The 115,343-nt window shown below is 34.9% G+C and carries 116 protein-coding genes, 5 tRNA genes, 2 other RNA genes and 11 pseudogenes (1 of these 134 running past the window's edge); 67 read left to right on the forward strand and 67 right to left on the reverse strand.

The annotated features are described in order from the left end of the window. Window positions 1–70: 70 nt before the first annotated feature. A complete protein-coding gene (locus ABWU47_RS00850) occupies window positions 71–259 on the reverse strand; it encodes a hypothetical protein (protein WP_338482635.1) in 189 nt (62 codons plus the stop codon). A gap of 34 nt (window positions 260–293) precedes the next feature. Between ABWU47_RS00850 and ABWU47_RS00855 the strand changes: the two genes are divergently transcribed. Further along, window positions 294–623, forward strand: coding sequence for a transposase (locus ABWU47_RS00855; RefSeq protein WP_007548762.1), 330 nt, complete (start codon window positions 294–296; stop codon window positions 621–623). Continuing rightward, window positions 607–1,242, forward strand: a complete 636-nt coding sequence (locus ABWU47_RS00860) for a transposase (RefSeq protein ID WP_082246250.1) — start codon at window positions 607–609, stop codon at window positions 1,240–1,242. Before ABWU47_RS00855 ends, ABWU47_RS00860 begins: the two co-directional genes overlap by 17 nt. Window positions 1,243–1,694: 452 nt before the next feature. Here the strand turns inward: ABWU47_RS00860 and ABWU47_RS00865 are convergent, their stop codons facing one another. Continuing rightward, on the reverse strand, window positions 1,695–2,729 hold the full coding sequence (locus ABWU47_RS00865) for an aspartate-semialdehyde dehydrogenase (protein WP_012673309.1): 1,035 nt from the start codon (window positions 2,727–2,729) through the stop codon (window positions 1,695–1,697). Between the two features lie 140 nt (window positions 2,730–2,869). On the opposite strand from ABWU47_RS00865, the gene ABWU47_RS00870 reads away from it, so the two are divergent. Then, window positions 2,870–3,322: a hypothetical protein gene (locus tag ABWU47_RS00870; protein WP_077188596.1), complete on the forward strand. Its 453-nt coding sequence runs from the start codon at window positions 2,870–2,872 to the stop codon at window positions 3,320–3,322. 175 nt (window positions 3,323–3,497) lie between these two features. On the opposite strand, the gene ABWU47_RS00875 is transcribed toward ABWU47_RS00870, so the two are convergent. The 5 genes from ABWU47_RS00875 to ABWU47_RS00895 form a co-directional block, all read right to left on the reverse strand. Further along, on the reverse strand, window positions 3,498–4,133 hold the full coding sequence (locus ABWU47_RS00875) for a transposase (protein WP_082246250.1): 636 nt from the start codon (window positions 4,131–4,133) through the stop codon (window positions 3,498–3,500). Continuing rightward, window positions 4,117–4,446 carry a transposase gene (locus ABWU47_RS00880; RefSeq protein ID WP_007548762.1) on the reverse strand — a complete coding sequence of 110 codons (330 nt, stop codon included), beginning with the start codon at window positions 4,444–4,446 and terminating at the stop codon, window positions 4,117–4,119. The genes ABWU47_RS00875 and ABWU47_RS00880 overlap by 17 nt, the downstream gene beginning before the upstream one ends. A 430-nt stretch (window positions 4,447–4,876) precedes the next feature. Beyond that, a complete protein-coding gene (gene ruvB, locus ABWU47_RS00885; RefSeq protein WP_077188597.1) occupies window positions 4,877–5,851 on the reverse strand; it encodes a Holliday junction branch migration DNA helicase RuvB in 975 nt (324 codons plus the stop codon). Next, entirely contained in the window at window positions 5,848–6,420 is a 573-nt protein-coding gene (gene ruvA / locus ABWU47_RS00890; RefSeq protein ID WP_077188598.1) for a Holliday junction branch migration protein RuvA, read from the reverse strand. Before ruvA ends, ruvB begins: the two co-directional genes overlap by 4 nt. An 862-nt stretch (window positions 6,421–7,282) precedes the next feature. After that, window positions 7,283–7,612 carry an SWIM zinc finger domain-containing protein gene (locus ABWU47_RS00895; protein ID WP_077188599.1) on the reverse strand — a complete coding sequence of 110 codons (330 nt, stop codon included), beginning with the start codon at window positions 7,610–7,612 and terminating at the stop codon, window positions 7,283–7,285. A 354-nt stretch (window positions 7,613–7,966) separates the two neighbouring features. Here ABWU47_RS00895 and ABWU47_RS00900 point away from each other — a divergent pair. From ABWU47_RS00900 to ABWU47_RS00910, 3 genes and pseudogenes are all read left to right on the forward strand, one after another. After that, window positions 7,967–8,789: pseudogene (locus tag ABWU47_RS00900) on the forward strand (IS5 family transposase). A 37-nt stretch (window positions 8,790–8,826) separates the two neighbouring features. Beyond that, window positions 8,827–9,327, forward strand: a pseudogene (locus tag ABWU47_RS00905) (IS4 family transposase); the annotation flags it as partial. Next, window positions 9,327–9,500, forward strand: coding sequence for a hypothetical protein (locus tag ABWU47_RS00910; RefSeq protein ID WP_156517996.1), 174 nt, complete (start codon window positions 9,327–9,329; stop codon window positions 9,498–9,500). The pseudogene ABWU47_RS00905 and the gene ABWU47_RS00910, both read left to right, overlap by 1 nt. A 16-nt stretch (window positions 9,501–9,516) precedes the next feature. On the opposite strand, the gene ABWU47_RS00915 is transcribed toward ABWU47_RS00910, so the two are convergent. The 6 genes from ABWU47_RS00915 to ABWU47_RS00940 form a co-directional block, all read right to left on the reverse strand. Further along, the gene (locus ABWU47_RS00915) at window positions 9,517–10,767 is read right to left on the reverse strand and encodes a citrate synthase (RefSeq protein WP_077188600.1); all 1,251 of its coding nucleotides are present in this window, start codon (window positions 10,765–10,767) and stop codon (window positions 9,517–9,519) included. 80 nt (window positions 10,768–10,847) lie between these two features. Then, window positions 10,848–11,117 carry a 30S ribosomal protein S20 gene (rpsT, locus tag ABWU47_RS00920; protein ID WP_006279236.1) on the reverse strand — a complete coding sequence of 90 codons (270 nt, stop codon included), beginning with the start codon at window positions 11,115–11,117 and terminating at the stop codon, window positions 10,848–10,850. 51 nt (window positions 11,118–11,168) lie between these two features. Beyond that, window positions 11,169–11,894, reverse strand: a complete 726-nt coding sequence (locus ABWU47_RS00925) for a lysophospholipid acyltransferase family protein (RefSeq protein WP_006279235.1) — start codon at window positions 11,892–11,894, stop codon at window positions 11,169–11,171. A gap of 55 nt (window positions 11,895–11,949) precedes the next feature. After that, window positions 11,950–12,936 carry a tyrosine recombinase gene (locus ABWU47_RS00930; protein ID WP_353285711.1) on the reverse strand — a complete coding sequence of 329 codons (987 nt, stop codon included), beginning with the start codon at window positions 12,934–12,936 and terminating at the stop codon, window positions 11,950–11,952. Window positions 12,937–13,301: 365 nt separating this feature from the next. Next, window positions 13,302–13,937 carry a DnaA ATPase domain-containing protein gene (locus ABWU47_RS00935; protein WP_077188602.1) on the reverse strand — a complete coding sequence of 212 codons (636 nt, stop codon included), beginning with the start codon at window positions 13,935–13,937 and terminating at the stop codon, window positions 13,302–13,304. Between the two features lie 129 nt (window positions 13,938–14,066). Beyond that, the gene (locus ABWU47_RS00940; protein WP_077188603.1) at window positions 14,067–15,131 is read right to left on the reverse strand and encodes an AI-2E family transporter; all 1,065 of its coding nucleotides are present in this window, start codon (window positions 15,129–15,131) and stop codon (window positions 14,067–14,069) included. A 263-nt stretch (window positions 15,132–15,394) separates the two neighbouring features. On the opposite strand from ABWU47_RS00940, the gene ABWU47_RS00945 reads away from it, so the two are divergent. Beyond that, window positions 15,395–16,588 (forward strand): bifunctional 2-C-methyl-D-erythritol 4-phosphate cytidylyltransferase/2-C-methyl-D-erythritol 2,4-cyclodiphosphate synthase, encoded by a 1,194-nt coding sequence (locus ABWU47_RS00945; RefSeq protein ID WP_077188604.1) that lies wholly within the window; start codon window positions 15,395–15,397, stop codon window positions 16,586–16,588. An 827-nt stretch (window positions 16,589–17,415) separates the two neighbouring features. On the opposite strand, the gene ABWU47_RS00950 is transcribed toward ABWU47_RS00945, so the two are convergent. After that, window positions 17,416–18,480 (reverse strand): 5-(carboxyamino)imidazole ribonucleotide synthase, encoded by a 1,065-nt coding sequence (locus ABWU47_RS00950; RefSeq protein WP_006279559.1) that lies wholly within the window; start codon window positions 18,478–18,480, stop codon window positions 17,416–17,418. A 99-nt stretch (window positions 18,481–18,579) separates the two neighbouring features. Between ABWU47_RS00950 and apaG the strand changes: the two genes are divergently transcribed. Continuing rightward, the gene (gene apaG, locus ABWU47_RS00955; protein ID WP_179951370.1) at window positions 18,580–18,981 is read left to right on the forward strand and encodes a Co2+/Mg2+ efflux protein ApaG; all 402 of its coding nucleotides are present in this window, start codon (window positions 18,580–18,582) and stop codon (window positions 18,979–18,981) included. Between the two features lie 177 nt (window positions 18,982–19,158). After that, complete coding sequence (locus ABWU47_RS00960; RefSeq protein WP_077188606.1) at window positions 19,159–20,064, forward strand: Rpn family recombination-promoting nuclease/putative transposase; 906 nt, start codon at window positions 19,159–19,161, stop codon at window positions 20,062–20,064. Between the two features lie 10 nt (window positions 20,065–20,074). Here ABWU47_RS00960 and ABWU47_RS00965 read toward each other — a convergent pair whose 3' ends face one another. Next, window positions 20,075–21,673: an ABC transporter permease gene (locus tag ABWU47_RS00965; protein WP_006279556.1), complete on the reverse strand. Its 1,599-nt coding sequence runs from the start codon at window positions 21,671–21,673 to the stop codon at window positions 20,075–20,077. A 129-nt stretch (window positions 21,674–21,802) separates the two neighbouring features. Here ABWU47_RS00965 and ABWU47_RS00970 point away from each other — a divergent pair, with 129 nt between their 5' ends. Continuing rightward, complete coding sequence (locus tag ABWU47_RS00970) at window positions 21,803–22,609, forward strand: rhodanese-related sulfurtransferase (RefSeq protein ID WP_236514352.1); 807 nt, start codon at window positions 21,803–21,805, stop codon at window positions 22,607–22,609. A gap of 41 nt (window positions 22,610–22,650) precedes the next feature. Here the strand turns inward: ABWU47_RS00970 and ABWU47_RS00975 are convergent, their stop codons facing one another. From ABWU47_RS00975 to ABWU47_RS00990, 4 genes are all read right to left on the reverse strand, one after another. Beyond that, window positions 22,651–23,277, reverse strand: coding sequence for a leucine-rich repeat domain-containing protein (locus ABWU47_RS00975; protein ID WP_353285712.1), 627 nt, complete (start codon window positions 23,275–23,277; stop codon window positions 22,651–22,653). A 57-nt stretch (window positions 23,278–23,334) separates the two neighbouring features. Then, a complete protein-coding gene (topA, locus tag ABWU47_RS00980; protein ID WP_077188609.1) occupies window positions 23,335–25,785 on the reverse strand; it encodes a type I DNA topoisomerase in 2,451 nt (816 codons plus the stop codon). Window positions 25,786–25,872: 87 nt separating this feature from the next. After that, on the reverse strand, window positions 25,873–28,113 hold the full coding sequence (locus ABWU47_RS00985; RefSeq protein WP_077188610.1) for an ankyrin repeat domain-containing protein: 2,241 nt from the start codon (window positions 28,111–28,113) through the stop codon (window positions 25,873–25,875). 348 nt (window positions 28,114–28,461) lie between these two features. Next, a protein-coding gene (locus ABWU47_RS00990; RefSeq protein WP_353285773.1) for an IS5 family transposase occupies window positions 28,462–29,246 on the reverse strand; the annotation gives its coding sequence in 2 pieces (ribosomal slippage) (window positions 28,462–28,925 and window positions 28,925–29,246; 786 coding nt in all). Window positions 29,247–30,095: 849 nt separating this feature from the next. On the opposite strand from ABWU47_RS00990, the gene ABWU47_RS00995 reads away from it, so the two are divergent. Beyond that, window positions 30,096–30,169 (forward strand) — tRNA-Arg (locus ABWU47_RS00995). 8 nt (window positions 30,170–30,177) lie between these two features. Here the strand turns inward: ABWU47_RS00995 and ABWU47_RS01000 are convergent. Further along, on the reverse strand, window positions 30,178–31,128 hold the full coding sequence (locus ABWU47_RS01000; protein ID WP_077188611.1) for a complex I NDUFA9 subunit family protein: 951 nt from the start codon (window positions 31,126–31,128) through the stop codon (window positions 30,178–30,180). A gap of 50 nt (window positions 31,129–31,178) precedes the next feature. Further along, entirely contained in the window at window positions 31,179–32,708 is a 1,530-nt protein-coding gene (locus tag ABWU47_RS01005; protein WP_077188612.1) for a UDP-N-acetylmuramoyl-tripeptide--D-alanyl-D-alanine ligase, read from the reverse strand. 183 nt (window positions 32,709–32,891) lie between these two features. On the opposite strand from ABWU47_RS01005, the gene ABWU47_RS01010 reads away from it, so the two are divergent. From ABWU47_RS01010 to mdh, 7 genes are read left to right on the forward strand one after another with little or no spacing between them, the layout of a single operon-like run. Continuing rightward, window positions 32,892–33,659 (forward strand): hypothetical protein, encoded by a 768-nt coding sequence (locus ABWU47_RS01010; protein ID WP_353285713.1) that lies wholly within the window; start codon window positions 32,892–32,894, stop codon window positions 33,657–33,659. Window positions 33,660–33,675: 16 nt separating this feature from the next. After that, window positions 33,676–33,933, forward strand: coding sequence for a hypothetical protein (locus ABWU47_RS01015; RefSeq protein WP_006279579.1), 258 nt, complete (start codon window positions 33,676–33,678; stop codon window positions 33,931–33,933). A gap of 3 nt (window positions 33,934–33,936) precedes the next feature. Continuing rightward, window positions 33,937–34,305 carry an HIT domain-containing protein gene (locus tag ABWU47_RS01020; protein ID WP_006279578.1) on the forward strand — a complete coding sequence of 123 codons (369 nt, stop codon included), beginning with the start codon at window positions 33,937–33,939 and terminating at the stop codon, window positions 34,303–34,305. 18 nt (window positions 34,306–34,323) lie between these two features. Next, entirely contained in the window at window positions 34,324–34,677 is a 354-nt protein-coding gene (locus tag ABWU47_RS01025; RefSeq protein WP_006279576.1) for an NADH-quinone oxidoreductase subunit A, read from the forward strand. 3 nt (window positions 34,678–34,680) lie between these two features. Next, complete coding sequence (locus ABWU47_RS01030; protein ID WP_006279574.1) at window positions 34,681–35,187, forward strand: NuoB/complex I 20 kDa subunit family protein; 507 nt, start codon at window positions 34,681–34,683, stop codon at window positions 35,185–35,187. Continuing rightward, window positions 35,180–35,752: an NADH-quinone oxidoreductase subunit C gene (locus tag ABWU47_RS01035; RefSeq protein ID WP_353285714.1), complete on the forward strand. Its 573-nt coding sequence runs from the start codon at window positions 35,180–35,182 to the stop codon at window positions 35,750–35,752. Before ABWU47_RS01030 ends, ABWU47_RS01035 begins: the two co-directional genes overlap by 8 nt. Window positions 35,753–35,755: 3 nt before the next feature. Next, window positions 35,756–36,706: a malate dehydrogenase gene (mdh, locus tag ABWU47_RS01040; protein ID WP_006279571.1), complete on the forward strand. Its 951-nt coding sequence runs from the start codon at window positions 35,756–35,758 to the stop codon at window positions 36,704–36,706. Between the two features lie 27 nt (window positions 36,707–36,733). Here mdh and ABWU47_RS01045 read toward each other — a convergent pair whose 3' ends face one another. From ABWU47_RS01045 to ABWU47_RS01055, 3 genes are read right to left on the reverse strand one after another with little or no spacing between them, the layout of a single operon-like run. Then, window positions 36,734–37,501: a TatD family hydrolase gene (locus tag ABWU47_RS01045; RefSeq protein WP_010082353.1), complete on the reverse strand. Its 768-nt coding sequence runs from the start codon at window positions 37,499–37,501 to the stop codon at window positions 36,734–36,736. After that, window positions 37,498–37,944: an RNA pyrophosphohydrolase gene (locus tag ABWU47_RS01050; RefSeq protein ID WP_007548581.1), complete on the reverse strand. Its 447-nt coding sequence runs from the start codon at window positions 37,942–37,944 to the stop codon at window positions 37,498–37,500. Before ABWU47_RS01050 ends, ABWU47_RS01045 begins: the two co-directional genes overlap by 4 nt. 34 nt (window positions 37,945–37,978) lie before the next feature. Then, window positions 37,979–38,596 (reverse strand): AAA family ATPase, encoded by a 618-nt coding sequence (locus tag ABWU47_RS01055; protein ID WP_022626414.1) that lies wholly within the window; start codon window positions 38,594–38,596, stop codon window positions 37,979–37,981. Between the two features lie 179 nt (window positions 38,597–38,775). Here ABWU47_RS01055 and rsfS point away from each other — a divergent pair, with 179 nt between their 5' ends. The 5 genes and pseudogenes from rsfS (at window position 38,776) to ABWU47_RS01080 (ending at window position 42,128) form a co-directional block, all read left to right on the forward strand. Beyond that, the gene (rsfS, locus tag ABWU47_RS01060; protein ID WP_006279567.1) at window positions 38,776–39,093 is read left to right on the forward strand and encodes a ribosome silencing factor; all 318 of its coding nucleotides are present in this window, start codon (window positions 38,776–38,778) and stop codon (window positions 39,091–39,093) included. Beyond that, window positions 39,090–39,323 (forward strand): hypothetical protein, encoded by a 234-nt coding sequence (locus tag ABWU47_RS01065; RefSeq protein ID WP_353285715.1) that lies wholly within the window; start codon window positions 39,090–39,092, stop codon window positions 39,321–39,323. The genes rsfS and ABWU47_RS01065 overlap by 4 nt, the downstream gene beginning before the upstream one ends. 1 nt (window position 39,324) lies before the next feature. Next, on the forward strand, window positions 39,325–40,575 hold the full coding sequence (gene tyrS, locus ABWU47_RS01070; RefSeq protein WP_007548582.1) for a tyrosine--tRNA ligase: 1,251 nt from the start codon (window positions 39,325–39,327) through the stop codon (window positions 40,573–40,575). Between the two features lie 284 nt (window positions 40,576–40,859). Next, a complete protein-coding gene (locus tag ABWU47_RS01075) occupies window positions 40,860–40,988 on the forward strand; it encodes a hypothetical protein (RefSeq protein ID WP_265026416.1) in 129 nt (42 codons plus the stop codon). A 317-nt stretch (window positions 40,989–41,305) separates the two neighbouring features. Beyond that, window positions 41,306–42,128, forward strand: a pseudogene (locus ABWU47_RS01080) (IS5 family transposase). Between the two features lie 13 nt (window positions 42,129–42,141). Here ABWU47_RS01080 and ABWU47_RS01085 read toward each other — a convergent pair. Beyond that, a pseudogene (locus ABWU47_RS01085) lies at window positions 42,142–42,407 on the reverse strand (IS4 family transposase); the annotation flags it as partial. 154 nt (window positions 42,408–42,561) lie between these two features. Here ABWU47_RS01085 and ABWU47_RS01090 point away from each other — a divergent pair. From ABWU47_RS01090 to ABWU47_RS01110, 5 genes are all read left to right on the forward strand, one after another. After that, complete coding sequence (locus ABWU47_RS01090) at window positions 42,562–42,696, forward strand: hypothetical protein (protein WP_255324782.1); 135 nt, start codon at window positions 42,562–42,564, stop codon at window positions 42,694–42,696. Between the two features lie 32 nt (window positions 42,697–42,728). Then, a complete protein-coding gene (locus tag ABWU47_RS01095; protein WP_223823154.1) occupies window positions 42,729–43,085 on the forward strand; it encodes a hypothetical protein in 357 nt (118 codons plus the stop codon). Between the two features lie 24 nt (window positions 43,086–43,109). After that, window positions 43,110–43,448, forward strand: a complete 339-nt coding sequence (locus ABWU47_RS01100; RefSeq protein WP_353285716.1) for a hypothetical protein — start codon at window positions 43,110–43,112, stop codon at window positions 43,446–43,448. A gap of 24 nt (window positions 43,449–43,472) precedes the next feature. Beyond that, window positions 43,473–44,484, forward strand: a protein-coding gene (locus ABWU47_RS01105) for an IS630 family transposase (protein ID WP_410530068.1) whose coding sequence is annotated in 2 segments (ribosomal slippage) — window positions 43,473–43,952 and window positions 43,954–44,484 — 1,011 coding nt in all. Because the reading frame shifts where the segments join, the coding sequence is not laid out codon by codon here. A 141-nt stretch (window positions 44,485–44,625) separates the two neighbouring features. Further along, window positions 44,626–46,152 carry an acyl-CoA carboxylase subunit beta gene (locus ABWU47_RS01110; RefSeq protein ID WP_353285717.1) on the forward strand — a complete coding sequence of 509 codons (1,527 nt, stop codon included), beginning with the start codon at window positions 44,626–44,628 and terminating at the stop codon, window positions 46,150–46,152. A 53-nt stretch (window positions 46,153–46,205) separates the two neighbouring features. Here the strand turns inward: ABWU47_RS01110 and ABWU47_RS01115 are convergent. Next, window positions 46,206–46,278: transfer RNA gene (locus ABWU47_RS01115), tRNA-Thr, on the reverse strand. A 247-nt stretch (window positions 46,279–46,525) separates the two neighbouring features. Between ABWU47_RS01115 and mutM the strand changes: the two genes are divergently transcribed. Then, a complete protein-coding gene (gene mutM, locus ABWU47_RS01120) occupies window positions 46,526–47,341 on the forward strand; it encodes a bifunctional DNA-formamidopyrimidine glycosylase/DNA-(apurinic or apyrimidinic site) lyase (protein WP_010963068.1) in 816 nt (271 codons plus the stop codon). Between the two features lie 16 nt (window positions 47,342–47,357). Further along, window positions 47,358–47,951, forward strand: a complete 594-nt coding sequence (pdxH, locus tag ABWU47_RS01125; RefSeq protein WP_022626142.1) for a pyridoxamine 5'-phosphate oxidase — start codon at window positions 47,358–47,360, stop codon at window positions 47,949–47,951. 3 nt (window positions 47,952–47,954) lie between these two features. Here pdxH and ABWU47_RS01130 read toward each other — a convergent pair. Continuing rightward, a tRNA-Met gene (locus ABWU47_RS01130) sits at window positions 47,955–48,031 on the reverse strand. A 62-nt stretch (window positions 48,032–48,093) separates the two neighbouring features. Here ABWU47_RS01130 and ABWU47_RS01135 point away from each other — a divergent pair. From ABWU47_RS01135 to ABWU47_RS01145, 3 genes are all read left to right on the forward strand, one after another. Continuing rightward, window positions 48,094–50,253 (forward strand): ComEC/Rec2 family competence protein, encoded by a 2,160-nt coding sequence (locus tag ABWU47_RS01135; protein WP_077188324.1) that lies wholly within the window; start codon window positions 48,094–48,096, stop codon window positions 50,251–50,253. Between the two features lie 61 nt (window positions 50,254–50,314). Next, window positions 50,315–52,000: a hypothetical protein gene (locus ABWU47_RS01140; RefSeq protein ID WP_077188323.1), complete on the forward strand. Its 1,686-nt coding sequence runs from the start codon at window positions 50,315–50,317 to the stop codon at window positions 51,998–52,000. A gap of 71 nt (window positions 52,001–52,071) precedes the next feature. Next, complete coding sequence (locus tag ABWU47_RS01145; protein WP_236718536.1) at window positions 52,072–52,974, forward strand: RluA family pseudouridine synthase; 903 nt, start codon at window positions 52,072–52,074, stop codon at window positions 52,972–52,974. On the opposite strand, the gene ABWU47_RS01150 is transcribed toward ABWU47_RS01145, so the two are convergent. Beyond that, a protein-coding gene (locus ABWU47_RS01150; protein ID WP_410530063.1) for an IS630 family transposase occupies window positions 52,953–53,964 on the reverse strand; the annotation gives its coding sequence in 2 pieces (ribosomal slippage) (window positions 52,953–53,483 and window positions 53,485–53,964; 1,011 coding nt in all). The two genes, ABWU47_RS01145 and ABWU47_RS01150, sit on opposite strands and share 22 nt — an antisense overlap. A gap of 185 nt (window positions 53,965–54,149) precedes the next feature. Here ABWU47_RS01150 and ABWU47_RS01155 point away from each other — a divergent pair. After that, a complete protein-coding gene (locus ABWU47_RS01155; protein WP_077188321.1) occupies window positions 54,150–55,112 on the forward strand; it encodes a J domain-containing protein in 963 nt (320 codons plus the stop codon). Here ABWU47_RS01155 and ABWU47_RS01160 read toward each other — a convergent pair. Both ABWU47_RS01160 and ABWU47_RS01165 read right to left on the reverse strand, forming a co-directional pair. Beyond that, window positions 55,080–56,369, reverse strand: a complete 1,290-nt coding sequence (locus ABWU47_RS01160) for a bifunctional folylpolyglutamate synthase/dihydrofolate synthase (RefSeq protein WP_077188319.1) — start codon at window positions 56,367–56,369, stop codon at window positions 55,080–55,082. The two genes, ABWU47_RS01155 and ABWU47_RS01160, sit on opposite strands and share 33 nt — an antisense overlap. Beyond that, on the reverse strand, window positions 56,366–56,956 hold the full coding sequence (locus ABWU47_RS01165) for a phospholipid-binding protein MlaC (RefSeq protein ID WP_186809128.1): 591 nt from the start codon (window positions 56,954–56,956) through the stop codon (window positions 56,366–56,368). Before ABWU47_RS01165 ends, ABWU47_RS01160 begins: the two co-directional genes overlap by 4 nt. A gap of 102 nt (window positions 56,957–57,058) precedes the next feature. Here ABWU47_RS01165 and ssrS point away from each other — a divergent pair. The 3 genes from ssrS (at window position 57,059) to ABWU47_RS01180 (ending at window position 58,460) form a co-directional block, all read left to right on the forward strand. Next, window positions 57,059–57,220: non-coding RNA, 6S RNA (gene ssrS, locus ABWU47_RS01170), on the forward strand. 19 nt (window positions 57,221–57,239) lie between these two features. Next, window positions 57,240–57,701: a type II toxin-antitoxin system RatA family toxin gene (locus ABWU47_RS01175; RefSeq protein WP_077188318.1), complete on the forward strand. Its 462-nt coding sequence runs from the start codon at window positions 57,240–57,242 to the stop codon at window positions 57,699–57,701. Window positions 57,702–57,755: 54 nt separating this feature from the next. After that, on the forward strand, window positions 57,756–58,460 hold the full coding sequence (locus ABWU47_RS01180; RefSeq protein ID WP_077188317.1) for a DsbA family protein: 705 nt from the start codon (window positions 57,756–57,758) through the stop codon (window positions 58,458–58,460). 29 nt (window positions 58,461–58,489) lie between these two features. Here the strand turns inward: ABWU47_RS01180 and ABWU47_RS01185 are convergent, their stop codons facing one another. Next, entirely contained in the window at window positions 58,490–58,768 is a 279-nt protein-coding gene (locus ABWU47_RS01185) for a DUF2671 domain-containing protein (protein WP_006279425.1), read from the reverse strand. A gap of 250 nt (window positions 58,769–59,018) precedes the next feature. On the opposite strand from ABWU47_RS01185, the gene ABWU47_RS01190 reads away from it, so the two are divergent. Further along, a complete protein-coding gene (locus ABWU47_RS01190) occupies window positions 59,019–59,666 on the forward strand; it encodes an O-methyltransferase (protein WP_353285718.1) in 648 nt (215 codons plus the stop codon). A 1-nt stretch (window position 59,667) separates the two neighbouring features. On the opposite strand, the gene ABWU47_RS01195 is transcribed toward ABWU47_RS01190, so the two are convergent. Continuing rightward, a complete protein-coding gene (locus ABWU47_RS01195; RefSeq protein ID WP_065094500.1) occupies window positions 59,668–60,321 on the reverse strand; it encodes a glutathione S-transferase family protein in 654 nt (217 codons plus the stop codon). After that, window positions 60,318–60,608: a WPE palindromic element domain-containing protein gene (locus tag ABWU47_RS01200; RefSeq protein ID WP_082246112.1), complete on the reverse strand. Its 291-nt coding sequence runs from the start codon at window positions 60,606–60,608 to the stop codon at window positions 60,318–60,320. Before ABWU47_RS01200 ends, ABWU47_RS01195 begins: the two co-directional genes overlap by 4 nt. A 172-nt stretch (window positions 60,609–60,780) precedes the next feature. On the opposite strand from ABWU47_RS01200, the gene ffs reads away from it, so the two are divergent. The 3 genes from ffs (at window position 60,781) to ABWU47_RS01215 (ending at window position 62,829) form a co-directional block, all read left to right on the forward strand. Further along, an RNA gene (gene ffs / locus ABWU47_RS01205) (signal recognition particle sRNA small type) lies at window positions 60,781–60,870 on the forward strand. A gap of 21 nt (window positions 60,871–60,891) precedes the next feature. Beyond that, a complete protein-coding gene (gene dnaX, locus ABWU47_RS01210; protein WP_077188314.1) occupies window positions 60,892–62,493 on the forward strand; it encodes a DNA polymerase III subunit gamma/tau in 1,602 nt (533 codons plus the stop codon). A gap of 21 nt (window positions 62,494–62,514) precedes the next feature. Then, a complete protein-coding gene (locus tag ABWU47_RS01215) occupies window positions 62,515–62,829 on the forward strand; it encodes a YbaB/EbfC family nucleoid-associated protein (RefSeq protein WP_038199344.1) in 315 nt (104 codons plus the stop codon). An 84-nt stretch (window positions 62,830–62,913) separates the two neighbouring features. Here the strand turns inward: ABWU47_RS01215 and ABWU47_RS01220 are convergent, their stop codons facing one another. The 5 genes from ABWU47_RS01220 to ABWU47_RS01240 form a co-directional block, all read right to left on the reverse strand. Then, window positions 62,914–63,066 (reverse strand): hypothetical protein, encoded by a 153-nt coding sequence (locus tag ABWU47_RS01220; protein ID WP_182319668.1) that lies wholly within the window; start codon window positions 63,064–63,066, stop codon window positions 62,914–62,916. 97 nt (window positions 63,067–63,163) lie between these two features. Then, the gene (locus ABWU47_RS01225; RefSeq protein ID WP_353285719.1) at window positions 63,164–64,120 is read right to left on the reverse strand and encodes an IS5 family transposase; all 957 of its coding nucleotides are present in this window, start codon (window positions 64,118–64,120) and stop codon (window positions 63,164–63,166) included. After that, the gene (locus ABWU47_RS01230) at window positions 64,105–64,263 is read right to left on the reverse strand and encodes a hypothetical protein (RefSeq protein ID WP_236514364.1); all 159 of its coding nucleotides are present in this window, start codon (window positions 64,261–64,263) and stop codon (window positions 64,105–64,107) included. Before ABWU47_RS01230 ends, ABWU47_RS01225 begins: the two co-directional genes overlap by 16 nt. A gap of 113 nt (window positions 64,264–64,376) precedes the next feature. Continuing rightward, window positions 64,377–65,388, reverse strand: a protein-coding gene (locus ABWU47_RS01235) for an IS630 family transposase (RefSeq protein WP_410530063.1) whose coding sequence is annotated in 2 segments (ribosomal slippage) — window positions 64,377–64,907 and window positions 64,909–65,388 — 1,011 coding nt in all. Because the reading frame shifts where the segments join, the coding sequence is not laid out codon by codon here. Window positions 65,389–65,889: 501 nt separating this feature from the next. Beyond that, window positions 65,890–65,962: transfer RNA gene (locus tag ABWU47_RS01240), tRNA-Gly, on the reverse strand. Between the two features lie 180 nt (window positions 65,963–66,142). Here ABWU47_RS01240 and ABWU47_RS01245 point away from each other — a divergent pair. The 10 genes and pseudogenes from ABWU47_RS01245 to radA all read left to right on the forward strand — a co-directional run bounded on the left by ABWU47_RS01245 (window position 66,143) and on the right by radA (window position 74,043). Continuing rightward, window positions 66,143–66,763: a ribonuclease D gene (locus tag ABWU47_RS01245; protein ID WP_010962900.1), complete on the forward strand. Its 621-nt coding sequence runs from the start codon at window positions 66,143–66,145 to the stop codon at window positions 66,761–66,763. 116 nt (window positions 66,764–66,879) lie between these two features. Further along, window positions 66,880–67,203, forward strand: coding sequence for a thioredoxin (gene trxA / locus ABWU47_RS01250; protein ID WP_006279168.1), 324 nt, complete (start codon window positions 66,880–66,882; stop codon window positions 67,201–67,203). Between the two features lie 42 nt (window positions 67,204–67,245). Beyond that, window positions 67,246–67,322: transfer RNA gene (locus ABWU47_RS01255), tRNA-Ile, on the forward strand. A gap of 78 nt (window positions 67,323–67,400) precedes the next feature. Continuing rightward, window positions 67,401–68,057, forward strand: a complete 657-nt coding sequence (locus ABWU47_RS01260) for a CADD family putative folate metabolism protein (RefSeq protein WP_077188312.1) — start codon at window positions 67,401–67,403, stop codon at window positions 68,055–68,057. A gap of 39 nt (window positions 68,058–68,096) precedes the next feature. Further along, the gene (locus tag ABWU47_RS01265; RefSeq protein WP_353285720.1) at window positions 68,097–68,483 is read left to right on the forward strand and encodes a dihydroneopterin aldolase; all 387 of its coding nucleotides are present in this window, start codon (window positions 68,097–68,099) and stop codon (window positions 68,481–68,483) included. Then, complete coding sequence (gene folP, locus ABWU47_RS01270) at window positions 68,480–69,763, forward strand: dihydropteroate synthase (protein ID WP_077190481.1); 1,284 nt, start codon at window positions 68,480–68,482, stop codon at window positions 69,761–69,763. Before ABWU47_RS01265 ends, folP begins: the two co-directional genes overlap by 4 nt. Then, a complete protein-coding gene (locus ABWU47_RS01275) occupies window positions 69,757–70,236 on the forward strand; it encodes a dihydrofolate reductase (protein WP_006279286.1) in 480 nt (159 codons plus the stop codon). Before folP ends, ABWU47_RS01275 begins: the two co-directional genes overlap by 7 nt. A 1-nt stretch (window position 70,237) precedes the next feature. Beyond that, on the forward strand, window positions 70,238–70,975 hold the full coding sequence (locus ABWU47_RS01280; protein ID WP_077188310.1) for a putative folate metabolism gamma-glutamate ligase: 738 nt from the start codon (window positions 70,238–70,240) through the stop codon (window positions 70,973–70,975). A gap of 93 nt (window positions 70,976–71,068) precedes the next feature. After that, a pseudogene (locus ABWU47_RS01285) lies at window positions 71,069–71,891 on the forward strand (IS5 family transposase). An 808-nt stretch (window positions 71,892–72,699) separates the two neighbouring features. Beyond that, window positions 72,700–74,043: a DNA repair protein RadA gene (gene radA, locus ABWU47_RS01290; protein ID WP_077188308.1), complete on the forward strand. Its 1,344-nt coding sequence runs from the start codon at window positions 72,700–72,702 to the stop codon at window positions 74,041–74,043. Here radA and ftsY read toward each other — a convergent pair. Further along, window positions 74,030–74,941, reverse strand: coding sequence for a signal recognition particle-docking protein FtsY (gene ftsY / locus ABWU47_RS01295; protein WP_006279965.1), 912 nt, complete (start codon window positions 74,939–74,941; stop codon window positions 74,030–74,032). The two genes, radA and ftsY, sit on opposite strands and share 14 nt — an antisense overlap. Window positions 74,942–75,119: 178 nt before the next feature. On the opposite strand from ftsY, the gene iscU reads away from it, so the two are divergent. Genes iscU through ABWU47_RS01315 form a run of 4 tightly spaced genes read left to right on the forward strand, consistent with a single transcriptional unit; the run spans window position 75,120 to window position 78,209 of the window. Beyond that, on the forward strand, window positions 75,120–75,512 hold the full coding sequence (gene iscU, locus ABWU47_RS01300; protein ID WP_006279966.1) for a Fe-S cluster assembly scaffold IscU: 393 nt from the start codon (window positions 75,120–75,122) through the stop codon (window positions 75,510–75,512). A 10-nt stretch (window positions 75,513–75,522) separates the two neighbouring features. After that, the gene (locus ABWU47_RS01305) at window positions 75,523–75,927 is read left to right on the forward strand and encodes a HesB/IscA family protein (protein WP_077188307.1); all 405 of its coding nucleotides are present in this window, start codon (window positions 75,523–75,525) and stop codon (window positions 75,925–75,927) included. Further along, window positions 75,920–76,378 (forward strand): iron-sulfur cluster co-chaperone HscB C-terminal domain-containing protein, encoded by a 459-nt coding sequence (locus tag ABWU47_RS01310; protein ID WP_077188306.1) that lies wholly within the window; start codon window positions 75,920–75,922, stop codon window positions 76,376–76,378. Before ABWU47_RS01305 ends, ABWU47_RS01310 begins: the two co-directional genes overlap by 8 nt. Continuing rightward, window positions 76,356–78,209, forward strand: coding sequence for an Hsp70 family protein (locus tag ABWU47_RS01315; protein ID WP_077188305.1), 1,854 nt, complete (start codon window positions 76,356–76,358; stop codon window positions 78,207–78,209). The genes ABWU47_RS01310 and ABWU47_RS01315 overlap by 23 nt, the downstream gene beginning before the upstream one ends. Window positions 78,210–78,216: 7 nt before the next feature. Here the strand turns inward: ABWU47_RS01315 and lepB are convergent, their stop codons facing one another. From lepB to ABWU47_RS01340, 5 genes are all read right to left on the reverse strand, one after another. Continuing rightward, window positions 78,217–78,963, reverse strand: coding sequence for a signal peptidase I (lepB, locus tag ABWU47_RS01320; RefSeq protein ID WP_077188309.1), 747 nt, complete (start codon window positions 78,961–78,963; stop codon window positions 78,217–78,219). A 36-nt stretch (window positions 78,964–78,999) separates the two neighbouring features. Then, complete coding sequence (locus ABWU47_RS01325; RefSeq protein WP_156518101.1) at window positions 79,000–79,191, reverse strand: hypothetical protein; 192 nt, start codon at window positions 79,189–79,191, stop codon at window positions 79,000–79,002. 544 nt (window positions 79,192–79,735) lie between these two features. After that, entirely contained in the window at window positions 79,736–79,867 is a 132-nt protein-coding gene (locus ABWU47_RS01330; RefSeq protein ID WP_255317428.1) for a hypothetical protein, read from the reverse strand. A 45-nt stretch (window positions 79,868–79,912) separates the two neighbouring features. Then, window positions 79,913–80,800: an aspartate carbamoyltransferase catalytic subunit gene (locus ABWU47_RS01335; protein WP_006279948.1), complete on the reverse strand. Its 888-nt coding sequence runs from the start codon at window positions 80,798–80,800 to the stop codon at window positions 79,913–79,915. Between the two features lie 203 nt (window positions 80,801–81,003). Continuing rightward, window positions 81,004–82,029, reverse strand: a complete 1,026-nt coding sequence (locus tag ABWU47_RS01340; RefSeq protein WP_006279947.1) for a Fe(3+) ABC transporter substrate-binding protein — start codon at window positions 82,027–82,029, stop codon at window positions 81,004–81,006. A gap of 497 nt (window positions 82,030–82,526) precedes the next feature. On the opposite strand from ABWU47_RS01340, the pseudogene ABWU47_RS01345 reads away from it, so the two are divergent. Then, window positions 82,527–83,074: pseudogene (locus ABWU47_RS01345) on the forward strand (DUF6444 domain-containing protein); the annotation flags it as partial. Window positions 83,075–83,090: 16 nt separating this feature from the next. Here the strand turns inward: ABWU47_RS01345 and ABWU47_RS01350 are convergent. After that, window positions 83,091–83,913: pseudogene (locus tag ABWU47_RS01350) on the reverse strand (IS5 family transposase). Between the two features lie 72 nt (window positions 83,914–83,985). Then, window positions 83,986–84,393: pseudogene (locus ABWU47_RS01355) on the reverse strand (IS4 family transposase); the annotation flags it as partial. A gap of 216 nt (window positions 84,394–84,609) precedes the next feature. On the opposite strand from ABWU47_RS01355, the gene ABWU47_RS01360 reads away from it, so the two are divergent. Further along, window positions 84,610–85,557, forward strand: a complete 948-nt coding sequence (locus tag ABWU47_RS01360) for an IS110 family transposase (RefSeq protein ID WP_209472550.1) — start codon at window positions 84,610–84,612, stop codon at window positions 85,555–85,557. A gap of 208 nt (window positions 85,558–85,765) precedes the next feature. On the opposite strand, the pseudogene ABWU47_RS01365 reads toward ABWU47_RS01360, so the two are convergent. Next, a pseudogene (locus ABWU47_RS01365) lies at window positions 85,766–86,748 on the reverse strand (IS4 family transposase); the annotation flags it as partial. A 108-nt stretch (window positions 86,749–86,856) separates the two neighbouring features. On the opposite strand from ABWU47_RS01365, the gene ABWU47_RS01370 reads away from it, so the two are divergent. The 4 genes and pseudogenes from ABWU47_RS01370 to ABWU47_RS01385 form a co-directional block, all read left to right on the forward strand. Beyond that, on the forward strand, window positions 86,857–87,150 hold the full coding sequence (locus ABWU47_RS01370) for a hypothetical protein (RefSeq protein ID WP_353285721.1): 294 nt from the start codon (window positions 86,857–86,859) through the stop codon (window positions 87,148–87,150). A gap of 12 nt (window positions 87,151–87,162) precedes the next feature. Further along, on the forward strand, window positions 87,163–87,435 hold the full coding sequence (rpsO, locus tag ABWU47_RS01375; protein ID WP_353285722.1) for a 30S ribosomal protein S15: 273 nt from the start codon (window positions 87,163–87,165) through the stop codon (window positions 87,433–87,435). A 14-nt stretch (window positions 87,436–87,449) separates the two neighbouring features. Continuing rightward, window positions 87,450–89,723: a polyribonucleotide nucleotidyltransferase gene (gene pnp / locus ABWU47_RS01380; RefSeq protein ID WP_077188412.1), complete on the forward strand. Its 2,274-nt coding sequence runs from the start codon at window positions 87,450–87,452 to the stop codon at window positions 89,721–89,723. A gap of 205 nt (window positions 89,724–89,928) precedes the next feature. Further along, window positions 89,929–90,312: pseudogene (locus ABWU47_RS01385) on the forward strand (DUF6444 domain-containing protein); the annotation flags it as partial. 28 nt (window positions 90,313–90,340) lie between these two features. Here the strand turns inward: ABWU47_RS01385 and ABWU47_RS01390 are convergent. Continuing rightward, window positions 90,341–91,192, reverse strand: a pseudogene (locus ABWU47_RS01390) (IS630 family transposase). Between the two features lie 357 nt (window positions 91,193–91,549). Between ABWU47_RS01390 and recR the strand changes: the two are divergent. Together recR and ABWU47_RS01400 are read left to right on the forward strand one after the other, a co-directional pair. Then, window positions 91,550–92,155: a recombination mediator RecR gene (gene recR, locus ABWU47_RS01395; RefSeq protein WP_010963080.1), complete on the forward strand. Its 606-nt coding sequence runs from the start codon at window positions 91,550–91,552 to the stop codon at window positions 92,153–92,155. 3 nt (window positions 92,156–92,158) lie between these two features. Continuing rightward, on the forward strand, window positions 92,159–93,379 hold the full coding sequence (locus ABWU47_RS01400; protein ID WP_077190565.1) for a P-loop NTPase fold protein: 1,221 nt from the start codon (window positions 92,159–92,161) through the stop codon (window positions 93,377–93,379). A 45-nt stretch (window positions 93,380–93,424) separates the two neighbouring features. Here ABWU47_RS01400 and ABWU47_RS01405 read toward each other — a convergent pair whose 3' ends face one another. Beyond that, window positions 93,425–94,249: a hypothetical protein gene (locus ABWU47_RS01405; protein WP_006280062.1), complete on the reverse strand. Its 825-nt coding sequence runs from the start codon at window positions 94,247–94,249 to the stop codon at window positions 93,425–93,427. A gap of 69 nt (window positions 94,250–94,318) precedes the next feature. Beyond that, on the reverse strand, window positions 94,319–95,683 hold the full coding sequence (locus ABWU47_RS01410; protein WP_077188411.1) for a pyruvate dehydrogenase complex dihydrolipoamide acetyltransferase: 1,365 nt from the start codon (window positions 95,681–95,683) through the stop codon (window positions 94,319–94,321). Window positions 95,684–95,753: 70 nt separating this feature from the next. Here ABWU47_RS01410 and ABWU47_RS01415 point away from each other — a divergent pair, with 70 nt between their 5' ends. Continuing rightward, complete coding sequence (locus ABWU47_RS01415; RefSeq protein WP_007551030.1) at window positions 95,754–96,245, forward strand: SH3 domain-containing protein; 492 nt, start codon at window positions 95,754–95,756, stop codon at window positions 96,243–96,245. Here the strand turns inward: ABWU47_RS01415 and ABWU47_RS01420 are convergent. The 7 genes from ABWU47_RS01420 to ABWU47_RS01450 all read right to left on the reverse strand — a co-directional run bounded on the left by ABWU47_RS01420 (window position 96,242) and on the right by ABWU47_RS01450 (window position 105,587). After that, window positions 96,242–96,727 carry a hypothetical protein gene (locus ABWU47_RS01420; protein ID WP_006280057.1) on the reverse strand — a complete coding sequence of 162 codons (486 nt, stop codon included), beginning with the start codon at window positions 96,725–96,727 and terminating at the stop codon, window positions 96,242–96,244. The two genes, ABWU47_RS01415 and ABWU47_RS01420, sit on opposite strands and share 4 nt — an antisense overlap. 121 nt (window positions 96,728–96,848) lie before the next feature. After that, window positions 96,849–99,659: a hypothetical protein gene (locus tag ABWU47_RS01425; protein WP_353285723.1), complete on the reverse strand. Its 2,811-nt coding sequence runs from the start codon at window positions 99,657–99,659 to the stop codon at window positions 96,849–96,851. Continuing rightward, window positions 99,640–101,994: a type VI secretion protein gene (locus ABWU47_RS01430; protein WP_077188410.1), complete on the reverse strand. Its 2,355-nt coding sequence runs from the start codon at window positions 101,992–101,994 to the stop codon at window positions 99,640–99,642. Before ABWU47_RS01430 ends, ABWU47_RS01425 begins: the two co-directional genes overlap by 20 nt. A 44-nt stretch (window positions 101,995–102,038) precedes the next feature. Then, on the reverse strand, window positions 102,039–102,413 hold the full coding sequence (locus ABWU47_RS01435; RefSeq protein WP_006279398.1) for a hypothetical protein: 375 nt from the start codon (window positions 102,411–102,413) through the stop codon (window positions 102,039–102,041). A 94-nt stretch (window positions 102,414–102,507) separates the two neighbouring features. Beyond that, window positions 102,508–103,908 carry a hypothetical protein gene (locus tag ABWU47_RS01440; RefSeq protein ID WP_077188406.1) on the reverse strand — a complete coding sequence of 467 codons (1,401 nt, stop codon included), beginning with the start codon at window positions 103,906–103,908 and terminating at the stop codon, window positions 102,508–102,510. A gap of 123 nt (window positions 103,909–104,031) precedes the next feature. After that, window positions 104,032–105,060 carry an NAD(P)H-dependent flavin oxidoreductase gene (locus ABWU47_RS01445; protein ID WP_077188405.1) on the reverse strand — a complete coding sequence of 343 codons (1,029 nt, stop codon included), beginning with the start codon at window positions 105,058–105,060 and terminating at the stop codon, window positions 104,032–104,034. Window positions 105,061–105,065: 5 nt separating this feature from the next. Beyond that, window positions 105,066–105,587 carry a cytochrome b gene (locus ABWU47_RS01450; RefSeq protein ID WP_077188404.1) on the reverse strand — a complete coding sequence of 174 codons (522 nt, stop codon included), beginning with the start codon at window positions 105,585–105,587 and terminating at the stop codon, window positions 105,066–105,068. 644 nt (window positions 105,588–106,231) lie between these two features. Between ABWU47_RS01450 and ABWU47_RS01455 the strand changes: the two genes are divergently transcribed. Continuing rightward, window positions 106,232–107,243 (forward strand): IS630 family transposase gene (locus ABWU47_RS01455; protein ID WP_410530063.1). Its coding sequence is split into 2 segments (ribosomal slippage): window positions 106,232–106,711 and window positions 106,713–107,243, totalling 1,011 coding nucleotides; the frame shifts between segments, so codons are not numbered across the junction. 249 nt (window positions 107,244–107,492) lie between these two features. Here ABWU47_RS01455 and tsaD read toward each other — a convergent pair. Next, window positions 107,493–108,500 carry a tRNA (adenosine(37)-N6)-threonylcarbamoyltransferase complex transferase subunit TsaD gene (gene tsaD / locus ABWU47_RS01460; RefSeq protein WP_077188403.1) on the reverse strand — a complete coding sequence of 336 codons (1,008 nt, stop codon included), beginning with the start codon at window positions 108,498–108,500 and terminating at the stop codon, window positions 107,493–107,495. Window positions 108,501–108,625: 125 nt separating this feature from the next. Here tsaD and ABWU47_RS01465 point away from each other — a divergent pair, with 125 nt between their 5' ends. Beyond that, window positions 108,626–108,847: a hypothetical protein gene (locus ABWU47_RS01465; RefSeq protein WP_077188402.1), complete on the forward strand. Its 222-nt coding sequence runs from the start codon at window positions 108,626–108,628 to the stop codon at window positions 108,845–108,847. A gap of 55 nt (window positions 108,848–108,902) precedes the next feature. On the opposite strand, the gene ABWU47_RS01470 is transcribed toward ABWU47_RS01465, so the two are convergent. The 9 genes from ABWU47_RS01470 to ABWU47_RS01510 all read right to left on the reverse strand — a co-directional run bounded on the left by ABWU47_RS01470 (window position 108,903) and on the right by ABWU47_RS01510 (window position 114,188). After that, on the reverse strand, window positions 108,903–109,175 hold the full coding sequence (locus tag ABWU47_RS01470; protein WP_353285724.1) for a hypothetical protein: 273 nt from the start codon (window positions 109,173–109,175) through the stop codon (window positions 108,903–108,905). A gap of 5 nt (window positions 109,176–109,180) precedes the next feature. Continuing rightward, window positions 109,181–110,692: a bifunctional phosphoribosylaminoimidazolecarboxamide formyltransferase/IMP cyclohydrolase gene (gene purH / locus ABWU47_RS01475; RefSeq protein ID WP_077188401.1), complete on the reverse strand. Its 1,512-nt coding sequence runs from the start codon at window positions 110,690–110,692 to the stop codon at window positions 109,181–109,183. Between the two features lie 190 nt (window positions 110,693–110,882). Next, on the reverse strand, window positions 110,883–111,518 hold the full coding sequence (locus ABWU47_RS01480) for a transposase (RefSeq protein WP_082246250.1): 636 nt from the start codon (window positions 111,516–111,518) through the stop codon (window positions 110,883–110,885). Beyond that, entirely contained in the window at window positions 111,502–111,831 is a 330-nt protein-coding gene (locus ABWU47_RS01485) for a transposase (RefSeq protein ID WP_007548762.1), read from the reverse strand. The genes ABWU47_RS01480 and ABWU47_RS01485 overlap by 17 nt, the downstream gene beginning before the upstream one ends. Next, a complete protein-coding gene (locus ABWU47_RS07060) occupies window positions 111,816–112,001 on the reverse strand; it encodes a hypothetical protein (protein WP_410530069.1) in 186 nt (61 codons plus the stop codon). Before ABWU47_RS07060 ends, ABWU47_RS01485 begins: the two co-directional genes overlap by 16 nt. A 140-nt stretch (window positions 112,002–112,141) precedes the next feature. Continuing rightward, window positions 112,142–113,041: a methionyl-tRNA formyltransferase gene (gene fmt, locus ABWU47_RS01495; protein ID WP_077188399.1), complete on the reverse strand. Its 900-nt coding sequence runs from the start codon at window positions 113,039–113,041 to the stop codon at window positions 112,142–112,144. A 12-nt stretch (window positions 113,042–113,053) separates the two neighbouring features. Continuing rightward, window positions 113,054–113,419 carry a 50S ribosomal protein L20 gene (gene rplT / locus ABWU47_RS01500; protein WP_006279340.1) on the reverse strand — a complete coding sequence of 122 codons (366 nt, stop codon included), beginning with the start codon at window positions 113,417–113,419 and terminating at the stop codon, window positions 113,054–113,056. 20 nt (window positions 113,420–113,439) lie between these two features. Further along, window positions 113,440–113,646 carry a 50S ribosomal protein L35 gene (gene rpmI / locus ABWU47_RS01505; protein WP_007548610.1) on the reverse strand — a complete coding sequence of 69 codons (207 nt, stop codon included), beginning with the start codon at window positions 113,644–113,646 and terminating at the stop codon, window positions 113,440–113,442. Between the two features lie 98 nt (window positions 113,647–113,744). Further along, entirely contained in the window at window positions 113,745–114,188 is a 444-nt protein-coding gene (locus tag ABWU47_RS01510) for a PAS domain-containing protein (RefSeq protein ID WP_077188398.1), read from the reverse strand. 165 nt (window positions 114,189–114,353) lie between these two features. On the opposite strand from ABWU47_RS01510, the gene alaS reads away from it, so the two are divergent. Further along, a protein-coding gene (gene alaS / locus ABWU47_RS01515; protein WP_077188397.1) for an alanine--tRNA ligase crosses the window boundary here: on the forward strand, window positions 114,354–115,343 show its 5' portion. The gene runs 1,644 nt beyond the window's last position; 990 of the gene's 2,634 nt are visible here — the first part of the coding sequence; its start codon is at window positions 114,354–114,356; its stop codon lies beyond the right edge, outside the window.

The following is a 115,343-nucleotide window of genomic DNA, read 5'->3' on the forward strand; positions in this document are numbered from 1 at the left end:
CAGATTGGATACTGAGTTGGTGAGTATAAAAGTATAGCTTCTACGTCATACCGCCGCGGTATCTCAGCCGCTAACAAGTAGCGGGGTGACGAGTTACTATACCGCTGCGAACCGTCATACCGCGATTTATTCCATAGCTGTACGAACATTCATTTTTGAAGGTAAACTGCACAGCAAATGGTGTCATTCCAGTGCTTGACACTGGGATGGCTTTGTTGCATAGCAACTGAAAAATCTGGTGGCTACTGACAAAATTCATTATAAAATAGCCATTTAACCTTGAAAGAAAAAATATGCCACAAAAAATGAGGGTCAGTAACCATAGCGAATATAACAAATTTCTAGAAAAAAGAGGAAATATTTTTCATTATATCAACGAAGCCATAGAAAAGTGGTACGAGAATGGTCCAAAAATACCAGGTGGCAACAATATTTATAGCGATAAAGTTGTAATTTTGGTGCACATAATAACTTGTTTATTTAGAATAGGCCTGAGGCAAACAGTTGGGTTTATAGCAGGATACCTTGAGCAAATTGGGAAAAATTTGCAAGTTATCAGCTATTCACAATCATCAAGAAGGTTTAAGAAACTCAATATTAAGATCAATGATTGCAGAAAATAATATGGAAGATATCGAAATTGCTATAGACAGTACAGGAATTAGTATATACAACAACACTCCTGGTCATAGCAAAGAAAATAGCGAAGATAGAAAGTATCGCAGCTATGAACAGACAAGAAAATTGCATGTAATGTTGAATACAAACAGCAAAAAAGCCATAGCTGTAAAATACAGTAACGGTGTCTACTCTGATCACTATGGAGCTTGTGATTTGCTAAAAGAAGTCGATTTTCAGTATGTCATAAAAGTACTATATGCAGATAGGGCATATGACAGAGAAAAGCTCTATAAGCTGTGTAATCAATATGGTATAAAAACGAAAATTCCTCCGAAAAACAACGCAGCAGAGCATCCAAAATTGGATTATATGCTTGATAGAAATGCCGCTATTCAGTTAATGAAATTACATGGTGAGAATGGTATAAAAAGATGGAAAGAAGAAGTAAATTACGGAAAAAGATCGTATATTGAAGGATTTTTCTCAAGGTTGAAGCGAATATTTGGGTTTAGTTTTAGGAGCAAATCTGAAATTAATCGTGAGAAGGAACTGCTACTCAAGTGTTATTTGCTTAACAAATTTACTGAAATAGGCATGGCTAAGTTTGAGATAGCTTCATGAATTTATTGTACGTTACCTACTATCCGAAGAGCGATGCAACAAAGCCCACTGGAATCCAGCCGGCTTTGTTGCATCGCTAGCTATGATGGATTAAAGATAAAAAAGGTGGAGAATATCAGTAGCTTATTATTCTGGTATTTATAACAAGAACGGTCAGTGAATACCTAAATTTGAGTAAAAGAAATTTCACTACCACTCACTAATCCGGCTAAAATTCAAGAATTTCAATGCTTTAGCTATTTTCAATAGAATTAAATTTATTAATATAAATAACAAGTTACTATTCTTAAATTTGATCAGATTGATTGCAAAAAAAACAAGATTTTCAATAAGTTGCTTATAATCCTAATTATAGTTAGCCTTTCATAAGTAGCGATGCAACAAAGCCATTCCAGCGTCACGCGCTGCCATGTGGTATACAAATTTCCTTCGAATTACAACGTACGTGCGCTCTATATGCACTTGATTGACAAATGCTCTCTTATCAAAATCTCAAGAATCTGCACTATATTTAATGCTGCGCCTTTGCGCAGGTTGTCAGCCACTATCCACATATTTAATCCGTGCTCAACAGTATTGTCTCTTCTAATACGCGATACATATACAGCATTCTCCTGTACAACATCAATTTGAGTTATGTATTCACTATCTTCACGCCTGTTGTACACTAAAACTCCACTATCTTCGGCTTCACTTAGCACTTCACGAGCTTGTTCTTCAGTGATATGTTGATCAAATTCCACATTTACTGCCATAGCGTGACCGATAAAGACGGGTACCCTTACACAAGTTGCAGTAACTTTTATATCTTCCTCTAAAATTTTTTTTGTCTCCTCTTGCATTTTCCATTCCTCTTCTGTAGAACCATTTTCCATGAATTCTCCTACATGGGGAATGCAATTGAATGCTATTTGCTTAGAGAATATCTTGGGTTTTTTAGCTTCGTTCATAAAGATTTTTTTTGTCTGGTCATAGAGCTCATCCATTGCTGCTTTGCCTGCACCAGAAGTTGATTGATAAGTTGAAGCAACGATTCTCTTTATTTTTGCTTTTTGGTGTAATAGATGTAGTACTAGCAGCATCTGTATTGTAGTACAGTTTGGATTGGATATTATGTTGTGGTTTTTATATTCCATAATTTTTTCTTTATTAATCTCTGGAATAATGAGTGGCACACCCTCTTTCATTCTAAAATGGGAACTGTTATCTATCACGATGCATCCAGCCTGTGTTGCAATTGGTACATACTCTTCAGAAACATGAGATCCAGCACAGAAAATGGCTACATTAGTTCCAACGAAGTCATAATCCTCAAGGCATAAAACTGTTAACTCTTTGTCACCAAAGCTCACCTTCTTCCCTTCTGATTTTTTCGATGCAAGTGCAATAACGCAATCTATCGCCTCATCTTGAAATTCAGCAAGCGTGCTTAATACCTCACGCCCTACTCTTCCGGTTGCTCCAATAACAGCAATTTTGTATCCCATATAGATGAACCTCTAATTTCAAAATTCTATTATATTTTTACTGACAAAATTTACAATTGTTTTAATATTTTTACCTTGCAATTAATTGTAATTTAGCTATTATTATGCAATATTAGTAATATTACATAATGAAATGAAAGATGAGTAAGGAATACGATGAAACTAAGGTTAAACCTGCAATTTCTACACCTCAAGGGCCTGAAGGAACCAATGGATCAAAGGCCCAAAGTGTTCTTTCGAATAAAAGAAAGCCTACAATAAATTTTGATGATAAAAAGTATGGTGTAAAAACCTCTAAAATAGACCAACAGTCTCTAAACAAAAGACAAGAATCTTCAAAGCTAAGAGATCTCTTAAGGTCAATACCAATAATAAGGAGATTTTTAGCAAGGATTTTCACACCTGAAAAAATAGAAATCATCAGTAACCCTATATATGACAACATGGAAGCATATAAAAAATCGCAGGAAGATTACCCTAGTAAGATAAAAGATGAAACTAGTATAGATGATGAACACACAAAAGAAGTAGATAGTAAACTTGAGAAGGGTAATGTTGAACAAGTGGACAACAAGAAAAGTCGTAGTTCATAAATATCAATCATTTAAAAATTATCTCTAGTTATAACATTGTATCTGTTCAGATGCATGGCTTATGTACAAATATTGAAACAAAAATTCCAGTGCTCCCTTTCTTGTCATCCCAGTGCGTGACACTGGGATGGCTTTGTTGCATCGCTCTTCGGATAGTAGGTAACGTACAATAAATTCATGAAGCTATCTCAAACTTAGCCATGCCTATTTCAGTAAATTTGTTAAGCAAATAACACTTGAGTAGCAGTTCCTTCTCACGATTAATTTCAGATTTGCTCCTAAAACTAAACCCAAATATTCGCTTCAACCTTGAGAAAAATCCTTCAATATACGATCTTTTTCCGTAATTTACTTCTTCTTTCCATCTTTTTATACCATTCTCACCATGTAATTTCATTAACTGAATAGCGGCATTTCTATCAAGCATATAATCCAATTTTGGATGCTCTGCTGCGTTGTTTTTCGGAGGAATTTTCGTTTTTATACCATATTGATTACACAGCTTATAGAGCTTTTCTCTGTCATATGCCCTATCTGCATATAGTACTTTTATGACATACTGAAAATCGACTTCTTTTAGCAAATCACAAGCTCCATAGTGATCAGAGTAGACACCGTTACTGTATTTTACAGCTATGGCTTTTTTGCTGTTTGTATTCAACATTACATGCAATTTTCTTGTCTGTTCATAGCTGCGATACTTTCTATCTTCGCTATTTTCTTTGCTATGACCAGGAGTGTTGTTGTATATACTAATTCCTGTACTGTCTATAGCAATTTCGATATCTTCCATATTATTTTCTGCAATCATTGATCTTAATATTGAGTTTCTTAAACCTTCTTGATGATTGTGAATAGCTGATAACTTGCAAATTTTTCCCAATTTGCTCAAGGTATCCTGCTATAAACCCAACTGTTTGCCTCAGGCCTATTCTAAATAAACAAGTTATTATGTGCACCAAAATTACAACTTTATCGCTATAAATATTGTTGCCACCTGGTATTTTTGGACCATTCTCGTACCACTTTTCTATGGCTTCGTTGATATAATGAAAAATATTTCCTCTTTTTTCTAGAAATTTGTTATATTCGCTATGGTTACTGACCCTCATTTTTTGTGGCATATTTTTTCTTTCAAGGTTAAATGGCTATTTTATAATGAATTTTGTCAGTAGCCACCAGATTTTTCAGTTGCTATGCAACAAAGCCATCCCAGTGTCAAGCACTGGGATGACAAGAGGGGAGCTACTTGAATGACAAGAAAATGGTACTGGCATAATAAGAAAGAAACACTGAGATGGTGAAAGAAAGAATATACGCGAGCAGCACCCATAGGGTAGCGCGTGACGCTGGAATCCAGTTTTTTCCTATTACCACAAACCGTAGCTTCATTAGTTAGAATAGCATAACTAGCGAGTACGAAACGGAGAAGTTTTAATTTGAACTACAGTTTCAGTGCTATTTAACATATATGCCTTCATACGCAAAAATGCCAGTATATGATATCATGCCAATCAATATATAATTGAATTATGGTAGAAAAGCTCTCTAATATTAAAGGCTCAAATACTCCTTTGCTTGGTCAGTTAAAACGCGTCCTCTTGGTGTGCGCTTTACAAAACTAATTTTGATTAAATAAGGTTCTACTGTTTCTTCAATATTGCCAACATCCTCAGATAGTGCAATAGATATAGTGTCAATTCCAACAGGTCCTGAGGTGTTGAATAAAAATCTTAGATAATTCATATCAAGTTTATTGAGTCCCATTTTATCTACACCCAATTTTAGTAATACAGAATCAGCGACTTCATAAGTGATTTTTTTATCATCTTTCACTTCAACAAAATCCCTTATTCTTCTGAGTAACCTCAAAGCAATTCTTGGAGTGCCGCGCGCACGGCAGGCAATTTCCCGTGCTGCATCCTCTTCAATTTCAGCAGAAAGAACTCTTGCGCCTCTTTTTATAATATTAACCAGCTCCTCAAAGGAATAAAACTCAAGATGCAAAGGAATGCCAAAACGATCTCTGAGTGGCGCAGAAAGTAATCCAAGCCGTGTTGTTGCTCCAATTAGCGTAAATGGTGGTAGATCTATCCTTAAAGTGCGAGTAGATGGGCCTTCACCTACTAATATGTCCAGGCAGAAATCTTCCATAGCAGTATATAAAACTTCTTCAATGCTGCGATTTAATCTATGGATTTCGTCGATAAATAGGACATCTTTTGCATTTAAAGTGGTAAGCACTGCGGCCAAATCTCCAGCTTTACTAAGTAAAGGACCAGAAGTTGCGCGAAAGCTAACTCTTAATTCTTTAGAAACAATTTGTGCTAAAGTTGTTTTGCCAAGCCCTGGAGGACCGTACAATAAGACGTGATCTAAAGCTTCAGTTCTCGTCTGTGCAGCGTTTATAAACACTTTTAAATTTTGTATTAAGTCTTTTTGTCCGACAAAATCATCAAGTTGTTCAGGTCTGATGTTGATATTGCGCGCATCTTCAGTATATTCTTTACCGCACGATATTGATTTCATAATGTTGAGAGCTCCTTAAGCGCCATGCGAATAATATCCTTAGTGTCCAGATTTGGCCTGTATTTTTTTATCGTATCATAAGCTTTCATTTTTTCATACCCAAGATTGATCAATGCTGAAAGGGCATCTTCATTGATTGGATGAAAATTATTGTTATTTATTTCTAGTTTACTCACTTTGCCACTCAATTCAGTGATGATTCGATTTATGAGTTTCAGGCCAAGTCCACTCATCTTGAGTGTTACTTTATCCTCATTCATAATTGCCAAAAATAGCTGTTCTGGAGTTAATTTGCCCAAAATTGACATTGCAGTTTTATAGCTAACGCCGCTTACTTTGACAAGCAACCTCAAGCACTGCTGTTCTTCTTCGCTTATAAAACCATATAGCTGAGCGACATTTTCTCTGTTATTTGCATAGGTTTCGATAAGTAATTTAACTCTACTTCCGATGGAACATGCATTTAAAGTTTTGGCAGAAAGGTGCACTATATAGCCAACATCATTCACGTTCAGGATTATGTGATCACTGCGCACTTCATCAACTATTCCGCTTAGATTTCCTATCATTTTTAGCACTGTATAGGGTTCAGTTTAAATACTCCTGGATCTTAGGTCAAGCAAACGAACATTATAACAGGGAAACGTGGCTAAAAAACCACTTGACAAACTCCGCCAGCCCCCTTATCATAAACACTGAAGCTATTTATTTATCTTCTCTGTACAGATTAAATGACAAAAAAACTCACGTATCTGGCGTCTCATGTTTAATTTTTTGCACTATGTGCACCTTATGTCTTATAAAATTTCTACCTACATAAGCTGAAACGCGCTTATAAAGCGTTTAAAACATAAAAAAACGCCAACTTAAAAAATGGATAGTGAATAACTAGCTACCCTAGGGTTTCTTTTGCCTTTTTTTCTGTTTAGTAAATTTCTTAACGTTTATAATTTAGATTAGTTGCGGTTTAAAAGTAGCTGAATCGCGGTTATTAAGTGTTTAGAATGAAAAAACGCCATACTTGAAAGTATAATGTAAGTAATTAGCCAATCATGGGGCTTTTTTTGCCTTTTTTTTCGTTTGGTAAATTTCTTAATGTTTATAGCTAAACGACAACCGTCATCCCGCTGCTTGTTAGCGGGATCTATGCTAAGAGATACCGCGGATGAATCGCGCGGTATGACGGTTCGTGGTGGCATCTCGTCATCCCGCTACGTGTTAGCGGCTAAGAGATACCGCGGCGGTATGACGTCTTAGCCATAGATTACCTGATCTCACCATCTTTCCGGTTGTTTTATACATAATTCTCGGATTTTGAAAGTTCACTTTGAATAAATTGCTCATATTCTTTATCCTCTAGTTCTTCAAAAATCTCAGGATAATGTTTACTGGAACGAGTAATTATTGAAATTAGCTCTTGCTTTGTTTTTCTTAGTAAAACCTTTCAAAGAGAGTCTGTTCATCTGGGCGCGTAGACGATCGATACTCCTTTCTATCAAGTGCAACCAAAGCAAAACCTGTTGCAGCCATATGCTTACATGGATCATAATACACAAATGCAGGACAGGAACATGTTCCACTCAAAAGAGGACCATCGTGCTTTAGTGTTACTCGATATACATTTGATCCAACTACCTTTGATTTAGCTTGAGATTCATTAACAGATATAATCTGTACCTTTCTTTTGTCAAAATAATCCCTTCCTCTGGAGCGGTAGGGTTCTTTGATAAGACCTGTGATATCTTTATAATACAGTCTCATTTTTACCTCCTTTAAAACCCTCAATTTTCTAATATATCCTTTCTTCCATAAAAATTTATTAACTCACCACGACTTTTATATGGCCCTGCGGACAATTTTATAGTGCTATAGCTAACTCAAGAAAGGTTTCCCTACGTCACACCGCGATTCATTCCATAACTGTATGAACATTCATTTTTGAAGGTAAATTGCACAGCAAATGGTGTCATGAAAGTAGCTGACACTGGAATCCAGCCTTGCCGTAATCTCATCAAGAACGTTGTGTTTTAACATAAAACGGCTACTTTTATACTTAGAGGTTGTCCACAAACCAAGGAATACGTAGTATATAAAGAAAGAATATTGAGGTAAGAGATGAGGAAAAAATATCCAACAGATTTAAGTAAAAGGGAATGGGCAAGAATAGAAAAACACTTCAGAGTATCGTACAAGAAAGGAGGAAGGCCGCCAAAATACAGTAAGTGTGAGATAGTAAATGCAATTCTTTATATACTGCGCACAGGATGTCAATGGCGCTATTTACCACACGATTTTCCGCCGTGGAAGGCTGTGCATGAACAGTTTAGAAGATGGAAAAAGCAGAGAATTTTTGAGAAAATGAACTATGATATCACTAAATATAGTAGGTCAAAAATGGGAAGCCGAGCGCATGCATAGTGGACAGTCAATCGGTAAAAACCACGGAAAAAGGGGGGGCAAAGGTTATGATGGTGCGAAAAAGGTAAAGGGGAGAAAAAGACATATAATCACAGATACTCAAGGATTTGTGCTTGGTTGCTATGTAGGAGCTGCAAGCGAAAATGACAGAGATGGGGTGAAGATGGCATTGGACAATATGAAGGAAAAATACAGCAATATTAAGAAAATGTGGGCTGATATGGGATACCAAGGAAAAGATTTAAAGGATTACGTAAAGAGAGAATATGGGATAGATATTGAAATTGTCAAAAGGCCTCCATGTAGGTTTTGGGTGCATAAAGATACACCACTAGAACTATTGCCACAACGGGATCCTGGATTTTCAGTACAGCCGAGAAGGTGGGTGGTAGAGAGGACTTTTGCTTGGATCAATAGAAATAGAAGGCTATCAAAGGAGTACGATTTACTTACAACATCTACTGAAAGTTTCATATATCTGGCTATGAGTAAAGTTATGTTAAGTAGGGAATATGCTTGATTTACTGGTTTGTGGACAACCTCTAAGCTATGGGAACGCTGGCGCATTAGATTTTGATTTTATATTAGAAAATGAAAAGCTAAAAAATAAAATGAAAGGACAGAAAGTAAGAGTTATAGTGCTGACATTAGCCAACTGAGAAACAGAGTTTTTGACCGAGATTTTGGAGCAAAGCTTATGTGTTAAGGTGGCACATAGAGGAGTGCTATAAACGACTCAAAGTAGGAGCAGAGTTAGAGAATTTTTCTGGAGAGGCTGTATTACAAGAATTTTGGGCAAACTTGGTCATGTGCAATATATTATCGCTTCATATATGTGATGCACAAGGGCCTTGGAACCCAGATCAAATTACTGAGTATCGTTTAAATTTTTCAGTTTTATTTAGTGTAATGAGACAGAAACTCTATCAGGTACTTATTGCACCAAAAAACTTTCAAGCCCTTTTTAAGTATACGCGCTAAAGTTAAAATCCGACCGGGACAGCCGCAATAAAGTAGATAAGCCTAAACGCCATCATGTCTTTAGGAGAGTTTGCTAATGAAAGTTCTTAAGTTGACGCCATTGGCTGAACGGATACGGAATGACACCATCCTTTTTTTTGGATTCCAGACTGGAATGACACCTCTGGACACTTCCGTCGTAAAGGAACCAGTGTCAGCTACTCGGATGACACCTTTTTTCTACTTAGTTTGGGTTATGCAAGAAGTCTAATGAAGTGAAAATAAATTTATTTACCAAAATAGAGTTGCCTTGGTCTACAGATCTTAGTTTCTTTATCATTTATCATTTCATACCACTGAGTAACCCAACCAGTGGTTCTTGCAAGTGCAAAAATAGGCGTGAACATATTTGAGGGAATATCGATAGCATTCATTATTATACCTGAGTAAAAATCAACATTTGGATATAACTTACGCACAATAAAATATTCATCCTTTAAAGCTATTTCTTCAAGTTTTTTTGCAATTTTAAGCAGTTCATTATTTTGTTCTAGTTTACTTAGAACCTCATGGCAAGCGCCTTTCAATATACGCGCGCGCGGATCATAATTTTTATAAACACGATGTCCAAATCCCATCAATTTAAATGGATCTTTATCATCTTTAGCTTTTTCGATGAATTTATCTATATCTCCACTTTGCTCTATCTCTTTTAGCATATTTATAACTGCCTCATTAGCTCCACCATGTGCTGGTCCCCAAAGTGTAGCAACTCCTGCAGAGAGGCTTGCAAACAGATTAGAACCAGCCGATCCCACCAATCTGACAGCCGCCGTAGAAGCATTCTGTTCATGATCAGCATGGAGAGTAAATATTTTATCCAGAGCTTTTGCAAAAAGGGTGCTTTTATCATTATCAACAGCATCGCCAAATATCATCTTTAAGAAATTTTCACTGTAACTTAATTCATTGTTAGCATTTATGAATTCCTGATTGTTGATATGCCTATAAATCATTGCAATAATTGTGGAAACTTGCGCTATTGCAGAAATTCCAAAATCTAGATCTTCACCATTGATATTGTTGCCATGCTTTTCATGGTAAGATGCTGACAAACTTGCAAAACATGCAACTAAGATTGACATAGGGTGAGCAGTTTTTGGAAATGCTTTAATTACATTTGTAACTTGCTCTGATACTTTGGATGATTCTTGTATTTTGAGAAGAAATTTTTTGTGTTGCTCTGAACTGGGTAATTCACCATAGAGCAATAAATAAATCACAGCAGTAAAATTATTATTCTCTGCCAAATCAGCTATATTATGTCCCCTATATTTAAGAACTCCTTCATCTCCATCAATGAATGTAATTGTAGAAGAGCATGAAGCTGTAGAAACAAACCCTGGATCGTAAGTGAATAATCCTGTCATCTTATATAAATCCTTGATATTTAACACATCAGGACCTGTTGTTCCGCTTAATACAGGTAGCTCGATTTTTAATCCATTACTTAGTTCTAATAGCACTTTTTTATCCATCACTTAAGCTACTTAAATTTTATACAGAATATACAAACTGAGGAGTATATATTAATACAGTTAACTTTACATTAACCGTATTAAGCGGTCATCAATGCTTTTACTTTTGCATTTAAGCGACTTATTTTACGCGCAGCAGTATTCCTATGAATAACACCTTTATTCACACACTTGTGTAAATTAGATTCAGCATTCCGAAATGCCAGAACAACATTTTCTTTGTCGCCAGACTTGATTATATCAACCAATTTTCTAATAGCGGTGCGAGTTTTACTTTTCCGCATCTTATTTATTAAAGTGCGTTTTGCTATTACCTTTATCATTTTTTTAGCACTCTTATGATTTGCCATATATTAATACCTAAAATACTGTACTTTCCTTTTAATTATAAAGTTTTTTTGTTAATTTGCAATATCAGTTTTTTCTATGGTTAATCTACTGCTTCTCTCTTCAATAATTTTTTCTAAACTTTGCAAGAATTCATTTTTGTTTAACCCAGAATATATTGGGGGCAATATTTCTATTACTGCCTTTCCGGGATTTTTTCTCAGAGAAAGTATGCTTTTTGGCCAAAACAAACCAGTGTTTAAAGCAACCGGTAACACAGGAACAGATAATACGCTATATAAAGCAGCAATACCTGGTTGATATTTTATATTTTGGTTTATAGTTGTTCTTGTACCTTCAGGAAATATTATTATGCTTCTATTTTCTTTTATACGCATTTTTGCTAGTTTGATTATATGGCGTATAGAACTGATACCATCTGAACGGTTAATAAAAATCATTTTCAGCGCTATAAGATGCAAACCAATGAATGGAATCCATTTCAATTCACGTTTTAAAATAAAAACCGCTTTTCTAAATAGTAGTATAAAAATAAATGTTTCAAATGGAGATTGGTGTTTAGATGCAATGATAAAAGGTTGCTTAGGGATGTTTTCCATTCCCCTCACTTCATATTTAATGCCACATAATAAACGCAGCATGAATAATACAACTCTCACCGAACAGACGAGGAAAATGGTTATTACACACTCAGAAAAGAAAATTACAGGGAGAGTAATGAAAGTATAGAATACCTCCCATAATATAAGAAAGAAATTAAACAATAAACTTGAAATCACAAACTCACATAAATTTATTTAAATTTAACTTTATTACAAATTAAAAACAATAAATTTAATTATTGATCATCTGAGTAATAGGATGCGAATCAGCTAATTTGTCCTTTAACTTTTCGTTAGCAATATGAGTATATATTTGTGTTGTAGAAAGGTTAGTATGGCCAAGAACTTTCTGTATCAACACAATATTTGCTCCGCTATCCAGTAGATGGGTAGCAAAAGAATGCCTAATCACGTGTGGAGAGATCTTATTTTCATCAATATTGCATTTTCTTGCTAACTCCTTCATTAATTGAGCGACCCTCTGCCTTGTAATTGGTTTATTAGGTTTATCACCTGGGAATAGCCAATCAGACTCCTTTCTGTTAGAGAGCAGATTGTCACGAACTGATAAATAATTTCTAAGGCTCTGCAATGCTTGTTCATTAAAAAGAATTTGCCTCTCTCTACCACTTTTTCCTTTTATTATTATATAGCATTCTTTGTTATTACTGTTTATTAAATGCGACACTTCACATAATTTCATACTAATTAGTTCAGAAACACGCATTCCAGAAGAGTAAAGGATATCTAAAATCGCACATAGCCTTTTACTGCTTATCTCTTTATTCGATTCGCTTGCTGATTTTCTCACTGCGTCCATTAGCAAAAATATTTCTTCGACACTTAAATACTTAGGCAAAGGACGAGAAACTTTTGGATTCTTTAATTCAGCATCATTAGCCGGCGCTGGATTAAAATCTATTATTCCGTCATTAAATAGACACTTATAGAAATTTTTCATAGCGGATATTTTTCTTGATATAGAGCTACTTTTATATTTTTTTTGTGTACATAAAGATTTCACATAATCTTTAATATTGGTTTTGTTTACACCAACCAAGGTAGTGCCGCTTTCCAATAAAAATTCTTCAAACTGGTGTAAATCCGAACGATAACTTTCCAGAGTATTTTGTGTAGCGGACCTCTCTGAAGCTAAAGCATCTATGTAATATGTTATGTAAAGATTTTCTTTTTTATTTTGCGACTGTTTATTTTTCATTATCAGCTCCTATATTTATTTCTTTGGCTATAATTTGATTAGAAGTGTTCCCTGTGTTTCTTATGAGAAAATATGAGACAAATAAAGCATTTATCAATAGAGTGAACATCACAAACTTTTGCTTTAACCTTTTTCTTAAATTTAATCTTACTCTTATCATAGTTAAATTATAACGTTAAATCTATAAAAAACACCTTATAAAGTGAGCTCTACTATAAATATAGAATACTTCTTAGCTGTATCTATCTATATTTATTATAACATAACATTGATTATAATTCTAACATGGACAGATAGAGATTTCAATTACGTTAGTGTTATGGGTGTTAATAAATTTTTAATATACACCTTTACAAAAGAAGAAATCAAATGGCATCTTTTTTTAATAAAGTGCTAATAAAAGGAACGGTCACATTCGACCCTATAGATTCATTATCTATCTTCTCTATAATTTTATCAATGCTATAGAAAGAACGTTCTATTCTTGCTAAAATATAATTAATCACTTTTAAATCAATTTTTAACTGTTTATCTGAAAATCGTTTTATTAGCATAATTCTTAATAATTCCTCGCTTGCAGGCAAAATTTTTACGCTGATAGTTGATAATATTCGAGAACTTAAATCTCTTAATTTGAAGTTAAGCTTTTTTGGTGAAATTGAAGAAGTGATTAGCAGCCTCTTGTCACTTTCTTTCATGTAATTGTAACAATGTAATAACATTGCTTCATCTTTAATGTTTTGTACGTCTTCTAAAATAAAAGCATCGCTATACCTAATCTCGCTTACGAAGTTATTCACATTGATAAAAATTGCATCGTTTATTGATTGCCAAATATGAGCAAGATGAGTTTTACCGGAGCTTTTAGGTCCAAAAAGAATCAGACATTTCCAAGATAAATCATTAACTACCGAATTATACACGTGCTTATTTTCATCTAAGACGATGTAATTCTGCCGACTATAATCAGCTTGATTGTTGTTAAATAAATTTAATTGCACGTTGAACCTCTTACGTAACCTCTTTCTGGTAGTAATTTTTGCGCAGAAATTTACTTACGCTCCTCAAATGTGTCAGGTATTCTGGGCTCATTTCTCCTCTTACCATAAATTGATTATGCAAAAGGTCTGTTAGCCGTTTTTATAAAGCTCACTTTTAAAATATTTATTGATTGCATATTCTACTGATACATTGAACATTGCTATTATTGGAATAAAAAGTAATATACCTATAAATCCAAAATATGAAGCGCATATAGTAATTCCCAGAATAATTACAGTTGGATGTATATGAACTTTTTTTCCTATTAATAAAGGAACTAATATGTTTGAATCTATTAATTGCCCAACACCAAATAATAGCAAAACAGCAGCACTTTCAAACCATCCACTAAATTGAGTGATAGCGCTCAAAAACCCAATAATGGTATATAATAATGGCCCTACGTAAGGTATGAACGTTAACATTCCTGATAAAATTCCAATAACAATAGAGTGTTTCAATCCGATTATGCTCAGGCTTACAGAGTAAAAGATCATCATGACAATACATACATTTACCTGCCCCTTTAGATAATTAGATATAATGAAATCCACTTTGAAAAAATAATCTGCAATTTTTCCCCTGTAAGGAATAGGGATTAATTTATTAGCTTTTTCTATAATTAAAGGCCAATCACGTAATATATAGAAAAACACTACAGGAGTAATCACCATTAATGATACCGTGTTAAAGCTTGAACTTAACACTTGGATTATAAAGTTACTAGCAATATCAAGAGCATTCATGAAATAAGATACATAGTTGCTGTAATTTTCTGCTAGATTTTTAGATAAGTGATCAAATAAGCTATCCTCGATTTTTATATTAAGAAATTCTAATACAGAGGGGATTACTTTAAGCTCTAATGAAGGCACTTTACTCACTAAGAAATTTAATATTGAAGTAATTTGAACATATATAATAGGTAAAACAAATGTTATGACTAGTATAAAAGCTATTAATAAAACAAGTATTATAAAAATTACAGAACATGAACGTGGTATTCTATACTTTTCAAACTTAATTACTAGCGGATTAAACAAATATGCAATAATAATAGATATTAAACATGGAAAAATCATAGTACGCATCAGGAATAACATCCCTATTATAAAAAGCAGTATGAAACAAATAGTTATATGACGTTTTTGCATGTGTTTAGCATAGCTAATTTACTGAAAAATATGCAATTTATTTTTCCTATGTTGAAAGTATTTTACGATTTGTAATACTATCGTTTTTTACTAAAATTTAGTTGTTTAATCCGCAGGCAAAGATAGATTTTGAGCTCTCTAAATATCTCTTTTGCTATTATAATTATGCTAGTTAATAGGGGAAGTAACTTTTATATGATGTCAGAAATTTTATTTTTCGGAAAGAATCTTGGATAGAGAGGAAAGCTTCTACAAAAAGAAATATGTGCGCTAAGAAATACAAAATAGCAGCATTAATAGTTGCAGCGGGAGTAGGCAGTAGATGCAATTCTACGATTCCTAAGCAATATATAAAACTGGCAGGTAAATCTGTTTTATTTCATACAATTAAAAGATTTCTGGCTAACCAATATATAGATTACATAAGAATAGCAATTAATAGAGACCATGAAAGTTTCTATGAGAAAGCTATATCACTAATTACAGACACTAAATTACTAAGCCCTGTATACGGAGGAGAAAACAGGCAAAGTTCAGTTAAACTAGGGCTTGAAAGCTTACAAAAAGTTAACCCAGATTTTGTAGTTATACACGATGCTTGTAGGCCTTTTGTGTCAGATGTTCTGATAGATAACTTGGTTGAATCTATGATTAATGATCAATATACAGGAGTAGTTCCAGCAATAGAAGTTGAAGACACTATGTCATTGGTGAGTAATAGTTTTATTGAATCTACGATTTCAAGAGGAAAGCTCAGAGCCATACAAACCCCTCAAATTTTTAATTTCAAAGAATTATTATCATGCCATCAATCAGTCAAAGAATTTACTGACGATTCATCACTAATGGTAGAGCACAAAAAACATGTTGCGATCATTAAAGGTGAGAAAAGCAATTTTAAGTTAACCACAAAAGAGGATATCAATATGGCAAAGCTTCTTTTTGAAGAGCCAAAATTTCGTGTCGGAGCCGGTTATGATATACATAAGTTCATTAAAGTTCAAAATGGTGCTGAAAGCTTTATAAAAATTTGCGGTGTGAAAATTGAACACAACATGGCAATAGAAGCGCACTCTGATGGTGATGTTGCAATACATGCAATCGTTGATGCAATACTCGGAGCACTGGGATGTGGCGACATAGGAGAGCACTTTCCTCCTAGTTCCTCTGAATGGAAAGATTGCAATTCATCTCACTTTCTTGACTTTGCTGCTAAAAAAGCAAAAGAAAAAGGGTACAGCGTGTCTAATTTAGATATTACTATAGTTTGTGAAGAGCCTAAAATATCGCCTTACAAAGTAGAAATGAAGAAATTCATATCAAAAGCATTAGAAATTGATGATGAATTTGTAAATATCAAAGCAACCACTGCAGAGAAATTAGGTTATATTGGAAGAAATGAAGGAATAGCAGTGCATGCTTCTGTGTTATTGCATACAAACTTTTATTGGGAATAGAAACGAAAAAACTTACTTGACACCCTTCGCCAGTCCCCTTATCATGAAACTGAAGCTGTTTATTTATCTTCGCAATCTGTGCAGGTTAATGACAAAAAACTTAGGGTATTTGGCGTCTCATGTTTAATTTTTCGCACTACGTGCATCGCATGTCTTTAAAAATTTTTAGGTTTTTACCTATATAAGCCGAAACGCGCTTACAAAGCGTTTAAGACAGCAAAAAACGTCAAATTGACAAGGGAGAATTTGAATGCTAGCTACTACGGGGTTTCTTTGCCTTTTTTCCTGCTTAGTAAATTTCTTAAACACTTGCGGTGTAGGTTAGTTGCAAGTTAAAAGCAGCTAAATCGCTCTTAATCAAGCGTTTTAGAATAAAAAAAACGCCGATATTTTAGTACATAGTAAATAGCCAACCACCACGGGGCTTCTTTTGCCTTTTTTTTATTTGGTAAATTTCTTAATATTTATGGCTAAACGACAATCGTCATCCCGCTACTTGTTAGCGGGATCTAGAGATACCGCGGCGGCATGACGTAGGACTGCTGTCATTCAAGTAGCTGACGCTGGAACCCAGCCTTGCTGTAATCTCATCAAGAACGTTGTGTTTTAACATAAGATCAGCCACTTTTATGCTTACCAACTTAATAAAATTCCTGGATCCAAGTAGTCAGGCTACTCGGATGACACCTTCACAAAGTGAAATGAGATCCCGCTAACAAGCAGCGGGATGACGGGAAAAGAGGTGCTAGAATGACACCGTTTACTATGTAACATCTCATCATATCACAATGTTCGTACAGTTGTGGCGGTATGACGTAGAAAAACTGTTAACTTAAATCTATATTGACATGTCCCATTTTACGCTTATCCCTAACCTCTTTTTTCCCATATATGGTTAAACTAGCTTTTTCGTTGCTCAAATACTTATGAGAATCATATATATCATTACCTATTATATTTTTCGTCATACAAGGAAAGCGTAATACTACTTCCTGCATAGGTAACCCGCATATTATCCTAACTAGCTGTTCAAATTGACTAACGTTACATGCATCCAAGCTCCAGTGGCAAGAATTGTGAGGTCTGGGAGCTAGTTCATTAACTAACAATTCGTTATCTTTAGTAACAAAAAATTCAATAGCCAGAATTCCTATTACATCAAGCGCATTTGCTATTTTCTTTGCAGCTCGTTGTACCTCTTGAGTTAATTTGCTATCTATTTTAGCTGGCACTGTTGAAGTATCAAGTATTCCATCAACGTGGTAATTTTCTGCTATAGGAAAAAAAGCTACTTTACAGTTTTTATCTCTTGCAACGACTATTGAAACCTCTTTCAGTAAATCAACACTTGCTTCAAGAATGTACTCTGTATTCCAATCAAAGGAAGCAAATTGCTTCACTTCAGAATCATTCTCAAGCACATATTGTCCTTTTCCATCGTAACCCATTTCTGTTGTTTTCAGCCTTATTGGATAGCCAAAAGCTCTACTGCTTTTCAGTAGCTCATTATAATTTTGTATACTCTTATAGTTAGCAGTTTTTATACCCAAGTTTTTAATAAAATCCTTTTCTCTCAGTCTGTTCTGCGAAATGTGTAACGCTTTTTTACCCGGATAAAAATTTACATCGATATCAATTGCACTACATGGAATATTTTCAGACTCAATAGTAACTAAATCCACACTCTGTGCAAAAGATTCAAGAGCTTTCTTATCAGAGAAATCTGCTATTGTGAAATCATCAGCAACAGAGCAAGCCGGATCGTCTTTAGCACTGGCAAAAACATGTGTTTTTTGTCCAAGTTTTGTTGCAGCGATAGCAGTCATTTTACCTAATTGTCCACCACCTATTATTCCTATTACTTTTTTGCTAAGCGCATCTGGTTCGTTCATACTATAAATTGATATTTCCTAATTAAAGTATACTTGAAAAATCTATGAAAAAAGCATATAATTAGAATATTATCTTTTTATCATGAATATTCTATAATGATTCTAGAATACACATTGACTACCAACTTTGTTGAAGTTACAGTTTTACCAATTTACATTGAAGAGCAATCCATTCCTTATGAAAATTGCTATGTATGGATGTATAACGTTAAGATAAAAAACAAAAGCCAATCAACTATTCAATTGTTAAGTCGTCATTGGCAAATAATAGATTATAAGGGCAAAGTAAATGAAATTGCCGGAGTTGGTGTTATCGGAGAACAGCCTGTGATAAAATCTGGAGAGGTATTTAAATACACAAGTGGAACATACTTAAATGTACCGTCAGGAATAATGCAGGGTAAGTATGAATTTCTGAATGAAGAAAGCATAAAAGTTTTTGAAGTTATGATACCACCCTTCTCTTTGGATAGTCCATACATCAAAACTAGACCCCATTAACTGTCAAAATAGTTTATTTGTAACCAGACTGCATTCTGTGATTTTTAGCAAAGCACGATCTTTCATTTGAGCTTTCTTCAATTTAAAATAAATACAGAAACTAGCTATCTTCAAAAATATGGTTGAATAATTGTTAATAATAGTGTATAATTATTAATATTTTCAAGCATTTTTGCCATGGCTCTCTCAAAATTTCTCGATCCTCGCAATGATTTGTGTTTCAAAAAAATCTTTGGAACGGAAAAAAATAAGAATATCCTGATCCACTTTTTGAACGATATTTTAGGGTTTACTGAGATAAATGCAATACAAGAAGTTGAGTTTCTTAGCACTATTATGGATCCCGAAGTTGCCTCTGATAAACAAAGTATTGTTGATGTTCTCTGCAAGGATTCTCACGGAAATAGATATATAGCAGAAATGCAGCTCGCTAGAGACAAGGGCTTCGAAAAACGCGCTCAATTATATGCCGCTAAAGCCTACTCAAGACAATTAGATAAATCTGGCAACTACATTGATTTAAAGAAAGTCTTCTTTATTGCTATATCAAATTGTAACTTACTTCCTGAAGAAGTTGATTATATTTCTACTCACAATATACGTGATATAAAAACTAACGGCCATTACTTAAAAGATTTTCAGTTTGTCTTTATTGAGTTGCCTAAATTCGCAAAAAATAAAGTAGAGCAGTTAGAAAGTATAGTAGAAAGGTGGTGTTTCTTTTTTAAATACGCAGAAGAAACAACAGAAGAGGACTTAAAAGAGATAGCAGAAAAAGCGCCAATAATAAAGCTAGCATATGATGAATTAGACAAGTTTCGTTGGAACGAAAAAGATTTAGTAGCCTATGAAGAAAGGATAATGGATCTACGCAAAGAAGAAGCTATTCTTGAATACAGACTTGATCTTGCTGAAGAGAAAGGTATACAAAAAGGTATAGAGAAAGGGAAAATTGAAGGGAAAATTGAAGGGAAAATTGAAGTCGCAAAAGCAATGCTGGCTAATAATGTTGATGTCAACACTATTGTTAAGTTTACTGGCCTTTCTATTAGTGAGATTGAAGAATTAAGTGGAAATCTGTGAACAGTTACGTTTATTTTTTATCCTTATCATCAAGTGTAAATAAGGTTATTGTAGAGATTAAGCCTATTATAACTATTATTAACGAAAATGGGGCAGCTTCTCTATAGCGCTCATCGCTTACAAGTTCATATATTCTAGTTGATATAGTTTCAAAATTAAATGGTCTTATAATAAGTGTTGCTGTGAGCTCTTTGATAGTATCCATAAATACGAGCAAAAATCCCGATAATATACTCTTCTTGATGAGAGGGATATGAACATTCAAACATGTGGAAATAGGTCCATGACCCATAGTATATGCAGTCCACTCAATTTCATTTGGTGTTTTTTTGAGCCCTGACTCTACCGCCTTGAAAGATATAGCAAAAAAACGGAATAAATATGAGTAAACTAATGCGCCAATAGTTCCTACTAAGCTAATTTCCACAACATATTGAGTAATGAAAGAGGATATTCTGCTTAAAAATATTATTATACTAATTGCGATAATTGCATTTGGAATTGCGTAGCCTAAAGAAATGAGACGCGCTATATTGTTGATTACCTTATTTTTACGCGCCGTATATCCAATCATTATTGCAATGCTAATTGAGATTAATGCGGTGATAAATGATAAACTAATGCTATTTGCTATTATGTTATAGAATCTTGCTTCGTATATGAAAAACCCCTTCTCTATGCTCCAATATATGAGCGGAATCATTGGCAAAATAAAACCTATTAATATCGGCAATACACACATAAGATAAGCAAAGATCAACTGTATAGCGCCACTTATACTCCGTTTGTTGTGATAATCTGAATTGGTATTGATTGAAGAGTAGGATATTCCTTTTTTTTGTAGTTTTTTTTCGATAGCTATTAGTGTTGCAACGAAAATCAACTCTGCAACTGCTAAAACAGTAGTTGAATATTTGTCATGCAGTAAAAACCAGGTGCGATATATTCCTGTCGTAAAAGTATCGATAGCAAGAAACTGTGGTGTGCCGAAATCTGTAATTACTTCCATTAGTACCAAAGACAACCCAGCTATAATTGATGGGCGTATGGAGGGTATGATGACAGAAAACAGGCTCTTCAATGAGGAGAACCCAAGTGTTGACGCAACAGTGACTGAGTTACTAACATTCTTTAGACTTGAGCGGACTAACATATAAACGTATGGATATAGGCTGAATCCCATTACTAATATTCCACCACCTAGGGATTTTATTTCAGGAAACCAATAGTCACCTTTGCTCCACTCTAAAATGTCTCTTAATGAGCTCTGCACCGGACCTGAAAACTCTAGTGTATTTACATAGACGAACGCTACTATATATCCAGGAATCGATATTGGAAAGAACAAAGCAATCTCAAAAATTTTACTTCCAGGAAATGAAAAAAATGTGGTAAGCCAAGCTGGAATTACTCCAAATATAAAGGATATTCCCCCCACTCCTATCATCAAAATTAACGTATTCAGTATATATTCAGGGAAAAGTGTGCTGATTACCCATCCAGAATTTGCTGATTCTGTAAATAGAATCGATATTAACGATAGTATAGGACAGACGAATAATATACTTACTGAAAATAAGAATATATTTTTAAATACTCTCAAAAACATTAATTTGGATCTATATTTGATATTAAAATGTTATATGTAAAAACTAAAGATATCCAGTAATTAACAGCCGTACTATTGAATATCTTTATAATTTTGTATATCATGTTTTTAGTTGATAAGTGAATAATCATGAGCTTCGTCATTGCAACTTTCTATCACTTTGTAGAACTCTCTAATTATTATGACATGAAAGACGAAATAAAAACTGCATGCGACAACATTGAATTAAAGGGTACTATACTCCTTGCAGAAGAGGGTATTAATGCAACCGTATCTGGTGAAAGAAACGCGATTGATAAAATATTCGATTTTCTACGTTCTGATTATAGGCTAAGGGACCTTACATGGAAAGAGAGTGCAGCAGAATATCAACCATTTAGCAAGATGAAGGTAAAATTAAAAAGAGAGATTGTGAATCTTGGTGTAGGCAATCTTGATATTTCCCTTAAGGGTAAATATGTTGATCCAGAGCATTGGGATGATTTTACTTCTCAACCTGACGTTTTAGTAATAGATACACGAAATGAGTATGAAGTGAAATTAGGCAAGTTTAAGAATGCAATTAATCCACACACACAATGTTTCCGTGAGTTTCCTCAGTGGACAGAGTCATTTTCTGAGAGTAAAGACCTGAAAGTGGCTATGTACTGCACTGGTGGGATTAGATGCGAAAAATCTACAGCATATATGAAAAGCCTTGGATTTAGTGATGTTTACCATCTTAAAGGCGGCATTCTTTCTTACCTTGAAAAAACTTATAATAAAAATGGTAATTGGAAAGGAGAATGTTTTGTTTTTGATGATAGAATTGCTGTTGATAACTCACTTACTCCAAGCAACACAATAAAATGCATATTCTGCTCAAATCAAGTTTCAACTGATAAACTGAAATCAGTTCCACGTGGCCAAGTGGTTTGTTTCAACTGTAAACTTTAGCATTAGAAAAAAGCTCCTGTACTAGAATTTAACACGGATCTTCAACAACTCCTTCGTGGTTGCATATTGTTTAATTCAGTGCTTTCAAGATATGTACTCACAGCATAACCCACCCCAGCTCCGAGTAACGCGCCAACCACAGCAGATGCAATAAACGCTGCAACAGAAACACCAACAGGAGTTAAAGCAGCAGCCCCTAAACAATATGCTGCAACTAGACCAATAACTAAACCAACTGTTGCTCCACAAATATAGTATTTGCTACTGCTTTTAAGTTTTTCTTGCGAGTTTGATACCTCATCCTGCAATTTTACGTTTGCACCTTTACCGCTAATCTTGTAACCAATTATATTAAGTGAAGGAAGATTTTTTTTGAGTTTATCTAATTCTTTTGCAACTTCATTGCTAATCTTGCAACCAATTAAATTGAGTAAAGTAAGATTTGTAAGTTTGGTTAATTCTTTTGCAACTTCAACACCAATATTGCACCCAGCTAAATGAAGTGAAGTAAGATTTTTGAGCTCAGCTAATTCTTTTACAATTTCAACACTAATCTTGCACTCAGTTAAATCAAGTCTTGTGATATTTGGTATGCCTACTAACTTACTTACATCCGTGTAATCTAACCTACATAAAGCTGGAGTGTCGCCCTGTGTGTGAAATATCATTTATCCCACCGCATTATTAGAGTATATTTTAACTTTACCTAATATTTCAATAAAAGTCTACTTCTTACCCTTAATCAACTCTAAAGCCTTCTCCAGATCTATACTCTCAATATCTGCACTCTTGCCCAAAGCAACGTTTGTTTTACCGCATTTTATATAGAATCCGTACCTACCGTTGCAGATAAAAACTTCTTTTCCCTTTTCATTAACCCCGAGAGATTTTAACTCTTTGCGTGGACTGTTTGCAATAATTTGTACAGCTTCGCTCAATTCTGTATTCAGCACCTCTTTGGAGCTTTTCTTAAGAGAAAAGTATCTACCATCATAGAAAATATAGTACCCAAATCGCCCAAGGCCTATTTTTACTTCCTTTCCGGTTTCAGGGTGTTCTCCGATTACTTTTGGCAAGGAAAGTAACTGAGTAGCGGTGCTCAGATCAATCTCATTAACATTTATATCTTTTGGTATGGAAACCGTTTTTTTCTTTTTTAACTCGTTATTAAACTCCAGATAAAGTCCAAAAGGACCCTTTTTGATCATCACTTCTTGGTTTGTTATATCATCTATACCTAAACTTTTTGGATATTCTGAATTGTCGTTACTGCCCGTAATTTCTTTTGTATGGTTGCATTCAGGATAGTTAGAACATCCAAGGAACACCCCGGCTTTTCCAAAGTTCAATTTCAATATGCCACCTAAGCAAGCAGGACATTTCGTATTCACCTCTTTTTTTCCTTCTTCTGAACAAAACCAATCGATTACCAAATCGTGAATGCCGCTGAAAACTTCATCATGCGTCATTTGCTTAACAGAGTTTACATGACCAAAAAATGGCACCCAAAAGTGGCCTAATTCTTTTTTCCAATCTGCATGTCCATTTGAAATTAAATCAAGCTTTTCTTCCATTTGTGCTGTGAAATCATACTCTACACAACGCTGAAAAAAAGTTTCTAAAAATATAGTAACGATTTTACCACGACTGCTTGGAATAAACCTTTTGCTATCCAATGAAACGTACTCACGATCTTGTAATACCGAAATAATTGTTGCATAAGTTGATGGTCGACCTATACCGATTTCTTCCATTTTTTTTACGATACTTGCTTCACTATAACGAGGTGGCGGTTGAGTGAAATGTTGTTTTGGCTCAACTGAAATCAGCTTGCATGCTTCCCCTTCCTTCATGGCAGGTAGCAGGCCTTCATTTTCGGCTTCCATGTTATCTTGATAGACTCTATAAAAACCATCAAAGAATATACTCGACCCACTTGCTCGCAGAACTACTTTTTGATCAGTAGAACTAATTTCAACTACCACTTGATCAAGGATCGCCGACTCCATTTGACTTGCAATGGTCCTTTTCCAGATTAAATCGTACAATTTAAATTGCTCTGGCGTTAAGTAATCCTTAATACTACCCGGCGTTCTATTGATATCAGTTGGACGAATTGCTTCATGTGCTTCTTGAGCATTTTTGACCTTTTTTACATATTTACGAGGAGACTGCGGTAAATATTTATCACCATATAATGACTTAATTGACCCTCTAATTGAGTTTATAGCCTCATCTGCAATATGAAACCCATCTGTACGCATGTAAGTTATCAACCCTACAGTTTCACCACCAATATCGATACCTTCATATAAATTTTGCGCTATGCGCATAACACTTTTCACATTAAAATACAGTTTATTCACTGCATCTTGCTGAAGACTTGAAGTAATAAACGGAGGAAGTGGGTTTCTCTTAACTTGCTTGCGTTCTACTGTGCTTACAGCATATTGCCTTGACTCAATCTCCCTGACTAAGTTCTTTGCTTCTTCTTCATTCTTAATATCAAATTTTTCTAGCTTTTTATTGTCATAGTGGCTTAGCATAGCAAAAAAAGCCTCATCTTTGCTATTTTGCATTTCTGCCTTTATGCTCCAATACTCCTGTGTTATAAATTTACTAATTTCATCTTCTCGTTCGCATATAATCTTTAATGCAACAGACTGCACGCGTCCTGCAGACTTGCTCCCCGACAATTTTGTCCACAGCAGTGGTGACAAACTAAACCCAACTAGATAATCCAAAGCTCTACGTGCTTGTTGTGCACGCACTAAATCCATATTTATTTCACGTGGATTTTTTATAGCCTCTTGTACTGCTCTTTTTGTTATCTCATTAAAGACTACTCTATAAATGTTGTTTTCATTACTGATTGCTTTCTTTTCTTTTAATGTCTCTATCACATGCCAAGCCATTGCTTCCCCTTCTCTGTCTGGGTCTGTTGCAAGATATATATCTGATGTTTTGCTTGCGGCTTTTACTAGCTCTTTTATATATTTTTCTGCTTTTTCAATGGTTTCATACTTTATAGCAAAATCATTATCCGGATCGACAGAGCCGTTTTTTGCTGGAAGATCCCTCACATGTCCAAAGGATGCAGCTACTTTGAACTCTTTACTCAAATATTTACCTATTGTCTTTGCTTTCGCAGGTGATTCAACTATTAATAATGCCATATTGTTAATTATTTTAGTACTTAAAGATAATATGTTGAGAAATATACGATGAAAAGTAAAAAAATATTTTAATAGGTCTTGTGAATTTTACAAAGTAGGTTGTTCATGGTTTCCAGAAAACCCTTGGACGTTGCTATTTTCAAGTGACTTTGAAGGCTGATTACAATAGTATATGATCGCAGCAGCAACCAGACAACAAGCTCCAACCACTATTCCCACCGCTAACATTTCTAAGTGAACTGCAATAGCTACTCCTAAAGCAACTCCAGCCACTGCCAGTACAGAGGCAGTTACAATAGGCAGTTTGCTCCTCTTTTCACTTCGTGAACTTGGTTGTATATTATTGTTCTGGATGTCATTTTCTTGATCTGAAACTAGTATTTTAGTACTGCCACTTTCAGAAGCTATGCTACTAGAGTTACCGTTGGTTGTTAAAAATTCTGGTTGTGTACTTTGTTGATTACCATTACTTTCGAGTTCTGAAGAAGCCTCACTATTACTTGCACCTATGTGTTTAATAATGCCAGTTATTTCACTTACAGGCTGAGGAACTTGCTCATCAACACTAGAAGAACAAGCTTGATCAATGTTTTGATCATCAGGGCTCTCGCTTGATAGGTTATTCTCTATAACCTTTGCAAACGCTCTTACTTTCAATGTAGGAGCATGCCTTTCTGCAAAATTTTCAAAATCTACGAAGTTAATTAGAGTGATTCCTCCATTTCCTAACTCTTTTCTAAAGTCATCTTTGTGAACTTTAAAAAAGTTTTCTATACCAGCAAATATCATTGCTTGAAAATCACGCCTATAATGCGTTGATAAAGCATCAATTAGCGGCTCATGATTGTGCAGAAAAATTTCTTTTTTTATTTCGTTAGCTTTATTAATTAGAGTATAAGCATATTCTGGATATTGCCTTTGTAAGCTTTTTTGGTTATCAAACTTACTGCATATATCTTCATTTTTTTCCCATATACTTACTAATGTACTAGTGTCACTTTCCTTCAAAAAGTCATGTAGTAACTTATCTTCCTCCTCAAGTTTTTCGTATTCACCTAGGCACCTATTCCAATATTCTGACATTTCCCTTGTAAAATTAGAATTATGTTGTACTAGATATTCTGGCTTTTGTGCATTGGAACCTTGTAACTTAATTTCATGTGCTATCAGAAACTCCGCTGCACTTTTGTGTTTCTTTTCAACAGCCAAATGCAAAGGAGTTTTGCCATCTGCGTTTTGTAAATTAACATCAGCCTCTGCTGCTAATAGAGCATTCACTGTATCTGTATGGCCATTCACAGCAGCCCAATGTAAAGGAGTCCATCCATTTTCACCCTTCACATTAACACTAGCCTTACTTGCTATTAGAACTTCTACTATCTCTTTATGGGCATTTTTAGTAGCCCAATGTAAAGGAGTTTTGCCACGCGCGTTTTGTAAATTAACATCAGCCTCTGCTGCTAATAGAGCATTCACTGCATCTGTATGGCCATTTTCAGCAGCCAAATGTAAAGGAGTATCGTAAAGCCAACAATCTCTCACATCAACATCAGCCCCTGCTGCTAATAGAGCATTTATTGCATCTGTATAACCATTTTCAGCAGCCCAATGTAAAGGAGTCCATCCATTTTCACTCTTCGTATTAACACTAGCTTTACTTGCTATTAGAACTTCTACTATCTTTTTATGGTCATTTGCAATAACCCAATGTAAAAGAGCCCATCCATAATTCCATAAACCATCACTCGTATTAATATTAAATTCTTCTGCCTCCAATAGAGCATTTACTGCTTTTGTATGGCCATTTTTAATAGCCAAACGTAAAGGAGTTTCTCCATTATCATCTATTGCATCAATATCAGCCCCTTTTGCTAATAAAGCATTTATTGCACCCGTATGGCCTGTTTCAGCAGCCCTATGCAAAGAAGTTTGTTCCTTCTTACTTTTTGCATTAATATTAACCCCCGCCCCCGCTTTTATTAGAGCATTTACTACCTCCTTGTGACCAATTTTGGCAGCCCAATATAAAGGGGTCAGTCCATTCATATCTTTCGTATTAACATCAGCTCCATTTGATATCAGAGCTTCTACTACCTTTTTGCAGCCATCCCTAGTAGCCAAATATAACAATGTAAGTTTAAAAGAGGCAAGACCTGTATATAAGGTGAATTTATAATTTATGTTAAATCTATCATTTTTCCAATCCTGGAATGTACTTAAATCTATCCTCTGTAACCTCTCTTTTATCTTTTCGATTATGTTACTCTGATTTAAATCACCATCAGCATTTACTGCACTTAATATTTTTATCCACTGTTCATATTTCATAACTTTTCTCTACTAAACACTATACAAGCGTTTTATCCAGTATTTCAGCAACTGTCAATTTTGCTAACAAATCACGTAAAAATTTGTAGAAAACACTGGACTCCGTAGCATTACAAAAAATCCAATTATTTTCTTGCATTACTCTCTGTCATTCTGTTGCTCCTTTCTTGTCATCCCGCCGCGAACCGTCATACTGCCGCGGTATCTTAGCATAGATCCCGCTAACAAGCAGCGGGATGACGAGCTTATCGTCACGCCGCCACGAACCGTCATACCGCGATTCATTCGCGGTATCTCTTAACATAGATCCCCTACTATACCTTAGAGGTTGTCCGGAAACAAGTAAATTCAAGCATATTCCCTCTTTAACATAACCCTACTCATAGCTAGGTATATGAAATTCTCAGTGGATGTTGTGAGTAAATCATACTCCTTCGATAGCCTTCTATTCCTATTAACCCAAGCAAAAGTCCTTTCTACAACCCATCTTCTTGGCTGTACTTTAAACCCTTGTTCTCTTGTTGGTAGTAGCTCAGGTGGCGTATCTTTGTGCACCCAAAATCTACATGGAGGCCTTGTAACAATGTCAATATCTATGTCATATTCTTCCTTTATGTGATTCTTTAAATTTCTTCCTTGGTATCCCATGTCAGCCCACATTTTTTTAACTTTAGTATATTTTGTTCTCATATTGTTTAATGCTATTTTAATACCATCTCTATCATTTTCGTTAGCAGCGCCTACGTAACAACCTAGTATAAAACCCTGAGTGTCTGTAATTATATGCCTTTTTCTACCCTTTACTTTTTTACTTCCATCATAGCCTTTGATCCCCCCTTTTCTGTAGTCTTTACAGATTGACTATCTACTATACAGGCACTCGGCTGCTCATTCCTTCCTATTTTTCTTCTACTATATTTTGTAATTTCATAATTCATTTTCTCAAAAATTCCCTGCTTCTTCCATTGCCTGAACTGCTCATACACAGTCTTCCATAGCGGAAAATCATTTGGTAAATACCGCCATTGACACCCTGTACGCAATACATAGAAAATTGCTTCTAATATTTCTCTTTTGCTATACTTTGGCGGCCTTCCTCCTTTCTTGTATGATACTCTGAAGTGTTTTTCTATTCTTGCCTATTCCCTTTCGCTTAGATCTGTTGGATACTTTTTTCTCATCTTTACCCCGTACTAAAATTTCAGATATTATAGCCTTTTACTTGTTTCCGGACAACCTCTTAACATAGATCCCGCTAACAAGCAGCGGGATGACGAGCTTATCTTCATGCCGCCACGAACCGTCATGCCGCCGCGGTATCTCTTAGCCGCTAACACGTAGCGGGATGACGGTTGTCGTTTAGCTACAAACGTTAAGAAATTTACCAAATGAAAAAAAAGGCAAAAGAAGCCCTGGGGTTATTATCCGCTTTAAAATATTGGCGTTTTTTATGTTTTAAACGCTTGAAAAGCAAGATTAAGCTGCTTTTAATTGCAACTAACTTACGCTGCAAATGTTTAAGAAGTTTACTAAGCAGAAAAAAAGACAAAGAATCCCCGAGTTAGCTAGTCTTTTACTATCTCTGTCGAGTATTGGCATTTTTTGATGTCTTGCAACGCTTTATAAGCGCGTTCAGCTTATTTAGATAAAAATCTAGATGTAGATGAAGTTTTGTAAAGACATACAGTATCTATATACTGCAAAAAATTGAACATAAGACGCCGATACATTAAGCAATCCTTACCTTTTAATCTGCAGATTGGCGAAAGCAAATACAATAGCTTCAGTTTCATGATAAGGGGACTGGCAAGGCTTGTCAAGCAAGTTTCTATATAATATTTTCTAAAATAAATAGACTTCTCGCATCCAATTTTGGCAGCGCGCGACACACAACTGCAATGACAAGGTGTTGCAAGATAAACATCATATTCACACGAAGTACTTGACTTCACTTGTACTAAGAAGCATTTTATATATGTTGTGTGCCCGTAGCTCAGCTGGATAGAGCAACAGCCTTCTAAGCTGTGGGTCGTAGGTTCGAATCCCACCGGGCACACTCTTCTATCAATACTTTCTATAAATCTTCAAGTACTCTGGCACCACATTTTCAATTGCTAATGGTCGAACCTTCATTGTTTCAAGGTCAACTGACTTTTCGATTGAACTATTCATCATAACTTTCACCTGATCTTGAGTAAGCATAGGGTTCGTATCTCCGGTTATTGGTTTTAGCAGCACAGAAATAATTTTATTTTCTAAAAAGAAAGCTATTAACTTTGCCATTGGAAAAGATACATTGATCAACAAACACTTTCTGTTAGTAACATTCAGAATAAACTTCAATAAGCTTTTGAAAGAGTAAACCTTTGGTCCGCCCATGTTATAAATTTTCTTGTCTTGCTTATTAAAACTGATAATACGATATACCACTTCAGCTAAGTCTGTTACACATATGGGCTGAAATTTAGTCGTTCCATTGCCAATTAGTGGTAAGAAAGGAAGAATAGTTGCTAATCTTGCAAATTTATTAAAGAAGTTATCTTCCTTACCAAATACAAGACTTGGCCTAATTATTATTGCTTCTTGAAATGCTGAAGTTACAGCTTTTTCACCTTCCAATTTACTTTGAGCATATTTTGACAACTTGCTATTTTCTATTCCCATAGCAGAAAAATGTATCATCATAGGTACATTTTTCATTTTTGCAGCTTTTGCTATCCTTTCAGCTATTTTAACGTGAACAGCGTAAAAATCGTGCTTTTTTGCTTCATATAATATTCCCACTAAGTTTATAGCTACATCACATTCTTCCATACCCTCCAGAACTGATTTTTCATCAAAAAAATCGCCTTTAAATATTGATATTTGTCCTAAATTGCCACACAATTTTAAACAAGCAGCTTTTTCCTGATTACAAGTGAATATCTTTATTAAATATCCTTCTTCTGCCAAGCGTCTTACGATGTGTTTCCCTATAAACCCCGTTCCACCAAAAATAATTACACGTTTTGTCACAATTAAAGTTCCTAATAATTTGTTACTGTAAATTAATACAATGATTTCGCTTAATATTTTATTACGAATTCCCGTACAATAAGATCCATTTTCATTCCTCGTGAGCCTTTAACTAGAATTGCATCATTATTCTGAATAATGTTAGCTAAATCACTTTTCAATTGATTAGAATCATTAAAATGCGTGCCTCTTATATTATCTGGCAAAAGCTCATGCAATTCTAACATAAATTTACCAACTGTATAAACTTTATCTATATTATTTTCTGTGATAATCTTAACCAAATCTGTATGAAACTCTATGCTTTCATCACCAAGTTCCAACATATCACCAAGCAAAGCTATTTTTCTCTGATTAGAATATGTACTCAAAGTTTTTATTGCAGTTTTCATCGAAGCAGGGCTGGCGTTATAGGAGTCATCAATTAAATGTATATATTTTTTATTGTATTTGACCTTATGAATGTTGCCTCTACCTTTCGCTACACTAAAATTCTTAAGTGCAAGTGGTAATTTTGATAAATCAAGTCCGAGGCTTTGCACAACTGCTGCAACAGCAAGTAGCGAATAAGCAAAATGCTCACCTTGTACACGTAAATTACAGTTTATAATTTGATTATCACTCAGCCTGATTTTTAAACTTAATCTATTAGCAACTCGGTTTGATGTCATTCCAGCGCGTGACGCTGGAATCCAGTCTTTATTATACAACCGTCTGATATGCTCATTTGCAATTGAACTTCCTGGATCCAAGTAGTCAAGCACTGGGATGACAGAAGATAGTGCTGAAATGACAGAAGATTCATCGTTTCTTATTAAGTTTAGTAAACAAACTTCAGCATTTTTATCTTTACCGAAGCTTATTACATTTCTATTGGCGTGTGATGAGAGATAATCATAATATTTATTATCTCTGCTTAAAACCAAAGTACCGTTATTTTTCATACCATACAGAATTTCTAACTTCGCTTGTGCAACGTCAAATAGTGATGAAAAATTTTCAGTATGTGCAGGTTCGATGTTGGTAATAACTGCAATATTCGGATTACTAATTTTTGATAATTCTTTTATTTCACCAGCTTTATTCATTCCCATTTCAAGAATTAAGTACTGGCAGTTTTTTGGAGCTTTCAGAATTGTCAAAGGCAATCCTATATTATTATTTAAGTTACCTTCATTTACATGAGATACTCCATATTGCGATAAAACAGTGTGCAGCATATCCTTTGTAGTGGTTTTCCCAACACTGCCTGTAATTGCAATAACTTTAGCATCAACAAGAACATTTCTAATGTAGTATGATGCCATACCGTGCAAAGCTTTCAGGGTATCTTGTACAATAATGAGAGGGAAATTTTTATATTTACCCTCACTCACTATTGCAGCGACAGCCCCTTTTAAAAACGCTTCATGCAAAAAATTATGGCCATCAAAATTCTTTCCCTTGAGGGCAATAAATAAATCACCTTTTTTTATGCTTCTTGTGTCCGTTGAAATATTTGAGCTATGTATCCAATTACAACCATTTACGTCTCTTCCGCCAGTTGCATCAATGATATTATTTGTGTTCCATTTAAACATAATTTAGAGTATTCTTTATAATAAATTGAACAATAAAAGTAGCGAAAATACTACATGTTTTAGACAATGTGCAAATAATGGTTGCAATCCCTATAATTCTATCTTACAATGGATATAGAAGTTTAAATTTTTTCGTCTATAATTAAAATGTATTTAGTTATAGAAAGTACCTTGGAGGTGTGTATGGCAGAATCTATTTGGGCTAAGATAGGCGGAGCAGTTAAAACAGGTGTAGAAGCTACAGGTCGGGTGTTTGCTCTTGTGCCTAAAGCACTTATTTACCCTATAAAGAAGCCGTTTGCTTCAACGGGTGAAATGAAACATGATGCTACAGTTTCGTTAAAGAAAGCTGTTGGTATAGATGTACCTGAAGAAGAAAGGGGATATGATCCACCTATAGAAACCACACAGGCTAGTAAGGATCTTGGTGTACAAATAACAGAGCAAAAGAAAGGGATAGGAAAGGTAAGTTTTTTAGTGTCAAGAACTCTGACGGGAGATATACCTTATTTGAATGATGAACAATTGAATAAAATAAAAGCACTAAAAAGTGAGTATTCAAACATCACTATACATAGAGAAGAAAATAAAATTGTAATTGAAATTAACGTTGAGGAAATAGCTAACACTATTAAAACTAATCCTGATAATACAGGCAAGAGCGAGAAAGAAATAAAAGAGCTTGTTCTTAAAGGAATTGCTAATAAAGTTGACGAAGACCTTAAGAAGCTGGCAAAAATTACCGGTGGAGAATTTAAAATTCATACAGACTTAAAATTGCTGAATGGTATTGCAGAAAAATTGTATTATGATAATCAAAAGCAGTCATCAGACAAAGTTGTGAAGTCTGATGTTGGTCAGCCTTCAGAAACTATAGCTTCAGGTGAGAAAAAATGGGCGCAAGAAGCTATAAAAGCAGGTAAGTCGCAAAGTTGTGGAATGCAAAAATAAGTTATAGGGGAGTATTATGAGTGAAGCTAAAAAAATAGAGGAAAGACATCATAGTCTAACTGTTCCTGGGGATATGTATCACTTACAACCAGGAGTTATTACTGGAAAAAGGGTAAGTGGAATAGAACCCTTTTTGAAAGAACAGCAGGACATGGTAAAAGTAAGGGAACTTGTAAGCTCTTTAAATCTTGAAGATGCTTCTGGTGAAGCGATAAAACCACTATCTACACCTAATGTAGAGAAAAACGAAGAAAGAGGGAAAGGTCGCTCTTAAAATATGAGCAATGAAGCTTATGATAGCGATAACATCTTTGCTCAAATATTAAGAGGTGAGTTACCTTGTGAGAAGGTACATGAAAATGAAAATGTACTAGCTTTTCATGATAAGTACCCTGACGCGCCAGTTCATATTTTAGTTATACCAAAAAATCAATATATTTCATATGATGACTTCATTCTAAAAGCTCCTGAAGAGGAAATAGTGGATTTCTTCAAAACTGTAAGAGAGATAGCACACAAATATAATCTAGAAAAAACAGGATATAGATTAGTCACTAACTACGGTGAAAATGGAGAGCAGGTTGTACCACACTTTCACGTGCATATTTTAGGTGGTAAAAAGTTAGGAAAGCATGTAAACTCATAGTGTTATATGTTTTGTTAAATGAGCGAATATTTAACCATAGTAATCTTTATCTGCGTATCAATTGTAGTATCTTTTGCTTTAGGTATATTGCCTATGTTTCTTGCAGTGAGTAAGCCAGATGGTGAAAAGCTTTCCACATATGAGTGTGGCTTCAATCCACTATCTAGTGCAAGAAAAAATTTTGACATTAAATTTTATCTAGTTTCAATATTATTTATAATATTTGACTTAGAAATTGCTTTTCTTTTTCCTTGGGCTGTTTCTTTATCTAAGATAAGCTATGGTGGATTTTGGTCTATGATGGTATTTCTTGCAATACTCACTATAGGTTTTATCTATGAATGGTGTAAAGGTGCATTAGAGTGGGAGTAGTTTATGACAAATCAAATTCTATCTAATGATGACTGGGGTCGTTATAAAAAAGAAGGGTTTCTTGTCACTAAATTTGGTGATTTAACAGATTATGTAATGAATTGGGCAAGGTCTGGTTCATTGTGGCCAATGACATTTGGTCTTGCATGTTGCGCAGTTGAGATGATGCATACTGCATCCAGCCGTTATGATCTTGATAGATATGGTATAATGTTTCGTGCAAGCCCACGTCAATCAGATGTGATGATTGTTGCTGGCACACTAACTAATAAAATGGCAGCAGCATTGCGCAAGGTTTATGATCAAATGGCAGACCCGAAGTATGTTATTTCCATGGGAAGTTGTGCAAATGGTGGTGGTTATTACCATTACTCTTATTCAGTAGTTCGAGGCTGTGATAGAATTGTGCCAGTTGACGTGTATGTCCCTGGATGCCCACCAACCGCTGAGGCGTTGCTATATGGAATGCTATGCCTACAAAACAAAATAAAACGGACTCGGAATGGATAAAACTGCAAAGTATATACAAAAAAAGACCAAATGCGAGTGCATTCAAAAAGATGATGGCATTATTGTAATATATTCAACTTTAGATGAAATTGAAAAGTACCTATTCTTTCTACGTGATGATGAAAAGTGTAGGTTTGAACTATTAGTTGATATTTTTGGGGTTGACTATCCAAATAGAGAGAAGCGTTTCGAGCTAATATACAATCTGCTCAGCACTGTGCATAATATTAGAGTACACATAAAGCTTCAGTTATGTGAAAGCGACATGCCTCCAAGTGTAGCGAAGATATTTAGTACGGCTTTGTGGTTTGAGCGTGAAGTGTTTGATATGTATGGAATAGAGTTTTCTGATCACCCTGATTTGCGTAGGATTCTAACAGACTATGGATTCAAAGGTCATCCAATGTTAAAAGATTTCCCTCTCACTGGTTATGAGGAAGTAAGATATGATATAGAGACAAAAAAGGTTGTATATAATCCTATAGATTTACCGCAAGATTTTCGTATGTTTGATAGCTTATCGCCTTGGGAAGGTAAAACCATAAAAGTAAATACAAAGGAGTAGAAAATGACAGTACAAAGAAAAAAAATATCTTTAATCGGTGCAGGAAATATCGGTGGAACTCTCACCCATATGATTGCACTAAGGGAACTCGGTGATGTTGTTTTACTTGATATTAGTGATGGAATACCACAAGGTAAAGCACTCGAAATAGCAGAATCATCCCCTATTGATGGATTTGATGTCAATATTACTGGCACAAATAGGTATGAAGATATAAAAAACTCCGATGCAATTATAATAACCGCTGGCATTGCCAGAAAACCAGGAATGAGCAGAGATGACCTCCTGCAAACCAATGCTAAAGTAATGAAGGAGGTTGGCGAAAATATTAAAAAATATTCTCCAAACACGTTTGTAATAGTGGTTACCAACCCTTTGGATGCCATGGTTTCAGTGGTGCATAAATTTTCAAACCTTCCAACTAATATGATTGTTGGCATGGCAGGAGTGCTTGATTCTTCCCGTTTTCGTTACTTTCTTGCAAGTGAGTTAAATATCTCAGTTGAAGATATATCTGCTTTTGTGCTTGGAGGACATGGCGACACTATGGTACCACTAATCAATTGTACTTCAGTTGCTGGAATTCCACTTACTCAAATTATCGATATGGGTCTTATCACACAGAAAAAAGTCGATGAAATAGTTGAACGCACTCGCAATGGCGGTAAAGAAATAGTTGATCTGCTTAAGTCTGGATCTGCATACTACGCTCCTGCATCTTCAGCTATATGCATGTTAGAATCATATTTAAAAGATAAGAGGCGCATATTACCATGTGCTGCTTACCTTAATGGTGAATATGGTGTAGAAGATTTGTTTATTGGTGTTCCTGTAATTATTGGAAAAAACGGAATTGAAAAGATCCTAGAAGTTAAAATGAATGATAGTGAACAAGAAATGTTTAATAAGTCTGTAAACTCGGTGAGAGAGCTGGTGAAATCTTTAGGTTCATAAGCAAATTAATGGTTTTATAGAGCTTCTTTATAGCTCAAACAGCCTAAAAAAGTTGCTTGTGGTTACCTTCGCTACTTGTTCTGGTGACTCATTCCACAACTCTGCCAAACAATCAACAACGTATTTCACCATTGCTGGTTCATTCTTTTTTCCCCTATAAGGCTCAGGTGATAGATATGGTGCATCAGTTTCGACTAAAACACGCTCGCGTGGTACATTTTGTGCAATTTCTCTGAGTAAGCTCGCATTTTTAAAAGTAATAATTCCAGAAAATGAAATATATAACCCCAAATCTATAGATTGATAAGCAAGTTCTTTAGAGGAAGCAAAGCAGTGCATTACTCCACTAAAAGCACCGGCTTTCATTTCTGACCTTAACATATCGATCATCTCATTATCAGCGCTTCTTGTGTGAATAACTAAAGGTAGTCCAGTTATTCTTGACGCTTCTATATGTAATGCAAAACTTTTTTTCTGATTGTCTTTGTTGTCAGATTTATAAAAATCTAACCCGGTTTCACCGATACTAATTACCTTTTGGTTCTTGGTAAATTCAACTAATTCATCAACATGTATACACTCACCGTTTTCTATAGCAGCATCAAGCGGATGTATACCAACAGAGGAGTAGACCTGATCATAGGATGAAGAAATTTTTAATAACTTAGGAACATCGTCAATGCTTACGCATATGTTATGCAAAACCTTTACACCATTTTGCTCTGCCCTTGAAATTACTTTTGGTATTTCATCGTCAGAAAAATAAATCAAGTGGCAATGAGAATCTACTATCATGAGCTTATTGTTGAGGCTTTTATTATAGAAGAAAACTCTTCTATCACTGTTTTATAAACTTCTTTTTTAAATGATATAGCACTGGCTACTAAACTATCTATACCTTGCCAACGCCACTCTTTGAACTCTGGATGACCAGTATAATTAATATCAATGTCCTCATCCTCTCCGCAAAACTTCATTAAGAACCACCTTTGCTTTTGACCAGAATATTTTCCATTCCAGCATATTGGTATAACTTCTTCAGGCAAGTTGTAGTATATCCAATCCTTGCTTTTAGTTATAACCTTTACTTTATTAGTACCAACCTCCTCTAGCAACTCACGTAACGCTGCTTGTTCCAGTTCCTCACCATCATCAACACCTCCTTGTGGCATCTGCCAGTAAGAATCGCTATCAAAGCGTTTTCCAATAAAGGCATGTCCTTGTCTGTTAAATAGCATTATGCCAACACAAGGACGGTACTTATCTTTCTGCTCAACCACGAGTACGCTCTGTTTTTAAATGATTTGTTACAGAAGTTTTAATTAATTTTCCATTTTTTTCTTTCTTCATCTCTTCAACAATTTTCTTTGCAACTTCCTTTGCACTCAAGTTCGAGTTATCAATTTCAAGCGAACCCTCAGGTATAAATAGCCTTTTCCCTTCAATTTTCTTTATAGCAAAATCCGGATCAGTAATTTTATTTTCCTGATATCTCTCTTCTGATTGGACACGTCTTACTAGTTTTTCATTATTACAATGTAATACTACAGAAAAAATTTCCATGTCCATTTTTTTACTTAAATTTACCACTGAGTTATATAATCTTTGGTCATAGGGATCACCCTCTATCAATTCATTTGTAAATATATAATGTTTTGATTTTACGTAGTGTTTTTCCAGTATTGCTAATACATTTTCCCTAACTGCAAAAATTTTTTCCCATAGGTCATCTGGAACTTCAGCGTTTTGTAATTTAACAATATCAAATATAATATTATTGAATAGATTATTGCTTACTATTACTGCACCAATGATTTTACACAGTTCCTTTGCAGTAGTAAACTTACCACTGCCTGGAAAGCCGATTAAGTAGATGAGAGTCTTGCCCATAATGAATACTAGTAAAAAGCTATTTTCAATTATATAAAAAGTATATACATTGTACATGCTAAAAACATGATGATAAAATAGATGCAGGTAATACCTTTAACAAGTAGTTGCGTTGAAAATAGTTCATATTTAGAAATTTTGAGTATATAATTATAAATGAATCATATAACCTGTAAACAATGCTTAGCGATATGGAATCGATAAGAAGTACAATTGAAGAGATAATAGATCAAAATAAAGGTCATGATATAGTAACTTTTGATGTGCAGAATAAAACCGTTATTGCAAAATATATGATTATTGCATCTGGTGATTCAAGCCGTCACGTTAAAGCTTTAGCTGAGCACGTAATAAAAAGCCTCAAGCCACATGATAAAATAGATGTAGAAGGTATGGATGAAGGCAATTGGGTGGTTTTGAATTTTCAAGGCATAATGGTTCACATATTCAGGCCGGAAGTAAGGGAGTATTATAAAATAGAAGAGTTATGGAATTGATTATCCAGATAGCTGGTACACAATTGCACAAACGTTGTAATTTTGAAGGCAACTCCTGCACAGGTAGTGGTGTCATGAAAGTAGCTGACACTGGAATCCAGTTTTTCATGCAATTTCATCGAAAACGTTGTATAGTGCGCTTGTTTATAATTAAGTTCCAGTGTCTGGGCACTGGCTTCTCTATTAGGGTTACCTTCGGCATTAATGACAGGATAGACTGGGGTTTATAAAATGAAACACGCATCTGAATTTTTAAATTTCATCCAAGAAAGAGGGTACCTATACCAATGCACAAACATTGAAGGACTAGATCAATTATTATTGCAGAGCAATTATATAGTTGCATACATTGGGTTTGATTGCACAGCACCAAGTCTTCATGCTGGTCACCTAATTCAGATTATGATGCTCTGTCACCTACAAAAATTTGGTTATAAGCCGATAGTCTTACTTGGAGGTGGCACAACAAAAATTGGTGACCCATCCTTCAAAGATAAAGCAAGAAGCATCTTGCCTGTAGAGAACATCAATCAAAATACATCCAGTATAAGGAGAATATTAGAGAAAATGGTGTCTTTTAATGACAGCAAGACTGGTGCAATGATAGTAAATAACGCAGATTGGTTGGATAACATAAAATACATAGATTTTTTGCGTGATATAGGAGCCTATTTTTCTGTAAATCGTATGCTAAGTTTTGATAGTGTGAAAACCAGGCTGGATAGAGAGCAAACCTTAAGCTTTCTGGAATTTAATTACATGCTATTGCAAGCTTACGACTTTATTGAATTAAACAAAAAATATGATTGTCGTCTGCAGATTGGAGGGTCAGACCAGTGGGGAAATATAGTAAACGGAATTGAACTTGGAAAAAAGTTGAATTTACCTGAGCTATTTGGCCTTACCATGCCTCTTTTATTAAATGCACAAGGAAAAAAAATGGGCAAAACTGAAAGTGGAGCAGTGTGGCTTGATGATAATATGCTAAAGCCTTACGACTACTGGCAATATTTTCGCAACGTTGATGATCAAGATGTTGGACGTTTTTTAAGATTGCTCACTGATGTGCCAATTGATGAGATTAGAAAATTAGAGTCTTTAAAGGATCAAGAAATAAATGAAGCAAAAAAGGTCTTGGCAACAGAAGTGACAAAAATATGTCATGGTGACAAAGAAGCGGAACTTGCACAATTTGCTGCAATTTCTGCTTTTGAGAATGAAGATAGCTCACTACTTCCTGATTACATCATAAAAAAAGAACAAGTTGCAAGCGGCATATCCTTAGTAGACCTACTACATGACACCGGTTTTGAACCTTCAAAAGGCGCTGCAAAGCGTTTAATACAGGGCAACGGATGCAAGATTAATGATAATGTTGTAAACAATATTGATCATGTAATAAATTTCGAAAGCTTTAAAGATCAGCCATTTATAAAATTATCTGCAGGAAAGAAACGCCATATAAAAGTTGTGGTAGATTAGGTCTCGAAGTAAGAAAACAAATTTTATACAAGTGAGAAATTAGATATGGAGCAAATTTTCAAAATTCGAGAATTATGTATAAAACAACTGGAAAGATAGTAGAAAGCGAAATTCTATTATATATAGCTAAAGTGGCTTAGGTTTACCTACAATTTGAAAAACAACAAATTCGTCATTCCGCTACTCATTAGCGGAATCTATACCGCGAATGAATCCATAACTGTACGGACATTGCAATTTGGGCCTACCAGGAGGGCAATGCCTCTTATCCAAGTACCCTCTTCTTGTCATCCCAGTGCTTGACACTGGGATGGCTTTGTTGCATCGCTACTTATGAAAGGCTAACTATAGTTAGGATTATAAGCAACCTATTGAAAATCTTGTTTTTTTGCAATCAATCTGATCAAATTTAAGAATAGTAATTTGTTATTTATATTAATAAATTTAATTCTATTGAAAATAGCTAAAGCATTGAAATTCTTGAATTTTAGCCAGATTAGTGAGTGGTAGTGAAATTTCTTTTACTCAAATTTAGGTATTCACTGACCGTTCTTGTTATAAATACCAGAATAATAAGCTACTGATATTCGCTATCTTTTTTATCTTTAATCCATCATAGCTAGCGATGCAACAAAGCCCACTGGGATCCAGGAATTTTATTAAGTTGGTAAGAGGTTGTCCACAAACCAAGGAATACGTAGTATATAAAGAAAGAATATTGAGGTAAGAGATGAGGAAAAAATATCCAACAGATTTAAGTAAAAGGGAATGGGCAAGAATAGAAAAACACTTCAGAGTATCGTACAAGAAAGGAGGAAGGCCGCCAAAATACAGTAAGTGTGAGATAGTAAATGCAATTCTTTATATACTGCGCACAGGATGTCAATGGCGCTATTTACCACACGATTTTCCGCCGTGGAAGGCTGTGCATGAACAGTTTAGAAGATGGAAAAAGCAGAGAATTTTTGAGAAAATGAACTATGATATCACTAAATATAGTAGGTCAAAAATGGGAAGCCGAGCGCATGCATAGTGGACAGTCAATCGGTAAAAACCACGGAAAAAGGGGGGGCAAAGGTTATGATGGTGCGAAAAAGGTAAAGGGGAGAAAAAGACATATAATCACAGATACTCAAGGATTTGTGCTTGGTTGCTATGTAGGAGCTGCAAGCGAAAATGACAGAGATGGGGTGAAGATGGCATTGGACAATATGAAGGAAAAATACAGCAATATTAAGAAAATGTGGGCTGATATGGGATACCAAGGAAAAGATTTAAAGGATTACGTAAAGAGAGAATATGGGATAGATATTGAAATTGTCAAAAGGCCTCCATGTAGGTTTTGGGTGCATAAAGATACACCACTAGAACTATTGCCACAACGGGATCCTGGATTTTCAGTACAGCCGAGAAGGTGGGTGGTAGAGAGGACTTTTGCTTGGATCAATAGAAATAGAAGGCTATCAAAGGAGTACGATTTACTTACAACATCTACTGAAAGTTTCATATATCTGGCTATGAGTAAAGTTATGTTAAGTAGGGAATATGCTTGATTTACTGGTTTGTGGACAACCTCTTAAATTCTTGAAAGCCTGTATGGCAAATCTTATACCTTGCTTTAGAAAAAGCTTGCTTTGAGGGTACATGTCAATGGCTCCATAAGTTCACATTCTATTCCCAAACTTTTTTTAACTAACTTTAAAATCATAGAAAATACTGTCGAAAAAGGAAGTTTTCTTGTTCGTGTAAAACTCAACACAATGGATTTTCTGAAAAGTTTTCGAGTATATTATATTTTTAATTTGTAGAATAAGGTTTTTTCCTTTTTGCATATTTCACCTAAAAAGGACACATTTTAGACTTCTTTGTTGAAATAAAACAGAAACAAAAGTGCTGTCCCTTGCACTCTTTGGATAATTTAATGATAAAAAATTTGGAGAGAAATTTTATACACTATCGCTGATATTTTTCCTTAAGTTGACGCCATTGCCTGAACACTTACCTAATGATGAAGCTATCGAAAACATAGCAAAGAGACTTCAAAAATCTATAGACGATGCAAAAAAGCACAAGGTCATGTTTAGTGTTGATGTATTCCAAGGAGAAAAAAGTCATCAATAATAGATTATTCGATACTGATCTTATACCACCTCATGGAGCAAGATAAAAATGTTACTGAGACTGGAAAAGAAAAACTACGGCCTCTTATGTTAGAAATGTTTAATCTAGTTTCAACAGGCACTGATGTGAGCCAAGAAGTTCGGAGATTATTGCCAGAAGATATACTGAAAGAACGCGGCGAATATTTGTCACGTCTAAAACAAATTGTAAGTGATAGTATTGAAAATGACAAAAAAAAAGGAATTGTAGTAGAAAGAGATAATAAATTTTATTATGTACAGTGTCCAGAAAAAAGTGTGATCACTCCTGCAAAATTTATGAACTCCCCGGAATTTAAGGACTTAGAATATGGTGCATTGCGAATAGGAGAAGGAGATAATCTAATCTGAATAAAAAGCTGGCAATATCATGATATGCAAGGCAAAGTAAAAATGACCTTTAGGGTAGGCGATGAAAAGATCGAAATGATTTTATCTTCTGAAAAAGCTGAAAGTTTTGGTAAAATAATGGTACATATGGATGACAAAAGTTGTGAAATCTTCTCAAAGTACCTAAAAGAGCTAGAAAAAGAACCTCGTATAAGCAAGGTTGTTGAAGCTGCTAAAAGTTTTGCACAAACGAAAAGCAGTGCAGTTAGTCCACCTCTTTCTAATATGAAAAGTGTTGACACATCGCAACATTTTCAAAGTAGTGATACCAATTCCCATTACAGGGCAAACAGATGGACAATGATGGAAGAAAAGCCATACTGAAGTAAGTAAAATAGCGAGGTTTAAATGGCATTAAGATCAAAATTATTGGATGAAAAAGTAGTAGAATCAGCAAAAGAAATGCTGAAGAAAGTAAGGAATAATGCATATGTTTCAAAAAAACTAAATGCTGTAATTGCAGCAAAAAAGTACAGTATAACGGCTGTAGCAAAAATATATTGCATTTCAAGAAGCGCACTAACTTCGTGGGTAAAACTCTTGAAAATTGGCAGAGAAGAAAAACTGTTTGCTCCTTCACAACGTCGTAGAAAAACTAAATTAAATCAGGCTCAACTACAGCAAATTGAAGAGTGGATAGAAGAAAATCCTAATATCACCATTAAAGAAATGAGAATAAGAATCCAGGAAAAGTTCGGATTAAATATCAGCAAATCTACAGTACACCGCCATATGCAAAAGATGAAATTCTCATATATTACACCAAGACCAGTTCATAATGGACAAGATAAAAGCAAACAAGAGGAATTCAAAAAAAAATCTCAATTGAGCTATTAGCAAGTATCCAGAAAAAGAGCTATTTTTCTTTGATGAATCACGGTTTGGCACACATTCAAAAGTTGGACATGGGTGGTTTAAAAAGGGGATTAGAACACAGGTTAAAACAAAATTAGGTAGGCAAAATTTCTATCTCTATAGTGCAGTTAATCCTAGAAATGGAGAGAGTTCTAGCTTATTTGCACCAAATGTCAACACTGATTGCATGAACATATTTCTTGAGCAAATTTCGCAATATCTAGAAACACGAGAGGCTTTTCTCGTTATGGACTGTGCTAGTTGGCATAGGTCAAAAAATTTAAAGGTACCTAAAAATATCGACATTATATACCTACCTCCATACTCACCTGAGCTAAATCCTGTTGAGAGGCTTTGGTTATATATAAAACAGAACATTTTGCGCAATAAAATATACGATACAATTGCTCTACTTGAGGGTGCTTTGTGCAAATTTATTGCTTCTCTTGCCAGCTCCACAACTAAACAACTCTGCAATGTTTCCTATTTGACTGGACAACAATGAGAATTGGTATGACCATGAATCACCAGAGCATTAACAATTATCATACATACATTGTTGCATATAGCAATAGTGTATGTGTATAGTTAGTAGGGTTTGTAAACTTAATAAAGTCTACAACTAATTTGAAAACTACTTTATTGTATGCAAGACTTTAAAATACTAGAAAATCTAAAAACCAAAGCACTAGAAGCTGAAAAAGGAGGCGGTTCTGACAGGATTACCAAACAACATGAAAAAGGGAAATTAACTGCTAGAGAAAGGCTCAGTATATTGCTCGATGAAAGTTCTTTTGCAGAATACGATAAATTCGTAAAACATCGTGCAAATGATTTTGGCATGCAAAATGCTAATTTTTTAGGTGATGGGGTAGTGATTGGTCATGGTACTATTTATGGCAGAAAAGTTTTTGTTTATTCTCAGGATTTTACTGTCTTTGGTGGTTCACTTGGTGCGTCACATGCAAAAAAAATATGCAAAATTATGGATATGGCAATTAATGCCAGAGTTCCAATTATCGGACTAAATGATTCTGGTGGAGCCAGAATTCAGGAAGGAGTAAATTCTCTTGCTGGTTATGGAGAAATTTTTCAAAGAAACGTAAATGCATCGGGTGTTATACCACAAATTTCTTTAATTATGGGCCCATGTGCAGGAGGTGCAGTTTATTCCCCAGCATTAACTGACTTTACTTTCATGGTGAAAAACAGTTCATATATGTTTATAACCGGGCCAGATGTAGTAAAAAAGGTTACCTACGAAGATGTAAGTTTCGAAGACCTCGGTGGAGCAAAAATTCATACAAGCAAAACAGGAGTAGCGGATTTTGCATTCAATAATGATGTTGAAATGCTGCTAAAAATGCGTGAATTCTTTACTTTCTTACCAGCAAATAATCAAGAATCACCGAAACCTAAATCAACCTGTGATTCAGTTAATGATATTGATGAATCTTTAAATACTCTGATTCCTAGCAATCCTAATACTCCTTATGATATGTATGAACTCATTGAAAAAGTTTGTGATGAAAGGAATTTCTTTGAACTGAAACCTGATTTTGCTCGTAATATCATAACTGGTTTTGGTAGAATTGGAGGAAATACTGTCGGTATTGTTGCAAATCAACCTATGCACCTTGCAGGATGTTTGGATATTGATTCTTCAAGAAAAGCTGCGAGGTTTGTAAGGTTTTGTGACGCATTTAACGTTCCGATCATCACACTTATTGATGTTCCAGGATTTTTGCCGGGTACAAATCAAGAATACAATAATATAATACAACACGGAGCGAAACTGCTTTACGCTTACGCTGAAGCGACCGTGCCGAAAATTAGCCTTATCACTAGAAAAGCGTATGGTGGTGCATACATTGTTATGAATTCGAAACATCTAAAAGGTGATATAAATTATGCCTGGCCAACTGCTGAAATAGCTGTGATGGGCCCTGAAAGTGCAGTTGAGATTATATTTCGACACGAAAAAGATCAGCAAACGTTAATTAAAGAATATAAAGAAAAATTTGCTAACCCATTTTTTGCTGCATCATATGGATACATTGATGACATTATAGTGCCAAGTAAAACAAGGTATCACTTTTGTAAAGCATTAGAGCTACTCAAAAACAAGAAGGTAGAAAGGATATGGAAAAAGCATGACAACTTACCTCTGTAACTTTCTTCTAAGCCTTGCTTACAAGTTATGCAATATTATAAGTATAATCAGTGTGCCGTTACCAAGACTCGAACTTGGGACCTCGTCATTACCAATGACGTACTCTACCACCTGAGCTACAACGGCAAGTTTATATATTATGATAATGAATAACACAAAAAAGAATAAGGAAAAAGAAGAGGAGAAAAAAAGATTAGCGAAAGCTTTAAAGCAAAATATTTTGAAAAGAAAAAAGCAGCAACAGAGTAGACAGAGAACCCTTTCAAAACTCGTTTGTGGTGAGGAATTTTTAGGAGAAAGCACCGCAGAATACTCGAATGTATTTGAGAACGACAAAATTACCATCAGAAACTTAAGTTTTGAAGGAGGTATCATGCCAGAACTACCGGAAGTGGAAGTAATCTCTAATTTTTTGCTTGATAAAATTAAAAACAAGCAAATCAGTAATGTTATAGTGAATAATTGGAATTTACGTGCCCCAATAACAAAAAATATTGATGATATGCTAAAGGGCAAAGTCATACGCAACATCAAGCGTAGAGGTAAGTATACCATCTGGAATACAGATGGTAGTGTGGCTGTAATCATACATCTTGGCATGAGCGGAAAGCTTATATATGCTGACCACGATCAAATGCGGAATAAGCATGATCACGTGGTATTTTTATTTTCTGACAATACTTCAATAATTTTTAATGACCCAAGAAGATTTGGATTAGTTATCGTTTTAAATAAAGAACAAGAAACGGATTTTTTTAGCGATTTTGGAATAGAGCCCCTCACGGATGAATTCAGTGGAGACTATTTACAGGAGTTGCTGAAAAACAAAAAAGTGAATATCAAATCAGCGTTAATGGACAATAAATCAATAGTTGGCGTAGGCAACATATATGCTTCTGAGAGCTTGTTTAGAGCCCGTATATCACCACTCAGGTCAGCAAAAAACTTGACCTATAGAGAGTGCGAAAAACTTGCTGCTGAAATAAAAAATACTCTGAGTGATGCAATTGCTGCAGGTGGTTCAACACTGAAAGATTATGCACAGCCATCTGGATCTGCTGGATACTTTCAAAATAACTTTTACGTATATGGTAAAGTTCAAAAACCTTGCAAGATTTGCAATAATATCATAACACTTATACGACAAAATGGCCGTAGCACTTATTTTTGCAACGCGTGCCAGAATTAAGATTTTATTTTTTGATATGATATTTTCACTTGAAAAAGATCCATTTGATTTGTTTTCAAAGTGGTACAAAGCAGTACTTAATTCTCCGTGTGAACAACCAACTGCAATGACGCTAGCAACTTGTAGCAAAGACTGTATTCCATCTGCAAGAGTGGTATTACTAAAGGAATATAGCAAAGAAGGTTTTGTGTTTTTCACTAACGTAAACAGTAAAAAAGGGAAAGAATTGACTGAGAACCCCAAAGCTGCGTTAGTGTTTCATTGGATAGAATTTGCTAGGCAAGTGCGAATTGAAGGAGAGGTTAAACTTCTAAACGATGAAAGAACTGACAAATACTTCTCTTCTCGAGCGCTGGGTAGTCAAATTAGCGCATGGTGCTCAAAACAATCGAGCATTCTGAAAGATTGGCAAGATTTTGAGCAAGCTATAAAATTGAAGGAAAAAGAATTTCACAATACACAAGTTTCTCGTCCTGATTTTTGGGTGGGATTTTGCGTAATCCCAAAAGTAATTGAATTTTGGCAAGAAGGTGAATATAGGAAGCATATTAGATTTAGATACACTCTTGTTGAGGGAAGCGATTGGAAAGTGGAACAACTATATCCTTAAAAATGGTTGCGGGAGTAGGATTTGAACCTACGACCTTCAGGTTATGAGCCTGACGAGCTACCGAGCTGCTCCATCCCGCGTCGTTGCTTATTTAGTTATTATATATACAAATAATGAAAAAAGAAAAATAAAATTTCACCACATGCAAATATCGACACACTTATTAACTTTTCTTGACATAATAGTTAGTTATATACGTAACAATCTGCGCAATGAACAATATAACTTGATACTGTGGTTTCCTGTTTTTCAGTGTGTAGGAATTCTAACCTATTTTTCCCTAAGTTTTGAACCAAGCTGCATATCTATTTTTCTTTTGCTTTTACCCACACTAATTTTGATTGCAATATTGTGTAAAAGGTACGCGATATTGTGTATCGCTTTAATTGCAGTGCTCATAGGATTTACAGCTAGTAAATTAAGAACAGCTTTAGTTGATACTCAAATTCTTGATAAAGAGAGATATGTAAAAGATATCGTTGCCACAGTGAAGGATATTAACGACAGGGGCTCATATAAACAATTTCTGCTTTCTGTTGAAAAATCCCCTACTATCTCAAAATCCTCTCCTGTCATCCCAGCGCCCCCTTTTGTCATCCCAGTACTTGACCTTACCCAGAAAAAAAAGATATGGATTCCAGCGTCACGCGCTGGAATGACACCGGATAGAGCTCTAGATAACATCAGAATATCAGTTAGAACCAAAGTGGAAAAAGGCATTAAAATAGGCGATCAAGTAAAATTATCAGCAAAACTCTTCCCTCCAAAAATTGCGCCTTCGGAGTATGCATACGATTTTGCAAGAATAGCATATTACCAGAAAATAAGTGCAACAGGTTTTGCAACAAGCAAAATAACCCTGCACAAAAAGGCTGAAGCAAGGAAATTTCTAGAGTATATAGAATCTTTCCGTCAATACATTTATGAAAACCTGCAGCAAAATATCAAAAAACCACATGTAGACATAATTTCTGCATTACTGATCGGTAAAAAAGACGGCATAGATCAAAAAACTATGGACGCGATACGAGATTCAGGTATAGCACATTTGTTTGCCATATCTGGTTTGCATTTATCATTCGTTGCTGGTCTGTTTTTTGTAGTGTTTCGTAATTTATTCGCAATATCTGAAACTTTGACTCTTAAGTATAACACCAAGAAAATATCTGCATTTCTTACCATTTTGCCAACCACGTTTTATTTGTTGATTACTGGTATGCAAATTTCTGCTCAGCGTGCCTACATCATGGTGATTTTAGTACTCGTTGCAATAATGATAGAGAGAAAATATCGAGGGTTAATAGCAATTGCGTTTGCTGCTGCAGTGATACTTATCATAGAACCAGAAGTAATTTTAAAGCCTGGCTTTCAGATGTCATTTTCTGCTGTTTTGGCACTGGTTGCCAGTTATCAAATTAATGCTAATAAATTGTTCAAAATAAAAATAATGAAATATTTTGTGTCGATAATGATTAGCTCAGTAATAGCAAGTTTAGCAACTGTTCCGTACACGATATACAATTTTAATTATTTTTCAATTAGTGGCATTATCACAAATTTAGTTGCTATACCAATAGTTACATTAATTATTATTCCACTTGGAATAATCTATGTTTTGTTGATTCCTTTCGGTATTGAATGGATTATAGCGCCACTTATAGAACGCCCAATTGACAGCATTTTGTATATAACAAACGCTATCGCTAGTCTTCAGTATTTGGTTATTCCCATTCGCACTTTTCCTGCATCATCAATTATTATAATAACACTTGGTTTATTGTGGCTGTGCTTGTGGGAAAGAAATTGGCGTTTCTTCGGAATTTTCTTTATTGTGCTGGGTATTTGCTTTAGCACCGCATATAAAACCCCCGACATACTAATAAATGCTGATAATGTTGCTGTAAAAGAAAGTGATAACTTACTATATTCTCTCACCAGGAAAAATAGGAACTTTGTTGTCAAAACATGGGCGAAGCAAAATGGGCAGAACCAAATTTTGAATCATAAAAAATACAATAACTCAGATAAAAGGCTAAAGTGTAACGATTATGGCTGCATATATAATAAAGGAAATAATAAATCAGTGTTGCTAGCTTATAAGGAAGAAGATATTCTAGAAAATTGTGATAAAGTTGATTTAATAATTCAATTAAGTGAATTCGACTATTCAGTTTGTAATACTAAAACTATCAAATATGCCAATCTAAAAACATATGGCACACATTCAATTTGGTTAACAAATCGTTACATAAAGATTAATAAAGTGCGCTCTAATAGGCCTTGGCACATGTTGAAAAATTAAGAAACTTGATTTTAAGGTTTGGTTAATGTATACCTAAATAAGTTTAAACTAGAAAAATGTTATGGTTACAGACACTAAAGATCCTTTCAAAGACTATTTTGATTTTTTAGGATTTAGAAAACTTTCTGACCAGCCCAGTAGAATTTTGAGCTCTATAAGAAAGTATTCTGGTACTATATCGATAGCAAGTACCATTGCTACTCTTATAGCATTTACTACCTTTTCTATTCAGCCTGTTATAGTAAGTATTGCTGGATTTGCGTTCACGCCAGCACCTCTTGCCTTTATTCCTCTTGCAGTTTTCTTATTTACTGCTGTTATAAACTTTATAAATACACAAAAAATAAAAGAGAATGAGATAGATAAAAAAGTAGGAAACTATCAAGTTGATGAACAGTACAGCCAGATTGTTCAAGAAGCCGAAAAAATTGAAATTGTAACAAATTTAGATCGTAAGAGGAAAAAGCTTTCAATAGTTTTACCAATTTCTAAGACGCAGAGAAAAATACTAGAAGATATAGAAGCAGAAAATAGAAATAGGATTCTCTTGTTTACAGGATCATATGTATTTGGTGCTATTATAGTAGTTTCAGCAATATCACAATCCATTAATGCTCCAATAATATTAATAGCTTTATTAGTCGCTATTCTTTTATGCATCATATCAACACTTAGCAATCTAATAAGTAATAGCGTGGATCATGAAAATCATACTATTAGAAAACACAGTTCTTTAGGTCTTCTATTTCCATACTGGTCTGGAAAGGGCATGGTTGTATCAGTAGTAGAAAATAAGCTTGGTAAAAGGGAAAATGAACTAATATCTCTAATGAAAAAACTACTTAGTCCGCTTTGCAACTCATTTGACAGTAACCTTAAAAAAGCTTGCGATTTACTTGATAATAGTCTTTTAAAGCCTGCAAATATTAACATTAAAGAAACGCTTGATCACCTAAAAAAAATCAGAGAAGACATCAAAAAAGATTTAGATTGGCTACATGCAGAAATTTCAGAAGTTTTAAACAACACTAAAGAATTGACAAAAAAAGCACATTCACTAGATATTGAAGGTACTTTTTCTAGGTTAGAGAATGCTATTAAAATTGCTGAAGATAAGATTGAACGATTTGAACCAAGCCGCTTTGTAGGCTGGCTTCAATCAACTACGCAGTCTAATAATAACGAGTTCCTTAGCATGCTAAAAAAGTTAAAAGAGGATACAGAAAAGGAAAAAACGGAATTGAAGATGCAATTAAACGTAGTAAGGAATGAATTAGAAGAAATAAAAAAGAAGCAAGCTCAACCAAGTACGCCTGATTTAGAAGCTAACAATGGAAATAATACTAATAAATTATTAGTGTTAGAAAATAAAGTCAAAGAACTACGTGACACAGTTAGAAAGTTAGAGCTGGAAGCAGAACAAAATAAGCTGCAGCAAAAGAAGGAAAAGTTAGAGCAAAAAAAATCTGAACAAGAAAAAACAGATGAATGGAAAGAAAAAATCAATGGCAACCCAAGTGACTTTCTATATTATTTATTAGAATCTATTAAGCTGGAAGAAAAAGATAATAAAGAAAAAAAGGTTGAGGCAACATTACGGGATTTTGATAACAAAATAATAATTCACTGGAAAGATGGCTCTCAAACAATTTGCCATATTAAAAAACAAGGTGATCTTCCTAGTACAAAAGTTGATTTTGTAGATCAAAATATTCAAGCAGCATTTGCAGTAGCTCGCGCGGGGTAGTTGTTATAGACCACTTAGAAGTAACCTTAAGTGTTAATAATGATAAAGAGAAATTAAGGTTAGACACCTATATAGCTGAAAAATGCAACATATCACGCAGCAAAGCGCAAAGATTGATACAAAATGAGCAGGTGAAATTACTTGGCACACCGATAATTAATAATGACTACATAGTAAAACCAGATGAAGAGTATGTGGTGCATCTCGTTCAACCTGACATATCCACATCAATTGAGCCTAATTATGACATAAAACTTGATATCGTCTATGAAGATGAGGACATTATAGTTCTGAGTAAACAAAGTGGATTAACAGTGCACCCAGGTGCTGGGACAAACAATGATACGCTTTTGAACGCAGTTATCGCTCACCTTGATGTAAGACCAGGAATTGTTCATAGACTCGATAAAGATACTAGTGGGCTAATGGTAATTGCAAAAAATGAAGCAGCCCATAGTTTTTTGTCTGAATTGTTATCGAATCGCAAAATAAAGCGGGAATACTTAGCAGTAGTTTGGGGAATATTATCTTCCCAGCAGGGAACTATAGAAACTAACATTGCTCCAAAGCGTGGTAATAAAGAAATGATGTGTGTTACAAAAACAACGGGCAAATTAGCAATCACTCATTACTCAGTAGAGAAAGTTATAGGACAAGCAAGCCTCGTTAAATGCACTTTAGAAACAGGTAGAACGCACCAAATTCGAGTCCACATGAGCCACATAGGACATTCTATAGTTGGTGATCAAGTTTATGGGAAAAATAGTAGTAAAAGCACAAAATATGCTAAAAACTCTAGTTTTATTCGTAATTTCAACAGACAAGCACTACATGCTTATACACTGGGCTTATACCACCCAAAAAGTAAGGAATACATGGAATTTGTCTCTGATTTACCACAAGATATAAAAACTTTAATTGGTGAGTTTGAAAATATACCTAATACCAATTCTCATTGTTGTCCAGTCAAATAGGAAACATTGCAGAGTTGTTTAGTTGTGGAGCTGGCAAGAGAAGTAATAAATTTGCACAAAGCACCCTCAAGTAGAGCAATTGTATCGTATATTTTATTGCGCAAAATGTTCTGTTTTATATATAACCAAAGCCTCTCAACAGGATTTAGCTCAGGTGAGTATGGAGGTAGGTATATAATGTCGATATTTTTAGGTACCTTTAAATTTTTTGACCTATGCCAACTAGCACAGTCCATAACGAGAAAAGCCTCTCGTGTTTCTAGATATTGCGAAATTTGCTCAAGAAATATGTTCATGCAATCAGTGTTGACATTTGGTGCAAATAAGCTAGAACTCTCTCCATTTCTAGGATTAACTGCACTATAGAGATAGAAATTTTGCCTACCTAATTTTGTTTTAACCTGTGTTCTAATCCCCTTTTTAAACCACCCATGTCCAACTTTTGAATGTGTGCCAAACCGTGATTCATCAAAGAAAAATAGCTCTTTTTCTGGATACTTGCTAATAGCTCAATTGAGATTTTTTTTTGAATTCCTCTTGTTTGCTTTTATCTTGTCCATTATGAACTGGTCTTGGTGTAATATATGAGAATTTCATCTTTTGCATATGGCGGTGTACTGTAGATTTGCTGATATTTAATCCGAACTTTTCCTGGATTCTTATTCTCATTTCTTTAATGGTGATATTAGGATTTTCTTCTATCCACTCTTCAATTTGCTGTAGTTGAGCCTGATTTAATTTAGTTTTTCTACGACGTTGTGAAGGAGCAAACAGTTTTTCTTCTCTGCCAATTTTCAAGAGTTTTACCCACGAAGTTAGTGCGCTTCTTGAAATGCAATATATTTTTGCTACAGCCGTTATACTGTACTTTTTTGCTGCAATTACAGCATTTAGTTTTTTTGAAACATATGCATTATTCCTTACTTTCTTCAGCATTTCTTTTGCTGATTCTACTACTTTTTCATCCAATAATTTTGATCTTAATGCCATTTAAACCTCGCTATTTTACTTACTTCAGTATGGCTTTTCTTCCATCATTGTCCATCTGTTTGCTCTGTAATGGGAATTGGTATTAGTTAATTTGTAGGTGTAATGTGGCTAGAAATGTTTTGAATGAAAATGAGTACCACGCTTTAAAGCAGTTGTTTTTAACATTTAATATTCAAAAGGAGGATGTGGTAAATTCTGACATTAAGAATATTAAGAAAAAGCTTAGTCAACAATACCGTAAATTATCGTTAAAATATCACTCAGATAAAAACCCAAACAATAAAGAAGCGGAGGAGAAATTTAAGGTTATTGCATTAAATAAGCCATTTTTTGAAGAATTTATAATAGAGCCATTGGAGAAAGGTCTCAATAAAAGAAATAATTTAATAAAAGAATTACGCGGTAAGTTGTGGAGTCGCAGTTATGAAGAATTGCAAAAATACTTAGATGATAAGTGCAGAAATAAACTCTATAATAAGCAGCAGTCAATTAACAATAATGTAACTGCTTATGTAAAATATTCTTCTTATTCAAATCTCTTAGGAGTTCTTTTAGTATCCTTCACATCAATTGCATTTTTAATAATTAATGGTATTTCTTCTAATGTACCAATAGCAGTAGGTTTTCTTGCTCCCTTGTTAGCAGGATCTATTTTGAGTCTAGCTGTTAAGAGCATTTATACTAGAAATGGGAAAGAGTTTAATCATCAGACTAATATTTTATTATTGTTTAACTTTGACCAAGAATGCGAAAATTTTTCAAAGAGTGATAGGACTAAATTAAAGTGGCTAAAAAATTCAGTTATTTTGAGCAACACAATCTGTACATCTTTAATGTTTTTCGGTGTGGGATTAGATTTAGTTGCCAACGGCTTTGGTATAACTAACTCTATGATGTTATCCGGCTTATTACTTTCATTACCATTCACGCTTTTAATTGTTACTTCACCTATTTTAAATGCTGCAAGTAATTATATTCTCAAAAAGACAGCTATAAATTCAATTGAGGAGCAATTTAAAGGTGATGATCAGTTTATAGAAGTCGATAACGAAAAGCCAAGCAGTACTATGAGCAATCAAAGTTATTTCCCCATCGGTCAGTTAATATCATCAAAGTTAGCTATTCTCCATAGCGAAGTCTCTAGCTAGGAACAATGAGCCACAGATCAGTATGGTTTTGACGTTTTGGATAGAGGCTTTTAATATGTGATTTGATATTGCATCGCCAATTGACTCACACTCCATTGCTTTTATTCCTATGTTATTGGCTTTTTCCCTAATCAAGTTTGTATTTGTTGCTTTAGGCTCAGATTTAACACAAACCGCACATAATAACTTGATATATGGTTTTAAGTGTTCTAAGAACTCTTCTACATTTCTGTTACGAGTAACACCAAAAATTATACAGACACCTTCAGCAAAGTTATCTCTTACCCACTGAAATAGTACTCTAGCACCATCATTATTGTGCGCACCATCTAAAAATAATTGCCAATCTTTTGGTAGTAAAGAAATTAAATTGCCCTCTTTTATACGCTCCAGTCGTGCAGGCCAATAAGTGCACTGTAAACCTGAAGTGATATCCTCTTCTCCAATATCAAATCCATATTTTCCACTCAAAATGCTACATGCTGCAATAGCATTGCCTGCATTGATTATTTGGTGATCACCCTTTAAAGACGGCAAAGGAAATTCTATTGATTGAATAGCTGATTGGAAAACCATTTTGTTGTTCTTTTTTTTGCAATTCCATTCAAAACCTCCTCTATACAGAGGAGATTTCTTATTTATTGCATGGAATTCTAGTGTATTCATTATAGATTTTTCTTGTGGTGCTATTACGCAAGGAACATTAGGTTTCATTATTCCAGCCTTTTCACCTGCTATGGTCTCTACAGTAGGGCCAAGATATTCCGTATGATCAAGTGCAATGGAAGTAATTATTGTTAAAATCGGACTATCTATAACATTTGTTGTATCAAGTCTCCCACCCATACCCACTTCAATTAAAGTTATATCGGCTTTATGACGAGAAAAAGCTAAAAAAGCTGCAATAGTTGCAGCTTCAAACAGAGTGATAGGTTGTTCTGCAATTACGGCACGGCATTCTTCTAACAAGCTATATAATTCATTATCGTCGATATAACTGCCTGCAATAACTATTCTTTCATTAAAATTCACCAAATGTGGAGAAGTGTATGCGTGTACCTTATACCCTGCTGCTTGCATTATATATCTTATAAATGCTAGTGTTGAGCCTTTCCCGTTAGTTCCAGCTATATGAATTACGGGAGGCACTTTTTTCTCGGGATTATCTAGTTTACTAAGAAAGCTTTTTATGCGATCAAGAGAAAAATCATTCGGCCTGCTACCAAGTGGCTTAGGCCAATGAGGCATATATATCATAGATTATTGTTACATTTTAATTCACCTATCACACTTGCTATGCCATGCGTGTCAATCTTCTCACTAAATTGAGAACGTTGATTAATAGCAATACTTATTCCACTCATTACAACATCACTTATCAAGAAAGAACTGTGATTTTTAGTAACTTTAAAATCAATATTTGTAAATTCTTCATCACCGTAAGAGAACCTTGTGCCAATTAAGCAAGTTTCATCGTCAACTGCTTTTGTACTCATTATGATCATTTCACTATTACTCATGTATTTAGATAAAATTTTAACGCACAAACGTGTAAGATACACTTCATACTCTCTTAAGAAATCTTCCCTTTCCTTCTGGGTAGTCAAAACCCCATATTTTCCCATGACAAATCGAGATATTTCTTTGAGGTTAACATTATTCTGAATGACCTCCTGAAGCTTTTCGTGTACATGCTCTAGGTTTTTTCTATTTCCTTTTGTAGATATGCTGTCTACTTGTTGCTTCATAGTATGCACAAAAATTTTGTGATCTGTACAACTAGTGTAAGCTCTTGAAGAAATTACAATAAAAACAATAATGATTAAAACTTTAGTAATATTCATAAGATATACTTAAAATGCAAAGTTTGATAAAGATTAAATAATAATCGCTGACTTTTAATATACCTATAGACATGCCCTGTGTAAATCATCTATAATTCAAGTAGGGGTCTGTGCTATGCGTTATGAGTTAAGTTAAATTTCCCGAGCGATAATTTCTAGAGAAGGGAATTGCCTCTGCTGGTTTCGTTGAAACTAATATGCGATGCCCACCTTAACTTCAGGTCTCAGGAATCTACTAAGGCTGACGGTAGATACGGATCCTTTTTTGATTGGTACTAAATTTATGCTTCATCAATACAGAGAACAAGGTACCTTCCTATGTTCGCCTAATGAAGTATTCCAAATTGTAATTGATGTTGAAAGGTATCCTGATTTTGTTCCTTGGTGCAAAGCCGTTTATATAAAAGAAAAAATTGACAATCAAATGGTTGTGGACCTTCTAGCAGCTTTTCATGGAATTAAAGGAAGATATACATCAGAGGTAACCTTTCTTTCTCCAAGTAGAACAAATGAAGGTTGGATAAAAGCTGTATCATCAAATGGAATATTTAAACATCTATGCAATAAATGGCAATTCATTCCCATAGATGAAAATAAAACTATGGTAAAGTTTTATATAGAGTTTAAGTTTAAGTCCAACTCATTTTCAACCCTATTAAACTCAGTATATAAATATACACAAAGTAAAATAATTGCTGCATTTAAAGATAGGGCTGAAAGCCTTGCTAAACAAAAGTTATCTTGACATTATTAATATAAATGTATAATTTTTTTTAGTAAGTTAAGTGTTTAGATTGTAATGATTTTTAGACTATTGTTTTTATTAATTTTCATAAGTGTTAATTCTTATGCAGTTGTTAAGCAAGATTTATACGATAGCCAATACATTCAAAAAAAACCCAATGAAATAACATCAAATGAGCTATTATCGCCATTACCTGATGATAAATTATTAGGAGATCCAAAAGCACCAATTCTAATGATAGAATATGCTTCATTAACTTGCTATCACTGCTCTCTTTTTCATAGGAATGTTTTTCCTAAAATTAAAGAGAAATATATAGACACAGGTAAGATGTTATATATATTTCGTCATTTTCCTTTGGATTACAGAGGGCTAAAGGCTGCAATGCTAAGTCATTGCTACGAAAAACAAGAAGACTACTTTAATTTTAACAAAGCTGTTTTTAACTCAATAGATTCGTGGAATTACTACAATTTAAGTGATTTGACTTTACTACAAAGAATTGCTGCACTAAGCAACTTAAAGCAAGATGCATTTAACCAATGCATTAATGATAAGAAAATAATGGATAAAATCGTAAATGATAAATCACTGGCAATTAATAAACTTGGTATCACAGCCACTCCAATATTTTTCATCAAGCTTAACGATGATAAATCATATATAGAGCATAATAAAGTTAAACATGGAGGGTATAAAGAGCTGAAATATTTCACTAATGTGATAGATAAATTATATGGAAAAGCTATAGTGAAGTAATACCACTGTAGCTTACCATATAAAAGACTCTATGCTGAGTCATTGTTTTTCACTACTGTTTGTTGTTTTTTACGCTCAAACTCTCTTTTTTTACTGTGCCAAGTGTAGTAATACATAGCGATTTTATTCTCTATTAATACTATTGTCCCATCATAAAACTGAACCATATCCATAACTTTTCTCTGAGCTTCATCAAAACGTTCTTTATACTTTTCACGATAAGCTGGATTATGTAGTAACATAACCCCTTCATTCTTGTTAGATTTTTTGTTTAACGTTTCAACTTCACCAGCAATAGTATAAGACATATAACCCCCTCTAATTGATTATAAAAATTATATTTTAAAAAGAGAAATGCGCATAAACAATCCCTTTAATTCTAGCATAATAATCGACTGTTTATTATACTAGTTAACTATAGTACGATATATAATAATTTTTGTCACTTAAAATTTTATACTATGAAATAATAACTTAAAATAAATGTTTTTATTATTTTAAACTATATTATTATATTTATAAATTGTGTATGAATTAAGTCTCCCTAATTTATAATATATGCGTAATAATTTTAGTATAAAATTGTCATACATAAGAAATCTATTTGCAAAAGAATATAAAAAAATAGAAGAATATTGTATTCTTGAAAAAAAGCAACATATTCAAATTGGCCCTGAAGAAGGAGAGCTATTAAGTTTATTTATAAAAATCCAAAAAATCAAAAGTATTGTTGAGATTGGCACGTTATACGGTTACTCGTCGATTTGCATGGCAAAAGCTCTACTAAAAGACGGTCATATATATACAATAGAAAATAATCCTCAACACTCAAGAATAGCAAAAAAAAATTTTAGTGCTTTTAATCTAAGTGATAAAATTACTCTAATAGAAGGCGATGCACTGGAAAAAATTAATGAATTATCAGCAAAAGCACCATTTGACATGATATTTATTGATGCTGACAAAAGTAGTTATCCTGAGTATTTAGATTGGGCAGAGTCATACATTAAACAAGATGGGCTAATCGTTGCAGATAACACTCTACTGTTTAACACAGTATTTTTAGAATCGCCTCCAAAAGAAGTATCAGAAAAATCATGGCATGCCATGAGGGAGTTTAATAATAGATTATCAGATGAAAAAAAATATTTCTCTATATTGATTCCAACTGATGAAGGAATGACTGTAGCTTTAAAGCTAACATAAGTTAAAAATCAAGGTCAGCATAATGTTTAGGAGGGATTAAACCAGAAATCCTCTCTAATAATATCTCACGAAAACAAGGCTTTGATTTAACAATGGAGTACCATTCTTTTAAAATTTTACTTTTTTCCCATGGAAAACTACTTACATAATCCATTACGGAAATATGCGATGCTAAAGTAATATCAGCTAAAGTGAACTTATCAGTTGCAAGCCAAACGTTCTTGTTAATTAAGTGTTCGATGTATTCCATATGGCAAGGCAGGTTATGCTGAGCTGCATGAAGAAATCTAGAGTCAGGGCTGCGGTTAGTAATTACTTTTTCATTCATAATATACTTAGTAACTTCATTGTAAAATTTGTTATCGAACCAATTGATTAGAGCGCGTATTTTAGACTTAATAATAGTGGATGAACCAAGTAATTTGACGTCGCTATTGTAAGTCTCTTCTATATATTCACAAATGGCATTACTATCCGCTATTACAAAGTTATTATCTATTAACACTGGTACTTGCCCGGTTGGATTGATCTCCATAAATTCATTCCGCTTTTCCCACGGATTTTCATACACTAGATCACAGCCTAATTTTTTTTCTTTTAGAAAAGCTCTAACTTTTCGTGAAAATGGACAAAGAGGAAAATGATATAAAATCATAATGTTCCTCTTTTGGTATACCAATATCCTTTTTTTGTTACTCTATGGCTTGACCTACAACTGTACGAACTTTCTTTGTAGTCGACAGAAGTTTGCGTAGCAGGTGGTGTTATTCCAGTGCTTGACACTGGAATCCAGTTCTTGTTATACAATTGCCTAGTGCGCTCATTTACAGTTAAGTTTTCTGGATCCAAGTAGTCAAGCACTGGGATGACATCCTTTTCGGTAAAAATTGCTCTTATATCACAACATTCATACAGCTGTATGCCTAGGCACTGGGATGACATAAATAAGCGCTGAAATGACATAAATAAACATTGGAGTGACAATCTTGTAGTGACTTGCATGACAGCTAACTTCTCGTTTATTTTAAAGTAATGTTGCAAGAGGTCTAACATATAAATTATAAGACTAATATAGGATATACCTTGCTAAATAAAAAAAAAAGTATAATATTTTATAAGGTATGCAGGCAAAAACTCTGTAATTTGGTCAGATCAGAAATGAAGCAGCCATATCAGAACCTTTTTGGGTTGCATACCTATTTCATTATTTGTTTTATCCGAGGCTATGAATATAGCATTAAAACATCGTCCTAGTAGCTTCAAAGATCTAGTAGGTCAAGATATATTAGTGCGTGTATTAGAAAATGCTTTTATTTTAAACAAAATCCCACAATCTATACTGCTCTCTGGTAGTAGTGGAGTTGGTAAAACCACCACTGCAAGGATAATAGCTTTATGTTTGAATTGTTCCCTGGGGCCAATTTTTGAACCTTGCGGATCATGTGAAAATTGTCTAGCAATAAAAAATTCAAGCCATCCAGATGTAATTGAAATCGATGCGGCAAGTCACACTAGCATTGACGATATTAAAGTAATCCTGGGAGATATTTGCTATTCACCTATAAGCTCTAAATTCAAAGTCTACATTATAGATGAAGTACATATGTTATCCAGCAGTGCATTTAACGCATTACTTAAAACCCTAGAAGAGCCACCATCTAGTGTAAAGTTCATTTTAGCAACTACGGAAATAAAAAAAATACCAATAACTATTATTGCACGTTGTCAAAGATTTGATTTACACAACATTCCTGTAGCTAAAATAGTGGAACGTTTAAATGATGTTGCACAAAAAGAGAGTTATTCCATTGAAAAGGGAGCATTAGAATTAATTGCACGACATTCTGGAAATTCAATGCGTAACGCCTTGTTTTTGATGAATCAAGCAGTGCTATATAGCAAAGATGGTGCAATATCCACTAAAAATGTGACAGACATACTTGGCCTAGTGGATAAAGATATTATATTCGATCTATTAGGAGCAATATTAGATGGTGATTTACAAAAAGCTCTATCAGTGTTTGACAAGGCGATAAAAACAGCAAACCCACTTAGTATTTTTGAAGGTCTATTGCAAACAATTCAGTTAATATGCCGTTTTTTAATTACGAAAGAGATTGATAGTGCAGTTACAGAGCATGAAAAGAATAGGATAAAAGATTTAAGTATAAAGAGATCTTTAATATTTTTTTCGAGATTGTGGAAGGTGTTGCTTAAAGGTATTCAAGATATAAAAACTTCAACATGCAACGATGTTGCTGCTGAAATGATGCTAATTAGTCTTTGCTATCTCTCTGATCTACCTTCTCCAGAACAGGTGATCAAAAAAATTCTTTCACAGAATGTAGAGCAAGGAAATAGACAGGGCAGACCTGTTGCACCTTCCCCCTCTGTCATCCAAGTAGCTGACTACTCGGATCCAAAAAAATATGTGGAAAGTAAACAACAACCCCACTCTGTCATCCGAGTAGCTGACACTGGGATCCATGTGGAAAATAAACAACAAAATTACGATTTTGATAAGATTTTGCAACTATTAAGGCGGAGTAACCAAATTTATCTTTACAAACAACTGTGTAATAATCTACAATTAATAGATTGTAAACCTGGATATTTAAAATTAAAAGCTGTATCTAAGTTGGATAGTAATTTTTGCAATGATTTAAAAAATTACTTAAGCCAGGTGACTCAGCAAGAGTGGGTTATTGCAGTTGATACAGGTTATATAAACAGGGAAGTGAGTAATTTAAATTATGCACCTGCAGTTAAGGATATCCTTGACACGTTTAAAGGTGCAAAAGTAGTTAATATAGAAAATAAGGAGTAAGTTGTGGATTTTAGTCAAATAATGAAACAAGCGCAAGAGATGCAAAAAAAGCTTGCAGAAGCTCAAGAAAAATATGTTGGAAAAGAGTTTCAAGGTATTTCTGGTGGTGGCAAAGTTTCTGTATTAGTGGAAGTCATAAAAATAGGTAGCTATAAAGCTAAAAAGGTGAACATAGACTTAGAACTTATGAGAAATGAGGAAAAAGATATAGTAGAGGATTTAGTAACAGCAGCGTTTAATGATGCCGTTAAAAAAGCAGAAGAAGATATGGCGAATGCAACTTCTGATCTTGCAGGTATGATGGGTTTACCATCTGGGTTTAAACTTCCTTTTTGAATTTACTACTGAAGTTTCTTTTAGTGTAAGTATTTTTTTTCTAATATTCCCAACGCTAGTACTTCTTCATATAATGTACCTATACTAGCATAGCCCTACGTCGTACCGTGATTCATTCCACAACTGTACAAACATTGCAATATGGCACGATATCACATAGTAAACGATGTCATTCCAGTGCTTGACACTGGAATCCAGCCTTGCCGTAATCTCATCAAGAACGTTGTGCTTTAACATAAAACGGCTACTTTTATGCTTACCAACTTAATAAAATTCCTGGATCCCAGTGGGCTTTGTTGCATCACACTTTATGAGATGGTGATTTATGGTAAATTCATGTAACTATCTCAAATTTAGCCATACCAATATCAGTGAATTTATTAAGCAAATAGCATTTGATTAGCAGTTCTTTTTCTCGATTTATCTCAGATTTATTCCTAAAACTAAATCCGAATATTTGCTTTAATCTTGAGAAAAACCCTTCAATATAAGATCTTTTCCCATAATTTACTTCTTTTTTCCATTCTTTCATGCCATCTTCACCGTATAATTTTATTAACCTAATAGCAGCATTCCTGTCAGACATATAATCTATTTCTGGATGTTCTGCCGCATTGTTTATTGGTGGAATTTTTGTCTTTATATCATATTTGTTACACAACTTATAAAACTTGTGCCTATCACATGCTCTATCTGCATATAGTGCTTTTATGGCATGCTGAAAATCAACTTCTTTTAGCAAATCACAAGCTCCATAGTGATCAGAGTAGACACCGTTACTGTATTTTACAGCTATGGCTTTTTTGTTGTTTATATTCAACATTACGTGCAATTTTCTCGTTTGCTCATAGCCACGATATTTTCTGTCAGTGCTATTTTCCTTGCTGTGACCAGGAGTGTTGTTGTATATACTAATTCCTGTACTGTCTATAGCAATTTCGATATCTTCCATATTATTTTTATCAATTCTGCAATCATTTATCTTAACATTAAGTTTCTTAAACCTTCTTGATGCTTGTGAATAGCTGATAACTGCCAAATCTCTTCCTATTTGTTGCAAATACCCTTTTATAAACCCGACTGTTTGTCTTAAACCAATTCTAAAGAAACTGACGATTATATGCACCAAAATCACAACTTTATCACTATAAATATAGTTGCCGCCCTGCATTTTTGGACAATTCTCGTACCAATTTTCTATGGCGTCATTGATATAACAAAAAATGCTTCCTCTTTCTTGGAGAAATTTGTTATATTCATGGCAGTTACTGACTCTCATTTTTTGTGGCATATTTTTTCTTCAACAGTTAAATGGCTATTTATAATGAATTTTGTCAGTAACTGCCAGTTCTTTTCACTTGAGCGATGCAACAAAGCCATCCCAGTGTCACGCACTGGGATGACATCATCCTTTTTTTTGGATTCCAGCGTCATGCGCTGGAATGACACCTCTCTTGGGCTCTCTTAGCTATAAATATTAAGGAATTTACCAAACGAAAAAAAAGGCAAAAGAAGCCCCGTGGTTGGCTAATTACTTATACCAATTCTCATTGTTGTCCAGTCAAATAGGAAACATTGCAGAGTTGTTTAGTTGTGGAGCTGGCAAGAGAAGTAATAAATTTGCACAAAGCACCCTCAAGTAGAGCAATTGTATCGTATATTTTATTGCGCAAAATGTTCTGTTTTATATATAACCAAAGCCTCTCAACAGGATTTAGCTCAGGTGAGTATGGAGGTAGGTATATAATGTCGATATTTTTAGGTACCTTTAAATTTTTTGACCTATGCCAACTAGCACAGTCCATAACGAGAAAAGCCTCTCGTGTTTCTAGATATTGCGAAATTTGCTCAAGAAATATGTTCATGCAATCAGTGTTGACATTTGGTGCAAATAAGCTAGAACTCTCTCCATTTCTAGGATTAACTGCACTATAGAGATAGAAATTTTGCCTACCTAATTTTGTTTTAACCTGTGTTCTAATCCCCTTTTTAAACCACCCATGTCCAACTTTTGAATGTGTGCCAAACCGTGATTCATCAAAGAAAAATAGCTCTTTTTCTGGATACTTGCTAATAGCTCAATTGAGATTTTTTTTTGAATTCCTCTTGTTTGCTTTTATCTTGTCCATTATGAACTGGTCTTGGTGTAATATATGAGAATTTCATCTTTTGCATATGGCGGTGTACTGTAGATTTGCTGATATTTAATCCGAACTTTTCCTGGATTCTTATTCTCATTTCTTTAATGGTGATATTAGGATTTTCTTCTATCCACTCTTCAATTTGCTGTAGTTGAGCCTGATTTAATTTAGTTTTTCTACGACGTTGTGAAGGAGCAAACAGTTTTTCTTCTCTGCCAATTTTCAAGAGTTTTACCCACGAAGTTAGTGCGCTTCTTGAAATGCAATATATTTTTGCTACAGCCGTTATACTGTACTTTTTTGCTGCAATTACAGCATTTAGTTTTTTTGAAACATATGCATTATTCCTTACTTTCTTCAGCATTTCTTTTGCTGATTCTACTACTTTTTCATCCAATAATTTTGATCTTAATGCCATTTAAACCTCGCTATTTTACTTACTTCAGTATGGCTTTTCTTCCATCATTGTCCATCTGTTTGCCCTGTAATGGGAATTGGTATTACATTATACTTTCAAGTATGGCGTTTTTTTATTCTAAACGCTTAATAACCGCGATTTAGTTGCTTTTAAGCCGCAACTAATCTAAATTATAAACATTAAGAAATTTACTAAACAGAAAAAAAGGCAAAAGAAACCCTAGGGTAGCTAGTTATTCACTATCCATTTTTTAAATCGGCGTTTTTTGATGTTTTAAATGCTTTATAAGCGCATTTCAGCTTATATTAGGTAAAAACCTAGAAATTTTATAAAGACATAAGGTGCACATAGTGCAAAAAATTAAACATGGGACGCCAGATACGTGAGTTTTTTTGTCATTTAATCTGTACAGAGAAGATAAATAAATAGCTTCAGTTTCATGATAAGGGGGCTGGCGGAGTTTGTCAAGGGATTTTTGACGAAATGATTCTGAAAGCAAAGAGCGGGAGAAGGGGTTCGAACCCTCGACCTCAACCTTGGCAAGGTTGCGCTCTACCAACTGAGCTACTCCCGCAATTAAATTAACCTAAATTTACTTAATTATAGGCATATACAGCGATTTGTAAACCCCGTGTACACGAAAAATGTGAGAGCCCATAAATTTGCGTGGTTCCTTCTATGATCTTTTCGTATACTTAAGACTCATTTTTGATTATCATAGGTTTTCAATTGTGCCAAAAAATGTATTAATTTTATGGGAATATTTTTATATAAAGACGACTTGCCAGCTAGTTCAATACCAGATGATATAAGGTCTATAGCTGTTGATACCGAGGCAATGGGGCTACTTCATAGCAGAGATAGATTATGCCTTGTGCAGCTCTCTTTTAATGATGGCAACGCTCACTTAGTTCAACTCAAGAACGATTATACAGCGCCAAATTTGAGAAAAATATTAGAGGATAAAAATATAACTAAAATATTTCACTTCGCGCGATTTGATGTAAGCATAATACGTTATTACTTGGAAACTTGGGCACTTCCGTGCTATTGCACAAAGATAGCTTCACGTTTAGTTCGTACTTACACAGATAATCATAGCTTAAAAGAGTTGTGCTTAGAGCTGCTTGATACCAAACTAAATAAGCAGCAGCAATCTTCTGATTGGGGAAATGAAAATTTAACAGACAAACAAAAAAGTTATGCTGCATCTGATGTTTTGTATCTCCACAGGATAAAGGAAAAGCTAGACTTAATGCTGGAACGTGAAAATAGAAAAGAATTGGCCCAAAAGTGCTTTGAATTTCTTCCTACTCGCATTGAGTTAGACTTAATGGGTTGGGAAAACGTGGATATCTTTAACCACCAGATGTAATAGAAGTTTTTTGTTTGTGCAAAACACTTTAGGGCAATTTTTCAAGCTCTGCGGTAAGAATTTAGTTGATTAACTGCTAATAGATACGCTATATTTTACAAAAATTTAGGTATTTTATGAGTGATGATATTACATCGGTAAATGATCAAAATTTCAAATCTGAAGTCACTGACTATAAAGGGTTTGTTCTGATAGACTTTTGGGCAGAATGGTGTGGGCCATGTAAAAGTCTAATGCCACGTATCGAACAATTGGCTAAAGACAGAAAAGGCAAGATTAAGATCTGCAAATTTGACATAGATGAAGGGACTGAAGTGCCAAGTAAGTATGGAGTGCAATCTATACCCACTTTAATCATATTTCAAGATGGTAAGGAAATTGCACGCAAAATTGGTGCAACAAATGATTTGTCAAGTTGGGTTGATAGTGAAATAAGCTAATAGACAAATTTGCTTTTGTGTGTATTATAAATATTGATAAAAGGGATTGTAGCTCAGTCGGTTAGAGCAGTTCGCTCATAACGAATTGGCCGTAGGTTCGAGTCCTACCAATCCCACCATTGTATTGATCTTAGCATGATCGTAACAATGAGAAAACTATAGTATATGAACTATATATTAATGTAATGGGGGAAATGATGGAATTTACTAAGTCTCTAAATAACAAGTTAGATGAATTGCACTTACTAAATCATCCATTTTACCAGTCATGGAATACAGGAAGCTTAAGCTTGCAAGCTTTACAAACCTATGCTAAAGAATATTATCACCACGTTGCTGCGTTTCCTCGTTATATCAGTGGTATACATTTTTTGTGCCCAGATCTAAAAATGCGACAGGTTTTGCTTGGTAATTTGATAGAAGAAGAACAAGGTGATGAAAATCATCCAGAGTTATGGAAGCGTTTTGCTGAAGGACTTGGAGTAGCACGGTCTGATCTTCTTGAAGATGCACAAGTTAAGGAGACACAAGAATTAGTTGACGGTTACTTTGATATTGTACGATCAGATTTTGCTTCCGGTTTGGGTGCACTTTATGCTTATGAACGTCAAACTCCAGAGGTTTCTAAGTCTAAAATTGAAGGTTTAAAAAAACACTATTCAATAAGTGATGAGCGTTCTCTTCAATTTTTTACGGTCCATATGCATGCTGATGAATGGCATTCTGAGGAATGTGCAAATCTTATTGAAGATCTAGATGAAAAAGAGCAAGATAAAGTTATGCAGGGTGCTCAAAAGGGAGCAAGGCTCTTGTGGGGTTTTCTTGATGGAATGATGAATGCTAGCGTGTGTTAGTAGTTGTAAGTAGCTTAAACTCAGTGATGTTGGAATGCAATGTCTGCATGTAATCTTCTTATATCTGACTTACGGCTTTGGGTTCATTTAGGCTATAGTGCAGAAGAGAAGTATCATTCTCAATTAGTTAGTGTTAATATTGATTTTGCCTTTAAATCCCCCCCTTTAGGACTTACAACTGACCGGCTTGAGGATACTATATGCTACTTGGAGGTAGTTCAGAGTATTCAATCTCTCGTTCAAAGCAAGCAATTCAACTTAATCGAGCATTTAACTCATGATATATACAGGACCATTAATAACCTTGTGATGCAAAAAAAGCTTATTATTTCTTCTATAGGCGTAACTATTCACAAAGTTGCACCACCTGTCCCCAGTGTGCATGGAGGTGTTTTCTTTACTTATCGTAATGCGTTGCAAGAATGATTTACATTTCTATTGGCTCAAATATGGGGAATCGCTTTTCCCATTTACAAAAGGCTGCTCAGTTACTGCAGGAACGCTATTTTAAAAATTTAAAATCTTCAATTATTCTGGAAACTAAGGCTATTTTACCAAATGATGCTCCACCTGGGTGGGACAGGCCATTTCTAAATATGGTTGTGTATGGAAGTTGTTCTTCTTCTCCTGAAGAGCTGTTAAAGGGCCTTAAACAAATTGAATGTGACATTGGCCGTCTGCAGGTCTATGAAAAATGGGCACCTCGCGTTATTGATTTGGATATTTTGTTATGGGATGACCTGACACTTGATACACCCTACCTTAAGATTCCTCACCCAGAATTGATAAACAGACCATTTTTGCTTCACTTGATGGCAATGCTGAGTCCCATGGCAGTAGTTAACAAAACGTTTGGTACTGTTAACCCTAACATTAAGGATTGCTTTTTAAGGAGTTTTACGCTTTCACCAGAGCTTATAGGTATTGTCAATATTACTCCTGATTCATTTTCAGATGGTGGTCTTTATTATGATGCAGATCAAGCAACCAAGCAGGCACTGCGGCTGTTATCAGATGGTGCAAGCATAGTTGAACTTGGTGCTCAATCAACAAGACCTGGCTCCTCAATACAAACTCCAAAAGCAGAGTATGCACGCTTAAAACCAGTGCTTGATGACCTTAATCAATATATGAAAGTTGGTGACATTAAAGTCAGCATTGATAGTTTCTGGCCAGATGTTATTTTGAACGTTTTGGAGCACTACAACATTGCCTGGGTAAACGATCAGAAGGGAGATCTAGATGATAATACCTTAAAAGCGATTGCTAGCAGTGGATGTAGTATCGTTATTATGCATTCACTCTCCATACCACCACATAGTGACAACATTATCCCAAGTGACATTGATCCAATTGATACCATAAGTAATTGGGCAGAAAGGAACATTAATAGATTACTAGCTCTAGGTTTTGATCAAAGCTCGATCATTATTGATCCTGGTATTGGTTTTGGCAAATCTATGTACCAGAATATCCAGATTTTACGCAGTATAGAAACGTTACAAAATTTTGGCTGCAAAGTTCTGGTTGGTCATTCTAGAAAGTCATTTATTTCTTCTTTTTCTACAGAACCTGTCTTTAACCGAGATTTAGAAACAATTGCTTTATCATCTGCATTGCACAACAAGGTTGATTTCCTTCGAGTGCATAATGTGCGTGATCACATGCGATTCTTTGTAGCTCAAGCTGCTTTACAGGGATGCTAGTTATCGGAATTATGGCTGTTGATCCCAAGGGGGTAATTGGAATAAATAATGGATTGCCCTGGCATTATCCAAGTGAGTTAGATCATTTTCGTCAGGTGACTGACAAACAAGTTATTGTTATGGGAAGAAAAACATTTGAAACTATGCCTCAAAACATATTGAAGGATCGTATCCCTGTTGTTTTTTCTCGTAACAAATTAAATTCTTGTTTTAACAGAGGAGTAAAATGCACTATTATTTCTTCTATGCAAGAGTTTTTGTCAATCCAAAGTAGTTCTAAAGTCTTCATGATTGGTGGAGCACAAATAGCGCACCTTTTTTTGGAGTATGATCTAATTTCAGAGTTTATCATAACAGAAATTCACAGACTTTATAAAGGTGATGTATATTTCAACTTAACACTTCTTGATGGATGGTATAAAACCGCTCTTGCTCAAACAAAAGATTATACTATATGCAAGCTGACACGTTAATATGCATGTTGAAGCAATTTATACCCACCGCATTGAATGTGGAGAAGTATTAGAGCAGGTTCTTGATCGCTATGTTTCAGAGTTGCTAAGAGAGGAAGTTGTTCTTGCTATCACATCAAAAATCATTTCTATTTGTCAAAAACAAGTGGTTTGCAAAACTGCTTGTTCTAAAGAAGAGCTAATCAAAAGAGAAGCTGATGCAATTGTTGATGTAGACCATAATTCTTACGGCATCTATTTAACAATCAAAGACAATATCTTAATTCCATCTGCTGGTATTGATGAATCAAATGGTAATGAAATGTATATTTTATACCCAAAGGATGTTCAGAAAACAGCTCTATCAATATGGAACTATCTCAAGACAAAACACTGCATAAAACATCTTGGTATTTTGATTACAGATAGTAACATAACACCTATGCGCCTTGGGGTTACGGGCGTTGCTCTTGGTTGGTGTGGATTTGAACCACTTTATTCCTATATAGGCAAGCCAGATCTTTATAATCAACCACTGCAAGTAACACAAGTCAATCTTCTTGATGCACTGGCAACATCTGCTGTTTTAGTTATGGGAGAAGGGGCAGAGCAAACACCGATGGCAATAATTAGTGGTGCACCAAAGGTTCACTTTCTTACTCATCCGCCAACTACAGAAGAAGAAAAAAGTGTGAAGATATCTATGGAAGAGGACCTTTACTCTCCTCTCCTCATGCGAGCCCGCTGGTTAAAGAGTTAAAGAGGAACTTAAAAATTTGCTATTAGACTTCTTAGAGGTTGTCCACAAACCAAGGAATACGTAGTATATAAAGAAAGAATATTGAGGTAAGAGATGAGGAAAAAATATCCAACAGATTTAAGTAAAAGGGAATGGGCAAGAATAGAAAAACACTTCAGAGTATCGTACAAGAAAGGAGGAAGGCCGCCAAAATACAGTAAGTGTGAGATAGTAAATGCAATTCTTTATATACTGCGCACAGGATGTCAATGGCGCTATTTACCACACGATTTTCCGCCGTGGAAGGCTGTGCATGAACAGTTTAGAAGATGGAAAAAGCAGAGAATTTTTGAGAAAATGAACTATGATATCACTAAATATAGTAGGTCAAAAATGGGAAGCCGAGCGCATGCATAGTGGACAGTCAATCGGTAAAAACCACGGAAAAAGGGGGGGCAAAGGTTATGATGGTGCGAAAAAGGTAAAGGGGAGAAAAAGACATATAATCACAGATACTCAAGGATTTGTGCTTGGTTGCTATGTAGGAGCTGCAAGCGAAAATGACAGAGATGGGGTGAAGATGGCATTGGACAATATGAAGGAAAAATACAGCAATATTAAGAAAATGTGGGCTGATATGGGATACCAAGGAAAAGATTTAAAGGATTACGTAAAGAGAGAATATGGGATAGATATTGAAATTGTCAAAAGGCCTCCATGTAGGTTTTGGGTGCATAAAGATACACCACTAGAACTATTGCCACAACGGGATCCTGGATTTTCAGTACAGCCGAGAAGGTGGGTGGTAGAGAGGACTTTTGCTTGGATCAATAGAAATAGAAGGCTATCAAAGGAGTACGATTTACTTACAACATCTACTGAAAGTTTCATATATCTGGCTATGAGTAAAGTTATGTTAAGTAGGGAATATGCTTGATTTACTGGTTTGTGGACAACCTCTTACATAACCATATAACATTGGGAATAGAAACAAAAAACTTGCTTGACACCCTTCGCCAACCCCCTTATAATGAAACTGAAGCTATTGTATTTGCTTTCGCCAATCTGCAGATTAAAAGGTAAGGATTACTTAATGTATCGGCGTCTTATGTTCAATTTTTTGCAGTATATAGATACTGTATGTCTTTACAAAACTTCATCTACATCTAGATTTTTATCTAAATAAGCTGAACGCGCTTATAAAGCGTTACAAGACATCAAAAAATGCCAATACTCGACAGAGATAGTAAAAGACTAGCTAACTCGGGGATTCTTTGTCTTTTTTTCTGCTTAGTAAACTTCTTAAACATTTGCAGCGTAAGCTAGTTGCAATTAAAAGCAGCTTAATCTTGCTTGTCAAGCGTTTAAAACATAAAAAACGCCAATATTTTAAAGCGGATAATAACCCCAGGGCTTCTTTTGCCTTTTTTTTCATTTGGTAAATTTCTTAACGTTTGTAGCTAAACGACAACCGTCATCCCGCTACGTGTTAGCGGCTAAGAGATACCGCGGCGGCATGACCTCGTCATTCCCCTACGTGTTAGCGGTATCTCTAGATCCCGTGACGGTATGACGGTTCGCGCGGTGGCATGACCTCGTCATCCCGCTACTTGTTAGCGGGATCTAGAGATACCGCGAATGAATCGCGGTATGACATAGGGAACCCTTTCTTGGGTTAGCTATAGATTTACTTCGCATATTCAGCTAATTTTTATTACAATTACAACAAAATAATTTTGGCTTTGATGAAAACTGTATATGTATGTCAATCCTGTGGTCACAGCACTGGCAGGTGGGTAGGGAAGTGTATTGCATGTGACAATTGGGATACAGTTGTTGAGGAAATAGCAGTAAAAACGGGCAAAAGAAGTATATCTGCGCCAATTTTAATAAAGACGTTATCGGGTAGCGAAATTATCACTCCAAGTCGTTTTTTAACAGGAATAGAAGAATTAGATAGAGTTTTTGGTGGAGGTATCGTTCAAGGTGCTAGCATTTTAATTGGTGGCGAACCTGGAATTGGGAAATCTACCCTTTTGCTTAGAATTGCAGCTAATGTTGTGCAACTTTCCTCTTTTGAATGTCTTTATGTATCCGGCGAGGAATCTTTAGAGCAAGTGAGCCTCAGAGCAAAGCGTCTTAAGATAAATGAACCTAAAATTAAGCTTTTGTCTACAGTGTCTTTAACTGATGTAGTAGCAACAATAAAGGAAAACAAAAGTATTAAATTCTTAGTAATTGACTCTATACAAACAATGTATGATAGCAGAATTATATCAGCACCAGGAACTGTAACTCAGGTCCGCACTTGCGCACATGAATTAACCATTCTTGCGAAACAATATGGTATTTCCCTCTTAATAGTTGGCCATATAACTAAGGATGGACAAATAGCTGGACCTAAAACTTTGGAGCATATGGTGGATACGGTATTATATTTTGAAGGTGAAAATAGCAATCAATACCGCATTTTGCGTACTATTAAGAATAGATTTGGCCCTGCAAATGAAATTGGTGTTTTTGAGATGTCTGAAGCAGGACTTGTGCCTGTTGATAACCCATCATCATTGTTTCTGATGGCCCATGACAGAGAAGTAGTTGGCAGCGCCGTATTTGCAGGAATTGAAGGTTCAAGACCAATTTTAATGGAAGTGCAAGCATTAATAGCAGGGACTAATATGGCAACCCCAAGAAGGGCAGTAGTTGGGTGGGATATTAATCGATTGGCTATGATCATTGCGGTGCTAAATGCTCGTTGCAAAATGTTTTTGCATGATAAAGAGATATACCTAAACATTGCAGGGGGACTCAAAATACAGGAACCATCGGCTGATCTTGCTGTTGCTGCTTCCCTTATTTCAAGTGTAGTAAATTTACCGCTGCCAACTTCTTCAATAATCTGCGGTGAAGTTGCACTTTCAGGAGAAATTAGGAACATCTCGCATGCTGATCTCAGACTAAAAGAAGCACAAAAGTTAGGATTCAAAAAAGCAATTATGCCTAAAAATGGCAATTATTCTTCTCATGATATTGAAATAATCAAGCTTGGTCACGTAAGGGAATTAAGAGAAGTCTTTAATTACAATTAAATAACGCTTCAGCAAATTCTTTACTAGTAAACTCCCTTAAGTCCTCTATATTTTCGCCAATTCCTATAGCATGTAACTTTATCTTATAAGCTTCTGCAAGTCCAATTACCACTCCGCCCTTAGCAGTGCCATCTAACTTTGTTACGATTAGCCCGGTAACATTAACCATTTTGCTAAATGCTTCTAATTGGCTATAGGCATTTTGGCCGGTAGTTGCATCAAGAACTAAAATAACGTCATGAGGGGCAGTATCATCCAATTTCTTTATCGTTCTATATATTTTTGATAACTCCTCCATAAGGTTCACATTATTTTGCAGCCTTCCTGCTGTGTCAATTAGAACAACATCAACGTTGTCTTTTATAGCTTGACTTACAGCTCTATATGCCACACTTGCAGAGTCGCTACCGTACTCTCCAGTAACAATCAAGCAATCAGAACGTTCTGCCCAAATGTTTAATTGCTCACTAGCAGCAGCTCTAAATGTGTCGCATGCAACAAGCATAACGGATTTTCCCATTTCCTTATATTTATATGCAAGCTTACCTATAGTTGTGGTTTTACCATTACCGTTTACTCCGCATACCATTATTATATGTGGTTTTTTGTTCAAAATTAACGGTTGCACAACTGGGCTCAATATAGCTTCTATTTCGTTCATTAACTGCTGCGAGATAATATTATACTCAACTTCCTTGTCAAACTTGATGCTTGTGAGCCTGTCAATAATCAACTTGGAAGTTTTATGACCAATATCCATGCTAATTAGCAATTCTTCTAGCTCATCTAAAAGCGACTGATCTAATTTTTTTTTGTTAGAGAAAATACTTTTTACTCCGTTGCTAAAGCGAGAAGAAGTTTTTAACAAGCCTTTATAAAGGTTACCAAATAAACTCAAGAGAATACTCCTTTTTAGTTACAATATAGAGAATGACATGCACTACATGTATTTGTAAAGTAAATACACTCGTAACCCATATATTTTGTGAGTAAAATATACTGTTTGCTAGTGCATTTTTCTTTAGTTTTTAACCTAAATATGTTATAATGTAGAATAGCGGTTCACAGGTAATTTTATGAGTTATAATGAGAAAATTTTAGATCATTACGAAAATCCAAGAAATGTTGGCTCTCTGGATAAAAATGATCCAAATGTTGGTACTGGTTTAGTTGGTGCACCATCGTGCGGTGATGTAATGAAATTGCAGATAAAGGTCAATGACAAAGGTGTTATTGAAGATGCAAAATTTAAAACTTTTGGTTGTGGTTCTGCCATTGCTTCAAGTTCCTTGTTAACAGAGATGATAAAGGGGAGAACCATCAGTGACGTTACACAGATAAAGAATACTCAAATAGTGGAAGAGTTGTCTTTACCTCCAGTGAAGATACACTGTTCGGTACTTGCTGAAGATGCTATAAAGGCTGCTATTCATGACTATCAAAGTAAACAAAATAAAGGTGGACATTGAGAACTAAAGCATGAGTGAATATCAAGGAGTAAACGCTATAAAGAAAGATAAAAAACTTATTACTATAACTGCGAAAGCAGTAGAAAGGATAAAGTATTTATTGGACCAAAAGAAGCATACTAACCTTGAGAAATCAGAAGAAGCAATAGGAATAAGAGTGCTAATTAAACAAAAAGGATGTTCTGGTTTAAAATATGATATTGAATATGCGTATGATACTCGTCCTTTAGAGTCGATAATTGAGGAAAACTGCAGTGATGACCAAAAAGTTAAAGTGTTGATCGATCCAAAATCCGTCATGTTTATTCTTGGCTCTGAAATGGATTATGTAGAAGAAAAATTTTCATCGGGTTTTGTTTTCAAAAATCCTAATGAGAAAGGAAAATGTGGTTGTGGAGAGAGTTTTCATGTCTAGCAGCTATTTTACATTGTTTGAAATTGAACCAACTTTCAATATCAGCTTTGATGAGTTAGAGAAAAAATATATTGAGCTAAGCAAGACTGATATAAATGAAAGACAGTCCAAAAACATGGAAAATATCAACAAAGCTTATCAAGTGCTAAAGTCACCACTAGAACGTGCTGAGCATTTGTTGAATCTTTTTGGTGTGGGAAGCCCAAAGGATCATCCAAATTCTGAAATATTAAATGAATCAATGGAAATAAGAGAGTACTTACTAGACTGCGATGATCTACAATTTGCAAGCAGGATGATTGATGAAAAAATAAAAGATTGCGTTAAAAACCTAATTAACACTTTTGCTGTAAAGAATTTTGATGGAGCTGCTACACAAGTCTTAAGATTGAAATATTTATATAAGTCATTTGAGGAGGTGAAAAAGAATGCAACCAATTCAAATTTCTGAACCAAATTCAAGTGAAGTAGTTTTTGGTATAGATCTTGGTACCACCAATTCTTTAATTGCCATGGTAAATAAAGCTGGCAACGTGGAGATATTTAAAGATGAGCAGGGAAGAGAGCTACTGCCTTCTGCTCTTTCATATGAAAATAATACATTGAAAACTGGCTGTGACGTCGGTCAAAATGCAATCTACTCAATAAAGCGTTTAATGGGTAAAAGTGTTGAAGAATTAAATAAAGAAGGCGTCAATTTTGAAATAGATCATGAAAGCGAAAAAGTTATTAGAATAAAATGCGCAGAGGAAAAGTATCTTACTCCTGTTGAGATTTCTGCTGAGATATTAAAAGCTTTATGCAAGAGGGTAGAAGAGTCTACAGAGATGAAAGTAAAAAAAGCAGTGATTACTGTGCCAGCTTACTTTGACGATTCAGCACGTAACGCAACTAAATATGCGGCAAAATTAGCTGGAATAGAAGTTCTTCGCCTCGTTAACGAGCCAACCGCTGCAGCGCTTTCTTACTCCATTGAAAAGAACAATAACAGTGGAATATATGCAGTTTATGACCTTGGTGGTGGAACATTTGATATTTCGATATTGAAATTGCATCAAGGAGTGTTTCAAGTTCTTGCAGTTGGTGGTGACACTAAACTCGGTGGAGATGATTTTGATCATTTGCTTAACCTTATTGTGCTTGATAAGTATAGAGAAAAGGTAGGTTTAAACAAAGAATGCTCTAGTGTCATCCCAGTCTGGGATCCAGAAAGTTTGATTACAAATGAACACACTAGAAAGTTATATAATAAGAACTGGATTCCAGTGTCAGCTACTTGCATGACAACACTTATTGAATCACGTATTGTAAAAGAATACCTGAGCGAAAACACCGTAGGCACTTTTGAATTCAATATTAACGGTGAATTATTTGAATGCGAAATTACCAGAGAAGAATTTGAACATGCAATCAGTTCTTTGGTCAATAGGACTATCAATATAGTCACTCGTACTATAAGTGATATAGATCTTAAAATTGATGATATAAAAGGAGTAATTTTAGTTGGTGGTGCAACTAGAACACCATTGGTTCAAAATTCACTAGTCGAACTTTTTGGAAATAAAGTACTAAATGACGTGGATCCGGATAAAGCAGTTGCCATTGGGGCAGCTCTGCAGGCTCATGATTTAACTTCGAGCTCAAAAGATAGGAATATTCTCCTGGATGTTCTACCTTTATCACTTGGCATAGAAACTATGGGAGGCATAGTTGAAAAAATCATACCAAGAAATACACCACTACCAGTTTCAGAGATAAAAGAGTTTACAACTTATGTTGATGGGCAACTAGCAATGAAAATTCACGTTTGTCAGGGAGAACGTGAAATGATAGAGGATAACAAATCTCTAGCGCAGTTTGAACTAAAAGGTATACCGCCACTGCCTGCAGGTTCTGCAAGAATTGAAATAGAATTTACAGTTAATGTTGACGGAATCTTGACTGTTACTGCAAGAGAAAAAGCTACTGGAATTGAGCAGACAGTTGAAGTAAATTCAAATTTTGGCTTGAGTGAAGCTGATGTTCAAAATATGGTTAACCAGTCAATAAACAGCTTTGATGAAGATATGAAGGCTCGTTCCCTTGCAGGTGCTAAAATTAATGGAAATAAACTCATACACTTGGTTGAAAACAATAATAACCTTTTCACTGATCAAAAGTTGAAAAACCTATTACAAAATGCAAAAAACGCTTTACAAGGCAATGACATGAATGAAATTAACAACACTATCGCCGAGTTAGAAAATTCCTCTTTAGAGTTGTGTGAATTAACAAATAGGTAGAAAAAGCTTACACAACCTTGTGCAATACCCTATTTAACCTCAAGGCAACAGGTAACCTGAAATTAAATGGTAACCAATCGACCTTTCCTAATTTAAATGATAAACCAACTATGCTTACACGCCCAATGATATTTTCCATTGGTACAAAACCAACTTCAGGAAACCTGCTATCCAAAGAATTATTTCTATTGTCTCCCATAACAAAAAATTGATCGTTAGGTACATAATAAACCGGAGTGTTATATGATAGCTTATTAGAAATGTTATCTACCAAAATCTCATGCTCCTTGCCACTTAAAAGCGTTTCTATATATCTTGGTATGTTACGATTCGACTCATAATCAAAAAAACTTTCAATTTGCCTTCGCTCTACTTTCTGATCATTTAGGTATAATTCTCCCTCTATCATTTGCACTTTGTCACCTGGTGTTCCTATTACTCGCTTAACAAACCTGATGCTGTCATTTCTTGTGGGTTTGAAAACTACTATGTCGCCACGCTTTGGAGGGGTATAAAAAATCCTGCCGCTAAAAATGTTTGGAGAAAATGGAAAGGAGTGTTTACTGTAACCGTATGAATATTTACTAGTAAAAATGTAATCCCCTTCAAGTAGGGTGCTTTTCATTGAACCAGAAGGTATATGAAATGGCTCGAATAAAAAACTACGTATTGATAGCGCAATCAACAGTAAAAAAAACAATGAAGATAAAAATCTTCCCGTTCTTATCACCCAGTTTTTGCTTAGTTCTTCCAACTTTTCCAACTTTGTTTTTCTTATAGATTAAGCTTATTATAATACATAAATTAAAAAATGGTAATATGAAATTTTACTTGTGAATGTTATTCCTCTATTCAAAACAATTTTGAAAAGGCGGTTCATTTCTTTCAACGGTGTCATCCAAGTAGCGTGACACATAACTGTACGAACATTGCAATTTGCAGGTGGCAGATGAAAGTAGCTGATGCACATCTGTACGAACATTTGCTTTTGTTAAGGTAATATGGTGTTATGAAAGTAGCTGACACTGGAATGGCTTTGTTGCATCGCTACTTATGAAAGGCTAACTATAGTTAGGATTATAAGTAACCTATTGAAAATCTTGTTTTTTTGCAATCAATCTGATCAAATTTAAGAATAGTAATTTGTTATTTATATTAATAAATTTAATTCTATTGAAAATAGCTAAAGCATTGAAATTCTTGAATTTTAGCCGGATTGGTAAATGGTAGTGAAATTTCTTTTACTCAAATTTAGGTATTCATTGACCGTTCTTGTTATAAATACCAGAATAATAAGCTACTGATATTCGCTATCTTTTTTATCTTTAATCCATCATAGCTAGCGATGCAACAAAGCCCACTGGAATCCAGGTTGTAACCGTTCACGGATTGTGAGAATGAATAAAGAACTAAGCAGTCGTAACTTTTGGAAGGGATTTTGGCCATTGAGACGTGATGTCAAAAATATCGACAACATTCTTTCCACAAATCTTTCTCCATGTTCCGACCAGGTGAAAAAGCTGTTTTTACGATAGCCGTCTAATTTGCCGTTCTGCAAGGTTGTTGATTGACTTCAGGCTTTCGTAAAAACTTCCACACCATATCCTCGGCCTTAACATCTTAATGGCCATTCTCAAACCATTTACAAGCCTTGTCATTTCATGCCCCCCCTTTTTGAATTAGTTGTGTAGCATCTTTTAATATTAGCAAGGCCTATAATAGTGCAACACTGCCTTACGTATTGCCAATCCAAATTCTACTTGCTGTAAAATAACACAATCTGCTACATCGCTGCTAATCTCAATCCCTCTGTTTATTGGCCCTGGGTGCATAACAATCGCATCTGGTTTTGCGTATGATAGCTTTTGTGAATCAAGTCCATACAAATAAAAATATTCTTTCTCTGAAGAACTATTATTCATGCGCTCTTTCTGCAATCTCAAAAGCATAATTACGTCAGCATCCTTTATACCTTCAATTAATGAATAATGGACTGAATCTACTTCAGGAAAATGCTTACAAATCAAAGTTGGTGGTGCGACCAAGTTTATCTCTGCTCCAAACATTTTTAGCAATCTTATATTTGATCTTGCAACTCTACTGTGCAGAATATCTCCACATATCACAACTTTGAGGTCCTTTATTTGCTTTTTGTGATTGCTGATTACAAGATAGTCTGCAAGAGCTTGAGTTGGATGTTCACTACTTCCATCGCCTGCATTGATTAGCGAGCAGTTAACATACTTTGCCAGTGTATTAATGATACCACTACTTTTATGCCTGATTATTATGTAATCAGGATTCATTGCATTTAATGTTTTGATCATGTCTTTTAGATCTTCTCCCTTGTTAATAGAAGAAGATCTTATTGGCAAAGTTACAACATTTGCTCCAAGGCTTTTTGCTGCTATTTCAAAAGACGCAAGTGTACGCGTTGAATCTTCAAAGAATAAATTTATTACTGTCTTATTTTCCAAGATATGACTATTTGCAACTTCTTTTTTAAGGTACTGGTTGGCCAACTCAGTTATATTTTCTACATCATCGACTGTAAGGTCTGAGATGTTTAACAAATTCCTTCTCTTGTTCATAGTTTCCTTTTCAACTATTTGAACCTATTCTACTTTCTTATTACCTTTTTTCAATAGACTTCTTGTGCAGCAATTGTTTTGGTGAAAGAACGGAAAAAGATAGTAAAGTCAAAATTAAGTTAGAAGGAAGAAAAAGTTCAGCGAGTCAAGAGTAAGGTATATTAGCATAAATCTTTCATCCCAATGTTTAGTGGCGCTGGGGATTACTTCCACTTACACTCATCCGCTATCATAACAGCCTCAAAAAGATGCTTCTCAAGTTCACTTAGAGGCAAATCACTTTGTGAATAATTTCCCCAAGATTTTAGTATATCGGAAGTTTCAACGCCTTCAATAATAGGATATTCTTGGTTTTTTTTAGCGTATAACTCTTGAGCCTGCTTGCTTACTAAAAATTCCAATAAGACTATAGCATTTTCCCTGTTTTTTGCGTTTTTTGTTACTGCTGCACCACTGATGTTTACCATTACACCGTGATCGTTGCGATTAGGAAAAAAAGCCCCTAGCTTGTCTGCAACATTCTTTTTATTTTCTGATGAAAGAATTCTCGCAAAGTAGTAGCTGTTTACTATTGCAACATCTCCCTCACCCGCTGCTACGGCGTAAATTTGATCAGTATCACCACCACTTGGTTTTCTTGCCATATTGCTCACAATTCCGCTTACCCATTCTTTCGTCTTTTCAAAACCATTATTTGCAATCATAAAAGCAATTAACGATCTGTTATATGGACTTGTAGAAGAACGCACTAATATTTTTCCTTTCCATTTTTCATTTGCTAAATCTTCATAAGTACTTAAGTCCTTAGGGTCTACTGACTCTTTATTGTAAACCAATATCCTAGCTCTTTTTGTAAGACCAAACCAATAATCTTCACTGTCTCTAAATCTTGCAGGTATAACACTTTTTAAAACCCCTGAATCTACTTGAGATAAAAGTCCTCTTTTTTTTGCTAGAATTAAGTTGATTGCATCAGCAGTCAAAAATAAGTCAGCTTCACCACCGTTTTCCATTCGTGAAAGTAGCTGAGAATAATCATCAATGATGTAACGTACTTTAATACCTGTATTTTTCGTGAATTCATCAAACAAAGTACGTACTAATTCTTCTTTGCGCGATGAATAAACATTTACCACTTGTGAGTCATTAGTTCCGTCGTTTCTGTATAAATAAGTAATAACTATCAATATAATTGCTATTAAGGATGTGAATATAAAGGCTTTTTTCATATTGGATAAAAAATAACTTCTTTCAGTTAAAGTTACCAAGATGGTACAACTTTAGCAAGTGTAAAGTTCGTTAGATAAATCATAAAAACTTCCTTGACAAGCTTCGCCAGCCCCCTTATTATAACACTGAAGCTATTTATTTATCTTCGCAATCTCTGCAGTGGATTAATGACAAAAAACTTAATGTATTTGGCGTAAATCATGCTTAATTTTTTGCACTATGTGCACCTTATGTCTTTATAAAATTTCTAGGTTTTTACCTAATATAAGCTGAAATGCGCTATTTAAAACATTAAAAAACGCCAACTTAAAAAATGGATAGTGAATAACTAGCTACCCTAGGGTTTCTTTTGCCTTTTTTTCTGTTTAGTAAATTGTATCCGTTCAGCGGAGTGGTAGAATAAGGTAGACAAAGCAAGATAATAAAGATAATCATAGAGCAAAAGTGAGGTAATGTGGTGAACCTTTGAGAACTTTGCAAAAATTTACAGCAAAAAATAGAAAAACTGAAAGCAGAGATAGAAAACTTAAAAGCAGAAAATAAAGCTTTAAAGATAGAGAACGCTGAATTAAAGGAAAGGCTCGGTTTAAATTCAAAAAACTCATCCCTGCCCAGCTCAAAAGAGCTATACAAAATAAAAAAGGACAAGCCAAAAAGCGAAAGGAATGTTGGCGATCAGGTTGGGCATAAAGGAAATTTTCATGCCACAATGGAAGCGGATAAAGTAGTAAAAATAGAGTTGCCTAATATTTGCGAATGCGGAGGAGAGCTTGTAATATGCGAAAAACCTTATGTTCACCAAAAAGTTGATCTTCCGGAAATTAGGCCTTATGTAGTAATTGGAACATGGTCGTTGTTGGAGATGCAGAAAAAGAAAAAGTAGCAAGTTACCAGAAGGTGTTACGCCAGATACATTTGGTCCAAGGGTTAAGTCTATAATTGCAGCACTCAGCGGATTTTACAAAAACTCAAAGCGTGAAGTGGCTAGTATCATAAATGACATTTTTAATTTGAACATAAGTGTTGGCAGCATATCAGAGGTTGTCCACAAACCAGTAAATCAAGCATATTCCCTACTTAACATAACTTTACTCATAGCCAGATATATGAAACTTTCAGTAGATGTTGTAAGTAAATCGTACTCCTTTGATAGCCTTCTATTTCTATTGATCCAAGCAAAAGTCCTCTCTACCACCCACCTTCTCGGCTGTACTGAAAATCCAGGATCCCGTTGTGGCAATAGTTCTAGTGGTGTATCTTTATGCACCCAAAACCTACATGGAGGCCTTTTGACAATTTCAATATCTATCCCATATTCTCTCTTTACGTAATCCTTTAAATCTTTTCCTTGGTATCCCATATCAGCCCACATTTTCTTAATATTGCTGTATTTTTCCTTCATATTGTCCAATGCCATCTTCACCCCATCTCTGTCATTTTCGCTTGCAGCTCCTACATAGCAACCAAGCACAAATCCTTGAGTATCTGTGATTATATGTCTTTTTCTCCCCTTTACCTTTTTCGCACCATCATAACCTTTGCCCCCCCTTTTTCCGTGGTTTTTACCGATTGACTGTCCACTATGCATGCGCTCGGCTTCCCATTTTTGACCTACTATATTTAGTGATATCATAGTTCATTTTCTCAAAAATTCTCTGCTTTTTCCATCTTCTAAACTGTTCATGCACAGCCTTCCACGGCGGAAAATCGTGTGGTAAATAGCGCCATTGACATCCTGTGCGCAGTATATAAAGAATTGCATTTACTATCTCACACTTACTGTATTTTGGCGGCCTTCCTCCTTTCTTGTACGATACTCTGAAGTGTTTTTCTATTCTTGCCCATTCCCTTTTACTTAAATCTGTTGGATATTTTTTCCTCATCTCTTACCTCAATATTCTTTCTTTATATACTACGTATTCCTTGGTTTGTGGACAACCTCTCAAATCTTACTATTACCAACAAATATGAGGTTCGTGAGCAAGTCGCCATCCTTCTGCTAAATCAAAGAGACGTTTATATCCTTTCCAAAGAGTAATTGGTCCTGGTTTTGGGTCGCTTTTTCTTGCTAAATGACCTCCAAGTTCACGAAACGGCTTCTTTTATAGTAGGGGCTATATTTGGACATGGTTTCCTGTGTATTTTAACATATAAAACTTTCCATTCTTCCTCAGCTAATAAGGCAGTACATGGTAATGTTGGGTTAGTTCTTGCAATTGATGTAATAAAGAAAATTCTCCAAGCAATAATGCTCATGACTGTTAAATACCTCATTAATCTTTCTGCTGTTCCAAGTCTACATTCCTCAACTTTGAGACCGGATTTAAAATTTTATGTAATATCTCTATTTTCCATCTAAGGCAATTGTAAGTTAAAAACGTGATATAAAAGAGATAAGAGAGAAAGATAACCCTGCTCACTAGGAATAGCGGGCGTGCGCGACCGAAAGGAAATTGGTATTACAACCGTTGGTATCAAGGTACGCTAGCCCTATCTCTCGATACGTTTGAATAGTTGCTTGGGACATATATATGCACCCGTTTACAATCTTAAATTAACTAAAATTATCGAGGTTTATTATGGTTACATCTTATCAAAATTTTATTGGCATTGACATCGGAAAATTTAAAAATGTCGTTGCAATTCACAAACAGAAGAATGCTGTCGAATTTGATAATAATGCTTCTGGTTGGCAACAATTATTTCAAGAGTTTTCAGATATTCTACCTAATGCTTTAGTGACTTTAGAAAATACAGGGAAATATGAGCTTGGCTTATCACATTTTCTTACCGACAAAAATATTGCCGTGCATCGAGCTAATACTCGTAAAGTAAAAAGCTTTATTTTATCTCACGGAACTTTAGCAAAGTCTGATAGATCAGATGCAAGAGCTCTTGCTCAATATGGATTTGAACGCCATAGAACTATCTCTCTATTTGTACCTACCTCTACAGAACAATCAACTTTGGCTGCACTTTGTCAACGTCGTGATGATATTACGCAAATGAGAACTCAAGAAAAATGCAGACTTGAAGCACCGGAAAATGATCATATAAAAGAAAGCTGTCAAAAGACCATTGAGTTTTTCGATAGTCAAATAAACGAACTCAATGATACTATACAAAAGATTATTGATGAAAGCCGCGAATTACAACAACGCCAAAAAATTCTTAAAACAGTTCCTGGAATAGGTAAAAAGTTATCACAAGATTTTTTGTGTTTAATGCCAGAGCTTGGTTACTTAAATAGAAAAGAAGTAGCAAGTCTTGCCGGAGTTGCACCGCATCCAAAAGAAAGTGGTAAAGCTGTTGGTTACCGAAGGATTACAGGTGGTAGAAGTAACGTTCGTTCAAAGCTCTTTACAGCCGCTATGGCTGCTACAAGGTCAAAATCTATACTTGGCGCCTTTTATTCTAAGCTTGTTGAAAGTGGTAAGAAGAAGATGGTGGCTATAACAGCCCTAATGCGTAAAATTATAGTAATTGCTAATACAAGACTTAAAGAAGCAATTAATTTGCATACTTAAAAATCTTCACAACGGTAACTGAAATTGGCTAATGAATATGTGCGTCCACACAGACTTAAAGCACATATTCATTAGCTTAAGCAGAAATTGCTGTGGTAGCTGTTTGATATAAAATTCTATTTCTATGACAAACGGGTTTTTATTGCCCATATAATTTGCAAAATTACACAAATAAAAAAATTTTTAAAAAACATAGTTGATATCAACTAATTTTTTCAACAGCTTCATCGAAAGTATTAACTGAAAGATTCGTTAATAGCATCCATTCTAGCGGTTTTTTTTTAAGGGAAGGGGAGTTTTCTCAACAACATAAACTGCATAAAGTGGTAATTTAGGTAGTTCTTCCGTCTTATGCCTAATATTATTCTTAGATGGATTCATCATAAACTTTCCAAATCTAACTTCCAAACGTGCTGTTCTTTTTGGCTTATTATCTTTTACAGGAACTTCAACTTCTACCGTACCTGCACAATGAGAGGATTTAATAAATGCCCATAACTTCTGCTCACCTTTTTCAGGATATCGAGATTTTCTATTTACTGCTCTATCTCTGCATGCTCTAACTAGCACTGCCGAATTAAGACTATGTGCAAGCTCAAAAAAGTCATATATATCTGCTTCTCTATCGCATACAGTTATAGTCTCAGTTTGAGTTGGATCAATAATATTATTTGTTTTTCTTAAAGTTTCCAACCACTTTACGCTTTCTTTATCTTCAATGCGATCGCTCTTTTTTTTAAGGTTCTCAGTTTCTTCAGGTCTTGAATAAACTTTTTGATCTAGTATCCCTAGTACCAAACCTTCTATACTAACGGCAAGAGCTGTACGCATTATAATACCTTTTGCAGTATCATAACTGGACAAATTTGCTAATCCGCTTGTTTTTTTATGGTTATTATATACAATGTAACTGGTATCTTGAATGACAAGAACCCTCTTGTGAGCTTTTGTTCTCTCAACTGTTTTATCAATGTGTGAAGCTAGAATATCGACTTCTTTTACGTTCTCATTTTAAAAAAAACGATATGCTGCTTTTGCTTCTGACCAACTTCCGCATGCCTCATTAATTGAGCTTTCAGGTAAACTTATCATACTGTCAGCAATATTTACTAATCGGTCAGTTAATCTTTTATCTCCAAGTACAGCATCTCCAAATTCATTTTTAGCCCATTCATTACTCTCGTTTGCCATTTTTATACCCTCAATATTTGCAAACTCTAATATTGTAATACTTTATTTATAAGTACATTTATATTTGTGGGTAATAGTAAGGAATGACACCGTCTTGGATGGAAACCAGTGTCAGCTACTTTCATGACAGAGGGGGGTGGGATGACAGAAGATGATGGAGTGACAGGGAGTAATACAAAAAGTTTCGTCATCCCCATTGAATCGGCTTTAAAATCGATGTTCAAAGTTGAAATTTCCCTAGAAGATGCGGGAAAAATCAGAAAAGGTCAGGAAGTTGTATTAAATAACTTGCGTAATTTAAAGAATCATGATATTTGTTGTGCGGTGGTGGGTAGTGTACCTGTTGCAATCTGCAGTTTTATTTATGGTTGTGTGAAACCTATTCGTGTTTTTAATATTTAAAATGAGGTTTAGATGTCGATAACATCCGAAAAGAAAAAGAGTTTGATAAATATATATGCAATTAAAGAAGGTGATACAGGCTCATCTTTTGTACAATGTGCAATTTTGACCGAGAGGATCAGTAACTTAACTGAGCATTTTAAAGTGCACAAGCATGACCATCACTCTAAGCGTGGTTTACTTATATTGATAGGTAGAAGACGCAAGCACTTAAATTATATAAAGCGTAAATTTGGTAATGAAGCCTATCAGGAATTAATAGAGAAGTTAGGCATTAGAAAATAATCGAGGAATTTAATATGTTTAAAATTATAAAAAAATCTATAGAGTGGGGTGGTCGTCCCTTATCTTTAGAAACAGGAAAAATAGCACGCCAAGCTCATGGTTCAGTAGTTGTAAATTACGGTGATACTTCTGTTTTAGTAACTGTTGTACGTAAAAAGAAGGAAGAAAGCGTTGATTTCCTACCTTTAAATGTGCAGTTTATCGCAAAAAGCTATGCCATGGGTAAGATCCCTGGCGGGTTTTTTAAAAGAGAAGGCAAGCCATCTGATAGAGAAACTTTAATCTCAAGAGTAATAGATAGAAGTATAAGACCACTATTCCCAGAAGGATTTCATGATGAAATTAGTGTGGTGTGCAATCTATTAACTTATGATACAGTCAATCCTCCTGAAGTGCCAGCATTGATTGGTGCTGTTGCAGCTCTTGCAATTTCTGGTGTTCCCTTTCACTTTACTATAGCTGGAGTGATGGTTGGTTGTGATGAAAATAATAACTATATACTCAACCCTTCTGTTCAAGAGATGAAAGCAAGCAGCTTGGATCTGTTTTTGTCTGGTGATGAAAATTCAATTTTAATGGTTGAATCAGAAGTGAAAGAGCTCTCTGAAGAAAATGTTTTTAATGCAATAAAATTTGGCCATGAACACCTTAAGCCTGTCATTAAGCTCATAAAAGAGTTTGCTGATACAATTGGCAATAAACCTGAGAGCTTTGCCCCTATTGATGCATCAGATATAACACAAGAGCTCGAAAAATACGGTAAAGATTTTGAAAAAGCATATTCGCAAACAGTAAAACAAGAGCGAGTTCAAGCTCTAGAAGCGATCAGAGAGAATATATTGAATACTCTTAAAGAAACTGGAAAAGACGAAAAGTTAATTACGTATGCAGTAAAAAACTTTGAAAGATCTTTAGTACGTGAAATAATTAGGAAGAAAAGTGTAAGGATAGACGGTCGTAAGCATGATGAGATACGTCAGATAGAAGTTGAAGTTGATATTCTGTCCAAAACTCACGGTTCTGCACTATTTACAAGAGGCAATACTCAGGCACTGGTTGTTACTGCTCTTGGCACCACTCAAGATGAGCAAATTGTGGATGATATTGAAGGGGATAGACGTGAGCATTTCATGTTGCATTATAACTTTCCCTCATTTGCTGTTGGAGAAACTTCTGCTGCGCGTGCACCAGGAAGAAGAGAAATCGGTCATGGCAAACTTGCTTGGAAAGCAATTCATCCTGTTTTACCCGATAAGTCTGAATTTCCTTATACAATAAGAGTAGTGTCCGAAATTTTGGAGTCTGATGGTTCTTCTTCTATGGCAACAGTTTGTGGGACTTCTCTTGCTTTAATGGATACGGGTGTGCCAATAAAGGCCCCTGTTGCTGGAATTGCTATGGGTCTCATCAAAGATAAAGACGAGTATGTAATACTTTCCGATATACTTGGTGATGAAGATTATCTTGGGGATATGGACTTTAAAGTAGCAGGAACTAGTGAAGGGGTTACGGCGCTACAAATGGACATGAAAATTTCTGGTATAAGCTTTGAAATTGTTGAAAAATCTTTAGAACAGGCAAAAGCTGGAAGATTACATATTTTAGAAAAAATGAATGCAGTGATTTCAGAACACAGTGATGATGTCAAAGACCATGCACCAAGGATGTTATCATTTTACATAGATAAAGACAAAATTTCTGCTGCTATAGGTTCTAAGGGGAAAAATATACGCAGTGTGTGTGAAAGAAGTAATGCAAAAATTGAAATAGGAGATGATGGTAAAGTTTCTGTTTTTGCTACGAGTGGCACTGAAGCTGAAATTGCAAAGAGTATGATGATTGATTCAATAACAGAACTAGAACAAGGTTCTATAGTTGATGTCAAGGTTGTAAGAATAGAGAAGTCTATTGTAGAGCTTGAATTTCTTAATGGCAGAAAAGGAAAAATGCACATAAGTGAAGTAGCTAATGAACATATAGATTCTATAGAGAGCGTACTTAAACAAGATGATACTTTCAAAGCACTAGTAATTGACTTCGAAAAAGGTGGGTGTCCAAAGTTGTCAAGACGTCGGGTTGATCAAGAGACGGGAGAGTTTTTTGAAGGTGAGCTTTACAACGAGGAAAGGAAAGATGGTCCAAATGACAGGGATAATTATTACAATAATTCATTTAGTAGAAAACCTGGAGGAAGTCACCATAAGAGGCCTCCTCGTCCTCGTTCTGGTTTCAGCAATAGAAATAGGCCGAAATTTGGTAATAATGATTCATCATCAGGTTTTTATTAAGAGTAAACTTCTTGCGTTACCTCTCGTCATTCCAGTGCTTAACACTGGAATGACACCCTTTCTGGTGAAGGTTGTTCTCAAATCACAATGTTAGTACAATTGTGGTGTTAGCTATAGCTAACCCAAGGTATCCGTTCAGCGGAGTGGTAGAATAAGGTAGACAAAGTGATCTAAAAAGATAATCATAGAGCAAAAGTGAGGTAATGTGGTAAACCTTTTAGAACTTTGCAAAAGTTTACAGCAAAAAATAGAAAAACTGAAAGCAGAGATAGAAAACTTAAAAGCAGAAAATAAAGCTTTAAAGATAGAGAACGCTGAATTAAAGGAAAGGCTTGGTTTAAACTCGAAAAATTCATCTCTACCGAGCTCTAAAGAATTGTACAAAACAAAAAAGGACAAGCCAAAAAGCGAAAGGAATGTTGGCGATCAGGTTGGGCATAAAGGAAATTTTCATGCTACAATGGAAGCGGATAAAGTAGTAAAAATAGAGTTGCCTAATATTTGCGAATGCGGAGGAGAGCTTGTAATATGCGAAAAACCTTATGTTCACCAAAAAGTTGATCTTCCGGAAATTAGGCCTTATGTAGTATAGCATTTCTCATAATAGTCCGAACAGGTCATAGGAAGGCAGAATCAACAGCACGACGAAAGGATTCGAATAGAGGAATGTTTTTCCTGGCTCTGTTTTTTATAGCAAACCAATGATGCTCAATTTTGTTGAAATCTGGAGAATAAGGCGGCAGATACAAAATTTCTGCACCAACCCCTTTAGCAAGCTTTATCAGACTTATGAAAAGTAGCATTGTCAAGAATGACAGTCTGTCCAGGTTCCAAGATCGGTGTCAAAAATTGCTCAAACCATCCATTAAAAACATCCATATTACAGTGGCCTTCAAAGGTTAACGGAACAACTATCTTTCTTCCACTTAAGGCTGCAACCATAATGATTCGTTGAGTTTTCTTTCCAGATTTTAAGGCATAAAACCGCTGTCCTTTCTGGCAATATCCGTAGGGGTAGTCTTCGGTGTTATCAATGCCAGACTCATCTATATACACTAAGTTTTTAGGTTCTTTTGTCGCTATAATTTTCAAAAATTCAGCACGTTTTTCTTCGTTTCTTTCCTTGTATCCATATGTCTTTTTTTGCGCGTAAATCCAATTTTTTTAAGGGCTCGATAGATCGTTTGGATACTAACGTTGTTCCAAAGTTTAGCCATTTCCGATAGAGTCTTTCCTCCGTGTTCTCTGGCAAATTTGGCAAAGGTACCCCAGTCGGTAATTTTGTGATTGTAACCCCCATTTCCAAGTTTTTTTGATTGAAAGTCTCCTGTTTCTTTTCTTCTTTGCTGCCACTCCCATAAAGTAGTTCGTCCAATCTTAAATCTTGCTGCCACTGTTTCTCTGCTTTCTCCTTCGTCTAGCGCTTCCATTGCTTTTTTTCTTAAATCATAACTATATGCTGCTGGCATTCAACCTCCTTATCATCATCTACCCTTATCCTATCACATCCGGACTTTTATGGAAAGAGCTATACTTGGTAGAGTTAAATTTCCTGGATCCAAGTAGTCGGCTACTCGGATGACAGAAGAAGGTACTGCCGTCATAAAGGAACCAGTGTCAGCTACTTGGATGATACCTTTTTTCTACTTAGTTTGGGTTATGCAAGAAGTCTATTATAATCAGGCTTTAAGTGTGCGGAAGTAATTTTTTTCGTTAAAGTAAAAAATTTTTTCTATAGCTGATCAAAGTGGGATCAAGAGAAACTTACCACTTTCTTTACAAAGGGTTTGATGTTACCATTTGACTGCCTATTCTGAATTTATTGAATGAACGTTAACATAAAGAATCTAGTTCATGCTTTCTCTAAATTGCCAAGTTTAGGGCCATCATCATCACGCAGGTTAGTTATACATTTACTCCAAAACAAAGAAAAAGTTATGCTACCACTTGCATCTTTGATTAAAGAGCTAGCAGATCTTATAATAGAGTGTGAAGTTTGCGGAAATCTAGATACTAAGTCACCTTGTTCTATTTGTACTAACCCAAAACGTGACACTAAGTTACTGTGTGTAGTAGAAGAATTAGGTGATCTATGGGCGTTTGAAAAAGGAAATATATATTCAGGTTTATACCATGTTTTGGGTGGCAGATTGTCTGCAATAAATGGCATAGGTCCAAAAGAACTCAACCTTGACACTATTCTGAAAAGAGTGACAGAGTCTAAAATTGAAGAGATAATTATCGCAATTAATCCGACATTAGAGGGCCAAGTTACTGCACAATATATAATTGAATTGCTAAAAAATTTGGATGTGAAAATATCACGCCTTGCTTGCGGCATACCAATGGGCGGAGAAATTGACTATCTTGATGAAGGAACGCTGAGGATAGCACTTACTTCAAGACAAGAATATGAGTTAAATATAAAATAAGACATGTGCTTAAAAAAACTTATATCGCTAATAACATTCAAAAAGAAAAAAATAGTGCCACCACTTAAAGTGGTGGCTTGGGAAAATGACCACCTAAACTATAAGCAATTTTCAGGTAAATTCAACACTATAATTAAAACAATTGATCAGTCTTTTACAATAATATCTTTGGAAGGATATGATGGATGGGGCAAGACGTTTTTTTTGAAAGAATGGGTAAAAGAGTTAAAACAGCAAAATGAAATTGCAGCTTATTATAGTGCATGGGATATCAATGCATTGGACCAACCACTGCCTTCTTTTTTAAATTTCCTATTTGAAGATTTATTTGTATCGTATAAAGTAAAAAGAAGTGTTATACAACAGTTCAAGAACATAAACCAAGAGCTATTTTCTCTAAACACACTAGGAAAGCTGATCAGTAAATCTCCACTTGCTATGCTTTCAGTATTTCTTGATGCTGCAAAAGAGGCTGATAAAAAAGACATAGGTTTTGTCTTGAGTGAATTAAGTCTTCTCCAAAGAAGAAAAGAGAGTACTAGAGATTTTAAAACACAGTTAGCGGATGTGGTTAATAAAATCAGAAAAGACAAAAACATTTATATAATGGTGGATAATCTTGATGTGTGCCGTCCTAAATTCGTTGTCGATTTTTTGGAATCTATAAAGTATATGCTTGATGTGGAGGGGCTGGTTTTCATTATTTCTGTAAGTAAAGATAAGAGTAATGTACAAAGAGCAATCAGCACAATACTTGGACCAAATTTTGACCTAAAATCTTTTACTGATCTCTCTTTACATTTGCCAAAACAACCGATAGAAAAATTTACAAAAGAACTATTTGAAAATATTAAATTACCGAAAAAGTCAAAAAATTTGATTGTAGATAGTTTTATATTTTATACAGAAAGCCTGTCACTATCGTTAAAAACAATAGAATACTGCGTAAAAAAAATAAAGCTGTGTCTTCTGAATCACACAAGAGAAGAATTACCTGATCCGAATTTGTTTTCATTTTTGGTAATACTGCAATCGATAAATATTGATATATATGAGGAATTAGGTTTTTCATATCAAAGAGCATTGGAAAAAATTGAAAATGAATATAAATCTTTAGTTCTAAATGGTCAAGAAGAATGGGAAAAACTTAAAACCTCTCTAGAAACTGCTTTTGCAGAGAGGGAGTCAAAAATTAACAAAGCTATAAAGGATATACTATTTTGAAAAGATACCCTACCTTTACATATACAAAGATAGGGTAACATTTGATTAACGCCCTTTTACTATGTCATTACCTTGTTCAAACTTTCTGATTAATTCGCTTACATTGACATTAGATAATTTTTTACCTGCAGATTTGTCATTATGTGAAGCATCAGGTTTACGAAGGTCTTCCTTACTGTTACTCCTAGTAATATTACATCTAACAATGTTTGAATTATTAGACTTATCGCTTACATCTGAAATATTGCTTTTTTCACTACATGAAGACGAATTACTCGACATATTGCCTAAGCTAAAGAGCTTTTTACCTTGATAGATTGGATTCCAATCAAGTGGATTATAAGTTTTTTTGCTAGTCTCAACCTTTTGGTTATTTTGCTGTTTAGGAGAAAAACCAAGTTTTTCTCTTTCTTTCTTGCTTAGCGTTTTGAGAAATTTTACGGTTTCTAATTCATCAGTTGCTTGTACTTTATGTAAATCAAAGCTTTTTTGATGGTTATCCTGCTTAACATTTTCCATCATTTTATCTTTTATTGTTCTATCCTCATCATCAGAAGTGCTGCTACTAATATCACTGATACCACTATCCCCTGAATTGCGGCGTTGTTTGTTAGGAGTGCTATGAATGTTGTCTTCCATGAGTTTTTGCATTGTTGGGCCAAATGTTCTTCCAAGATTGCTACTCACTGTTTTATTACTATCATTTGCTTGAGAATGAGGTACATTTCGCTCAAAAATTGCTTTTATTCCAGCAAATTTAGCTTGGGAAGATTTCGGAGGAACAGGTGGGGCAACCATGCCTTTTGAGTTAACCTTTCCTTCATTTTGAGGAAAAATTTTTGGATTATTTTTTTCTACTGTAGTATTCATTTTTTTACCTCTAAACCTATTAACTAATAAAAGTATAAACTTAGAGGTATTAATTTTGTAATAACAATGCTAATAGATTACCGCAGTTTCAATAAGCATCACCAGAGGATTCTCTATATAATGCTTAAAGGCATTTAAAAACTTTGCTCCGAGTGCCCCATCAACTGCTCTATGGTCAACAGAGAGCGTTACTGTCATTATTTCTGCTATTTCTATTTTCTCATTCATAACAATTGGTTGTTTTTTAGATGCACCAACTGCCATAATGCAAGATTGCGGCGAATTGATTATAGCACTGAAGGCTTTTATACCAAACATCCCTAAGTTGGAGATAGTAAACCCTCCTCCTTGAAACTCTTCAGGTTTCAATTTTCCAGATCTTGCTCTGCTTACTAAATCTTTCACTTCTTTTGATATAGATAAAATACCCTTTTTATCAGCATTTTTTACTATAGGAGTAATTAGCCCATCTTCAAGTGCCACAGCGATTGAAATATCTATATTTGAATATCTCAGTATTTTATTATCTATCCACGAAGAATTTATATCAGGAAATTTTTTCATGCTGAAAGCTGCAGCTTTTATGATTAGATCATTAATTGTTACTTTATTGTTTTCATCTGCTGAGTTAATCTCGTTTTTTAACGATATTAACTTATCAACCTGGCAATCTACAGTTAAATAAAAATGTGGAACATTCTGTTTTGATTCAGTCAGGCGCTGTGCTATCACTTGGCGCATGTTGCTTACTTCAACTATGGTATCTTTCTCAGGACTTTCAGTATGTATACCACTGCCTAAAAACTCCAACACATCAGCCTTAATTATGCGACCATATGGTCCTGTACCTTTTAATTGCTGCACATTAACCCCTTCATTTTGAGCTATTTTCTTAGCTAATGGGCTTATTTTTGTTCTACCTTCTGCATAACCCTCTGTCATCTGAGTAGCTGACACTGGGATCCATTCTTCTTTTCTAGATCCCAGCGTCAAGCACTGGGATGACATTGAGGGGTTGGATTCCAGCGTCACGCGCTGGAATGACACCGAAGAATGACTTATTGGCTTTCCGTTTAAATCTTGGTGTTCTGATTTTTGATTATCAACAGCACTTTTTGTCACTTCCTTTTTAACTGCACTATTGATGGAAGTTGAAGTATAGTTGTTAAGTGGACTTTCATCTTCTCCTTCTTCCAGCATTAAAGCTATTGGTTGATTTACAGGCACGCCACTTGTTCCTTCTGTTACTAAAATTTTTGCTAAAACTCCTTCATCTATAGATTCAAACTCCATTATGGCTTTATCAGTCTCTATCTCAGCAATTACGTCGCCTACTTCAACTTTGTCTTGTTCTTTTTTATGCCACTTTACAATTTTTCCTCCAGTTTTGCTCATTGTCGGTGAAAGAGCAGGCATTAATATTTCTATAGGCATTGATTTTGCATTTAAAGATCTATTCAATTTTTAATTTACTCTTTATCTTATGTCAACCTAATCGTGAATTATGATGAATAAGTCTGTTACACTATCCCTCACGTTATCCCAGTGCGTGACACTGGGATCTTGGTTCAGTACTATTATCCTATTGTTTTTATTATTTAGCCATAGCTTGTTTGCTAACAACTTTGTTTCAACCAAATCAAATAAGATCAACATGAGAACGGGGCCAGGGTTTCACTATCCTGTAAAATGGATATACACTTGCAAAAATCTGCCCCTGAAAGTGATAGAAGAGTTTGAGAGTTGGAAAAAGGTCTGCGATATAGATGAAGACTGCGGATGGATAAAAGGCAATCTTCTTAGTGATAAGCGCTACGCGATTGTAAAAGAAGATACTTATGGATATCAAAAACAGAGTGTAGACAGCAAGATTACTATGAAAATAGACAAGTTTGTTGTGATGAAGATAGAAAAATGCAACGAAGAATGGTGCTTTCTTTCCACCCCAAAACGCAAAGCATGGGTACAAAAAAAACATATATATGGGGTTGATTAGGTTGACAGAAGATCTGAATTAACACTAGTTTCTGGGCCTTCTGTAGCATGCTCTTCAGATGAAGCAGAGGGTTCTTGAGGCTCTGGAGACTGTACAGGGTTATCACAGAAACTCCTTAACATCTCCTCAGCGGATGAATCTAAAATTTGTACAATAGACTTTTCACTCTGCTCTTTTAGCGATTGATCCACTCTAGAAATCAACTCAGAAAACTCGCTACCTGATTTTTCAGCTTCATTTTTTATTTTACTTTCTACGCTTGCAATATTGCCTTGTTCAATTTCTTCTTTTGTTATGTTGAACGAATTTGCAGCATCTTGATATCCAATCTTGCAATTTCCACAACCAATTATGCAAAAAGCAATAGAATTAGATATTTCGCTTGCAGCCCACTTATGTATAGCGTAAGCCAAATAATTGTCATGGTATTTAATGCTAAATTGTTGTTCTATTAGCTCAGAAATTTTATTCTTTAGAGACATAAAGTACCCTCCTTACATTCGTTATACCTTTTTGTTAAGATACAGCAATTACACCATTTACTACATGCTTTACTTTAATTAATTATTAAAACGAGAGCATAATTTTCAGAGTTATATCTTTTTACCTTAACAATTCTTTTTTGAGTTCCTCTTTAATTATCCCACTTATATTCACGTTAAGATCCCCTACCCAAAAATCAGTCATAGTTTCAAGATCGTATAGATCCTCTATTACTTTTTTAATAGCAGCATTTATTTCTTCTTCGTCAAATTCCTTTATAATAGGTCTAATCTTCACATACCCTGGAGAGCCTTTACCATAAATTCCTTTGCTTTTATTAATGCAGCCACCTGCACCAGATCTACTGCTTCTCAAACCACTTCCACACTCTACTGTTTCATACTTGATTTCACCATTTTCTATATATGCTATTTGATTGTCTTGTGTAGACTCCAGTTTATCTGCCTTTACAATTTTCTCCTCTAGCTTTAAATCTTGCTTATGAATTACTGTTTCCTCATAACCCTTACCACCGTATGTTCTATACTCACCTCCACCTGCAACAGTAATCAGTTGCTGGCAATGTTGCTTCTGCGAATTGCACATTTCTATGAAAACAGGTCCCCCGTCCTTATCTGAGAGGTTACTTTCCTGGTTACCCCCTCCCTCTGTGACTTGCACCTTAATTATAGGATAATTAGGATCGATTTTCAGTTTAGCTTTAATATAATCTCCTGGCATCCCTACTCTGCTTTCAGTAGAATGGCATTTTTGATTGTCACAGCCACTACCTTGTATATGACCTGCTTCACCACTTCCCCACGCTTCTATTTTAATACGATCAAATTTTATTGATAAGTCATCTGTATAAACATCTTTATTTTTATGATCATAGGATTTTTCATTATTTTTTTCAAGATCTGGTTTCTTATTTTTCAGATGTTCCTTGATTATCTCTTTTAATTTTTCTTTTAATTTCTTTTTGAGACCTTCTAAATCGAACCTACACAATTTATCAGCGTAAAAGACCTCCGTTCTGTTTGCTTTAATTGGTGCTTCTTGTTGTGTGACAACGCCATTTGTATTTTGTGAAATCTTTGTATAAAAAGGTTGAGTGTTTTCTTTGTCTACATATCGTGTTGAACGGCTGCATGTTCCAGTAAAGCAGATACAACCATCATCACCTTGATTACATTTTTCTCTATGCTCTACATCCGTCAATTTGTATACTACTTTCAGTCCTTTACTAGATTTAAATGTATCGTCTATCTCATCATTTCTTTTTACACAGTAACTGCATTCTCCCTTCTTCTGCTCATTTTCATCAGGGAAGAAAACATACTCTTGCTTATTAAATATTATTTTATCCAACCTCTCTTGAGTTTCTTTCAAAGGGTAAACTATTTCCTTGCTTGGAAGATAATAGAACTGATTTGATTCCTTGGAGTAAACAGCATTGTATTTAGTATATCTTGTTCCCATTAATTTTAGTGGTATTATTTTATTTTCTCTTTTAAGAACAAACTCCTCTGGTTCTGGCTGCCATCCAGAAAGACAAAGCATTTTACTGTTAGAATTTCCTTTATACTTTACTTCTATTTCCGGCTGCCCAGAGTTATTAAATTCACATTGAATAGATTTGTCTTTTAACTTTTTCTCAAAATCATTAAAACTATAAAAACTTCCGCCTTTAGAACATTTAATTTGCACATCAGGAACATAGCCATATTCTTTCAGAACTTTAAATTGTTGCGGATTACTTTCTAATATACCTTCTATAATATTATCAATATTACTATCAGTTGTTTTTGCTACTATTGCTGGTTTTACTACTTTTAAAGATAGGGGGCCAATGTTTATAGGATGGTTGAGGTCAGTATTAACATTAAAAGTACAGGAACCATTACTATAGGTTCCATGTGCTTTAGCACAAGTGCTCTCACTCATCTTCATTTCTACTTTCAATGTATTTTTATTTACTATCTCCACTATCTCAGGTTCTGGAGCAGGTGGTGCAGGAAAACAGCGGACGAACTGTGGATTTTGTTCATTTATACTTTGAGTTCCAAGGTATTCAGCACAGAGCTGGCCCTTTTTTCTATAGGTTTTGAAGTAGTACGTGATGCCATCTTTGTCTAAAATAGAGCGCCACTCAGCTTTATTTTCTCCATACCCTTTAGGGAAATCTAATTTTTCTCCAATCTCTCCGTCTCTTCCTTTCAGATCACCAATGATTACCTTAACCTTAGGATTAAAGTAATCATTGTCTTTATCTGTTATAGGAACAATTCTAACTTGTGGAGGTGAAATTGCAAGTTGCTCGCAAAATGGAGGGGGACTAGGTGCAAGTGGCACGGGAGCACATTTTACTGCCGTTTGGTAGCAGGTATCACAGACTTTTTCCATCTCCCCAGGACGAAAAATATTCTCATCCGAAAATACTCTAGAACCCCATGAAGAAGTTCCTGACATACAAGCCCCTTTTTGACTGCAAGCACATATTTTAGGAGAGTTAGCGAATCTTCTTTTTTCCTCATCAGTAACACCGTTTGCCCATTCCCATTTAAGACCCCGAGCAATTTCTCCTCCAGCTTTTGTTTTATCCCCTTCCCAATCAATAAAAGCTGCAGCAGAAACTCCAGCTCCTGTACCTTGCGTTCCATATATCTTGCGGCAGGATTCCCCACTTTGTAAGTCATAACAATAACTTTGTCCATCATAAGCACATACTCTAATTTTGGGATTAAAGTAACCATCAACTCCTTGATCTTTTATTGCTTGCACCTTAATTTCCTTTACCCAATCTCCACCAACTATTGCTTCCAACCAAGTATTACTTTCTACAAATGTTGGACAATCAGCATATCCTTGATACGAAAGACCAAGTATCAAAAAAAATATCAATAAGAAATTAAGCCTTACACTTCTCATAAAATACCGGTAACCACTCATTAACTTCTTCTCCTTTTTCCTTTATTGCCTCGTACATATACTTTATCGTCTCTTTGTTAGCTGAAAGTACATGTATTTCTTGCATATTCTTTAAATCTAAATTTAAAGTTACTAATCCTTTATACTGTTTTATCAAAAATAAACCTTCCTGCGTTGGCGTCTGCAGAATTATATTCAGCTCCTCTTTTGATAAAGAAAATGCTTTCATGTATAATCTATTTGCATTGACGTTCGGCATCAAGATTCTTGTATCAACATGTTTATCTAAATATTGAGTAAATTTGCTAGCAAATGCGAGATTTAAATTTTCAGTACTTAGGATTACTACAACATTTAGTTCCGTCATTCTTTGCATCCAGTTATCAAACTCTTTCTCTGTAGGAAAAATATTACTTATCTCCCATGCTTCATCCAAAACAAGTATTGCAGGCGAGCCATCACATTTTGCCTCAAAAGAATATAAAAAATAGTAAAGTATCACGGACATACATTCCTTTTGTTTTGTAAGGTTTGCGGTGTTGAGAGATATAATTTTTGTTTCCCAGTCAATATCTGATTCATTACCATCTTGAAATAAGTAAGCAAAGTCACCATCGTCACACCATCTACTTATCTTACCCCCAAGGAGCAAGAGCACCTCAGAAATTTGTGAAATAGAACGTGATTCCTTGGGTATAGCAAATATAGAATCCACAATTTTTCTTATCTTTTCTTCTACGTCCACCAAGCTCGTATCGGCTACCATTCTTCTGATCAGTTCAACCAACATATTGCGATTGGAAGCACTATCTTCAATGTTTAGTGGATTAAATTTTAGGCTTTTGTCCTTATATTTTGGATCGATTATGTAATATTTACCACTCACTGCTTTAGTAAAAATTATTGATTTTCCAGTGTTATCCAATATGACAATTCTTGGGTTAAACTTTCTTGATTCTGATAATAGAAAATTAATGAGTGAAGTTCTGCCTGAATTTGGAGCTCCGAGTATCGTAGTATGGCCATTATTTCTTTTTCCATGAAAATTAAAGAAGTAAGGATTTCCTTTTTTTGAGAAAAAAATCATTACCGCTTCTTTCCACCTTCTTCCTTTTAATGTACCTGACGTAAAATCGTGCAGCATAGCAAAGCTGCAAGCGTATTTTGTTAAGATATTTTTCGGTTGCGTAATAAAAGCAAAATTGCCTGGAAGTTGTGCCCAAAAATGACTTTCCATATGTAAATCAGTTCTAAACATCATGAAGCCAACTAATGACATTATAGAAGATAAATCACTAATACTTTCAGCTAACTTATTCCTATCATCTGCAAATATTGTAAAAATAATTTTCTGTTGGCAGAAGTCTATACTAGAGGTCTTTTCAAGCTCTATTATTTCTTCAATTCCTGAGCTTTTAAGTAAGGTATTATCCTCACTAATTTGCAGCATGTTGATTTGTTTTTTAAATTCTTTTATTGCTTTGTTATTACTAGTAAATATCATTATTTCTGTAATGATAAATTCAGATTCAAGCTGCAAGCATCTATCTATATTACCTAAAGAGATTTCCCGGTATTCTTTTATGCTGAAAATAGAGCCAAATTTCTGTTGATTTTCAAATATTGTTTGAAACGTATTGAAACCAAAAGCTATTTTAAAATTTCTAATATATTGCGACAGGTCCCTTTCATGTATTGGATAATCTTTGTGCGTTAATGTAACAATATAGTGGAGAAATTCTATCATTTCAGAATATATTTTACCTTCACTAAACCTTAGACTCAGTTTTTTAGCTCCAAAAGGTCCTAAATCATTTTGAATTACGTCAGTTATCTTTTGCAACTCCTGATGGCTTTCTTGTAAAGACAACTTATGCTTATTCTTTATTCTATTGAAAAAAAACGAATTATTAGTATGCTTGCCAAAATCGCTAAACAATATTACAATGTATAGTTCATTTATATACTGTAATTTACTATCAGTTAGTTTATTAAACCACGTTGAATGTAGGTTGTCAGAGAAGTCTTCAGTTTTATTCCATTTCAAGCTCAGTTTATTGCGCTTTCTAACGGTATGAATCCAAACGGTAAAATACAGGCTATTAATATTTTTTGATATGCTTTTTCTAATTTCAGTTCTGAGGTCGCTGTAGTTATCAACAGAAGAATAATCTTCTAACTTGATTATTTTTAACAATTCTCCCTGTTTTGTTAGTATGGTTTCTTCATCGTAATGACAAGCATAAGGAACAAAATCTAAATCAATGCTTTCTAGTAATGCTAAGTTGTTCTTTTTTTTAAGCTTAGAGTTAACTGTTGGTACTTTTAACTGCATATGCGTATTCAATAAAGATAATTAAAAAAGATAAAAATACTATCTTAATTTTTATCTTTTTTTTCGCTATCGGATTGTAATTTTATATCTTTTGCAAAGTTAAATTTTTCTTTTAAGTAGTCTGTTGCCTTTTCTGTACTACCGAACACCAGGACCAGTACACCAAACATTATCATAAAAAAGATTAGACCTCTGAACACTACTGCAAGTATCACTGCAGCTATACACAACCCTATGATTGTTGAAGGACTCATATTTTCTACAGTATCTTTAACTGAAAATGAAGAAATAAAATTTTTTACCGTTTCTTGTATACCCTTTAATTCATCACTCGCCGAACTTGCTTCGCTAGAATATGATGCAAAAATGAAACTTAATAAGGCTATAAAAACCAAAACTTTATTCAATTGAATGCGCATCAACTAAACACCTTTTAAACATTCCTCAGATATAACAACTTTTATATCAATAGGCAAGAACTGAATTCACTTATCCACTACAAGTAACACATATTTAATTTTTACCGCTGCGAACATGCTGTAAGCTCTTATCATCAACAAGAGGACTCACATTAATGGATGTTAATTTACTTGATAGGAAGTTTGAATGCAATTCAGCTACTGCTGCTATAGCAAGCACTGCAACCATAGCAAGTAGTCCTGCTCCTATCAATCCTGATGTCATTGCTCCTGCAACAATGCACCCTATTGTGGAGAGAGCACAACCTGCTACAAATGCAACGTGAAGATTTCTGTTATTGGGTTGTTTTTCAAGTGGAGTATCTTCACCCTTTTTCTTATTCAAAGGAAATTTCTGCACGATTGTAATGGCGTTTTTTCTGTCCCTTTTTTCTTCGGGTTGCATTGAATCTTTTGCCTGGCTGCCTGTCATCTGAGTAGTTTGACTATTTGTATCCATACTTTCTTTTTCTCTGGATCCCAGTGTCACGCACTGGGATGACACCTGTGGTGACTCTTTCTCAACTTGATCTTCAATCTTTTTATTATATTTAGAAGGAGATCTTCGTCCACTTGGCCCTTTGGACCTTGTTTTAGTTAGTTGTGCTAATTTTGTCTCTCCTTCATCCTCTGGTTGTAAGCCATTATCTCCTTCAACAGAGCTCAATGTTGAGTTTAAACTTTCCTCAGATGAAGTGCTTGCTATTGATGTTAAACTGTTTTTTCTACTATTTATTGGTGATATCGAATTTTTTTCACTCAGTCCAGGTGAGTCTATTCCACTATCTGAGTCATTGCCACTACTGAGTTTAGAAGTTTGCTTCTCCTCTATTTCTTTCACAACCTTGCTATATTTTTCAAACACTTCCTCTGTAACATCTGAATTACTAAGTATTTTATTATCACCACTTTTTTTCTCAGCTACATTCAAGGGTGTTTCTTGTGTGTTGTTTTGCTCTTCAATATGTTTTAGCTGCATTTGATCTTCAATATTTTCTTCAACAGCATTTGGTATTGAGCTTACACTGCTGCTCCTGTTAGTAATATCCAAAATTGTTTGTACTATTGCTGCCTTTTTTTTTGAGTCTAGTTTTTTTGACTCTGTTATTTCTGCTTTCAACGCTGGAAGAAAGTGTTGGATATAATTATTATAATGTTCTCTTTTTTTCCCCACTGATTTTTCTAACTCAGCTAATGCTTCAGGACTAGTTCCTTGCTTGGATGACTCTAAGTGTTTTGCAATAGCCTGCTCATTTTGTCGTTCTCTCAGTATTTTTTCCAATTCAGCCAATGTTTTAGGACTAGCTACCTGCTTGAACAACCTTTTGCATTCTTTGGAAGTCTCATCTTGATTTTCTTGATAATTTTCTGCTGTTACCTTTTTGTATATAGTGTTGCTCAATTGTTGGTTAATATCTCCTTCCTTACTCTTAGGTTTTTTAAAGGGACTGTGCATAACATTCCTCCATACATAATAAAATGTATAGATACCTCTTTAGCGTTAATTTTACATTAAAACTGGGCAATTATGCCATATTATAAATAATTGCGGCAACTTGCTTATTGGAAGGTCGCTTAACTATTTGCTTTCTGGGCTTTCTACTTCTACAGATTTGCTATTAATATGATTCTTTGCTTGTTGAACTAACATATCCACTACTTCTTTTACAGGCTTTTCCCTATCAACCATGCCAACACTTTGGCCGGCCATTAAAGATCCTGTTTCAACATCTCCTTCAATCACTGCCCTTCTTAAAGCTCCAGCCCAGAACTTTTCTATTTCAAGCTGCCCATCTTCTTTTGAGATCTGTCCCTTTTGGTATTCATCAATAACTTCTTTTTGACGCTTCATGAAGTCATCGCTTGCTTTGTTGGCTATAGCTCTTACAGGAATTACAGGAAAATCAGCACTTATCTGTACAGAAGGTATTGCATTACGTGCGGCCGATTTAATAAACACTTCCTTAAAATTTTTGTGGGCAATTGACTCATTAGTGCAGACAAATAATGTACCTATTTGACAGCCACTTGCTCCCATTTCCAGGTAATTAACTATCATTTCACCTCTTCCTATTCCACCTGCAACAAACACTGGTATTTGTTCATTTTTAAAATGAGGCAATATCTCTTGTGCAAGAACAGAAGTGCTAACTGGACCTATATGCCCACCTGCTTCCATTCCTTCTATTATCAATGCATCTACTCCCATTTTTACTAACCTTTTCGCAAGGCTTAATGCTGGTGCAAAGCACATAACTTTAATGCCTGCACCCTTGATTTTTTCTATATTAGGCTTTGTTGGCAGTCCACCGGCAAGCACTATATGGCTCACTTTCGTTTCAATACACACATCTATCAACTCACTCAACTTTGGGTGCATAGTAATTAGGTTTACACCAAATGGCTTGTTAGTTAATTTTTGTGTCTCTATGATTTCTTTTTCCAGTAAGTCTGGGAACATTGCACCACATGCAATCACACCAAAACCACCAGCGTTTGAGATTGCTGAAACCAAGTTTCTCTCTGAAACCCAGCTCATAGCACCACCCATTATCGCAAACTCACTGCCAAGAAAATCTGTTCCTTTTTTCCAGAGGCTACTTAACATATAACCTATATCATGCGTTTAAAAATGTTTTGCTTATCTATAAATGTGTGCTTTAAGGCGCCAAGTATATGTAAGATTATAAAGAGTACCATAAAATATGCAAGCATCGAATGTAGCTCGTTAGCCGTGTTAGCTAGATCTTTGTTTTGATTAATCAACAAAGGGATATGGAAAAAATATTTGATCTGTTTGCCAGAAGCAGAAGACATGACATAGCCAGATAGTGGCATTAGCACCATTAAAGAATATAAACCAAAGTGCACTGCTTTACTTGTATTGATTACAAACCGAGAAAAATTTGCTGGAAGTGGTGGAACATAAGTAAAGACGCGAAAAAATATGCGTACTATGATTAATCCAAGAATAGTGATACCGCAAGCCTTATGAATAGCGTATATGTTGAACTTAATTTCATTGCTAAGTGGTAAGCTTTTCATATAAAGTCCAGAGCAAAGCATACCGATAATAAAAACAGCCATCAACCAATGGATAACTCTTAAACCTAGGCTATATTTATCGTCTTCCATTTTGATTACCCTAAAGTAGCATTTATATAATAGAAAAACTATTTTTCAATCAAAATTATTAAAGCAATTTAGATTTACCGACAATGTAGCTATACAAATTCGACCCAGCCGAGAGTCAAGTAGCAGGCACTGGCATCTAAGTCATAGAAACGGATCAAATGCAAAACTTACTTGACACCCTTCGCCAGCCCCCTTATCATGAAACTGAAGCTATTTATTTATCTTCTCTGTACAGATTAAATGACAAAAAAACTCAACGTATCTGGCGTCTCATGTTTAATTTTTTGCACTATGTGCACTCTATGTCTTTATCAAATTTCTAGGTTTTTACCTATACAAGCTGAAATACGCTTATAAAGCATTTAAAACATCAAAAAACGCCAACTTAAAAAATGGATAGTGAATAATTAGCTACCCTAGGGTTTCTTTTGCCTTTTTTTCTGTTTAGTAAATTTCTTAAACATTTATGACTAAAGGTTAGTTGCATTAAAAAGCAGCTAAATCGCGGTTATTAAGCGTTTAGAATAAAAAAACGCCATACTTGAAAGTATAATGTAAGTAATACCAATTCCCATTACAGGGCAAACAGATGGACAATGATGGAAGAAAAGCCATACTGAAGTAAGTAAAATAGCGAGGTTTAAATGGCATTAAGATCAAAATTATTGGATGAAAAAGTAGTAGAATCAGCAAAAGAAATGCTGAAGAAAGTAAGGAATAATGCATATGTTTCAAAAAAACTAAATGCTGTAATTGCAGCAAAAAAGTACAGTATAACGGCTGTAGCAAAAATATATTGCATTTCAAGAAGCGCACTAACTTCGTGGGTAAAACTCTTGAAAATTGGCAGAGAAGAAAAACTGTTTGCTCCTTCACAACGTCGTAGAAAAACTAAATTAAATCAGGCTCAACTACAGCAAATTGAAGAGTGGATAGAAGAAAATCCTAATATCACCATTAAAGAAATGAGAATAAGAATCCAGGAAAAGTTCGGATTAAATATCAGCAAATCTACAGTACACCGCCATATGCAAAAGATGAAATTCTCATATATTACACCAAGACCAGTTCATAATGGACAAGATAAAAGCAAACAAGAGGAATTCAAAAAAAAATCTCAATTGAGCTATTAGCAAGTATCCAGAAAAAGAGCTATTTTTCTTTGATGAATCACGGTTTGGCACACATTCAAAAGTTGGACATGGGTGGTTTAAAAAGGGGATTAGAACACAGGTTAAAACAAAATTAGGTAGGCAAAATTTCTATCTCTATAGTGCAGTTAATCCTAGAAATGGAGAGAGTTCTAGCTTATTTGCACCAAATGTCAACACTGATTGCATGAACATATTTCTTGAGCAAATTTCGCAATATCTAGAAACACGAGAGGCTTTTCTCGTTATGGACTGTGCTAGTTGGCATAGGTCAAAAAATTTAAAGGTACCTAAAAATATCGACATTATATACCTACCTCCATACTCACCTGAGCTAAATCCTGTTGAGAGGCTTTGGTTATATATAAAACAGAACATTTTGCGCAATAAAATATACGATACAATTGCTCTACTTGAGGGTGCTTTGTGCAAATTTATTACTTCTCTTGCCAGCTCCACAACTAAACAACTCTGCAATGTTTCCTATTTGACTGGACAACAATGAGAATTGGTATTAGTTAGACTTCGTGGTAAATATGTTGCCGTCCACTTCCGCCTAACAAGTATAATGCGGCTTGACAAATTTATTGTCATCTCAGACCGCGGAGAGAACCATATGCTACTTTTAACTTATGTAAAATTACCAAGGATTATGGAGAAGATATGCTGTTTTGATTTGTGTGAAAATTATTGTTGACTTATGTGCAATTAGAGAACCTAAGTCACTTTAGCTATAATTCAGAATTGAGAGCTTTTAATAACTCTCTAACTCCCACTTAGGTCTTGGTGCAAAATTGAGAGAATCTATATAGCTTTTCTGTAACATTTCAATTCCTGCCCATCCAACCATTATTGCATTATCTGTACATAGGTTGTTGGGAGGAAAAAATATGTTTAAGTTTATGTGTTGTTTTAATTTTTCTCTCAAGAAATTATTTGCTGCAACTCCACCGGTAATCACAAAGTCATTGATTTTGATATTTAAAGATTCGGCCATAATAATCGCATTACTAACCCTGTCCAGCAGTATGTTACTAATACACTCTTGAAACGAAGCACATACATCACACACATCTTGCTCGCTCATTTTAAGTTCTTGCACTAAGTTTTTTACTGCTGTTTTAATTCCAGAAAACGAAAAGTTACATCCAGAACGTTTTATCATTGCCCTTGGCAATTTAAATCTTGCACCATTGCCTTTTTTAGCTAACTTTTCAATTAATGGCCCTCCGGGATAGCTTAAACCCAGCATCTTAGCAACTTTATCAAATGCTTCTCCTAGTGAATCATCGAGCGTTTCTCCAAGTTTAATGTATTTACCTACATCCTGTGCAATTAAAAATTGACAGTGACCACCTGATATTAGTAGGACTAAAAATGGAAATTTTACCTCATGCAGTAACCTAATAACCAATGCATGCGCTTCTAAGTGATTCACTGCAATGAACGGTTTTTGTGCCACATGTGCAATTGCTTTAGCCATCATTGTACCAACTATTAATCCACCTATGAGTCCTGGTCCTGATGTTGCTGCAATTGCATTGAGGTCACAAAAGTTAAGGTTAGATTTTTTTACAGCGCTTTTTATCAGGCCACTTAAATGTTCCATATGAGCACGTGAAGCTATCTCAGGAATCACCCCACCGCGTTTTTTGTGTTCTACTTGAGAAAGAATCTTGTGAGCAAGGACTTGCTTGTCACTATTTACAATCGCTACTGCAGTTTCGTCGCAGCTTGTTTCAACAGCTAAAATGGTTTTCATGTATATTCGAGCACTTTATTATCAAAACTATATCTTGAAACGCTGTAGAAGTTAACTGCAAAGTTAACTTCTACAGCTAAAAGATTTACCGACAACCGTCATCCCGCTGCTTGTTAGCTGATGAGATGCCGCGAATGAATCCACAACTGTACGAACATTATGATTTGAGAGCAATTTCCACTAGGAAGGTGTCATTCCAGTGCCTCTATGATGTTATCCCAGTGCTTGACACTGGGATCCAGCTTTTTCATAATCATCAAAATGTTGTATTTTTACATAAAATGGCTATTTTTATGCTTACCAACTTAATAAAATTCCTGGATCCCAGTGTCTGGGCACTGGGATGACACCCCACTGGCTTTGTTGCATCGCTCTTCGGATAGTAGGTAACGTACAATAAATTCATGAAGCTATCTCAAACTTAGCCATGCCTATTTCAGTAAATTTGTTAAGCAAATAACACTTGAGTAGCAGTTCCTTCTCACGATTAATTTCAGATTTGCTCCTAAAACTAAACCCAAATATTCGCTTCAACCTTGAGAAAAATCCTTCAATATACGATCTTTTTCCGTAATTTACTTCTTCTTTCCATCTTTTTATACCATTCTCACCATGTAATTTCATTAACTGAATAGCGGGATCTAGAGATACCGCGGCGGTATGACGATAAGACACAAAGCCTAATGGAAAAAACTGCGAACGCCAGTGAAAAACATAGCAATTTTATTTTCATTTGCAGCTTTTATCACATCTTGATCTTTCAGCGAGCCGCCGGGCTGAATTATAGCTGTAATTCCATGTTTTGCACTTTCTACTATGCTATCTGGGAATGGAAAAAATGCATCTGAAGCAAGCACTGCACCTTTACATTTTTCACCTGCTTTTTTCACTGCAATGTTCACACTATCTATTCTGCTTGTTTGCCCTGCGCCGATGCCAATAGCACAACCATCTTTTGCTATAACTATTGCGTTGGATTTCACATGTTTACATATTTTCCAGGCAAAAATAAGATCTTCCTTTTCTTTTTCTGTTGTAGTGCACTTTGTTACTTGTTCTGCTTTTATTGTGTGGTCATTATTTTCTTGCACCAAAAACCCACCAATAACATTTTTAGTTTGGTATTTCACATTTTGTTGAAAAGATTTATGAATAATCACTCTTAAATTTTTCTTTCTTTGTAAAATTTTTAGTGCCTCATTGTTTACCGATGGTGCTATCACTACTTCCAAAAATATCTCGTTTAATTTTTCCGCTAGCTTTAAATCTATCTCCCGGTTTAAGGCAACTATACCACCAAAACTGCTTACTTCATCGCACGATAGAGCTTTTTCATATGCCTCCAAAGCATTATTACCAATAGCAGCGCCACATGGGTTATTATGCTTGATTATCACTGCTGCAGGCTCTTTAAACTCAGAAATTATGTTAAGTGCGGACTCTATATCTACTATATTATTATAACTCAACTCTTTTCCATGTAGTTTTTCCAACGGATATTCTGTAAATTGATTACTATAAAATGCAGCTTTTTGATGGGGATTTTCACCATACCTGAGTTCTTGTACTTTATGCCCGTATAGAGCAAAAAACTCTGGTAACTCATTATTTTTACTCTGGGATAAAAACCAACTGTGAATATTAGAATCGTAGTGTGCAGTGAGAGCAAATGCTTTGGTTGCTAAGTGTTTTCTATATTCCAATGTTGTTTCATTGTTATTTTTTATCATCTCAGCTTTTAGTGCTTCGTAGTCTTGAATGCTAGAAATAACTGAAGTAAAACGAAAGTTTTTTGCTGCAGCTCTAATTAATGCCACCCCGCCGATATCAATTTGTTCTATAATTTGCTCTTCATTTGAGCTGCTACTTACTGTCTCCCAAAATGGGTATAGGTTAGTTATAAGCAGGTCTATTGGCTCAATTTCTAGATCTTGCACTTCCTTTTTGTGCTTTTCTCGATCATAAAGTATTCCTCCATGAATTTTAGGGTGTAAAGTTTTTACTCTACCACCCAGTATCTCTGGAAATTGCGTATAATCTGATACTTCTTGCGTTTTTATTCCGGCATCAGATAGTGCTTTATAAGTATTGCCCGTTGAAAGAATTTCTATTTGTTGCTGCGTTAAAAACGATGCAAGATCAATTATATTCGTTTTATCGTATACTGATATTAAAGCTCTTTTTATTTTCATTTTTATATGGAAAGTTTTTTAAGATTATATCTAAGAAAAGAAAATTTGTCTATATATAGCTACTACGTCATACCGCCGCGGTATCCACAACTGTACGAACATTGTGATACAAGAGACCAAGAAAGATGTCACCCAGTCTGGGATGGCTTTGTTGCATCGCTCTTCGGATAGTAGGTAACGTACAATAAATTCATGAAGCTATCTCAAACTTAGCCATGCCTATTTCAGTAAATTTGTTAAGCAAATAACACTTGAGTAGCAGTTCCTTCTCACGATTAATTTCAGATTTGCTCCTAAAACTAAACCCAAATATTCGCTTCAACCTTGAGAAAAATCCTTCAATATACGATCTTTTTCCGTAATTTACTTCTTCTTTCCATCTTTTTATACCATTCTCACCATGTAATTTCATTAACTGAATAGCGGCATTTCTATCAAGCATATAATCCAATTTTGGATGCTCTGCTGCGTTGTTTTTCGGAGGAATTTTCGTTTTTATACCATATTGATTACACAGCTTATAGAGCTTTTCTCTGTCATATGCCCTATCTGCATATAGTACTTTTATGACATACTGAAAATCGACTTCTTTTAGCAAATCACAAGCTCCATAGTGATCAGAGTAGACACCGTTACTGTATTTTACAGCTATGGCTTTTTTGCTGTTTGTATTCAACATTACATGCAATTTTCTTGTCTGTTCATAGCTGCGATACTTTCTATCTTCGCTATTTTCTTTGCTATGACCAGGAGTGTTGTTGTATATACTAATTCCTGTACTGTCTATAGCAATTTCGATATCTTCCATATTATTTTCTGCAATCATTGATCTTAATATTGAGTTTCTTAAACCTTCTTGATGATTGTGAATAGCTGATAACTTGCAAATTTTTCCCAATTTGCTCAAGGTATCCTGCTATAAACCCAACTGTTTGCCTCAGGCCTATTCTAAATAAACAAGTTATTATGTGCACCAAAATTACAACTTTATCGCTATAAATATTGTTGCCACCTGGTATTTTTGGACCATTCTCGTACCACTTTTCTATGGCTTCGTTGATATAATGAAAAATATTTCCTCTTTTTTCTAGAAATTTGTTATATTCGCTATGGTTACTGACCCTCATTTTTTGTGGCATATTTTTTCTTCAACAGTTAAACCGCTATTTATAATGAATTTTGTCAGTAACTGCCAGTTCTTTTCACTTGAGCGATGCAACAAAGCCCACTGGGATCCAGAAAACTTCACTTTAAATGAGCACACCAGGTGGCTGTACAATAGAAACTGGATTCCAGACTGGAATGACACCATCTACTACTCAAATTACCTGCAAATTGCAATGTTCGTACACCAAAACGCGGTATCTTGTTGTAGATTCCGCTAACAAGCAGCGGAATACCAAATTGTAGAAGTTGCTTTAGCCCTCCTAACCCTCCCTTCAAAGCAGTCTATTCTATAAATTTTTTTACCATGCTTGATTTCAAGCCACGAATAAAATCTTCAATACTACAAGGATTTCTCCCTTCCATTTGTACAACTTTAGGAATTAAAGTGCCACCTTTTAAACTTATGTGCATATTATCGTTAACAATCTTACCTTGTTCTGAAGCGAGAGCTTCAAAATCAGCATCAAGTATCCTGATACGTTTATTCTCTATCTTGATGAATGCTTTTGGGTAAAACGCTTTAACTTTTCTATAAGCAACTTCACAGGCATCACTTGCATAAATTTTATAGTCTTCCACTTTGTCAGCGTAACATGCATCGTTATCGTTCTGTTTTAAGGGAAGCTGTTTTTCAATTTCGTTTAGCACTTTCAGCAGTAAATCACTGCCTAGCTTAGATAATTTATCATGCAATGTCTTGTAATTATCGTTCTTTTCGATAAGAAATTTTTCCTGTTTTAAAATAGGGCCGGAATCTAATCCTTCATCCAGTTGCATAATGCTAACCCCGGTTTCTTGATCTCCTGCTAAAATTGTGTGCTGTATCGGAGCTGCACCGCGCCACCTCGGTAGTAATGAAGGATGAATATTAATACAACCATATTTAGGAATATTCAAAATTTCTCTTGGAAGTATCAATCCATACGCAGCTACAACTGCAACGTCTGGCTTGAAATTTCTAAATTTTTCTTGCTCTGCCGAGAACTTTAGAGAGATAGGAGTACATACCTCTATGTTACTTTCTTCAGCGATAACATGTACTGGAGATTTCATTGGCTTCTGTCCACGCCCCGAAGGTTTTGGAGCCTTGGTGTATACTGTCACCACTTCGCTCTTTGATTTCAGTAACAAGCTCAGAGAATTAACAGCAAATCCTGGTGATCCCATGAAAATAATTCTCATGGTGTTTTTGCTTTAAGAATTCTCCGCTAATTTACCACTTACAGTTTCTACTAATTTGGCAAAATCATCCTTATAATTAACTGCCATCTCAGCAAGAATTTTTCTATTTAAATCAATGCCGGCAAGTGTAAGACCATGCATAAACCTACCATAAGTAAGCCCATGCTCTCTTGCTGCTGCATTAATACGTATTATCCATAAGCTACGGAAATCACGTTTACGGGTTCTTCTGTCTCTATAAGCATATTGCAGTGCTTTTTCAACTCTTTGTAATGCAATTCTATAACAACTTTTTGCGCGCCCTCTATAACCCTTTGCCAGTTTCAATATTTTTTTATGACGAGCGTGAGTAGTGACTCCACGTTTTACCCGAGCCATTTTATTTTACCTCCATTTTGTTAAATACCGTAAGGCATATGAAGCTTAACTATACGCGAGTCAGATTTACCAAGAATCGTTGTACCGCGCTGATTACGAATATTAGATTTACTTCTCTTTACCATGCCATGCCTTTTGCCTGACTGAGTAGAAATAACTTTACCCTTAGCTGTAAGGTGAAAGCGCTTTTTCACAGAAGATTTGGTTTTTAATTTTATTTTCTTCATATTCCAAATAAATTTACAAGCACTACTATTGAGTTCTTTAATAGTAATTAAGCATTAGTATAAATAATTTTATTAAAGAATCAAATTAAAATTGTATATTAAAGGAGTTTAAAAGTAATTACGCCCAATATGTGTGTTATACCTTCTTTATTCCCAAGTGGCAACAATACTTGCCTCATTTTAACACTTTCACTTTCTTCCTCTTCATTGATCGGGCATTTACTCTCTATTACAGTATCAAGTTTATCAATAACTGCATCTATTTTATATAGTCGCAAAAATGGTGCATCAATTGCATACTTATTATCAATGCGCGTCTTTTTCTCAAAACCATAGAATTCAACAGCCTTTTCTCCTGCATTTTCACAAATATAACCTTGATCCTTGAGTTCAATGACAAAACAATGCTGCCATGATTCCATTATTTCTGCAGTGTCTATTTCATGCCTTTCTGGCCAATCTCTGTCTGATCCTTTTATGTCATTCCAGTGTTGAGTCACCACATTTGCTATTCTTTTTTCTTTGCCTACATAAATTTCCATTCCAATTTCCACATATAAAACACAGATATGAGGTAAATTTATCGTGAATATATTGATTTTTTCTTACCACAAGGTGCATGTCACTAGAAGTTCTGAGATCTAGAGAGTGGTATTGATTTTATTTCCATTACAACTTATTATTTATAGATAACCTCAATAAAAACGATGAAGCTAAACGAAATCAGAGAAAGATTTATAAAATTTTTTGTAAATAATGACCACGAGCAGGTTTCTTCTTCTCCTTTGATTCCAGAACATGACCCAACGCTCATGTTCACAAATGCTGGTATGGTGCAGTTTAAAAATATTTTTACTGGTGCTCAAAAAACTGAAATGAAACGTGCTGTCTCAAGTCAAAAGTGCCTAAGAGCAGGCGGTAAACACAATGATCTGGAAAATGTTGGCTATACAACTCGGCATCACACATTTTTTGAAATGCTCGGAAATTTTAGCTTCGGTGATTACTTTAAGGAAACTGCGATAGAATTTGCGTGGGAATTTATCACTAAAGAGTTATCTCTTGATAAAAACAGACTATCCATAACCGTCTACCATACTGATGATGAGGCGTACGAGATTTGGCGTAAGATAAGTGGCTTTTCAAGTGATAAAATCATAAGAATTACAACGGATGATAACTTTTGGAGTATGGGAAGCACTGGTCCGTGCGGTCCATGTTCTGAAATTTTTTATGACCATGGGAGTCCTAATTTACAAGAGGGCGATAGAATTGTTGAAATCTGGAATCTGGTATTCATGGAGTTTAACAAAGATGAAGAAGGTAATTTACACAAATTGCCAAAAAAATGCATCGATACTGGAATGGGCCTTGAAAGAATAGCGGCTGTTATGCAAAACGTCCATGATAACTATGATATTGATCTATTTTCTGCTCTGATAAGTAAATCACAAGAGTACTGTGGAAGAACGGAAAATAAAATAGCGCATAAGATCATAGCAGATCATCTTCGCGCGGCTGCATTTCTCATCGCAGAAGGAGTGCTTCCTGGAAATGAGGGCAGGAATTACGTATTACGCAGATTAATTAGGAGAGCCACACGTTATATTCACCTGCTTGGATATAATGATTCCCTACTCCATCGTATTTTTCCAGTGTTGATAGATAGCACGAGTTCGGCTTATATGGGAGCTGAA

Source organism: Wolbachia endosymbiont (group A) of Gastracanthus pulcherrimus (assembly GCF_964028265.1).
GTDB classification, from domain to species: Bacteria; Pseudomonadota; Alphaproteobacteria; order Rickettsiales; family Anaplasmataceae; genus Wolbachia; species Wolbachia pipientis.

Bases quoted from the DNA above. Each gene is read 5' to 3' on its own strand.
- ABWU47_RS00850 (WP_338482635.1), bottom strand. From the start codon at position 259: ATGAATTTTGTCAGTAGCCACCAGATTTTTCAGTTGCTATGCAACAAA.
- ABWU47_RS00855 (WP_007548762.1), top strand. From the start codon at position 294: ATGCCACAAAAAATGAGGGTCAGTAACCATAGCGAATATAACAAATTT.
- ABWU47_RS00860 (WP_082246250.1), top strand. From the start codon at position 607: ATGATTGCAGAAAATAATATGGAAGATATCGAAATTGCTATAGACAGT.
- ABWU47_RS00865 (WP_012673309.1), bottom strand. From the start codon at position 2,729: ATGGGATACAAAATTGCTGTTATTGGAGCAACCGGAAGAGTAGGGCGT.
- ABWU47_RS00870 (WP_077188596.1), top strand. From the start codon at position 2,870: ATGAGTAAGGAATACGATGAAACTAAGGTTAAACCTGCAATTTCTACA.
- ABWU47_RS00875 (WP_082246250.1), bottom strand. From the start codon at position 4,133: ATGATTGCAGAAAATAATATGGAAGATATCGAAATTGCTATAGACAGT.
- ABWU47_RS00880 (WP_007548762.1), bottom strand. From the start codon at position 4,446: ATGCCACAAAAAATGAGGGTCAGTAACCATAGCGAATATAACAAATTT.
- ruvB (WP_077188597.1), bottom strand. From the start codon at position 5,851: ATGAAATCAATATCGTGCGGTAAAGAATATACTGAAGATGCGCGCAAT.
- ruvA (WP_077188598.1), bottom strand. From the start codon at position 6,420: ATGATAGGAAATCTAAGCGGAATAGTTGATGAAGTGCGCAGTGATCAC.
- ABWU47_RS00895 (WP_077188599.1), bottom strand. From the start codon at position 7,612: ATGAGACTGTATTATAAAGATATCACAGGTCTTATCAAAGAACCCTAC.
- ABWU47_RS00910 (WP_156517996.1), top strand. From the start codon at position 9,327: ATGAAAGTTCTTAAGTTGACGCCATTGGCTGAACGGATACGGAATGAC.
- ABWU47_RS00915 (WP_077188600.1), bottom strand. From the start codon at position 10,767: ATGGATAAAAAAGTGCTATTAGAACTAAGTAATGGATTAAAAATCGAG.
- rpsT (WP_006279236.1), bottom strand. From the start codon at position 11,117: ATGGCAAATCATAAGAGTGCTAAAAAAATGATAAAGGTAATAGCAAAA.
- ABWU47_RS00930 (WP_353285711.1), bottom strand. From the start codon at position 12,936: ATGAAAAATAAACAGTCGCAAAATAAAAAAGAAAATCTTTACATAACA.
- ABWU47_RS00940 (WP_077188603.1), bottom strand. From the start codon at position 15,131: ATGCAAAAACGTCATATAACTATTTGTTTCATACTGCTTTTTATAATA.
- ABWU47_RS00945 (WP_077188604.1), top strand. From the start codon at position 15,395: ATGTGCGCTAAGAAATACAAAATAGCAGCATTAATAGTTGCAGCGGGA.
- ABWU47_RS00950 (WP_006279559.1), bottom strand. From the start codon at position 18,480: ATGAACGAACCAGATGCGCTTAGCAAAAAAGTAATAGGAATAATAGGT.
- ABWU47_RS00960 (WP_077188606.1), top strand. From the start codon at position 19,159: ATGGCTCTCTCAAAATTTCTCGATCCTCGCAATGATTTGTGTTTCAAA.
- ABWU47_RS00965 (WP_006279556.1), bottom strand. From the start codon at position 21,673: ATGTTTTTGAGAGTATTTAAAAATATATTCTTATTTTCAGTAAGTATA.
- ABWU47_RS00970 (WP_236514352.1), top strand. From the start codon at position 21,803: ATGAGCTTCGTCATTGCAACTTTCTATCACTTTGTAGAACTCTCTAAT.
- ABWU47_RS00975 (WP_353285712.1), bottom strand. From the start codon at position 23,277: ATGATATTTCACACACAGGGCGACACTCCAGCTTTATGTAGGTTAGAT.
- topA (WP_077188609.1), bottom strand. From the start codon at position 25,785: ATGGCATTATTAATAGTTGAATCACCTGCGAAAGCAAAGACAATAGGT.
- ABWU47_RS00985 (WP_077188610.1), bottom strand. From the start codon at position 28,113: ATGAAATATGAACAGTGGATAAAAATATTAAGTGCAGTAAATGCTGAT.
- ABWU47_RS01005 (WP_077188612.1), bottom strand. From the start codon at position 32,708: ATGTTTAAATGGAACACAAATAATATCATTGATGCAACTGGCGGAAGA.
- ABWU47_RS01010 (WP_353285713.1), top strand. From the start codon at position 32,892: ATGGCAGAATCTATTTGGGCTAAGATAGGCGGAGCAGTTAAAACAGGT.
- ABWU47_RS01015 (WP_006279579.1), top strand. From the start codon at position 33,676: ATGAGTGAAGCTAAAAAAATAGAGGAAAGACATCATAGTCTAACTGTT.
- ABWU47_RS01020 (WP_006279578.1), top strand. From the start codon at position 33,937: ATGAGCAATGAAGCTTATGATAGCGATAACATCTTTGCTCAAATATTA.
- ABWU47_RS01025 (WP_006279576.1), top strand. From the start codon at position 34,324: ATGAGCGAATATTTAACCATAGTAATCTTTATCTGCGTATCAATTGTA.
- ABWU47_RS01030 (WP_006279574.1), top strand. From the start codon at position 34,681: ATGACAAATCAAATTCTATCTAATGATGACTGGGGTCGTTATAAAAAA.
- ABWU47_RS01035 (WP_353285714.1), top strand. From the start codon at position 35,180: ATGGATAAAACTGCAAAGTATATACAAAAAAAGACCAAATGCGAGTGC.
- mdh (WP_006279571.1), top strand. From the start codon at position 35,756: ATGACAGTACAAAGAAAAAAAATATCTTTAATCGGTGCAGGAAATATC.
- ABWU47_RS01045 (WP_010082353.1), bottom strand. From the start codon at position 37,501: ATGATAGTAGATTCTCATTGCCACTTGATTTATTTTTCTGACGATGAA.
- ABWU47_RS01050 (WP_007548581.1), bottom strand. From the start codon at position 37,944: ATGCTATTTAACAGACAAGGACATGCCTTTATTGGAAAACGCTTTGAT.
- ABWU47_RS01055 (WP_022626414.1), bottom strand. From the start codon at position 38,596: ATGGGCAAGACTCTCATCTACTTAATCGGCTTTCCAGGCAGTGGTAAG.
- rsfS (WP_006279567.1), top strand. From the start codon at position 38,776: ATGCTTAGCGATATGGAATCGATAAGAAGTACAATTGAAGAGATAATA.
- tyrS (WP_007548582.1), top strand. From the start codon at position 39,325: ATGAAACACGCATCTGAATTTTTAAATTTCATCCAAGAAAGAGGGTAC.
- ABWU47_RS01095 (WP_223823154.1), top strand. From the start codon at position 42,729: ATGGAGCAAGATAAAAATGTTACTGAGACTGGAAAAGAAAAACTACGG.
- ABWU47_RS01100 (WP_353285716.1), top strand. From the start codon at position 43,110: ATGCAAGGCAAAGTAAAAATGACCTTTAGGGTAGGCGATGAAAAGATC.
- ABWU47_RS01110 (WP_353285717.1), top strand. From the start codon at position 44,626: ATGCAAGACTTTAAAATACTAGAAAATCTAAAAACCAAAGCACTAGAA.
- mutM (WP_010963068.1), top strand. From the start codon at position 46,526: ATGCCAGAACTACCGGAAGTGGAAGTAATCTCTAATTTTTTGCTTGAT.
- pdxH (WP_022626142.1), top strand. From the start codon at position 47,358: ATGATATTTTCACTTGAAAAAGATCCATTTGATTTGTTTTCAAAGTGG.
- ABWU47_RS01135 (WP_077188324.1), top strand. From the start codon at position 48,094: ATGCAAATATCGACACACTTATTAACTTTTCTTGACATAATAGTTAGT.
- ABWU47_RS01140 (WP_077188323.1), top strand. From the start codon at position 50,315: ATGGTTACAGACACTAAAGATCCTTTCAAAGACTATTTTGATTTTTTA.
- ABWU47_RS01160 (WP_077188319.1), bottom strand. From the start codon at position 56,369: ATGATATATATGCCTCATTGGCCTAAGCCACTTGGTAGCAGGCCGAAT.
- ABWU47_RS01165 (WP_186809128.1), bottom strand. From the start codon at position 56,956: ATGAATATTACTAAAGTTTTAATCATTATTGTTTTTATTGTAATTTCT.
- ABWU47_RS01175 (WP_077188318.1), top strand. From the start codon at position 57,240: ATGCTTCATCAATACAGAGAACAAGGTACCTTCCTATGTTCGCCTAAT.
- ABWU47_RS01180 (WP_077188317.1), top strand. From the start codon at position 57,756: ATGATTTTTAGACTATTGTTTTTATTAATTTTCATAAGTGTTAATTCT.
- ABWU47_RS01185 (WP_006279425.1), bottom strand. From the start codon at position 58,768: ATGTCTTATACTATTGCTGGTGAAGTTGAAACGTTAAACAAAAAATCT.
- ABWU47_RS01190 (WP_353285718.1), top strand. From the start codon at position 59,019: ATGCGTAATAATTTTAGTATAAAATTGTCATACATAAGAAATCTATTT.
- ABWU47_RS01195 (WP_065094500.1), bottom strand. From the start codon at position 60,321: ATGATTTTATATCATTTTCCTCTTTGTCCATTTTCACGAAAAGTTAGA.
- ABWU47_RS01200 (WP_082246112.1), bottom strand. From the start codon at position 60,608: ATGTCATCCCAGTGCCTAGGCATACAGCTGTATGAATGTTGTGATATA.
- dnaX (WP_077188314.1), top strand. From the start codon at position 60,892: ATGAATATAGCATTAAAACATCGTCCTAGTAGCTTCAAAGATCTAGTA.
- ABWU47_RS01215 (WP_038199344.1), top strand. From the start codon at position 62,515: ATGAAACAAGCGCAAGAGATGCAAAAAAAGCTTGCAGAAGCTCAAGAA.
- ABWU47_RS01220 (WP_182319668.1), bottom strand. From the start codon at position 63,066: ATGTTAAAGCACAACGTTCTTGATGAGATTACGGCAAGGCTGGATTCC.
- ABWU47_RS01225 (WP_353285719.1), bottom strand. From the start codon at position 64,120: ATGCCACAAAAAATGAGAGTCAGTAACTGCCATGAATATAACAAATTT.
- ABWU47_RS01230 (WP_236514364.1), bottom strand. From the start codon at position 64,263: ATGACGCTGGAATCCAAAAAAAAGGATGATGTCATCCCAGTGCGTGAC.
- ABWU47_RS01245 (WP_010962900.1), top strand. From the start codon at position 66,143: ATGGGAATATTTTTATATAAAGACGACTTGCCAGCTAGTTCAATACCA.
- trxA (WP_006279168.1), top strand. From the start codon at position 66,880: ATGAGTGATGATATTACATCGGTAAATGATCAAAATTTCAAATCTGAA.
- ABWU47_RS01260 (WP_077188312.1), top strand. From the start codon at position 67,401: ATGGAATTTACTAAGTCTCTAAATAACAAGTTAGATGAATTGCACTTA.
- ABWU47_RS01265 (WP_353285720.1), top strand. From the start codon at position 68,097: ATGTCTGCATGTAATCTTCTTATATCTGACTTACGGCTTTGGGTTCAT.
- folP (WP_077190481.1), top strand. From the start codon at position 68,480: ATGATTTACATTTCTATTGGCTCAAATATGGGGAATCGCTTTTCCCAT.
- ABWU47_RS01275 (WP_006279286.1), top strand. From the start codon at position 69,757: ATGCTAGTTATCGGAATTATGGCTGTTGATCCCAAGGGGGTAATTGGA.
- ABWU47_RS01280 (WP_077188310.1), top strand. From the start codon at position 70,238: ATGCATGTTGAAGCAATTTATACCCACCGCATTGAATGTGGAGAAGTA.
- radA (WP_077188308.1), top strand. From the start codon at position 72,700: ATGAAAACTGTATATGTATGTCAATCCTGTGGTCACAGCACTGGCAGG.
- iscU (WP_006279966.1), top strand. From the start codon at position 75,120: ATGAGTTATAATGAGAAAATTTTAGATCATTACGAAAATCCAAGAAAT.
- ABWU47_RS01305 (WP_077188307.1), top strand. From the start codon at position 75,523: ATGAGTGAATATCAAGGAGTAAACGCTATAAAGAAAGATAAAAAACTT.
- ABWU47_RS01310 (WP_077188306.1), top strand. From the start codon at position 75,920: ATGTCTAGCAGCTATTTTACATTGTTTGAAATTGAACCAACTTTCAAT.
- ABWU47_RS01315 (WP_077188305.1), top strand. From the start codon at position 76,356: ATGCAACCAATTCAAATTTCTGAACCAAATTCAAGTGAAGTAGTTTTT.
- ABWU47_RS01325 (WP_156518101.1), bottom strand. From the start codon at position 79,191: ATGTTCGTACAGATGTGCATCAGCTACTTTCATCTGCCACCTGCAAAT.
- ABWU47_RS01330 (WP_255317428.1), bottom strand. From the start codon at position 79,867: ATGACAAGGCTTGTAAATGGTTTGAGAATGGCCATTAAGATGTTAAGG.
- ABWU47_RS01335 (WP_006279948.1), bottom strand. From the start codon at position 80,800: ATGAACAAGAGAAGGAATTTGTTAAACATCTCAGACCTTACAGTCGAT.
- ABWU47_RS01340 (WP_006279947.1), bottom strand. From the start codon at position 82,029: ATGAAAAAAGCCTTTATATTCACATCCTTAATAGCAATTATATTGATA.
- ABWU47_RS01360 (WP_209472550.1), top strand. From the start codon at position 84,610: ATGGTTACATCTTATCAAAATTTTATTGGCATTGACATCGGAAAATTT.
- rpsO (WP_353285722.1), top strand. From the start codon at position 87,163: ATGTCGATAACATCCGAAAAGAAAAAGAGTTTGATAAATATATATGCA.
- pnp (WP_077188412.1), top strand. From the start codon at position 87,450: ATGTTTAAAATTATAAAAAAATCTATAGAGTGGGGTGGTCGTCCCTTA.
- recR (WP_010963080.1), top strand. From the start codon at position 91,550: ATGAACGTTAACATAAAGAATCTAGTTCATGCTTTCTCTAAATTGCCA.
- ABWU47_RS01400 (WP_077190565.1), top strand. From the start codon at position 92,159: ATGTGCTTAAAAAAACTTATATCGCTAATAACATTCAAAAAGAAAAAA.
- ABWU47_RS01405 (WP_006280062.1), bottom strand. From the start codon at position 94,249: ATGAATACTACAGTAGAAAAAAATAATCCAAAAATTTTTCCTCAAAAT.
- ABWU47_RS01410 (WP_077188411.1), bottom strand. From the start codon at position 95,683: ATGCCTATAGAAATATTAATGCCTGCTCTTTCACCGACAATGAGCAAA.
- ABWU47_RS01415 (WP_007551030.1), top strand. From the start codon at position 95,754: ATGATGAATAAGTCTGTTACACTATCCCTCACGTTATCCCAGTGCGTG.
- ABWU47_RS01420 (WP_006280057.1), bottom strand. From the start codon at position 96,727: ATGTCTCTAAAGAATAAAATTTCTGAGCTAATAGAACAACAATTTAGC.
- ABWU47_RS01425 (WP_353285723.1), bottom strand. From the start codon at position 99,659: ATGAGAAGTGTAAGGCTTAATTTCTTATTGATATTTTTTTTGATACTT.
- ABWU47_RS01430 (WP_077188410.1), bottom strand. From the start codon at position 101,994: ATGCAGTTAAAAGTACCAACAGTTAACTCTAAGCTTAAAAAAAAGAAC.
- ABWU47_RS01435 (WP_006279398.1), bottom strand. From the start codon at position 102,413: ATGCGCATTCAATTGAATAAAGTTTTGGTTTTTATAGCCTTATTAAGT.
- ABWU47_RS01440 (WP_077188406.1), bottom strand. From the start codon at position 103,908: ATGCACAGTCCCTTTAAAAAACCTAAGAGTAAGGAAGGAGATATTAAC.
- ABWU47_RS01445 (WP_077188405.1), bottom strand. From the start codon at position 105,060: ATGTTAAGTAGCCTCTGGAAAAAAGGAACAGATTTTCTTGGCAGTGAG.
- ABWU47_RS01450 (WP_077188404.1), bottom strand. From the start codon at position 105,587: ATGGAAGACGATAAATATAGCCTAGGTTTAAGAGTTATCCATTGGTTG.
- tsaD (WP_077188403.1), bottom strand. From the start codon at position 108,500: ATGAAAACCATTTTAGCTGTTGAAACAAGCTGCGACGAAACTGCAGTA.
- ABWU47_RS01465 (WP_077188402.1), top strand. From the start codon at position 108,626: ATGCCGCGAATGAATCCACAACTGTACGAACATTATGATTTGAGAGCA.
- purH (WP_077188401.1), bottom strand. From the start codon at position 110,692: ATGAAAATAAAAAGAGCTTTAATATCAGTATACGATAAAACGAATATA.
- ABWU47_RS01480 (WP_082246250.1), bottom strand. From the start codon at position 111,518: ATGATTGCAGAAAATAATATGGAAGATATCGAAATTGCTATAGACAGT.
- ABWU47_RS01485 (WP_007548762.1), bottom strand. From the start codon at position 111,831: ATGCCACAAAAAATGAGGGTCAGTAACCATAGCGAATATAACAAATTT.
- fmt (WP_077188399.1), bottom strand. From the start codon at position 113,041: ATGAGAATTATTTTCATGGGATCACCAGGATTTGCTGTTAATTCTCTG.
- rplT (WP_006279340.1), bottom strand. From the start codon at position 113,419: ATGGCTCGGGTAAAACGTGGAGTCACTACTCACGCTCGTCATAAAAAA.
- rpmI (WP_007548610.1), bottom strand. From the start codon at position 113,646: ATGAAGAAAATAAAATTAAAAACCAAATCTTCTGTGAAAAAGCGCTTT.
- ABWU47_RS01510 (WP_077188398.1), bottom strand. From the start codon at position 114,188: ATGGAAATTTATGTAGGCAAAGAAAAAAGAATAGCAAATGTGGTGACT.